The sequence below is a fragment of the Actinomadura sp. CNU-125 genome (genome assembly GCF_001942465.1).
Taxonomy (GTDB): domain Bacteria; phylum Actinomycetota; class Actinomycetes; order Streptosporangiales; family Streptosporangiaceae; genus Spirillospora.
Window position 1 is genome coordinate 1 of record NZ_MKJY01000022.1, and the last position, 85,617, is coordinate 85,617.

The following is an 85,617-nucleotide window of genomic DNA, read 5'->3' on the forward strand; positions in this document are numbered from 1 at the left end:
GCGCCACAGGTCGAGGGCGCGGCGCAGGTCGTCGCCCGCCGTGCCGGGTCGCCGCCGCGGCGGGCCGCGGCGACGGCGCGCTCGAACTGGACGGCGTCCACCTCGCCCGGGTCGACGCCGAGCCGGTATCCGCCGGGGCCGTGCTCGACGACGTCCCGCCCGGCCGCGCCGCGCAGCCGGGAGACGAGCGCCTGCAGGGCGTTGCCGCCGGGCGGGTCGCCGTCCCACAGGTCGTCGAGCAGCCGTGCCGCCGAGACCGGACGGCCCGCGTCGATCGCCAGCCGGACGAGCAGGGCGCGCAGCCTCCGCCCGCCGACCTCGACGGGCCGCCCGGCGGTGTCCCGTACTTGCAGCGGGCCCAGGATGCCGATGCGCACGAATCCCCTTTCCGTGGCCATTGTCCCCGATGTGTGGGCGGTCCGGGCCGGGTAGGGGTCCGAGGATGAGACTCGCTTTCGTCCTGGACTGCGCGGATCCCGTGTCCCTCGCCGGCTTCTGGGGGCCCGCCCTCGGTTACGAAGGCGGGGACCTGCACGGCCCGTACGTGACGCTGGCCGATCCGGACGGCCGGGGGCCGGAACTGCTGCTGCAGCGCGTCCCGGAGCCGAAGTCCGGCAAGAACCGGATGCATCCGGACCTGCGGGTCGCCGACATGGACGCCGAGGTCGCTCGCGTGACGGGCCTGGGGCGCGCGTCGTCCGGGGCCCGTTCATGGACGACGGCTGGCTCACCACGGTGCTGGCCGACCCGCAGGGCAACGAGTTCTGCCTGATCGTCCCGCCGAAGGCCGACGGGCGCTGAGCACCGTCACGGCGCCCCACGCGTCCCATTCTTTACGTTTGCCCCATATGGATCGGGTAGGGCGTATTCATGGAGCTGTCATTCCTCAAAACGCTGTACCAGCACCCGGGCCCCTACGCATCGGTGTACGCCGATCTCACCCGGACCACCGAGGACGCCTCCAAGGCCGCCGAGCTGCGGTGGCGGGCGCTGCGCACCGAACTGGAGGAGCAGGACGCCCCCGCCGACACCCTCCGCGCGATCGAGGCCACCGTCGAGGAGGAGATGGCGCAGCGACGTTCCGAGGGGCTGGTGATCTTCGCGGCGGACGGGGAGGTCGTGCACGCCGAGCGGCTCCCCGGCCCGCCGCAGACGACGCAGGCCCGGCTCGCCCCGCTCCCCCACGTCCTCCCGTACCTCGCCGAACGCGGCGAACGGTTCCCGCACATGATCGTCGTCGTGGACCGCCGGGGCGGGGCGATCGACTGCGTCACCACCGACGGACGGCACACGCACGTCGACGTCGACGGGGACGAGCAGTACCCGATCCGCAAGACGAAGGCCGGCGACTGGAACCAGTCCCGGTTCCAGCGCTCGTCCGAGAACGTCTGGAAGACGAACGCGAAGAAGGTCGCCCAGGAGATCGACCGGGTCGCCGAGCGCTGCGGCGCGGAGGCCGTGGTGATCGCGGGCGACACCCGCGCCCGCACGGCCGTCCTGGAGGAGGTCTCCGAGGCCGTCCTGGAGCACGTCGTCGAACTCGATCGCAACACCGACGTCCGTGATCCCGAGCTGGAGGCGGAACTGAACCGGATCCTGAAGCTCAAGACGGCCGAGCGCGTGATGACCGTCGCCGAACGTTTCGACCGGGAGCTCGCCAACGGCCAGCGGGCCGTGTCCGGCATCCCCGCGATCGTCGAGGCCGTCCGCCAGGGCCAGGTCGAGACCCTGCTGGTGGACGAGGACCCCGACTCCCACGACCGCCTGTGGTTCGGTCCCGACCCGATGCAGCTCGCGTCGTCCCCCGAGGAGCTCCGCACGGAGTTCGGCGTCACGGACGTCCGCGAGGACCGCGCGGACGCCGCGCTCGTCCGCGCCGTGGCCGCCACCGACGGCGAACTGGTGGTGCTCCCGTCCAACGGCGGCGACCACCACGAGATGGGCGCCGTCCTGCGCTACACGGCCTGACGAACGTCGAAGGGGTTGAAGGCCCTGGGCCTTCAACCCCTTGTCCCGGGTGGAGCTATGGGGATTCGAACCCCAGACCTCCTCCATGCCATGGAGGCGCGCTACCAACTGCGCCATAGCCCCTCGGTGCAGTGAAGAGCCTAGTGCACCGAGGGGACCACTTCGAACTGGGCCGCGCCACGGTCAGCTGACGGGCTCGCCCGCGTCGGTCTTACCCGCCTCGGCGGTGTCGTTGCTGTTGCTGTAGGAGTGCCACTCGCCGTTGTGGAGGGTCGGGATCCAGACGGTGAGCCCCGCGGGCCACTCCGCGGGCAGGCCGAGCAGCTGCTCCTGGTGCTCCGCCACGTCGTGGGTCTTGGTGTTGGCCTCGGTGGGCTTCCCTGCGGCCGGCGGCGTGTAGTCCTCGGGCATCTGGAGCAGGGCTTCCCCCTCGGACGCGGTCGGCGGCACCTCGCTCGCGGCCGGTTCGACCGGCGGCTGCTCGGTCGGCGCCTCGGCCGGCTCCTGCCCGGTGACGACCGTGCACAGCGTCTTGGCGAGCTCGGGCCGCCCGGGCAGCAGCTTGATCTGCTCCAGGATGCTGAGCGACCGTTCGCATTTCTCGTCCTTTTGCACCTGCACCGCGACCGGCGCCAGGTACTGCGCATGTGCCGCCGTGGGCAACGCCACCGCCACGGCCGACGCGGCCACGAGAGCGGACAGTGCCGCCGTTACGGTGATACGAGCTGTCATTGGGGCTACCCCTCATCTCGATCGACATCGCCAACGACGACTGTTCCCTCATGATCAACTCGGTGAAGCGCGAGCAGAGCAAAGGCGGCCATGTCGATGATCAATCTTTTGCCTCCGCATTCGACACCTCCACCATCGCCACCCCCGCCACACACGGCCGTCCGGACCAGCCAAAACACGACCGAAGGCGACAAGCCCCCATATACGGCGACCGCCGAAATCGATCACCGCGTACACAACTCAAGTTCCATTCTCGGCAAAACTTAATGATCTATGTAAACCCGAACACCTTCCCGATCGTCGGGTTTCTCTACGCGAATTTACGTGGCACTTCGAACCATTGGCCGGACTTTCGCGTCAGACTCGATTGTCAGGATCAAACCGATGAACGGGGGGTTCATATGAAGATCCTGCTCCGCACGGTGTGCGTGCTGGCCGCCGCCGCTCTGACGGCGTTCGCCGGCATGGGCGCGGCGTCCGCCGACGGCCCGGACACCGAGCCGCAGGTGGCGAAGGCCATCGAGCTCCAGGAGTACGTGGAGTACGACGTAGGCGCCGAGAACTACCGCATCGCCTTCGTCCGCTGCTTCCTCACGGGGCTGAGCAACGACGTCGCGTCGTACGACAACTGCAACCCGACGCGCCCGACGGCGACGTCTACCTGCAGGACATGGTCAACGCGGTCCACCAGTACAAGGCCCACCACTTCCTGGAGCAGACCGATCCCATCACGACCGAGATGTGGGAAGAGATGCGCCGGAACGTCGGCGAGGTCGGCCAGGGCAACGGCAACGTCGCCTTCGTCAAGGGCATCCAGCACACGATGAACGTGCTCCAGCACGCGAACATCGACGTGGACGGCATCTACGGCGCCCGCACCGAGGCCGCGGTGCGTGACTTCCAGCAGCGGAAGGGCATCGACGCCGACGGCATCTTCGGCTGGTACACGTTCCGCGCCGCGTTCGCCCAGGGCGCCGAGGCGAGGAGCACGCCGGGCCTCTAGAGAATCATCTAACCCCGCGCACCGAGGGCCGCCCCGCTTCCGCGCCACGGGGCGGCCCTTACCCGATACTCCCCAAGGCACCCACCCCAGCCATCACCCCAGCCGAAGCGGACCGAAACCACTGCGATTGCAAGCGAAGCCAGATTCGAGCGAAGCGAGAATCTGATCGCGCAGCGAGCCCCTGGGCGAGTCGAAGCGATGCAGCAATCGCACGCGGCGAAGGCCGCTCAAGGCCCCCTGGGGGCCTTGAGCGGCCTTCGCCGCAATAAACTCGTGGAGCTGATGGGGATTCCGAACCCCAGACCTCCTCGGCGCGGTCGCGGAAGACGCCGCGCGCCCAGCGGGCGGGCCGGTCGCCGTCCGGCGGCAGCGGGCCGAACTCGCGGATCTCGGCGAGCCGCTGCGGCGTCGGATCCAGCCCGCACAGTCGCAGCGCCGTCTCCGCCTCCCGCGTCTCGTTCAGCTTGAGCACCAGGACCCGGCTGAGGTAGGACTCCAGGTCCTTCGTGACGACGTCGGCGATCCGCTGCGTGAGGAACACCGGCAGGATGTTCAGCGACCGGCCCTCCCGGGAGATGCGCTGCAGCGAGGCCAGGCCCTCGGCCTGCGACAGAAAGGTCCACGCCTCGTCCACGATCAGCACCCCGGACCGGTTCGCGATGAGGATCTCCAGGGACGCCCGGATCACCAGCCGGACGGCCGCCAGCGCGATCCGCTCCGTCACCGAGTACTCGTTCGGCGCCTTCCCCTCGGGCAACCCGAGGTCGCGGTCGAAGTCGACGAGCGTCAGCCGCTGCCGGACGTCCAGGCGGGGCAGCGGCTCGCGCGCGATGCCGAGGGAGAACATGGAGGACGCCTCCATCTGCTGCTCCACCAGGCCGCGCAGCCGATCCGCCTCCTCGCCCGGGACGAACCGCAGCGCGTCCCACACGCAACGTGCGCCGTTGAGGGCACCGCGTTTCAGCCCCGAGCCGAGCGCGAGCCGCTCCGGAAGCGTCAGGCCATCCCGGGAGTCGTCCAACGCGGACAGGATGTGCACATTGGCGATCTCCGCGGCGATGGCGGGCGGCGCGTACCGGAACGGGTCGAACGCGCCCGGCGCGTCCTCCAGCGCCGACATGGACACCCGCCCGCTCGGCACGCCGAGGTCCGCGGCGTAGTCCACCATCCCGTACAGCGAGTCGCCGCCCTTCGGGTTGACGAAGATCACCGGAAGATCGTTGAGGGCGGACTGGACCGCCACGGACTGGGCGAAGAACGTCTTGCCGCTGCCCGGATCACCGAAGATCCCGAAGACGGGCGGCAGGTTCCGGCGCGGCGCCCCGAGCGGGTCGACGAAGAACGGAGTGCCGTCGGGGTCGATGAGCCCGCCGAAGACCCCGGTGTCGTCACCGAGCCGGGAGAACGACTGGAGCCCCGCGTGCGAGACCATCGGCACGTTCACGTCCTGGAGGAAAGGATTGACCCGCACGGAGGAACACGGCAGCGTCTCCTCCAGCGCCTGGATCTGCCGGTGCTCCAGGGGCTTCATCTGGATCCCGTACTGCTCGGAGAGGAAGTCCAGGTAGGTCTGGGCGGAGTCGGTGACCTCCCGCGCCATGACCAGGCTGCAGTGGGCGAGCATGGGCTGCCGGGAGCCCGCCAGGTAGTCCTCGACCTCCTTGGCCTGCCGGTAGGTCTCGGACAGCTCCACCTTCTCCAGGTCCTGCGTCTTCCGCTCCTCCTCCATGTTCGCCATGATCCGGCGCTGCGCCCGGCGGGCCCGCGACCGTGTCAGGTTCGGCGGCTCCAGCTCGGCGCGGACGGACACGACGTGCGGGGCGTCCCCGGGATGGCTGACCGCCTCCAGCGCCCACTGGGCGTGCGGCGCCGGCATGACCGGACGGTCGAAGCGCATGACCGCGGCCATCTCCAGCTCCCCGACGCCGCTCACCGACAACCGGGCGGGCAGTTCCTCGATCACCGCGTCCGGGCCGCGCCCGAGGTTGTACCAGGACTCCAGCCGGTCGAGTTCGTGCCGGGTCGGCGGCCGCGCGTCGCACCGGTCGAGGATGCCCGTGACGAGTTCCCGGTCGCGCTCGTACGGCGCCAGGTCCGGGACGTCCTCGCTGATCGACTCCCGGACCGCCTCGGTCAGCGACCGGACGAACGACAGCCCGCCGCCCCCGCCCCGCCGTCCCGCCCTGGACGCCTGGTCCCGCAGCGACGACCGCAGCTGCACGCCCACGAACAGCACCCGGTTGGGCGCCAGGAACCCGAAGGCGCCCGCCTGGTAGTCGCGCAGCGCCCCGCTGTTCTCGCGCGGCGGCGTGACCAGGTCGTCCCAGGTGATCGACACCAGGTGGATCCGCCGGTTGCCGGACAGCGGCGCCAACCCGCCCACCGGCCGCCGCGACGTCCCGCCGAGGTCGCCGAGCAGCCGTTCGAGCGGCGCCGCCAGCGAGAGCTGCCGCTCCGGGTCCTCCCACTTCATCGGCGCCAGCCGCACGGTGCGGTACGTCCACACCTCGCCGTTGTGCCCGACGTAGACGCCGTCGGCGGTGCGCCACGCGTAGGGGGTCGTCCACATCGTGGCGGTGTCGGCCTCGGACCGGCCCGCGCGGCTCGTCCCCGTGAGCCGTCCGAACGTCGCCCTCAGGTTCGCCATGCGCGTCATCTCCCAGGTTGCGTCGGCTCTCGGGGAGACAGTCCGGCATTCGGTGCTGGCGGCAGCCGCGGTTGTCCGCACAGTCGAACTCGGAGGGTCCGGTCGGCCGTGCCGGCCGGCCGGCGATCAGAGCGCTGAGGGACTGTGTGATGGCAAACGTGCCGAACCTCGTGGTGGCGGGGGATCCGGACGTCGCGCGGAAGCTGCGGGAGACCGGCCGGTTCCCCGTGGTGTTCGACGCCGCCTCCGCCACGGAGCTCCGCGACCTGTCCAAGAGCGGACGAGTGGGCGCACCGGCCGCGTTCATGTTCGCCCCCGGGTTCACCGAGGACGTTCCGGGCGCCGGGGTCTCCGTCCTCGCCAACGGGCTCGCGGGCGGCGGGTTCACGGTGCTGGTGCACGCGTTCTTCGCCGAGCGCGGCGATGCGTTCGACGCCCGGGTGCGGGTGACCGGGCGGCGACTGCGGCTGTCGGAGCTGCTCGCGGTGTTCGGCGTCCCGGAGCGCCCGTCCGGACCCTCGGCGGCGCGACGCCGCACCCGCGCGCCCGGGGTGCCGGCGAGCCGTCCGGCCGTTTCACCGAACGGATGGCCGGGCCCGCGGCCCGAGTCCGGTCCCGCGGCGCTCGCCGCGGCGGCGCCGGCACCCGCGCGCGGCCGGGTCGTCGCCGTCGCCTCCGCCAAGGGCGGCGTGGGCAAGACCAGCACGACCGTGAACCTGTCGGTCCTCGCGGCCAAGCACCTCCGGGCGTCCGGCCGGCCCGGGTCGGTGGCGCTCGTGGACACCAACTTCCAGCAGGCCGACGTCGCCCGCTACCTGAACCTGGAGTCCCCGACGATCCTGGACCTGCTCCGAGACACCGGGACGCTCTCCCCGTCCACCGTCCGCAACCACCTCGCGCAGCTCCCCGAGGTCGGCCTGTACGCGCTGCTCGGACCGCCGGACGCCGTCAATGCCGACCCGGCGCTGATCAACTCCGCCCTGTACAAGCGGGTGCTCGCGGTGCTGCGGCAGGAGTTCGGCCTCGTGTTCATCGATACGCCCGTCGCCGAGCTCTACCACACGACGTTCACCGACCTGGTCCTGCCCGAGGCCGACGCGATCCTCGTCCTGGTCGAGCCCGACCGGGTGACGCTGGAGGCCGCCCGCTCCTGGCTGAAGGCCATCACCATGCCGCGGCACTTCCACGGCGGCGGCGTCGACCCGGAAAAGGTGTCGCTGGTCCTCAACCGGGCGCGCGCCGACGTCGAGTGCGGTCCGGAGGACGTCATGGACCTGATGCCCGGCTGGCGGTTCGTCGGGATGATCCCGGAGGACCGGGCATGGACGCGGGCCGTCAACAACCGCCGGGTGAACGCGCTGCGCGCCGACCCGGAACTGGACGCCGCGCTCCGCGAGATCCTGCGGGCCGTCACCGCCGACCCGGTGTTCGACGACGCCGCGTCCGCGCCGCCCGCGAACGGCCGGGGCGGCCGCGTGCGCAGGCTGCTCGGCCGGTGAACGGCGCCCGGCCACACCTCCCACGGAAGGAAGGAACCACCATGGCAGCGCATCAAGAGCCCGTCGCGGGCATCGACTTCTGGGAGATCTTCGGCGGCGACGAGGAGACCGGACCCCCGGCGGGCGAGGCTCCGCCCGATCGGCTCGTCGCCGAACGGCGCCGCCCGCTCCGGCGGCACCCGAGCCCGGCGCCGTCGACCCGTGGGCGGCGTTGTTCCCGGCCGCTCCGAAGGACTCCTCCGGCCCTCCCGCGCCCGCCGCCGCGAAGCCGCAGGCGTCCAAGATGCATCAGGCGCACGAGCTGCCGAAGCCGCCGCGCGGACGCCGTCCGCGAGCGACGGGTGAGAAGAACGGCCGAACCTCGCAGGCCCCGCAGGTCGTGGAGATTCCCCAGGTCGTACAGCCCTCGCGGCCCGCGCCACCCTCGCACCCTCCACAGCCCCCGCGAAGGGCGCACCCGCAGCAGGGCCCGCAGACGCCCGCGGAGGCGTCCGGTCCGCGGATCCCGCCCACGGCCGAAACGGCATGGCGCACCGCGGAACAGATCGCCGAGTCGCTCCGGCCGCGGATCGCCGAACTCTGGGCGGAGGTGCTCACCCGCTGCACCGACGGGGACCAGGACCTCGCGGGCAAGGTCTACCACGTGCTGAGCGGCTCCCACCTGCTGGGCGAGCTTTGGCGCGACGAACGCATCGACGAGATCCACATCCACGGAACCCAGGTGACCGTCTGCGGCGGGCACGGCGTGCACCGGGTCCCCGGCTTCCCGGACCAGGCCACGGCCCGCCGCGCCATCGAGACGATCAAAGCCGCGCGGGACCGGACCGGCGCGGTCGTCTCCACGGTCAACGGCTCGGTCGTCGTGAGCCGCCGGGACGGCACGGGGCCGGACGCGACGGCGCTCGTCGTCGGCGGGGTCGTCACCGAGGAGCAGCTCGCCCAGATCGAACAGGCGCTCCGGCGAGTCCAGGCGGTGACCGTGACGGGCCCCGCCGCACGGATCGTCGTCCGCGCGCTCGCCTCCCTCATCCCCGCGGGAAGCCGCGTGTTCGTGGCGGCGTACGCGCGGTTGCCCGCCGGGTGCCTCACCGCCGCGGTACCGATGGAGGCCGACTACGTGGTCGGGGTGCGCCCGGGGGCCGCGGCCGAGCGGATGGCGGCCGCAGGCCAGGTCGGCGCCCTCATCGCCAACCCGGAGACGCAGATCCCGACGGCTCTGCGGTTCACGGTCTCCGGGCAGTCGGCCGCCCCCGAGGCGGGCTCGTCGCCGCACTGACCGGAACGCGGGCCGCGGCGGAGGCGTCCCGGACGCCCCGCACCGGCCCGCGTTCCGGTCCCGGGCGGCTCACCCCTCCCGCAACTCCATCACCCGCGCCCAGCGCCGCCGCGTCGGCCTGCGGCGCGACGAGGCCCGCCAGGGGAACCCGCCGAGCACCGGCGACCCGCCGCACCCCGGACGTCCCGCGCACTTCGAAACCGCGGACCGAACACGCCCAGAGCCGGCCCTCCGGCGTCTCCCGCACCGGGACCGGCAGCTCGCCGGGGGCGACCGCGACGTCCCCCAGGACCCAGCCGGTGCGCCGTGCGGCGTCCATGAACGCGATGACCTCGTGCAAATCCCGCCGCAGCCGCACCACGTCGTCCCCGCGGAACGAGACCGGCGGCGCACCCAGCGCGACGGCGCCGCCGCAGCCCAGCCGGCCGGCGATCTCGGCCACCCGGTCCAGCACGCTGCGATGGACGCGCCCCGCGTCCTCCCCGTCAACGGTCAAGAGCCCCCACGCTCCGGCCATCGGTGCACCTCCCGGCCGCCCCGTCCGCTCACGTGCCGAGCGCGCCGACCACGCGATCGTAGTCCAGGACGAACGTCGCGGCCTCGTCGGGGGTCAATCCGAGCATATCGACGACCAGCCTCGTCGGGCCGATCTTCTCCGCGTCGCACCGGAGGCACCTGACCCGGTTGTCCCCGTACACCCGCATCGAGGCGACCTCGTCGCCGTTCCGGTGCCGGTGACGCGCGGGCAGTGCCACCGGCTCTCCCCGCCGGGGGCCGAACCGAGCCGCGGCAGCACCGTCCGGACGTCCGTCCCGTCGGCCTCCGCGATCCGCGCGTCGTGCGCCGAGGCGGGCACCGCCGGGACGACATCGGCGCCCCGCCGCGCGATCCGCAGCTCCTGCCGGTATCGCACCGCTTCCCGGCGGAGCCGCTCCAGGTCGATCCCCTGCTCCGGATCGTTTCGGCCGGCCGGGACCGGCTCGGCACCGGTGGACAGGAACGGGAACCGGTCATCGGCGCGCCGCCGCAGCGCCGCGACCAGCGTGAACACGGCGAACGCCGCGCGGGCCGAATCGGGCGGCACCAACCGCAGCCGCGCCGCGTACCGGATCACCGCGGCGTCCTCGGGGGTGACGGGCTCCGCGCCGGAGCCCACGTGCACGGTCGGGATCCCGGCCGCCTCCCGGCCGCCCACCTGGGCCCACATCAGGAAACCGCCGGGCCGCCCCACGTCGGCGAACGACTCGCCGTGCCGATCCAGCCGGGAGACGTCCAAGACGGCGCCGTCGGCGTAGACGTCCAACCGCCGGCCCGCGAACCCGCACAACGCCGCGTACGGCACGAGGGCGCCCGGCCCCTCCGGCGCCAGGAAGACGACCCGCGCCCGGAAATCGGCCGCCGTCAGCCCGCTCGCCCGCAGGCCCCCGATGACGCCGGAGACGACGTCGTCCTCCCCGCCGGGGACGAGATCGACGGTCTTGACGCCGTCCGGCGCGGGCGGCGACCCGGTCGTGCGGACGGCGAGCAGGTAATCGGTCGGCTTGTGCATCGGCTCTCCTTCGGCGTCACTCCATGACCGTCCCCGCCGGGAGCCGACCCGCACGTCGCGCTTGCCGATCCCGCCCGCCTCCAGACGGTCACGAAGGCGAGCACCGGCCCGGCCGGTGCCAGGACACGGAAAGGGTGCACCGTGACCCCCATGACGCAGGCCAAGGAAGAGCTCTACCTCCGACGCGTCTTCAACGACGACGTCCCGGTGTTCGTGGACGTGACCAGGTACGCGAGGCGGGAACTTCCCTATCCGCTGAGTGCCAAGAAAGCGCTGAAAGCCACCTGCGGCGTGCGCACCGACAACGAGATCGTCGCGTTCAGCCTGCGCCACTACACCGTTCGGCAGGCCGAACGGGAGGTCGAGCACGTCGAGGACGAGGGACAGAATCTCCTGCGGCCGCGCATGCCCCGCAAGACCCTCCACGACCTGATCGAGACCGCACGCGCACTGTCGTCCGTCCTCGGCGACGAGCTGATCGCCGAACTCGACGGACGGCTGTACGTCCTGAGGCTGACCCGCGCCGCGGACGGGAGCACGCTCGAACTCGTCGGCGCGCTCACCGAGGGCGAGGACGGATACGTTCGTTCCGAGATCACCGGAGACCGGTTCGAACTCCCGGTCTCGGGCGTACGCCTCCGCATGTTCCTGCGTTCGCCCGTCCGGGACCGCGTCCTCGCGTACGCCTTCGGCGGCTACCTCGCCCGCAGGCCGGGCGAGACCGAGACGGTCGGCCGTGCCGTCGCATCGGCCCTCAACAGCCTCCTCGGCCTGGCGACGTTCCGCATGCTCTCGGGGATGAACCGGGTCGAGACCGCCGACCGGTCGCACGAGCCGGTCGCCTTCGCCGTCCCCGTGCTGCTGTTCACCGCCGACGGAACGCCCGCGGCCCGCGGCGACGTCGCGGGAAGATCGATCTCGACCACGTCGACCCGGTGACCGGCGGCCTGCGCATCCACCTCACCGACCGCCTGGAATGGAACCCCGCGGTGGCAGGGGGCTTCGGGACCTACGAACGGATACTCACCGAGACCATCGGCACCTTGATCCAGTCGGCCCTCGGTGCCGACGTCGTCCGTGACATCGCCTACGACATCATGCTCGGCACCGTCGGCCCCGAGCGTCCGCCCGCCTGAGCCCCGCCACCGCGGCCCTCCCCGCCCTCGCCGCAACCCCCGACGTGGCCGAAGCCCGGCCCGTCCGGCACTGACGCCCCACGACGGAGTGAAGATGCACGCCGACACGCTCACCGCGGCTCCCGCATGGCTGCAGGCCGTCACGCCCACAGCCATCCTGGGCGGTCTTCTGCTCGCCCTGTGCCTCAGCGAAGGACGCCGCCTGCTCCGCTTCGTCCGCGGCGGACGACGAGCCACCACGAAAGGGAACCATCGGCGACGTCCCGCCGACATCGCTTCCGCAGGCGCACATCGTGACGGCGACCCGGCGAAGCCCGCCTCCGAAAGCCGGCCGAAAAGGCGTCGCAGGGGATCGCGAACGTCCTCGAATCGACTTGCCTCGGCTCATCGAGTTCGGACGGTAGCGGATATGAGGCACACCGGCCGTCGCGAGGGATTTCATGAAGGCAATTCTCAGCCGCGAACCGCAGGTCGAATCGATGTCCGTCTCCCCGCCCGAGGTGATCGACGAGGTCCCTGACGATCTCGTCGGGTCGTCGACTCCATGCGCTTTCATCGAGACTCTCCGCACGGCACGCCAGGTCGCCGCGCGCCTCGTCCACGCGGTCGAATCCGGCGGATCGTTCAGCCTGCAGGCCGATGTCTTCAGTAAGGGCGACAAGTACATGGTGGACATAGTCGCCCACAGTTCGAACTCTGCGATATCGGCCGAGCAGTTCTCTGACCTCGCTCGCCTGTCCTACCTCAAAGGAATTCAAGGATGGAGCGCGGGCAGAACCCGGGAAGGCGGCACCTACATTCGAGTGACGGTGGACGGCGCTGATATCTCGCCGCAATATTCGCGGAAACCTATCGATGATATGGAAATGACCAGGGGATTCGTGTGAAACGCAGAGATGTACTCAAGGCCGGTATCGTGGCGCCGATCGGGCTGGCCGTGGTGGGCCGCCCGGTGTCGGCGGCCGCCGGAGAGGCGTGGGAAGTCGTCAAGGCGCGAGGGAACGTGCCTTCAGCGCTGCTGGGTTTCGACCACGCGATGAAGAAGTACATGCACGAGCGCGGTATCTCCGCCGGGCAGCTCGCCATCGCCCGCCAGGGAAAGCTGGTCTTCGCCCGCGCCTACACCTGGTCGACGTCGCAGAATCCGGTTCCGGCCGTGACGCCGACCAGCTTGTTCAGAATCGCGAGCCTCAGCAAGCACGTCACCGCCACAGCGGTGCTGCGACTGGCGCAGGAGGGAAAGCTCGACCTCGGCGCCCCGGTCACCGAGTACCTCGACCTGCGTCCCATGCCCGGGAGGCAGGTCGATCCGCGGCTCGCGAACGTCACGCTGTGGCGGCTGCTCCAGCACGCCGGAGGATGGGACCGGGAGATCTCGGTCGACCCCGCCACCATCGAGCACCGGATCGCCGAAACCCTCGGCAAGGACCTGCCGAACGACCACGCCGACGTGATGACGTACATGACGAGCCTGCCCCTCGACTTCACGCCCGGCTCAAGGTACGCGTACAGCAACTATGGCTACAACCTGCTCGGGCGTGCGATCGAGGAGGTGACCGGACGGAACTACGGGGCGCACGTCTCCGCGGAACTGCTCGCCCCGCTGCGGATCACCCGCATGCGGCCGGGCCGCAGCTTGAAGGCCGAGACGCCGGGGGAGGTGCCGTACGAGTCCTCTTTCACCACGAGGACCGTCCTCGACGACTCCAGTACGGTCGTCCCGTTTCCTTACGGCGGGTTCAACATGGCGAACAAGGACGCCAGCGGCGGCTGGGTGGCCTCGGCCGTGGACCTCCTCCGTTTCGAGCGGATCTTCGACGTCCCGGCCGCGACGAACCTGCTGGATTCTCGATCGATCTCCAGGGCCTACGCCAAGCCCGAGTGGGGCACCTTCGCCTCCGGATCCTGGTACGGAGCGGGCTGGTTCGTCCGTGAGAAGAACGGCGGGTACAACACCTGGCACTCCGGCAGCATGGCGGGAAGCTACACGTTCCTCGGCAGAAAATACGATGGCATCACCTACGCCGCGCTTTTCAATAGGCGCGACGAAGGCGGCGGCGACTTCGACGCCATCGAATCACTACTCTATGGCCTTGCCGCAGGAGTGAACACATGGCCCTCGATCGACTACAGTTCCCTCTATTTCTAGCCTCGACCATCCATCTTGGTGCCTCAGGCGGCTATGTGGCCTTGAGGTGGTTCGAGGGCGGGTCAGGTCGATTGGCGTTCGATGACGTGGACGCTGGGGCTGAGGGCGGAGAAGTCTTCGGGCTCGCCGTCCAGGGAGCGTTGCAGGGCGTGGGCGAGGTCGGCTCCGAGGGATCCGCTGTCGAGGGCGACGGTCGTCAGGGGCGGCACCGCGAAAGCCGCGGCGGGGATGTCGTCGGAGCCGATGACCGCGAGGTCGTCCGGTGCCGAGAGGTTCATGGTGCGCATTCCGGCGAGGAGGGCGAGTGCGACCTCGTCGTTGTAGGCGCAGACGGCGGTGGGAGGGGTGGGGGAGTCGCGCCATCGCGACACCGTTCGTGCGGCCTGGTCCGCGTCGAGGGGGACGGGGGCGGCGAGCGGGGGTGCCAGTCCGGCGGCTCCGCACGCTCGTGCGGCGCCGTCGAGTCGGCTGTTGCCCAGTTCGGCGAGTCGGGGGTCGTCGGGAAGGGCGCAGGCGATCTGTCGGTGGCCGCGGGTGATGAGGTGTTCGGCCTGCATGCGGCCGACGCCGCTGCTCCACGGGGTGTCGGCGAGGTCGTGGTCTTCGGGCGGCTGGGGGAGGATCAGGCCGACGCCCGCGCGCCGCATGACGTCCTGTTCCTGTCGGGTGAACGGCTGCATGCCGAAGACGGCCGCGGGGGCGAGGGAAGTGTTCAGCGCGGCCAGCCGTTCCGGTCCGCCCAGGTGGATGTGGGTGACCAGCGTCAGGCCGGCCTCGGTGAGCACCTCGGCGGCGGCGTCGATGAGCCGGTTCATGGCCGGGCCTTGGGGCCAGGGGGGAAGGACGAGGAGGATGATGTCGCTCCTGCCGCTGCGCAGCGTCCGGGCGGGGGCGTACGGGATGTAGCCGAGACGGGCGGCGGCTTGCAGCACGCGTTCCCGGGTCGCCGGGGGGATCGACTGGTTCGGCTTGTCGTTGAGGACGAAGCTCACCGTCGCGCGGGACAGGCCGCTTTCCCGCGCCACGTCGGTACTGGTGACCCTGCGTGATGGCTTCTTCGGTGACACCGTCGCTCCCGCCGTTGGACCCTTGCCACGCTGCAAGGAACCGATGTTAGCCCCGGAGAGGGAAGTGGTTACACGTGTAATCTAGCGGCCGCGGTGACGTGATCGGGCCTTGGGCGGGGCGTCAGGGGGTCACCATGAGCCGAGTGAGCCGGCGGAGATGACGGCGGAAGCGTTGCAGGGTTTCCGGGTCGTCGGGTGGTCGGCGGTGGCTGGAGGCGTCGGGGTAGCCGCTCAGCATGTAGGCGTGGACCGCCCAGGCCCGTGTCCGAGGTTCGTCGGGCACGGGCCGAGGCGGTCAGTGTGCGGCCTCGCCGGTCTCGGCCTCCGCCAGCCGCTTCAGCTTGGGGATCGGTGCGACGGCCAGGAGGCCTGCGACCGCGAACCCTGCGGCCAGCCAGAAGCCGTTGGTGAATCCAGAGTCCAGGTAGAACTGGGTGCCCTGCACGACTCTGCCGTCCCGGGTCAGTACGACGAAGATCAGTTGGGTTACGACGGTGAGGAGGGTGCCCTGCAGCATGTTCTGGAGGCCGTTGGCGCGCGCCTGCTCGGCCGGGGACACCACCTCGATGACCATGACGGGGACGAGCGCGACGATCGTGCCGAGGCCGATCGCCGTCACGATGCCGACCGTCATCAACTGCGGCACGGTGTGGTGGAAGTGCGCCGTCAGGCCGTAGCCGACGGCGGCGAACAGGGCGCCGGTCGCGAGGAGGATCCTGCTGTCCAGGCGCCGTGCGAGCCATCCGGTCGCGACCGCGGTCAGGACGATCACGATGCTGGCCGGCGCGCCGATCCAGGCGAGCTTGGTGGCGCTGAACCCCAGGCCGTCGGAGACGGCGGGGATCTTCGGCATCAGCCCCAGCAGCTGGCTGATCGTCCCGGCCGACAGCACGGTGCCGGCGAGCAGCGCCGTCGCCAGGAAGACCGACCAGACGCGGCGGCGGGACAGCATCGAGAGTTCGTAGAGCGGGTGCGCGACGCGGCCCTCGACGATGACGAAGGCGACGATCGCCGCAGCTCCGCCGATGACGAAGGCGAGGAACCCGCTACTGGACCAGCCCCAGTCGCTTCCCTTTCCGACGCCGTAGACGATGGCGGTGATGCCGCCGCCCAGGAGCAGCCCGCCGGCCCAGTCCATCGGCGTGCGCTCTTGCCGGACCGGGCTTTCCGGGACGACGGTCAGCAGGAGCACCAGGCTCACCGCGGACGCCGCGGCGAGGAACCACATGATGCTGCGCCAGCCGTAGCCGTCCAGGAGCCAGCCGGACAGGAAGGGCCCGAACAGGGCGACGAGGCCGACCCCGCCGCCGATCAGCCCGCTGGCGGGCCCGACGAGACGTGAGGGGAACACGTCTCGGGCGATGGCGAACACCAGGGCCGCGATCGGCGCGTAGAACCCGGCGACGCCACGGCCGATCAGAAGTGCGGCGAAGTTCGGTGCGATCGCCGAGATCAAGTCGCCGATCACGCCGAGCACGGTGAGGACGATCATGACCCGCCGCTTGCCGTACAGATCGGCGGCCCTCATCACGAACGGGGTGAAGAACGCTCCGATCAGCGCGCTGACCAGAACGAACCAGGCGATCTGCGTGGTGTGGAAGTGAACGGCGATCTGGGATTGGGCGTTGCCGGCCAGCAGCCCGGTGACCGACAACAGTTGGGCCGGCCATATCAAGGCCACCAGCAGGAGTACGTAGCGACCGGTGAAGCCGTCCTGCTCTGCACCGGGCGGTGGGGATGCGGTTGAGGTCATGGGGGTGGTCCCTCTTCGAAGTGGAATGCGCGGGTGGGGCGGCGGTCCGTGACGGTCGCCGCTCAGGCGTCCCTCTCTGGAGCTGGGGTACTGACACGTGTAAGTAATCGGTGGGCGATGGGGTGGGCGCCGCGTGGGGGCGAGGGCGAAAGGGGAGGCCGCCGACTGGTTCGGCCAAGGGACTTACACGTGTAACTTACGGTGGAGGGGACGATAACAGCGGTGCGGTGTCGTGGCAAGAGTGTGGTGCGGTCCGGGGGGAAGCGGGTTTCGCGGGAGTCGGTGGCCCGGAGCGGTCGGTGGCGAGGCGGCTCTTGCCGCGGGCTGAGCTCGGTGTTACCGTCCTCGCATTCCTAGTTACACGTGTAAGTGTCGTGATCGGCGGTCGTCCGTTCGGCGGGTGCGGCCGGTGGCCGGTCGCGATCGAAGCCACCCCGGAGACCGCGTTGTCCGAACCAGTTCCCCTGCCCTCCGTCGCGACGCGCGAGGCCGACTCCCGCGCGGGTCCGGGTCGCGTCGGCGGCGGGTTCGTCGCGGTCTACGTCGTGGCGTACCTCGCCCTGTACGTCGCGGTCATGACGCCGGTGCTGGCGTCTCTCGCCATTCGCCTCGAGCAGATCGATCCCGCGGGGAAGGAGGCGGCACTCGGGCTGGTGGTCGGGGCGGGGACGTTCGTCGGGCTCGTCTCGGGCCTGGTGGTCGGGGTGCTCAGCGACAACACGGCCTCCCGGATGGGGCGCCGCCGTCCCTGGATGCTGGCCGGCATGCCGGTGCTGGTCGCCGGTGCGGTGCTCGCCGCGGCGTTCGGGTCGGTCGGCGGAGTCCTGGCGGGCTACGTGGTCATGCAACTGGGCCTGAGCATGATCATGTCGCCGCTGACGGCGATCCTGCCGGACCAGGTGCCGGAGGAGCAGCGGGGGAAGGTCGGGGGCCTGCTCGGGTTCACCGCGCAGATCGCGGGGGTGGCCGGGTTCCAGTTCGCGGGCGCATTCGGCGGCTCGACGATGCTGCTCTTCCTGGTGCCGGTACTGGTGGGGTGCGGCGGAGTGCTGCTGCTCGTCATGAGGATGGCCGACCCGCCGCTTCCGAAGGACGCACGCCGGTCCGGCGACCTCGCCGGGCTGGCCCGGAGTCTCGTGTTCGACCCGCGGCGGCACCCCGACTTCGGGTGGGCCTTCGTGGGGCGCTTCCTGATCCAGTTCAGCCTGATGATCCTGTCGACGTATCAGCTGTACTTCCTGACCGACCACCTGGGATATGCGCTGGACGAGGTGACCGGCCTTCTCGCGATCACCGGCGGGGTCGGGCTGGTCATGACCACGGTGGGGGCGGTCGCGAGCGGTTTCCTCTCCGATCGGTTGAGGCGCCGGAAGGCGTTCATCTACGCGGCCGCCGGTCTCTTCATGGCCGGTTTCCTGGTCGTGGCCTCGGCCCCCTCGTTCGCCGGCGTGCTCGTCGGGTCGCTGTTCATCCTCTTCGGCGCCGGGGTGTTCGGGGCCGTGGACCTGGCGCTGGCGACGGACGTCCTGCCGAACCGGGAGCGGGAGGCGGGCAGGTTCATGAGCATCTTCAACATCGCCGGCGCCCTTCCCCAGTCGGCGGCGCCGGTCGTCGCGCCGTTCGTCCTGGCGCTGGGGGGCGGCGGGAACTATCCGCTGCTGTTCGTGTTCGCGGCGGGCGTCGCGATCGTCGGCGGACTGAGCGTCCGGCCGATCAAGGGAGTTCGCTAGCGTGCCACTTACACGTGCTAGTAATCGTGCACACTCCGGCCGGGTTCTGATGAGGGGGACTTCTCGATGACCGCACACGTCAGCACGATCCGTTTCGAGCATTCGCGCGAGCCGCTGGGCGTACGCCGCGCCCGCGCGTGTCGTGGATCGTCGAAGCGGGCGGGGACGGGTGGACGCAGAGCGCCTACGAGATCGAGGCGCGAGGCGACCGGACCCGGGTCGAATCCGGTGAGTCGGTGCTGGTGGCGTGGCCGTTCGCGCCGCTGGCGTCGCGCGAGCGGGCCGTGGTGCGGGTGCGCGTCCAGGGCCCGGACGGGTGGTCGCCGTGGAGCGACGAGGCGCACGTCGAGGCCGGGCTGCTGGAACCGGACGACTGGTCGGCGCGGTTCGTCGGCCCCGGTGAGGGCTCGCTGGTGCGCGGCGAGTTCGGGCTGCGCGGTCCGGTGCGGTCCGCGCGGCTGTACGCGACGGCGCTCGGGGTCTACGAGGCTGAGCTGAACGGGACGGTCGTCGGCGACCACGTGCTCGCCCCGGGCTGGACGGCCTACGAGCATCGGCTGCGCTACCAGACGTTCGACGTCACCGGGCTGCTGCGGGAGGGCGCCAACTGCCTCGGGGCCACGCTCGGCGACGGCTGGTACCGCGGACGGCTCGGCTTCGAGGGCAAGCGCGCGCTGTACGGCGACCGGCTCGCGTGGCTCGCACAGCTCGAAGTCGTCTACGCGGACGGGACGAGCGAGCGGTTCGGCACCGACGCGTCCTGGCGGGCGGCGTCCGGTCCGCTGGTGTCGTCGGACCTGTACGACGGCGAAGTCCACGACGCGCGGCTGGAGCGTCCGGGCTGGTCGTCGCCCGGTCACGACGCCGACGGCTGGTCGCCCGTCGAGGTCGTGGAGCGGGACGCGTCCACGCTCGTCGCACCGACGGGCCCGCCGGTGCGCAGGACCGAGGTCCTGGCGCCCGTGGAGACGAGGAGGACGCCCGACGGCGTCCGGATCGTCGACTTCGGCCAGAACCTGGTCGGCAGGCTGCGGGTCACCGTACGGGGCGACGCCGGGGAGAAGGTCGTGCTGCGGCACGCCGAGGTGCTCCAGGACGGCGAGTTGTGCACGGCCCCGCTGCGCACGGCCCGGGCGACCGACACCTACGTCCTGCGCGGCGGCGCGGACGAGACGTGGGAGCCGCGCTTCACCTTCCACGGGTTCCGGTACGCGGAGATCAGCGGTCCGGTGCGGGACGTCGCCGCCGTGGTGTGCCACTCGGACCTCGAACGCACCGGCTGGTTCACCTGCTCCGACCCGATGGTGGAGCGGCTGCACGAGAACGCCGTCTGGAGCATGCGCGGCAACTTCCTCGACGTGCCCACCGACTGCCCCCAGCGGGACGAGCGCCTCGGCTGGACGGGCGACCTGCAGGTCTTCGCGCCGACGGCGTCGTTCCTGTTCGACAGCGCCGGCCTGCTGACGTCCTGGCTCGCGGACCTGGCCGCCGAGCAGCGGCAGGACGGGCTGGTGCCGTTCGTCGTGCCGAACGTGCCGGGCGCGACCGGCAACGCGGCCGCGGCCTGGGGCGACGCCGCCGTGATCGTGCCCTGGGTGATGTACCGGCGGTACGGCGACGCGGGCGTCCTCGAAGCCCGGTTCGACAGCATGCGCGCGTGGGTCGACCACGTCGCGGGGCTGGCCGGGCCGGACGGGCTCTGGAACAGCGGCTTCCAGTTCGGCGACTGGCTGGACCCCACCGCCCCTCCGGAGCGGCCCGAGCAGGCCAGGACACCGCCCGAGATCGTGGCCACCGCCTACTTCGCCCGGTCGGCCGACCTGCTCTCGCGGGCCGCCGCCGTCCTCGGCCGCGACAAGGACGAAGGCCGCTACCGGGTCCTGGCGTCCCAGGTGCGCCGGGCGTTCCAGGAGGAGTACACCACCGCGTCCGGACGGCTGCTCAGCGACTCGCCCACCTCGTACGCGCTGGCGCTGGAGTTCGCCCTGCTGCCCGGCCCCGAGCAGCGCCGCCGCGCGCGGCGCGGCTCGTCGAGCTGGTGCGCGGAAGCGGCTACACCATCGCCACCGGGTTCGTCGGGACGCCGCTGATCTGCGACGCCCTCACCGAGGCGGGGCATCTCGACGCGGCCTACCGGCTGCTGGCGCAGCGCGACTGCCCGTCGTGGCTCTACCCCGTCACGATGGGCGCCACGACGATCTGGGAGCGGTGGGACAGCCTCCTGCCCGACGGCACCGTGAACCCCAGTGGCATGACGTCCTTCAACCACTACGCGCTGGGCGCCGTCGCCGACTGGCTGCACCGCACGGTGGCCGGGCTCGCCCCGGCCGCGCCCGGCTACCGGGAGATCGAGATCCGTCCCCGGCCCGGCGGAGGACTGACCCACGCGGGCGCCCGGCTGCGCACGCCCTACGGGGCCGCCGAGTGCTCCTGGCGGATCGGGAACGGACGCCTCGACGTGACGGCCGTCGTCCCCGCGAACGTCACCGCGCACGTGGCCCTGCCGGGCGCCGACCGGTTCACCGTCGGCTCGGGCGCGCACCGCTGGGACGTCCCGTACACCGCCGACGGGGACGACGCGGCGCCGCTCACCCTCGACAGCACCCTCGCGGAGGTCGCCGACCGGTCCGGCGCCCGGCAGGTCCTCGGCGACGCGATCGTCCGGCGGATGCCGGAACTCGCCGGGCACGTCGAGGCGGGACTGGGCGCCGTCCAGCAGAACATGACCGTCCGCGAGGCGATCGCCATGATCCCCGGCGGCGGCGACGACCTGCCCGCCGACATCGAGGCCGGCTTCGCCCGGCTCGGCTGACCGAGAGAGAAGAGGAACACCATGATGCGACTCGCCGACCGGCGCGTCCTGATCACGGGGGCTGGCTCCGGCATCGGCCGGGCCACCGCGCTGCGGCTGCTCGCCGAAGGCGCCCGCGTGGTGGCCGGCGACATCGCCGAGGACGGGCTGAAGGAGACCGCCGCGCTGGCCGCGGAGGCCGGCACGGCCGACCGGCTCACCGTCACGCCCGTCGACATCGCCGACGAGGCGGCGGTCGGCACGGCCGTCGCGGCGGCGGTCACGGGCCTCGGCGGCTTGGACGCGCTCGTCAACACGGCGGGCATGCTGCGCGGCGCGCACACCCACGAATGCTCGCTGGAGCTGTGGAACCGGGTCATCGGGGTGAACCTCACCGGAACCTTCCTGATGACGAGGGCCGCGCTGCCCGCGCTGCTGGAGTCCGGGCGGGGCGTGGTGGTGAACTTCAGCTCCACCTCGGCGTTCTTCGCCCACCCGTTCATGGCGGCCTACTCGGCGAGCAAAGGCGGCATCGCCTCCTTCACGCACAGCCTCGCGCTCGAGTACTCCAAGCAGGGCCTGCGGGCCGTGAACATCGTGCCGGGCGGCATCAGCAGCGGCATCACCGACAACATCGCCGACCTGGTGCCCGCGGACGTCGACTGGAACCTCTTCCTGAAGCTGTCCCCGGCGATCGGCGACGGCATGCCCGGCCCGGAGAACGTCGCCGGGGTCGTGGCGATGCTCGTCTCCGACGACGGCGCGTTCGTCACCGGCACCGAGATCCGCGTCGACGGCGGCGCCCACCAGTGACTCCGCCGCCCCGGGCGGACCGCCCCGCAACCGACATGAAAGGAACCGCGAACGTGCCGCGAACCGACCCCGCCGACCTCCCCCTGGAGCGGAAGGCGGCCCTGCTGTCAGGGCGCGACTTCTGGAGCACGGAGCCGGTGGACGAGGCGGACGTCCCCTCGATCGTCCTGTCCGACGGACCGCACGGCATCCGCCTCCAGAAGGGGGAGGCCGACCACATGGGCGTCCACGCGAGCCTCCCGGCCACGTGCTTCCCGCCCGCCGTCGCCATCGGTTCGAGCTGGGACGTCGAGGCGGCGGCGCGCCTGGGCGCCGCGATCGGCCGCGAGGCACGGGCGCTGGGCGTGGACGTGGTCCTCGGCCCGGGCGTGAACATCAAGCGCTCGCCGCTGTGCGGGCGCAACTTCGAGTACTACTCCGAGGACCCGCTGCTGTCCGGGGTGCTCGCCGCCGCGCACGTCGACGCACTGCAGGGCGAGGGGCCGGGGGCGTCGGTGAAGCACTTCGCGGCCAACGACCAGGAGACCGACCGGATGCGCGTCAGCGCGGACGTCGACGAGCGCACCCTGCGCGAGATCCACCTGTCCGCGTTCGAACGCGTCGTCACCGACGCCCGCCCCGCGACGGTGATGTCGTCCTACAACCGGATCAACGGCGTGCCCGCCTCGCAGAACCGGTGGCTGCTCACCGAGGTGCTGCGGGAGGAGTGGGGGTTCGGCGGGGCCGTGGTCTCCGACTGGGGCGGCGTCTACGACCGGGTCGCCGCGCTGGCCGCCGGGCTCGACCTGCAGATGCCCGGGGACGGCGGCGACGGCGACGCGGCGGTCGTCCGCGCCGTCCGCTCCGGTGAACTGGACGAGGCCGCCGTGGACGCGAGCGCCCGCCGCGTCGCGGACCTGACCGGTCGCCGGGCGCGGGAGAAGAGAGCCTTCGACACCGACGCCCACCACGTCCTCGCCAGGGAACTCGCGGCGTCCTGCGCCGTGCTGCTGAAGAACGACGGCGCCGTCCTGCCCATCGGCGCGGACGTGCGGCGCATCGCCGTCATCGGCGAGTTCGCCGCCGTGCCGCGCTACCAGGGCAGCGGCAGTTCCCACATCAACCCGACCCGCGTCGACGTTCCGCTGGAGGCCATCGAGGCGCTGGCCGCCGACCGCGGCCAGGACGTGACCTATGCGCGCGGGTTCGCGCTCGACGGCGACGGCGACGGGACGGGCCTGCGGCAGGAGGCCGTCCGGGCGGCGGGGGAGTCCGACATCGCGGTCGTCTTCCTCGGCCCCGTCAAGGACGCCTCCGAGGGCTTCGACCGCGCGGACATCGACCTGCCCGCCGAGCAGGTCGGACTCGTCCGCGCCGTGGCGGCCGCCGCCCCGCGGACCGCGGTGGTGCTGTCGAACGGCGGGGTGGTCTCCCTGGAGGGCTTCCACGACGACGTCGACGCGATCCTCGAAGGCTGGCTGCTCGGCCAGGCCGGGGGAGGGGCCGTCGCCGACCTGCTGTTCGGCGTCGCCGTCCCGTCCGGCCGGCTGGCCGAGACGATCCCGCTGCGCCTGCAGGACACCCCGAGCCACCTGAACTTCCCCGGCGAGCAGGGGCACGTCCGGTACGGCGAGGGCGTCATGGTCGGCTACCGGTACTACGAGACGGCCGACCGCGCGGTCCGCTACCCGTTCGGCCACGGCCTGAGCTACACCACGTTCGCGACCGGCGACATGGACGTCGCCATGACCGGCGAGGACACCGCCACCGCCACCGTGACCGTGACCAACACGGGCGAACGGGCTGGCGGGCACGTCGTGCAGGTCTACGTCGCCACGACCGCCGGGCCGGTGCGCCGGCCCGCCCGGGAACTGCGCGCCTTCACGAAGGTCTTCCTCGAGCCCGGCGAGTCGCGGACGGTCGAGCTCCCGCTCGACCGGCGCGCGTTCGCGTACTACGACGTCGAACTCGGCCGCTGGGCGGTCGCGCCCGGCGACTACACGGTGCAGATCGGTGAGAACGCGGCCCGCGTCGTCGCCGAACGGACGATCGCCCTCGCAGGCGACACGGTCGCGACGTCCCTGTCCCTGGACTCCCCGGTCGCCGAATGGTTCGGCCACCCGGTCGTGGGCCCCGTCCTCACCCGGAGCATCGGCGAGGGCATGACCGACGAGCAGCGGCGGGAGTCCGAGAAGCATGCCGACATGCTCGACATGGTCGCCTCGCTGCCGATGCGGCAGTTCCTGGCGTTCGTCAGCGTCTCCGCTGCGGACATCGAGGCGATGATCGAGCTCAGCGAGCAGGCCCCGACGCCCGCCCCGGCCTGACGCACCGCCGTGGCCCGTCGCGTGTTCCGCGCCAGGTCATGGCACCCCACCCCCCACCCGCACACCAGGAGTCCCCATGCCCCCCACCCCACGCAGACGCTGCGCGCCGCCGTCGATGGCGCTGCTGACGGCGATGGCCGTCGTCGTGGTGCCCGGCGCCGCCGCGGCCGCACCGCCGTCCCCCTTCGGTGCCGCCTTCGCCCGCCAGTTCGCCGACCCGCCCGCCGACGCGCGGCCGAAGATCCGCTACTGGTGGGCGTGCGGGCAGATCGAGCCGGAGGAGATCGAGACCGAGATCAAGGCGATCGCCGACCGCGGGTTCGCCGCGGTCGAGATCGCCTGCATGTTCAGCACGGACCCCGGTCGGTACGGCTGGGGCGGCCCGGTCCTCACCGACCGGCTCCGGCGGGCCGTCGAGGCCGGCCGGCGGCACGGTGTCCGCGTCGACCTCACCGTGGGACCGTCCTGGCCGCTGGCCGTTCCCGGCCTGACCCCGGACGATCCGCGGGCCGCGCAGGAAATCGCCTACGGGCGGGCGGTCGTGAAGGGCGGCGCCGCTTACGACGGCCCGGTGCCTGCGGCACCGGAACCGAAAACGGGGGTCACCAAGCAGACGCTGGTGGCGGCGCAGGCGGTCCCTGCGCGAAGGAATGACACCGGGACCAAGCCCGTCGAACTGGAGAAAGACTCCCTGATCGACCTGACCGGGTCGGTCCGCGACGGCCGGATCGCCTGGACAGCGCCGGACGGCGGCGAGTGGCTGCTGTTCGGCTACTGGCAGCGCGGCACCGGGCAGGCGCCCGTCTCCGGGCAGTCGGTGTCGGAGCGGGCTGCCCACGTCGTCGACCACTTCGGCGTGGGCGGGGCCGAGGCGGCGACGGGCTTCCTCGACGCGAACGTCCTGACGCCGGAACTGCGGCGCCTGCTGAAGCGCAACGGCGGCGACCTGTTCGAGGACTCCCTGGAACTCGACTCGGCGCAGCACTGGACCTGGGACCTGACGAGCCGTTTCCGTGAACTGCGGGGCTACTCCCTGCGCGACAACCTGCCGGTGCTGTTCATCGAGGACATCCATCGCCAGTACACGTCCGTCACGCCGGAGGACGAGCCCGACTTCACGTTCGGCGACGGCAGCGGCGAGCGTGTCCGCGACGACTACTACCGCACGCTGACCGACCTCTACATCGACGCGCACGTCCGTCCCCTGCGGAAGTGGGCGCACTCGCGGGGACTGAGCTACCGCGCCCAGCCCTACGGCACGACGGTCGACACCCCGACGATCGACGCGGCCGTCGACGTTCCGGAGACCGAGTCGCTCGGAGGCGGCGGGGGTTACACCGACGAGCCGTCCCGCTGGATCGCCGACGGCGCCGTCCACCTCGGCGGCAAGAAGGTGTACTCGCTGGAGTGCTGCGCCGCCTACGACCATGCCTACGCGCAGACCTGGCCGCAGATGCTGGGGCACTTCAACACGGCCTTCGCGCACGGCGTCAACCAGGTCGTCTTCCACGGGTTCGCCAACGAGGGCGCGCTGGGATCGCCGTGGCCGGGTTTCTCTCCGTTCACCATGCAGACCGGCGGGAACGGCTTTTCCGAGGCATGGGGCCCGCGGCAACCGACCTGGGACGACACCGGCACGATCACCGACTGGACGGCGCGCATGCAGTACGTGCTGCGCCGGGGCCGTCCCTCGGTCGACCTCGCCGTCTACCGGCATGAGTACGGCGCCGAAGTGCAGGTGCCGAACACGACAGGGTTCACGCACGACTATGTCGGCCCCGACCAGCTGGACGGGACACGGGTGCGGGGCCGCCGGCTCGCCCCGGACGGGCCCGCCTACCGCGCGCTGATCCTCCAACAGCAGGAGACGCTCCCGGTGGAGACCGCGCGGCTGCTGCTCCGGCACGCGCAACGCGGCCTGCCGATCGTGATCGTCGGCGACCCGCCGTCTCGGACGCCCGGCGCCCACGATGCGGCCCGGCAGGACGCCGAACTGGCACGGATCGTCCAGCGGCTCCTCGCGCAGCCCTCCGTCCGTCGCGTTCCCGACCGCGGTGCGCTGCCCGGGACGCTGCGCGGCCTCGGCGTGCGCCCGTCGGCGGAGACCGGCGCGGCGTCCGGCCTGCTCACCGTCCGGCGCGACCTGGACCAGGGGCGCCTGTACTACCTCCACAACCCGACCTCGAAGGCGATCACGGCTCCGGTGGCGCTGGAAGGCGATGGCCGTCCCTACGAACTCGACGCGTGGACCGGCGAGATCACCCCGGTCGGCCGGTACCGGGTCTCCGGCGGAAGGACGACCGTGCAGGCCGACCTGGCCCCGGGCGGCTCCACCGTGATCGCGCTGGCCGGGCGCCCCGGCGGTCACGTCACCGCGACGTCCGCCGGCGACGTGGTCATGCGGAACGGCCGTCCGCAACTGCGTGCGACCGAATCCGGCGTCCACACGGTGACCTTCGACGACGGTGAGCAGGTCCGCGTGGACGTGCCGGAAGTCGACCAGCCCGTGCGACTGGACGACTGGACGTTGGCGGTCGACGACTGGCATCGGGGCGCCGACGGCTCCCGGGAGATCACCCGGCACGAGATGCGACTCGACCCGCTGCGGCCCTGGTCGCGCATCCCCGAACTCCAGGACGTCTCCGGCGTGGGCACGTACACGACGACGGTGCGTCTCGACGACGCCGACGGCGCCCGCCTCGACCTCGGCGAGGTCACCGACACCTTCACCGTGCGCGTGAACGGACGTGTGATCCCGCCGTCCGACCAGGTCACCGGACGGGTCGACCTCTCCGGCCACCTGCGACCCGGCGAGAACACGATCACGGTCCGGGTCGCGACGCCGCTCCGCAACCGGCTCCGCGTCACCCCCGGGTTCCCCGGCCAGGCGCAGCAGGCCCGCCAGGACTACGGGCTCATCGGCCCCGTCCGCCTCGTCCCCTACCGCCAGATTCCGATCCAGGACTGACGACCGCATCTGGGAAACGGGCACTTTCAGCCCCCGGGTTAAACTCCCGGGGGCTGAAAGTGCTGCGTTCACAAGAATGGAATATCTGGGGAAAATCCTTTTTGAGTGACATCTTAAAAACGCTCGGAAAGGATGTTTCATTGACGCTACTACTGGCCGGTAGGGAAAATCTCTCCTTCTCCTCTGGAGCCCTTCCATGACCATTTCCCGCCCTCGGCGGCTCGCGGCTGCGGGGTAAGGAGGGCGTGCCTCCCCAGTTCGACGCCCTCGGGCCCGGCGCCGACCTGGTCACCCTCACGATCGGCGGCAACGACGCGGAGTTCATGACGTCCATCGGCACCTGCGCGTTGACCGAGGAACGCGCCGCGGCCGCCGACGCCATGGCGGTCGACCCGTACGAGGCGAGCACCGGGCATGACGCGTGCAAGGGCGCGAACGTCCGCTGGACCGAACCGACCCTCGGCGGAACCGCCCCGGCCCACCCCAACGCCGCGGGGATGGCCGCGATGGCCGAGCTCATCGAAGCCGAACTGAACCGCTGACCGGCCCCCGCCTCGGCCCGGCCGAGGAGAACCGGCATCAACTGCGCATGCATCGATGCGGTCCGGATATAGCCGCTGATCCGGCGGGCGTCATCGGGCGTGCGTCCATTCCGCGCCGACGAAATGCGGCGACTCCTCCGCCGGGCCTTCTTCGAGCAGCTTCAGGAAGTGCTTGACGACCGGGGCCCGGGGACGTCGCGGGTCGAACAGGACTCCGATCGGACGGGTCGGTTCCGGGCGGACGAGCCGCCGTCGTTCGAGGTGCGCGAACTCGATGAGCGGAAGGACGAGTCCGGGGACGGCCGACACCCCGAGCCCGGCGGCGGCGAGGCCGGCGACGGCGGCGATGTTGCGCGCCTCGGTCACCGGGCCGAGCCGCACCTCGGCCTCGCGCAGCGCCCGGTCGGTGAAGGCGCGGACGCTGCTGGCCGGGTCGAAGGCGATGAACGGCTCGTCGCCCAGCTCCGACCAGGGGAGCGGGTCGGGTTCCGCCGCGAAGCGGTGGCCGGGCGGGAAGACGCAGTAGAAGCGGTCGACGGCGATCTGGCGGAAGCCCAGCCCGTCCTGCGGGCCGGTCGGCACGGTCACGGCGAGATCGACGTGGCCGCCCCGGACCCGGTCGAGGACCTGGCCCAGCAGGCCGTCCTCGATCTGGACGCGCACGTCCGGGTGGTCGCGGCGGAACCGGGACACGATCGCGGGCAGCAGTGTGGCGGCCAGCGAGGGCAGCGCCGCGATCCGGACGAGGCCACGGGTGCCGGCCAGGAAGCCGGTGAAGTGGCCGATGCCGCGGTCGAACTCCGCAACCACGCGCTCGGCCACCTGGGCGAACTCCTGACCCGCCGGGGTCAGCAGCACCCGCCGGGTGGTGCGCTCGAACAGCACGACGCCGACGCGGCGCTCCACCTCGGCGACCGTCCGGCTCAGCGACGACTGCGCGAGCCGCATCCGCTCGCCCGCGGCCGTGAAACTGCCCTCCCGGGCGACGGCCAGGACGATGCGCAGTTGCTGGATGGTCAGGTCCATGCGCTCTCCGCATCAATGTATGCGTTATCGATGTTGGACGGACAAGAGTGTCGGACCTCACACTCGTCGGCAACCCCCGGAAAGGAGGTGGGCACATGGTGGCCGCACTCGGCTTCGTCACCATCGGGCTGTTCCTCGCCCTGACCCTCACCAGGAAGGTGTCGGTGCTGCTCGCGCTCGTGCTGGTGCCGATCGCGACCGCGCTGGCGGGCGGGTTCGGCGGCGAGCTCGGCGGCATGATCGCCGACGGGATGGTCAAGGTCGCCCCGGTGGCCATCATGATCACTTTCGCGGTGCTGTACTTCAGCCTGATGATCGACAGCGGGCTGTTCGACCCGGCGATCCGCCGGGTGCTGCGCTGGGCCGCGGGCGACCCGATGAAGATCACCGTGGGGACGGCGGTGCTGACGCTGCTGGTGGCCCTCGACGGGGACGGCGCGTCCACGTTCCTCATCACGGTTTCCGCGCTGCTGCCCATCTACAAGCGGCTCGGTATGCGGCCGGTGGTCCTGACCGGCGTGGTCTGCCTGGGCGCCGGGGTGATGAACCTGGTGCCCTGGGGCGGCCCTACCGCCCGGGCGATGGCCGCGCTGAAGCTGGACGGCGCCGACATCTTCCTGCCCGTCCTGCCCGCCATGGTCGCGGGAATCGCGTGGGTGCTGCTCGCCGCTTACCTCATCGGACGCCGGGAACGCGCCCGGCTGGCCGAGCAGGGAGAGGCGCTGCCCGCCCCGGAAACGCTCGCGGCCCCCACCGAACCGGACGAGGCCCCGCGGACGGCACGCGTCCTCTTCTGGTTCAACCTGCTGCTGACCGTCGCGCTGATCGCGGCGCTGGTCGCGCAGCTCATGCCGCTGGAGGTGCTGTTCGCCGTGGCGTTCGTCGTGGCGCTCGCCGTCAACCGCCCGACGTGGCCGCGCCAGCAGGAGCTGCTGGAGAAGCACGGGGCCAACGTCATCCTCGTCACCGCGATGATCTTCGCGGCGGGGGTCTTCACCGGCATCCTGGGCGGCACCGGAATGATCAACGAGATGTCCCGTGCCATCGTGTCGGTCGTCCCGGACGCCGCCGGCGGGCTCCTGCCGACCGCGACGGCCGTCACGAGCATGCCGCTCAGCCTGGTGTTCACCCCGGACGCCTACTACTACGGCGTCATGCCCGTCGTCGCCGAGACGAGCGCCGGGCTGGGCGGCGACCCCGCCGAGATCGGCCGGGCGGCGATCCTGGGGCAGATGACCACCGGCTTCCCCCTCAGCCCGCTGACCGCGTCCACGTTCATCCTCCTCGGGATGGCCAAGGTCGAGTTCGGCGCGCACCAGCGGTTCATCTTCGGCTGGGCCTTCGGCACCACGCTCGTCATGACCGCGGTCGCGCTGCTCACCGGCGCCATCTGACCAACGACCATCGGGGCTCCCATGACCACGAAGACCACCGGGAACACGACGTCCATGCGGATCGGGTGCGGCGCCGGGTTCGCGGGCGACCGCATCGGGCCCGCCGCCGACCTGCTCGACCGCGGCGACCTCGACGTCCTCGTCCTGGAATGCCTGGCCGAACGGACCATCGCGCTCGGCCACCGCCGCCGGCTGCAGGATCCCGCCCGCGGCTACGAACCGCGCCTGCGCGCCCGGCTGTCGGAGCTGCTGCCCCGTGCGGCGCGGCGGCGCGTGCCGATCGTCAGCAACATGGGCGCGGCCAATCCCCGCGCCGCGGGCGAGGCCGCGCGGGAGCTGGCCCGCGAACTCGGACTGGACGGCCTGCGGATCGCCGTGGTCACCGGCGACGACGTGCTCGACCGCATCGACCTGAGCGCACCGGCCCTGGAGGACGGCAGGCCGCTGGCCGAGCACGGCCCCGTCATCTCCGCCAACGCCTACCTGGGCGCCGACGCGCTGATGCCCGCCCTGGCGGCGGAAGCCGACGTCGTCCTCACCGGCCGGGTCGCCGACCCGTCGCTGTTCCTCGCGCCCCTCGCCCACGGCCTCGGCTGGGACCCCGACGACCTGCCGCGCGTCGCCGCCGGGACCGTGGTCGGGCACCTGCTGGAATGCGCGGGCCACCTCACCGGCGGCTACTTCGCCGACCCCGGCCGCAAGGACGTCCCCGGGCTCGCCGACCTCGGCTTCCCCTTCGCCGACGTCGACGCCGCCGGGACGGCCGAGATCGGCAAGCTCACCGGCACCGGCGGGCTGGTCTCCCGCGCCACCGTCCGCGAGCAGCTGCTGTACGAGATCACCGACCCCGCCGCCTATCTGACCCCCGACGTCGTCCTCGACCTGCGGGGCGTCACCGTCGAGGACGTCCGCCCGGACGTCGTGCGGGTGCGCGGGGCCGCGGGCCGTCCGCGTCCGGACACGCTCAAGGTGAGCGTCGGCTACCAGGCCGGCCACCGCGCCGAGGCGGAGATCTCCTACGCGGGCCCGAACGCCCGCCGCCGCGCCGAACTCGCCGGCGAGATCGTCGCGGACCGGCTCGGACGGGCCGGGGTGCGCCCGCGCACCGACGCATCGGCACGCCCGACGAGGAGTGCCGCCTGCGCGTCGCGGCGATCACGCCCACGCCCGACCGCGCCGACGACGTCTGCCACGAGGTCGAGGCCCTCTACACCAACGGACCCGCCGGGGGAGGCGGCGTCCGCACCCGGACGGACGAGGTCATCGGCATCGTGTCGACCCTGCTGCCCCGCGAAGCCGTCGTTCCCGCCACGCACTGCCTGGAGGTCTCCGGTGCGCACGAAACTGCATGACGTCGCGCACGCCCGCGCGGGCGACAAGGGCGACACCTCGACGATCTCGGTCTTCCCCTACCGCGACGAGCACTACGCCGATCTGGTCAGGGAACTGACGCCCGACGCGGTCCGCCGCCACCTCGGCGTCCGGGGCGACGTGGTCCGCTACGAGCTGCCGAACCTGTGCGCCCTGCACTTCGTGTGCCGCCAGTCCCTCGACGGCGGCGTCACGACGTCCCTCGCGCTCGACACCCACGGCAAGAGCCTCAGTTCCCACCTGCTGTCCCTGGAGATCGACGTCGACTCGGGCGGCCTGCCGCTCACCACGGGAGGGGATGGCTGAACTTGGCGTTCAGGAGGGCGCCGATCTCCGCCATCGCGAGGCGGGCGCGAGCGAGGTGGTCGACCTGCATGGCGAACCCGTGCGTCAGGCCCGGGTAGCGGGTCACGGTCGTCTGGACCCTGGCCTTGACGAGGCGGGACGCGTACCGCTCGCCCCAATCGCGCACCGGGTCGCACTCGGCCACCGCCACGATCGTCTGGGGGAGGCCGGACAGGTCCTCCGCCAGGACGGGCAGGACGTACGGCGAGGTGGATCCGAATCCTTCGCCGGACAGTTCGCGGAGGTAGCGGATGTCGTCCAATGTCAGGCCGGGGCCGTGGGCGAACTCCGCGACCGACTCCGCGCCGAGGTCGGCGTCGACGCCGGGATAGATCAGCGCCTGGCAGCCGAGCGCGGGGCCGCCGTCGTCGCGTGCCTTGAGCGCGACTCCGGCGGCCAGTGTGCCGCCCGCGCTGTCGCCGAGTACGCCGATGCGGCCGGGGTCGACTCCGAGCCGGGCGGCGTTCTCGGCGACCCACGCGGTGGCCGCGTAGCAGTCCTCCAGTTGGGCGGGCACCGGGTGCTCCGGGGCGAGCCGGTAGTCGACCGCGAACACCTTGGCGCCCGAGTAGTGCGCGAGGTTGATCGCCGTCGGGCGGAACGAGTGGTTCGAACCCATCACCATGCCGCCGCCGTGGAAATAGACCACGGCGGGAGACAGGGCTTGTTTCTCGGGGGTGTAAACGTCGAGGCGGAGCCTTCCCCCGGGGCCGGGGATCCAGACGGTGTCGGCGCCGGCCATGTCCGGCAGCCCCTCGGGATGCGGCAGCCCTTCCAGCCACGCGCGGACGCCCCGGAAACCGGCGTCCGCCATCCGGACGGGTTTCGTCTCGGCCCTGGCCTCCTGCAGTGCTCGCACGTCCGGGTCGAGTCTGGGGTCCATACGTGCTCCTGAGGGGGGCGGCGGTGGCGTGGCGGGACGTCCGGTTCAGGCGGCGCCGCGGACGGCCGGCGGTGCCGCCGCCGGGTACTCGCGGGGAGCCATCTCGTAGGTCTTGTTCAGCAGCGCGATGAACTCCGGATCGGTCATCGGGTCGGTGGGCTCGGTGAACTTGACGCCCCTGCGCCTCAGGTCGTGGACCAGCACCTCGAAGACCTTCTCGTGGGTCAGGTCGTCGGTGCGGTCGAGGTACGTGCGGACGTCCGACAGTTCGTCGAAGACCAGGGCGGTGTAGTGGAAGAGCGTCCGCATGTCGCGGTCCCGGTATCGCGCGATCTCCCGGTCGCCGTTGCGGACCACCCAGTGGTCGGGGTCCTCGGAGTGCAGCAGCGACTCCAGGCGGATGTCGGGGTGGTCGCGTTGGTGGGCGGGGCCGTTGCTCTCCCTGCGGTGGTACATCTTCGAGTTGTCGGACAGGATGCAGGTGTTGTCGAACGGCGCCTTGAACCGCCGCGGAGGCAGGTCGGGGCCGTCGGGCCAGTAGGTGAAGCCCCCATCGATGTCGGAGTTGTAGAAGTACGTGATCATCTGCCCGGTCTTGACGGCCCAGTGGTCGAAAAGGCCGGACTTCGCCATGACGCTGAGCAGCCAGATCGGCGTGTTCACGATCGAGCAGCCTCGCCAGTTGGCGCTGTCGAAATGCCCGGCGTCGAAGCTGTGCGAGGGGACTCCGGTGTTGAAGAGCATGTGGAGGGCCAGGCCGTACTTCGCGCCGTGCATCTCCTTGACCGGGTCCAGCAGCTTCTTGCTGAAGTAGAGGTCGTGGACCTCGGGGTAGAAGACGACCCCTTCCTCGGCGAGGTAGTCACGGAACACCGGCGCGATGAAGTCGGAGAGGCTGACCTCGGCCGGGTCCACGCCGGCGCCGCCGGAGACGGCGAGGTACTCCTCCGTGGACTTGAAATGGTGGGCGAGCACCAGCTTCCACGGCGCGTGCCGCCGGACGATGCCGAACAGGGCCTCGACCTCGTCCGGCTCGTAGAAGTCGTGGACGAGCGTGGGGTGCATGACCGGTGTGATGGGGTGGCGCTGTCTCGTGGTCACGACGCGTCCTTTCTCGGGCTCGATGGGGCTCGATGGGGCTCGGACGGCTCAGGCCAGCGGCTCGATGATCTCGATCAGGTTGCCGCCCGGGTCCTGCACGAACACGACCTTCACCCCGTGCTCCGCCTCGGTCTTGAGCGGTCTCACGACCGCCGCCCCGGCGTTCACCGCGCGCTCCAGAGCGGCGTCGACGTCGCCGACCCGCATTCCCAGCACGATCCCGCCGGGCTCCGGAACGGGACGGGCCAGGAACTTCAGCAGGACGAGCGTGCAGCCCTCGTCGTTCGCGGCGTGCGTGATGATCTCTTCGAGCTCCCACTCGGTGTCCGCGCTGGACTTCACGCGCTGGATCACCTTGAAGTCGAAGGCCCGGGCGTAGAAGTCGAGGAGCGTCTCGGGGTCGTCGGTGACGAGCTTGACGAAGGGCACGGTCGCGGGGATCGCCGCGGCATCGGCGGTGGGTGACATGGTGTTCGACTCCTTTGCGGATCTCAGCGGCCGCCGAACCGGGGAGTCCGCTTCTCCCGGAAGGCGGCGAGGGCGAGACTCATGCCCGCGTCGGCCGCGGCCGGCCACGGCTCCCGGCGGGCCCGGGGGTCACCAGGTGATGGGCAGGTCGGTCATGCCGCCGGTGAGGACGCCCTCCAGGTAGACCGGCTCGCCGGCGAGCTTCAGCTCGGGGAGGCGCCGGAACAGGGTGGCGATGCCGACCTGGAGCTCCATGCGGGCCAGCGGGGCCCCGAGGCAGTGGTGGAGCCCGTGGCTGAGCGTGAGGTGCGGGTTGCGCTCCCTGGTGACGTCGAACCTGCCGGAGTCGGCGAAGACGCCGTCGTCGTGGTTGGCGGTGCTAAGGTCGACGGCGACCGCGTCCCCGGCCTTGATGAGGACGCCGTCGAGCTCGACGTCCTCGGACGCGACGAAGGGGACGAGCCCGGCGAAGCCGCTCATCTCGCGGTCGAGGACGAAGCCGCCGTGCCGGAGGATCTCCTCGACCGCGGTCGGGATGACGCCGTCGATGTCGGCCAGCAGCGCGGCGTGCTGCCCGGGGTCGGCCAGCAGCGACTGGACGCCGAGCTCGATGAAGTTCGCCGTGTTGTCGAAGCCGCCCGCGATGAGGAGCATCGCGACCTGTGTGACCTCGTCATCGGTGAGCCGGTCGTCGGCGTCGCGGGCGGTCGCCAGGGCGCTGAGCAGATCGTCCTGCGGGTCGGACCGCTTCCCCCGCATGAGGTCCTGCAGGTAGAGGTACAGCGAGGTCATCGACTCGGTGATCTCATCGACGGTCATGCCGGAGGTGGCCATCATGGCGTGACTCCACTGCACGAAGTTCGTCCGGCCCTCCTCCGGCACCCCGAGCATGTCGCCGATGACCCGGATGGGCAGCGGGTTGGCGAAGGACTCGACCAGGTTCGCGGGCGGCCCCGCGTCGACCAACGCGTCGACCAGCTCGTCGGCGACCTCCTGGACCTTGCCGCGCAGCCGCTCGACGCGCCGCAGGGTGAACGCCTTGGAGATCAGCCGCCGGAACCGCGTGTGGTCCGGCGGGTCCATGAACTGCAGGGTCTGGGTCAGGAACGCCGGGAACTCGAAGGCGTAGGGGACCGGACGGCCGTCGGTGAACGGCTTGCGGACGAAGCGGCGGTCTTCCAGCACGGCCCGGCAGGTCTCGTGCCGGTGGAGCATCCAGCACTCCCCGCCGACAGGGAAGGTGACCTTGGTCATCGGACGGTCGTCGCGGATCGCCCGCATGATCTGCAGGGCCTCGGCCGGGGGGACCGGGCCGAAGGGGAACTCGGCTTTGGCGACGGTCATGGTCGTGTGTCTCCTGGATCGGGTGAGCGGGTCGGGTGGGTTCCACGAAGGACGAAGCGGCCGCCGGCGGTGTGCACGCACATCCGGTCGCCGATGCGGCGCCGCCGGTCGGCCTCGACCGTCCGGCGGGAGCCGCTCACGGCGCCGCCTCGGGCTCGTCGACCCCCATCAGCTCGGTGACGCGCGCCTCGGCGGGGTCGCAGATCTCCTTGATCCGGTCGGCGACCGTCTCGGGGGTGAGCGCGGGGTCGTGGATACCGGGGGTGGTCATCATGACCTGCCGGGAGACCGTGCCTCCGGCGGCGTTCAGCACCTCGCCGGTGAGGGAGCAGGCCGGGTGGGCGAGGTAGGCGGCGACGGGCGCCACCATCTCCGGCGGCATGTGCTCCTTCATGTACTCGGCGGTGCCGGGCGGCAGCGCGTCGGCGGCCACGTCCATCATGCGGGTGCCCGCGCCGGGCGCCACCGCGTTGACCTTGATCCCGTGGGCGGCCCCGGCGACGGCGAGGTTGCGGGTGAATCCGTAGACGGCGCCCTTGGCCGATCCGTAGTGCACCATGTCGGGAACGCCCATCAACGCCGCGGAGACGGTGTTGACGATGCGTCCCTCCCCCGCCTCGACGAGGTGCGGCCACGCGGCCTCGGCCATGAGCAGGGCGCCCTTGTAGTGGACGTCGAGGAAGGCTTGGACGGTGTCGAGGGTGAGGTCCTCGAACGTCGAGAGCCGGTAGTTGCCCGCGTTGTTGATCAGTGCGTCGATCCGGCCGAACGCCTCCAGCGCGGTGTCGACGATCGACCGGGCGCCCTCGGTGGTGGCGACCGACCGGGAGTTCGCCACGGCGGAGCCGCCCGCGGCGGTGATCTCCTCGACGGCCCGCGCCGCGGGACCGGGCGAGGGCGCGCCGCCGTCGGTGTCGCCGCCGAGGTCGTTGACGACGACGTTCGCGCCGCGGCCCGCCAGGAGCAGGGCGTGGGCGCGGCCGATGCCGCGGCCCGCGCCGGTCACGATCACCGTCTTGCCGGTGAAGTCGAGCATGGTCGTTCCTCTCGATGCGCCGTGTCAGGGACGGGTGGTTCCGCCGGAGACGTCCACCCGCGCCGTCCAGATCGACCCCTGGGCGCCCTTGCGGGACGCCTCCCAGTCGAAGACCTCGAAACCGCAGCACAGGTAGAGGGTGGTGCGGTCCGGGCCGCCCAGCCCGCAGGCCGTGCTGGACCCGGCCTGCTCCGGCGGGACGGTGACGCGGCCGGTGACCTCGCCGCCCTCGACGATCCGCAGCGCGCGGAACGCGGGCGGCTGGGCGACCCAGACGGCGCCTTCGGCGTCCATGCACATCCCGTCGGGCAGCTCGTCGAGCTCGGCGAAGAGGCGGCGTCCGGTCAGCGACCCGTCCGGTTGCACGTCGAAGGCGGTGAGCTTGTTGGCGAACGCCTCGGCGGTGACGACCGTGGAGCCGTCCGCGCTGATCGCGATGCCGTTCGCGCCCATCAGCTCGCCGGCCTCGGTGGCGACGCGCGCCGTACCGTCCGGCTCCACGATCATGATGGGGGAGGGGGCGGGGGTCTCCTGCGCCCACAGGTTGAAGCCGAGCTGGGTGACGTACGCGCGCCCGGCGGCGTCCACCACCATGTCGTTGATCGGGCCGGCGGCGAGGTCGCGCAGGTCGGCGTGGACGGTGACGGCGTCGCCGTCCACGGCCAGGACGAGCTTCTCGAACATCGAGTTCACCAGCATCCGGCCGTCGGGCAGGAAGCCGGTGCCGACCAGGATCACTGGCTCGCCGTCGCGGCCTTCCCGGTCGGACAGGTCGACCAGGGTCTCGGGGGCTCCGCCCTCCGAGGGCAGGGCCAGGACGCGCGCGTTGTACATGTCGCTGAAGACGAAGCGGCCCTCGTGCCAGCGCGGGCATTCGGTCCAGCTGAAACCGCTGGCGATGCGGTCGGCGGTCGCCTCGAACATGGCGTGCCTCATTTCGGGGTGGTGGTTGCGGTGGCGTCGAAGAAGAGGTGGTCGGCGGGGTCGGGGGTGCGGAGCATCGCCCAGTAGTCCACGAGCCGCCACGGGCAGCTGATCCAGGCGCGGCCGGCCTCGTTGCGGTAGTAGCCGTTCGCGGTGCCGCCGTGCCGCCAGACCGTCCGGTCGAGGGACGCGTCGACGCGCCGGTTGTACTCGTCGGTCACGTCACGCCGGGGCTCCATGGCGGAGCGGGAGTTCTCGACGAGGTACCGCAGGCACTCGATCAGGTAGTGGACGTGCCCCTCGCTGACCGAGTTGTGGCCGCCGCCGTGGTTCGGGGCCGAGTTCGGGCCCGCCGTGACGAAGAGGTTCGGGAACCCGGGGACGGTGATGCCGAGGTGGGCGCGCGGGTCCTGACCGGCCCACTCGTCGGCGAGCTTGCGGCCGTCCCGCCCGATGACGTCCATGAACGAGAGGAATTCGAGCTTGAAGCCGGTCGCGAAGACGATGACGTCGGCCTCGATGAACTCGCCCTCGGTCGTCACGACGCCGTTCGGCTCGATGCGCCGGAACGACGCCCGGTGCAGGGAGACGTTGTCGCGGGCGAGCGCGGCGAGGAACCCCGGGTCCTTGACGATGCGTTTCGCGTACGGGGGGAAGTCGGGGGTCAGGGCGGCGCGGATGTCCGGGCGGTCGGGGAACGTGCGCTCCAGATGGTCGAGGCACGCCCGCAGGACGACGTCGTTGGCGGCGGAGACGGACGGACGGTCGGCGTCCCACCCGGGGTCGATGCGCGGTTTGTCCCATCCCTTGTCGCCCGCGTACCAGTACGTCTTCACGCGGAACCACTGCTGGTAGTACGGGATGTGGGACATCGCCCAGCGGGCGGCCTCGGGGACGGCCTTCTCGACCATGGGCTCGGCCACCATCCAGTGGGGCTGGCGGCACACGACGTGCAGGTCCGCGACCTCGTCGGCCAGGCTCGCCGCGACCTGGACGGCCGTGCAGCCGGTGCCCAGCATGACGACCCGCTTGCCGGTCAGGTCCGTCGCCGGGTCCCACTCGGCGGTGTGCATGACGGTGCCGGTGAAGGAGTCGATGCCGTCGATGTCCGGCGTCGAGGGCGCGTTGAGCATGCCCGTCGCGGTCACGACCGCGTTCGCCTCGTGCACCCGGACGGATCCGTCGGCGGCCCGGACCGTCACCCTCCACCGGCACGACTTCTCGTCCCATTCGCAGCGCAGCACTTTCGTCCCGAAGGCGATGTCGGGGCGGAGGCCGTACTTGTCGACCACGTGCCGCATGTACTCCAGGTACTCGGGGCCGGTCGGGTAGTACATCGACCAGTCCGGGTTGAGTTCGAAGGAGTACGAGTAGAAATGGCTGGGCGTGTCGACGGCCGCGCCCGGATACACGTTGCGCGACCAGGTACCGCCGATGTCGTCGCGCTCCTCGAAGATCAGGTATTCGAAACCCGCCTCCGCCAGTTTGACGCCCGCGTTCAGCCCGACCATTCCCGCGCCGATGACGATGACGCGGAAATCGTCCGGCGGGGCCTTGGTGACGGGCACGTGCCGCCGGTCCGGTTCGAATCCGCACATCTCCCGCAGGTGCGCCGCGAACTCCTCCCCGACGGCGTCGTCCACGCACACTTCGGCCATGCGCAGGAAGAGTTCGTCGTCGGGAACGGTCAACCGCGGCGTCATCCCGCCTTCGAACAGCGCGAACGCCCGTGCGCGGACGTCCGCCGCCACCGCGTCCGGATACCGGCCGGGAACGCCCGGCCCGTCGCCCCGCTCGGCGTCGAGCCGCGTGCGGAACTCGCGCAGCAGCGTGGCGTCACCGGTCATGTGGACCATCGCCATGAGCAGCGGGCCGGGCTCCGCGGCGTCCACCGCGGCGCGCAGCCTCGCCCGGTCCACATCGGGCACCGGCCGCACGACATAGGTGGGTTCGGTCGGCGATATGACGGTCATGGGCACCGGATTCCTTCGTTCACTTCGACGAGCCGCGCGCGCGGGCGCCGGCGTCGCCGGTGGGGTGCGGGCGCTGCCCATCAGGAAATCGCCCGCCGATGCGCCGCGCCGCACGGCCGCCCAGTGAGTGGAACACTTCATACGGCCGTTCCCCGGAAAGGCGAGAAGGCAGGAAATAACGCGGAAACGCCTCCAGCCTCGGAATTCGTGCCGAGGGCTGAAGGCGTCGGAATCGGGGTGGTAGGGGCGGTGCGGCGCCGTCCCGGACGGTCAGTCGACCACGCGGCGGCGCGTCAGGCGCCAGCCGTGCTCGAGACGCCGCAGGGCGTCCTGATACCGGCCGAAGGCGAGGATCCTGCCGGTGCCGTCCTCCCCGCGGCCGACGAGCGTCCAGTAGCAGCGGGCCCGCGCGGAGTCGGCGCCGTCGAAGTCGACCTCGACGTTCGTGATGACGTGCCGGGTCCCCGACTCGGGTCCCGCGACGCCCTTCTCGCGGTAGCCGGTCAGCACACGGGTGATCTCGTCGGGTCCTTGGACGGTGCCGTCGCGGGTCTCCCACACGCCGTCCGGGGCGAACAGCGCGCCCGCGTCGGCCGGGTCGCCCTCGTCGGCGAGGAAGGCGAAGCGCGACAGCAGGTCGGAGATCTCCGCGCGGTCGTCGCCGCGGCCGGTTCCGTTCGGCATCTCGCTCAGTTCCCTTCCCGGCGGTCGGCGGCGACGGCGCGGACCGCCTCCGCGATCGGGACGAACGGGTGCGCGGACGCCTCCATCGGGCCCTCGTGCATCCGGTTGTGGCAGATCGACACGGCGAGGCCGGTGTCGAGTTCCGCCCAGGAGATCGACCCGCCCGCGCCGGGGTGGTGCAGGATCCGGGGATCGGCGCCGACGGCCGGGTTCGCCGTCGGGCTGGAGCCGCCCAGCCAGTAGCCGAACGCGCTCACCGCCGCGACGCCCCCGAGGTAGCGGTCGGGGACGCCGGCCTCGTCGCGGGGCTCGGCGAAGCCGTCCACGCGCTCGGCCGGCAGCAGGCGCACGCCGTCCAGTTCGCCGTGGCCCGCGAGCATCGCGAAGAACCGGGCGAACGAGCGCGCGTTGCCGATCGCCCCGGCCCCCGGGTTGACCGTCCGCCGCGCCAGCTCGGTGTTGTAGATCGTCGAGCCGGGGAACACCCGGCGCGGCATGCCGCGCAGGTAGTCGGCGGGCGCGTCGGGCGCCGGGTCGCCGCCGAGCAGGCGGGCGACCCGCGCGTCCTCGGACTCCGGCAGCGGCAGGAACAGGTCGGTGATGCCGAGCGGCTCCACGATCTCCTCGCGGATCAGCGCGTCGACCGTCCGGTTCGCTGGATCGGCGCGCCGCGCGATCTCCCCGACGATCCAGCCCCAGATCAGCGCGTGGTACGCGTTGGTGCCGCCGGGCTCGAACGCGGGCTCCATCTCGGCGATGGCGCCGACCATCCAGTCCCAGTCGGCCTGCAGTTCGGGCGTGACGTCGTCGGGCATCCACGGGATGCCCGCGCGGTGGCTGAGCACGTCCCGGACGGTCGTGGCCTCCTTGCCGTTGCGGGCGAACTCGGGCCAGTACGTCCCGACCGGCGCGCGGTAGTCGACGAGCCCGCGCGCCGCGAGGACGTGCAGTGCCGTCGCGGTGATCGCCTTGGTGACCGAGAAGACGTTGAACAGGGTGGATCCGTCCACCTCCCGCCCGGCCTCCGGGTCGGCCGACCCGGCCCACGCGTCGACGATGAGCTCGCCGTCCAGGTAGGCGGCGACCTGGAGGCCCTCCTCGCCGAGTTCGCGCGCCCGGTCCAGCGCCTTCGCGATCCTCGGATCCCGTACGGGTGCGGCACCCATGCTGTGCCCCTTTCTCCATGGGAACGGCGGCGGACGCGCCCGGGGCGCGCCCGCCCGGTCAAGCGGAGCGGTCGGTCGCCAGGACCTCGAACATGTCGCGGGGGTCCGGCGGGTCGGTCTGCCGGCCGAGGTGGTCGGCGCGGGCCCGCAACGCGTCGGCGCCGCGTTCGTCGTCGGAGAAGACCCAGAAGCGTCCGTCCGCGATCTGGTCGGTCATGTGCCGGGCCGCCTCCACCGGGTCGAGCCCGCTCGCGACGTTGGCGTCCTGCATCCAGCCGAACAGGCGGTCGGAGTCGGGGTCTCCGGCGGGCGCGGCCTCCTGCGCGTCGAGGAAGATCCGGCTGCGCACCGAGTGCGGCAGCACCGCGCAGACGTCGACGGGCGCGTCCACCAGCCGCAGCTCCTGGTGCAGGCACTCGGTCATGGCGAGCACCGCGTGCTTGCTGACGATGTAGGGGGTCTGGAACGGCACGGTCCGCACTCCGCCGACCGACGACAGGTTCGCCACGACCGCCGGGCGCCCGGCGTCGATCATCCGGGGAACGAACGAGCGCACGCAGTGGTACACCCCGTCGACGTTGACCGACATCACCCGCCGCCACCGGTCGGCCGGCACGTCCCACAGCCGTCCGGCGGTCTCGATCCCGGCGTTGTTGATCAGCAGGTCCAGGGCGCCGAACTCCGCGAAGACGTGCTCGGCCATGCGGTCGACGGCCGCGTCGTCGGTGACGTCCACCTCGTACGGGACGGCCCGGCCGCCGCCCGCGCGGACGTCGTCCGCGACGGCTTCGGCCCGCGAGCGGTCGACGTCGGCCACCACGACCCGGGCGCCGAGCGCGGCCAGATGGCGGACGAACCCCTCGCCGATCCCCGCGCCGCCGCCCGTCACCAGCGCCGTTCCGCTCCCGAATCGTTCGGCTGCACTCGCCACACGTCCTCCTGCGGGCTCTCCGGGTGTCGCGGCGCCGCCGGAGCCGGCGGGCCGCGCGTCGGCCCACGGTGGCCGATCCGCCGTCGAGATGTGGAGCGTGTCTCCCACTGGGCGGACGGTCCGTTCGGTGTTCCGGTCGGTGGACGCTTCCGGGCGGGCGATTACGCTTGTTCTCTAGGCTCGGACCGGCGTCCCAGAGTTCGGCGATCGGAAAGGTGGTTCGGCGTGAAGACCCCGGCGCGACGGACGTTGAGCGAACGTCGATTCGAGGAGCTGCGGCTGTCGGTGGCGATGGCCGCCCGGGACCTGTTCGTCCTCGACGGCGGGACCGCGCCGACGGTCGACAGCATCTGCGAGCGGGCCGGGATCTCCCAGCGGACGTTCTACCGGCACTTCGCCGTCAAGGAGGACGTCGTCGTCCCGATGTTCGAGCGGGCGGCGGAGCTGATCACCGAGGCGCTGGAGTCCGCCCCCGAGGACGGCGACGTCGTCACCGTCCTCGCCCGGGTTTTCTCTTGGGAGGTGTTCGAGGACTCCAGGCCGGGCGAGCCGTGGCGGCGGTTCCTCTTCGTGATCGCGGAGTCGTCGGAGTACCGGCTGCGCTGGCACGCGATCGACGAACCGCTGACCGGGCCGGTCGCGGGCTTCCTGCGGCGTCGCGGGCTGCTGGACGAGGGACCGTTCGAGAGCGTCCTGCAGGCGGGCCTCGTGCTGCAGGCCGTCCGGCTGGCCTACCAGCACTGGATCCGCACGGACGCCTCCAGCGACCTGGACAAGCTGCTCGAACGGGCCCTGACGATCGTCGTGTCGTCCTGGAGCCGGGACGATCAGGCGCGCTGAGGCGCACCGGCCCGCCCGCGCACGGCGGGACGGGCGGCCGCGTCCCGCTCCGCGCGGCCTTCGCGGCGGCCCAGATCTTCGCGGCGGTGCTCTGCAGGTCGCCGCCCAGCCGCTCCTGCTTGAGGACGCCCGCCGGACCGGTGACCGACAGCGCCGCCGAGGCACGGTCGGTGGGGCCGACCGCGGTCGCGATCGAGGCGAAGCCGACCACCGCGCCGTGCGCGTCGAAGGCGACGCCGAAGTCGCGGATCTTCTCGAGCTCCCGGTCGAGCTGCGCGCGCGACCGCATGCCGTAGGCGGTGGGCGGGGCCGGCGGTTCGGCCCGCGGACGTTCCGCGGGGTCCAGCCCGGCGAGCAGGACGCGGCCCGCGGCCGTGTGCGGCGCGGGCTGGCGCGCCCCGACCTGCCAGCAGTCCCCGTCGTCCGGCCGTCCGCCCGCCCGCTCGACGTGCAGGATGTCCGCGTCGAGCAGGACGCTGAGATGGACCGTCAGGCCCGTCCGCGCGTGCAGGTCCTGCATGAACGGGCCCGCGACGCGGCGGATCCCGTCGCCCCGCACGACCAGCGAGCCGAGCTCGAAGATGCGCAGCCCCAGCCCGTACTCGAACCCGTGCCGCTCCACCCAGCCGAGCTCGACGAGGCGCTGCAGGATCCGATGGGCCGACGATCTGGGCAGGCTCGACCGCCGGGATATCTGGGCGAGCGTGAGCCGCCGCGAACCGTCGAACACTCCGAGCAGCGACGAGCGCGGTCGATCATCGCCGCCGGCGCCTGTTCCGCTTGCGATGAGGTCATGGCCCCTCCTCCAGCGCCGCGATCACTTGATGGCAGATTCTGCGCGTGTGGCAGAATCTGCACGATGGTGTGATGCTACGCACAGTTCACATGACTGTAAAGAGCGGACGAACGTTTGTTTGGTTTGTCGACGCGGGCTCGACCGGCGAGCGCTCGACTTCCCGGCCGACTGTACGTAGTCGGAGGCGAGGCGCTCTGGACATGAAAACCGACTATGGGTAGGTTTTCGCGCCGAACGCCCTCGGCCCCGGAGAAGCGCCCCGCCGGGTCCGGCGAGGAGCCGCTCCGGCAGCGGGCCGAAATGATCCGAAAGGCAGCTCATGGCCCACTTTCCCGACGGCTTCCTGTGGGGGGCCGCGACCGCCGGTCACCAGGTCGAGGGCGGTAACGCGCTCAGCGACCACTGGCCGATGGAGCACGTTCCCGACTCGCCGTTCGTCGAGCCGTCCGGGGACGCCTGCGACAGCTACCACCGCTTCGCCCACGCTGGGCGGCAGCGTCCCCATGGCGGCTCTCGAACAGACGGGAGCGGTGGAGCGACCTGAACCCGAGGCGGTGCGCGCGTTCGCGGCCCGGATCGGCGGGGATCCGCAGATGGTCCGTTTCGGCCACCTCATCAGCACGGCGGAGGGCATCGCCGGAATCACGCGGGCACATCGGCTGGGCCGCGACGCGGTCAAGCGCGCCAACCCCGAGGCCAAGGCAGGCTGGACCCTCGCCATACCGGACGTGCAGTCGGTCGAGGGCGGCGCGGAACTGGCCGCCACCCTGCGCGACAAGGGAGTCGAGGACTTCCTGCGCGCGTCGAGGGACGACGACTTCGTAGGCGTGCAGACCTACACCAGGGAAGTGGTCGGGCCCGAGGTCCGCGTACCCCTGCCCCAGGGCACGCCCACATTTCAGACCGGGTGGGAGGTCTATCCGGCCGCGCTGGGCAACGCGGTCCGCCTCGCCGCGCGGGTGGCCGAGGTGCCCGTGCTCGTCACCGAGAACGGCATCGCCACCGCAGACGACGTTCAACGCATCGAGTACACGGCCGGAGCCCTGCGGGGGTTGCGCGACTGCCTGAAGGACGGCGTCGACGTCCTCGGTTACCTGCACTGGAGCCTCCTGGACAACTTCGAGTGGCACTCCGGGTACGCCATGACGTTCGGTCTGATCGCGGTCGACCGCACCACCTTCGCGCGGACCCCCAAGCCCAGCCTCGCCTGGCTCGGCGCGGTGGCCCGCGGCAATGGGGCGGCCCTGTGAGCGCTCTCGCCGGGCGGTGCCGGGCTCCGCGGTGGGGGAACGAGGCGACGGAACCTCCCGCCCATTGGGAGGTTCCGTGGCCGGGGGTTCCGATGGTGCCTAGCGTCTGTGCCAGGAGATGCAGGTCACAGCCGGCCGATGGCCGCACCGCATCCCGCTCTGTCCGGATTCCTACCCCGTCCGGCCCCGGCTCCGCCGGGCCCCGACTCCCTGGAGGTCTTCGTGACCACGACCCAGAACCCCTCGGACGACGAGGTCCGCGTGATCGAGGCCGTCGCGCCGCCGACCCGGTACGCGCGCGGATGGCACTGCCTCGGCTTGCGGGAGCGGTTCGACGACGGCGAGCCGCACGCGGTCGAGGCGTTCGGGACCAAGCTGGTCGTGTTCGCCGACGGCACGGGCAAGCTGAACGTGCTGAACGCCTACTGCCCCCACATGGGCGGCGACCTCACTCGGGGCGAGGTCAAGGGCGACGCGATCGCCTGCCCGTTCCACGACTGGCGCTGGTCCGGCAACGGACGGTGCGCCGGCATCCCGTACTCGAAGCGGGTACCGCCCCGGGCGCGGACGAAGTCCTGGCTCACGCTCGAACGCAACGGGCAGCTCTTCGTGTGGCACGACCCGCAGGGCAACCCGCCGCCGCCCGAGGTGACCATCCCGGAGATCGCCGAGTTCGGCTCGGACGAGTGGACGTCGTGGACCTGGAACAGCGTCCTGATCGAGGGCTCCCACTGCCGGGAGATCGTCGACAACGTCGTGGACATGGCGCACTTCTTCTACGTCCACTACTCGTTCCCGACGTACTTCAAGAACGTCTTCGAGGGGCACATCGCCAGCCAGTACATGAACGGCAAGTCCCGCCCGGACGTGGACCTGGGGACGCACTACTCGGGCGACGAGCGGACGAACGTCTCGGAGGCGTCGTACTACGGGCCGTCCTACATGATCAATCCGATGAAGGGCAGCGGCGGCGGGGTGACCACCGAGTCCATCCTGATCAACTGCCACTACCCCGTGTCGCCGACCGGCTTCGTGCTCCAGTGGGGCGTGATGGTCAAGCGGCAGGACGGCGTCTCCATGGAGGAGGCGGAGGAGATGGCGCAGGGGTTCGCCGCCGGCGTGGAGAAGGGCTTCATGCAGGACGTCGAGATCTGGCGCAACAAGACCAAGATCGACAACCCGCTGCTGTGCGACGAGGACGGCCCCGTCTACCAGCTGCGCCGCTGGTACGAGCAGTTCTACGTCGACGTCGAGGACGTCACCCCGGAGATGACCCAGCGGTTCGAGTACGAGATCGACACCCAGCGGGCCAACGAGTTCTGGGAGAAGCAGGTGCAAGAGAACATCGCCGAGGGCCGCCTCGTCAAGGTCGAACCGCAGCCCGCGAAGGCCGAGAGCTGACCACGACCGCGCGGGGTGCGGCGCGCACCCCGCGGGTCCCCTTCCCGAGAACGGACGTCAGGAGACAACACGTGCAGCCCGTGTCCTGCCATTTGTGTGGTTCGTGCGTACTGGTCAAGAAGAACAGCCTCGCGCACACCGAAGTCCAGTGGACGACCGACACGAACCGGTGCCTGGAGTTGAACGAGCGGGCCGAGCGAGGCGTGCTCCGCGGCACCGTCCCCACCTGCCTGCAGTTGCGCGACAGCATCGAGGCGTCCGTGCGCGCCGGGGCGGTTCGGGTGCCCGTCCCGGACCTCGAGTACGAGGACGGCGGCCCGTGACCGGAACGGGGGCCTGCGCGGTGACGGTCGTCGAGGTCGTCGAGGAGACCGCGGACGCCCGGTCGCTGGTGCTCGCCGCGCCGGACGAGGCGCGCGACCGGTTCGGCTACCGGCCGGGCCAGTTCCTCACTCTGCGCATACCGGGCGACGGCGGCTCTGGGACGGCCCGCTGCTACTCGCTGTCGAGCGCGCCGGGCGTCGACGAGCACCTGAAGGTCACGGTGAAGCGGGTGGCGGGCGGGGCCGGGTCGAACTGGATCTGCGACAACGTCCGGCCGGGTGACACGCTCGAGGTGCTCCCGCCCGCCGGCCTGTTCACACCGGATCGGCTGGACGGCCGCCTGCTCCTCTTCGCCGGCGGCAGCGGCATCACCCCGGTGATGTCGATCATCAAGGCCCTGCTGGCGCGTCCCGAGGGGAGCGCGGTGCTCTGCTACGCCAACCGCGACGAGTCGTCGGTGATCTTCGCCGCCGAACTGCGCGGGCTGGTGGAGCGCCACCCCGGCCGCCTCCAGGTGATCCACTGGCTGGAGAGCGTCCAGGGCCTGCCGACGGTCGGCGCTCTGGCCTCGCTCGCGGCCCCGCACGCGGACGCCGACGCCGCGTTCGTCTGCGGGCCCGAGCCGTTCATGAACGCGGTGGCCGAGGCCCTTCGAACCGCCGGGACGGCCCGGGACAAAGTGGTCGTGGAGCGGTTCCACTCGCTCACCGGCGACCCGTTCGCGGAACCGGAGCCGGTCCCCGCGGTGTCCGGGGACGCCGCGGCGCGGGTCACGGTCACGCTCGACGGGGAGCGGCACTCGCTCGCCTGGCCCTCGGAGACCCCCTTGCTCGACCTGCTGCTCGCCAACGGGATCAGGGCGCCGTTCTCCTGTCGGGAGGGGGCGTGCAGCGCCTGCGCCTGCCAGGTCGTCGCGGGCGAGGTGAAGATGCTGCGCAACGACGTCCTCGAAGAGGAGGACCTCGCGGAGGGCTGGGTGCTCGGCTGCCAGTCCGTGCCGGTGACCGACGACGTCGAAGTCACCTACGACTGAATGCCCCCGACGACGGAAGCCGGGAGAGCCGGGCGCGGCGGATCCGGCGGTGTTCCCTCCGCCGGATCCGCCGCGCCGACCGTCCCGCTACCCCCGGAGCGCGGGGCGGGCGGCGGCGTGCCGTGCGGCGAGGTGGCCGAAGGTGATGGCGGGACCGATCGTGGCGCCCGCGCCCGCGTACTCGTTGCCCATCACCGAGGCGGACGCGTTGCCCGTGGCGTAGAGCCCCTCGATCGGGGCGCCGTCGGCGCCCAGGACCCGGGCGTGCTCGTCGGTGACGAGGCCGCCCTTGGTGCCGAGGTCGCCCGCCTCGATGCGGACCGCGTAGTACGGCCCCGCGCCGATCCGGTCGAGGTTGGGGTTGGGCAGCGTCGGGTCCCCGTAGTAGTGGTCGTAGGCGCTGTCGCCGCGGCCGAAGTCCTCGTCGCGGCCGTTGCGCGCGAAGCCGTTGAAGCGCTCGACGGTGGCCTTGAGCGCGTCCGCGGGCACGCCGATGCGCCGGGCCAGTTCGTCGAGGTCGGCGGCCTTGGTGACGAGCCCCGTGGTGTACCAGTCGCGGGGGAACGGCCGTCCCGGCATGATCCCGGCGAACTGGTAGCGCTTGCGCGCCGTCGCGTCGAAGATCTCGTACGCCGGGACGTGCCCTCCTTCGAGCTGTGCGTGGACGAAGTTGACGTAGGGCGCCGCCTCGTTCGTGAACCGTTCGCCATTCTGGTCCACGATCACCATGCGGGGGATGCAGCGCTCGGTGACGAGGGGGAAGATCGAGCCGCCGGGCAGCTTGATCGAGGGCATCCACCAGGCGTCGTCCATCAGGTCCAGGTCGGCGCCGATCCGCCGCCCGATCCGGATGCCGTCGCCGGCATTGGAGCGCGCCCCGGCGCTGAAGTCCTCCCGGCCGAGTTCGGGCAGGTGCTCCTTGCGCAGCTCGGCGTCGTGGTCGAAGCCGCCGGTGGCGATGACGACGCCGCGCCGCGCCCGGACGCGCAGGGGACGGCCGTCGCGCTCCACCACGGCGCCGGTCACCCGGCCGTCCTCGACGACCAGGTCGATGAGCGGGGAGTTCAGCCACAGCGGGATGCGGAGGTCCTGCATCGTCAGCCGGAGCCGGACCACGAGCGAGGCACCGAGAGTCTTCATGCGGCGGCGCCGCACGAGATTGCTCAGCACCCGCCAGGCGGCGACCCGCAGCATCCACTTTCCGGACCAGGTGCGCCGGAACATCATGAGCCGCCGCCCCTCGTACCCGGTGAACCACAGGCCCATCGGGGACGGCAGATCCGCTTCGAGCAGCAGCTCTTCGTCCGCGCCGAGGCGCCGCGCGTCGATCGGCTTCGGCTCGATCGTCCGTCCGAGCGGGCGGCCGCCCGGCTCCTCCGGGTGGTAGTCGGAGTAGCCGGGGCACCAGGCGAAGTCCATGTGCCGGCTCACCCGGTGCAGCATCGCCATCGCCGCGGGGCCCTGCTCGACGTAGGCGTCCAGCCGGACCGCCGGGACGCGGTCCCCGATGATCGCCCGCAGGTAGCGCCGCACGTCCTCCGGGTCGTCCGCGCGGCCGAGCCGTTCGAGCGTGGGGTTGTTGGGGATCCAGATCCCGCCGCCGGACAGGGCGGTCGATCCGCCGTAGCGCGGCGCCTTCTCGACGACGAGCGCGGACAGTCCCGCGTCGTGGGCGGAGATGGCGCCGGCCATCCCGCCGGCGCCGCTGCCGGCCAGCAGGATGTCGACTTCGTGGTCCCAGGTCGGGGGACTGGACGTCATGAGGAGGGCCTCCGGTCGAGGGAAGAGGGCCGCGCACGGACACGATCGGGAGCGCGACGAGCCGCACGTCGGCGGGGGTCGAGCCCGCGGGTGCGCGGGCGACACGAAAGGTGGGCTCCCGATCGATTCTTCGTGCGGCGGTGCCCGCGGGCGATGCGGTCTCCCGGCCATTGGAACGTCCCGTCAACTGCGTCGATGCCGACGAGAGGCTGCTGGTGGCGGGCACGGGAATCCTGGACGGGCGCCGCGCGACGGCGGTCAGAACCAGTCGGTCAACCGCGGCGATGTGGCCCACGCGTCCAGCGTCCCGGTCGGCCGGCCGCCGCTACGGCGGCGCTCCGCGTTGTGCGGACGGTCCCGCGGCGAGCGGACGCCGGACGCGCGCCAGATCCGCTGCGCGGCGTGCTGCACCGCCGGGGTGAGCCGGCCGAAGTCCATCCGGCGGATCGGCCCGCACACCGACAGCGCCGCCGTCGCCGCGCCGGGACCCCGTACGGCCGCGGCGACGCAGCCCACGCCCCGGACCGCCTCCTCCCGGTCGAAGGCCGCGCCCAGCTCCCGCACCCGCTGGAGCTCCCGCAGGAAGCGGCCGGGGTCGGTGATGGTGAACGGCGTCCGCGCCCGCAGCCCCCGGTCGATCGCCCGCTGGACGGTCGCGTCGTCGGCGTACGCCAGCAGCGCCTTTCCGACGCCGGTGCAGTAGGCCGGGGCCCGGCCGCCCATCCGCGACGGCAGGCCCGCTCCCCGCGGGCCGCCGATCTTCTCCAGATAGACGATCTCGGTGCCGTCCAGGACGGCCAGGTGCACCACGTTGTGGCCGGACGCCGCCAGCTGGTGCATGAACGGGATCGCGGCGTCGCGCAGCCTGTCCCGGTGGAGCACCAGCGACCCGAGTTCGAGCATGCGGAGGCCGAGCCGGTACTGGTTGCCCTCACGGATCAGCCAGCGGACCGCCACCAGCCGTTCGAGGATGCGGTGCACGGACGAGCGGGGCAGATCCGTCCGGCGGACCACCTCCGCGAGCGACATCTGCGCCGGGCCGTCGAACGCGTCGAGGATGAGCACGACACGATCGATCATGGACGGTGGAGTCGCGTGGCCGTTTCTCATCCGGGCACTCCTGTTCGGCGGGCCGGCCCCTCGGCTCGGGACGCGGTGATCTGACATAGGCACGGGGCCGTCCGAGCGGGAGGAGACCACGCTGGACGAGGCGGACCGGGCCGCGGCGGTTCCCCGTGCGTCGCTCGAAGAACTCACCGCGGCCGCCGTGTTCCGCCTGCTCGTGCCCGCCCGGCACGGCGGCGCGGAGTCCGACCTCGTCACCTCGCCGAGTTCGTCGAGGTCGTCCGGGGCGTCTGTCTCCGCGTCCTGCGGATCGACGGGTCGGCTGGACACGGGCAGAACCGTCACCTCATCATTCGCCGAACCGCGCAAAGCCGGAACCGAGCACCGGTGCGGTTCCCTTGCCGACCTCGAAGGCCGCAGCGGCGCCCGTCACGTCCGCTTTCAGTTCCAGGACGTCGCCCGGGACGACCGGCGCGGTGAACCGGCAGTTCGCGGTGCGCAGATCGGCGGGGTGCGCGCCGACGCCGCGCGCCAGGACGAGGAGGCTCGCGGCCATCGTGCACAGTCCGTGCAGGATCGGACGCTCCTGGCCGATCGCCCGCGCCGCCTCCGGATCGATGTGGATCGCGTGCCGGTCGCCGCACAACCGGTAGAGGGCCGCCTGCTCCGGGAACGTTTCGACCGGCAGTTTTTCGAGCGGCCGCGTGTGCGTCGCGGACTCCACCGCGGTGCGCGGGCCGCCCGGCCCCCGCTCCCCGCCGAAACCCCCGGCTCCGGGCGCGAAGATGGACCAGCGGGCGACGAAGCACGCGCTGTCCACCCGGACCTCGAAGACGGCCGCCGAGCCCTTGTCCCACACGGCCTCCACCGACGCCGACATCGTCAGCTCGCCGCTCGGCGGCAGCGGGGACAGCACCTCCAGACGCTGGGCGCCGTGCAGCCCGCGGGACGTGTCGAACGCGCCCGCCGCGCCCAGCGCGTCCGGCCCCCACTGGGCGAGCGTCAACCCGAACGTGGGCAGCGTGCGGAGCCTGTTCTCGTGGACGAGGTCGAGTTCGGTGGCCTTCGCCCCGACGGCGAGCGCGTACAGGATCGCGTCGCGCTCGGTCCACGCGACCGTCCGCTCGCCGAGCGAGCGGCCCGCCCAGTCGCCCGCGTTCGTCACCGTGTCGTCCGCCCGGCCCATCAGGACGTGCGCTCCAGGATCAGCGCCATGCCCTGGCCGCCCGCGGCGCACATGGTGACGGCGCCGAACTCGCCGTCGCGGTGGCACAGCCCGTTGACCGCGGTGGTGATCATGCGGGCGCCGGTCATGCCGAACGGATGGCCGAGCGCGATCGCCCCGCCGTGCGGGTTGACCACGTCCGGGTCCAGGCCGAGGTCGTCGCACACCGGGAGGACCTGCGCGGCGAACGCCTCGTTGATCTCGACGAGGTCGAGGTCGGACGCGTCCAGCCCGGCGTGGTCGAGGGCCCGGGCCATCGCCTCGGTGGGGCCGAGGCCCATGATCTCCGGGGAGAGGGCCGACACCCCGGTGGAGACGATCCGGGCCAGCGGCGCCAGCCCGAGGTCGCGGGCCCGCTCGTCCGACATGACGACGAGGGCGGCGGCGCCGTCGTTCAGCGGGCAGCAGTTCGCCGCGGTGACCGTCCCGTCCGGGCGGAACACCGGGGCGAGCCCCGACACCTTCTCGACGGTCACGCCCGGTCGCGGGCAGTCGTCGCGGGCGACGACCGTGCCGTCGGGGAGGGCGACCGGGGTGATGTCGATGTCGAAGAACCCGTCCGCGATCGCCTTCTCCGCCAGGTTCTGGCTCCGCACCCCGAACTCGTCCTGACGCTCGCGGCTCACGCCGCGCAGCACCGCGACGTTCTCGGCCGTCTGGCCCATGGCGATGTAGGGATCGGGGAGTTCGCCGGCGTCGCGCGGATCGGTCCACGGGGGAGCGCCCGCGGTGGAGCGGGCCTCGGTCCGGGCGGCCGCGGCGGCGTACCGGGGGTTGCGGGTGTCGTCCATCCCGTCCGATTTGCCCTTGCCGAACCGGGAGACGGACTCGACGCCCGCGGCGACGAAGGCGTGCCCTTCGCCCGCCCTGATCGCGTGCAGCGCCATCCGGGTCGCCTGCACGCTCGAGGCGCAGTACCGCTGCACGACCGTGCCGGGGACCCCGTCGAGGCCCGCCCCGACGGCGGCCTGCCGTGCGATGTTGTACCCCTGCTCGCCCGCGGGCTGCGCGCAGCCGACGACGATGTCGTCGAGGGACGCCGGGTCGAGCGCGGGCACCTGCGCGAACGCGGCCGTGAGCATCTGCCCCAGCAGATCGTCGGCGCGAACGTCCTTCAACGACCCCTTGAACGCCCGCCCGATCGGTGACCGGGCCATGGCGACGATGACGGCGTCTGGCATGACTACCTCCGGTGAAGAAACCTGTGGTGGCTGATCCGGGCCGGTCACCCGGCGCCGGTGACGGTGACGATGGCGATCCGGCCGGTGCGGATTCCGTTCACTGCCTCTCCTCGTTCGTGATGCGCGTCGCCGATCCGCTCGGCTGCCCGGGGGCGGGGCGCATCGCGCTGCCAAGTTACCTAACAAACATTTGGCCAACAAGCGTGCCCGCAGGTCGGCGCGCCGGAAAGGGGCAGGGCATGGGCATCACTTCGGAGTCGAAGGGCGGCGTCCGCGTCATCACGATGGACTTCCCGCCGGTCAACGCGCTCCCGGTGGCGGGCTGGAGCGACCTCGCCGCCGCCGTGGACGAGGCGGGCCGGGACGAGGGCACCCGGGTCGTCGTGCTCCGGGCCGAGGGGCGCGGCTTCAACTCCTACCGGTTCGAGCAGGGGTTCACGTTCGAGCTCAGCCTGTCCGGGGTGGTCGACCGGCACCGGGACGCGTTCGTCGCCACCGGAGAACCGCTGAAGGGGGGCCAAGCGCGCTCCTGACGCGGGAGGCCGGTGCCGCCGGCACGCGGAAACGGGTCCCGGCGCTCCCTTGACGTGTGATCCGGGTCATCTTACGCTCCCCAGGCTAACAAATGTTTGTTTTAGTCGCACATGCGGCGGACGGGCGGAGGAGCGGAAGATATGAGGCGACGTTTCATGGCGGCGGCCGCGGCCGCCGCGAGCGCTGCGGCGTTGCTCGCCGGGTGCGGGAGCGGGACGGGCGGCGTCGCCGGCGGCCCCTACCGGGTGCTGATGACCGCGGGCCTCAGCGCCCAGGGGACTCTGGCGGGCAACGCCGCGACGTCCGTGCTCGCGGTGAAGACCGGTGTCGCGGCCGTCAACGAGGCCGGCGGCGTCGCCGGCCGCGAGGTGAAGCTGACCGTCGTCGACGACGAGGGCAACCCGACCACCGCCCTCACCGACATCCGGAAGGCGATCGCCTCGGACCGGCCCGACGTCGTCATCAACGCGGGTCCGTCCCCGGTGACGGCCGCGACCCTGCCCGTGCTCGGGCAGAACGAGATCCTCTCCTTCAACATCGCCCCGACGGAGGATTCGGCGGATCCGAAGAAGAACCCGCTCAACTTCGACCTGACCGGCAACCCCGAGGACTACATCCGCGGCTTCATCCCCCACCTCAAGGAGAAGGGGTACAAGTCGGCCGGGATCGTGCACGGCAGCACGGCCAGCGGCGTCACGTTCGCCGAGCAGATGGAACCCGCGCTGAAGAAGGCGGGCATCACCGTGGCCGGCAACGAGGAGTACGATACGGCGGCGCTCGACATGACGCCGCAGCTCCAGGCGCTGAAGTCGCGGAACCCGGACGTGCTGATCATGGACGGCTACGGGGCGCCGGTCGGGCACCTCCTCAAGGGCGTCGAGAAGCTCGGCTGGGACGTGCCCATCGTCGGCGACAACTCCGTGAGCGCGACCAGCCTCGTCTCGACGCCCCCGCCCGGCGGCGTCCTCGGCACGGCTCAGACCGAGAACCTCGTCATGCAGGTCTACAAGAGCACCGTGCACGAACCGGACGACAAGGCCGTGAACGACGTCGTCGCGGCCATGGCCGGGCTGGGGAAGATCGAGTCCACGCTCATCATGGCGACCAACTACGACGCACTGCCCCTGATCGCCGCGGCGGCGGCCGACGTCGGCGGGTCCGACGACCCGAAGGCGAAGCGCTCGCGGAGGCGCTGGAGAAGCCCGAGGTGCAGAAGGCGGCCGAGGTCGTGATCATCGGCGGCTACAACTTCAGGCCCGACTCCCACGGCCCCAACCTCACCGCCGAGGACTTCGACTTCGTCGCGCCGTCGCCGCTCGAGAACGGCCAGTTCACGTGACGCGGCCCGGACGCATCGGCGGAGGCGGCCGACCATGACGATCATCTGGGGCGGGCTGGCGCTCGGCGCGGTGTACGCACTGGTCGCCATCGGCTACAACATCGTCTTCATCTCGTCGAAGACGTTCAACTTCGCGCAGGCGCAGCTGATGATGGTGGGCACCTTCGTCGCCTACACCGGCCTGGTGACGCTGCGGCTCCCGGTGGCGGTCGTGGTCCTGCTCGCCACGGCCGCGGTCATGCTTGTCGCGGCCGTCGAGGAGCGGCTCGCCGTCCGGCCGGTCGAGGATCCCGAGACGGTGCTGGTCACCACCCTCGGCGTGGGCGTGCTCATCAACGGGCTGACGCAGGTGATCTGGGGCGGGCAGCCGCTGGCCGTGCCGTTCTTCGGCGGCGACCAGGTGCTGGAACTGCTCGGCGGCCGGGTCTACCCGGTGGAGATCGCCCTCGTCGTCGTCGCCGTGGCGCTGGTCGTCCTGTTCGGCTGGTTCGCCCGCCGCTCCGTCACCGGCCTGAAACTGCTGGCCATGGCGGAGGACCGCGAGGCGGCGATGCTGCGCGGGGTGGACGTCCGCCGCCTGGCCTTCGGCGCGTTCGCCGCGTCCGGGGCGCTCGCCGGCCTGCTGGGCGTGTTCGTCGGCCCGAAGACCTTCGCCGTCGCGACCCTCGGTGCCTCGCTGGCGCTCAAGGGCTTCGTCGTCATGGCCATCGGCGGGTTCGGGTCGATGCCGGGCACCCTCGTCGGCGGTCTGATCGTCGGCCTGGCCGAGGCGCTCGCCGCCCGCCATCTGGGCAGCGAGTTCGCCGCGATCTCCGTCTTCGCCGTGCTGATCGTCATCCTGCTGGTCCGGCCGTCCGGGCTGTTCGTCCGCACGCGGGAAAGGCTGGTGTGACGATGGTCCTCTGGCGTGGACTGCGCGCACTTCCCACCTGGACCGTGCCGGTGCTCTGCGCGGCCGTGCTCCTGCTGCTCCCGGCCTTCGGGCTCGGTTTCTCGGCCACCCGGCAGATCCAGCTCGCCTGCATCCTGGCCCTCCTGGTCAGCGGGCTGAACCTCAGCCTCGGCTACGCCGGTGAGCTCGCGCTCGGCCAGGCGGCGATGTACGCCTTCGGCGCCTACACGGCCGGCATGCTCTCGGTCGCCGGGCACACCGACATCCTGCTGCAACTGGCCGCCGCCGGGCTGGTGGTCCTGGCGGTGGGCGTGCTCACCGGGATGGTCGGGCTGCGGCTGGGGAACTGGTCGCTGGCGATGACGTCGTTCTTCCTGGTGCTGATCGTGCCGGACGTCCTCGCCGTCTTCGACGACCGCACCGGGGGACGGAACGGGCTCAGCGGCATCCTCGGCCCGACGCTGTTCGGCCGTCCGCTGGGGCCGACCGAGTTCTACCTCGTGATCGCGGTGGTGCTCATCGCCTGGTTCGCGGTCATGCGCAACATCGTGACGTCCCGGCACGGCGTGGCCTTGCGGGTGCTGAAGCAGAGCCCGGTCCTGGCGTCGTCCATGGGGATCTCGGTCTTCCGGATGAAGCTGCTCGCCTACGCGCTGGGCGCCATCCCGGCGGGCCTCGCGGGAGCCCTCTTCGCGAACCTCGACCTGTACGTCTCGCCCGAGGCGTTCGGCTTCGTGCTTGCCACGACGATCCTCGCCGCCGCGATCCTCGGCGGCGTGACCAGTGTGTACGGCGCCCTCGCGGGGGCGGCCATCATGCAGTTCGGGCCGAACCAGTCCTCGCAGTTCCAGGAGTTCGCGCTGGTCTTCACCGGCGCTTTCCTGATCATCGGCGGTGTCCTGCTCCGCGGCGGGCTGGCGGCCCCGGCCCGCCGCGCGGTGGCGCGCCTCGACCGGGCCGCGGGAGCGGTTCCCGGCCCGGGGCCGCCGCCGAGGCGGACGTCCCGCGGATCCGCGGGGCGGAACTGGTCGTGGACGGCGTCTCCAAGTCGTTCGGCGGCAACCGGGCCCTCGACGGGGTGAGCTTCCGCGCGGAGCCGGGGCGGGTGACCGCGCTGATCGGGCCGAACGGCTCGGGCAAGACCACGCTGCTCAACATGGTCTGCGGCTTCTACCGCATCGACTCCGGCCGCGTCCTCCTGGACGACGCGCGGCTGCACGGATCCGCCTCGCACCGGGTGGCGCGGGCGGGCGTGGCACGGACCTTCCAGACGCCCGGCGTCCCCGACGGGGTGACGGTGCTAGAGGCCGTCGCCGCGGGCCGCTACTCGGCGGACCGTGCGTCCGTCCCGTCCGCCGTCCTGCGGCTGCCGAGGTTCCGCCGCGTCCGCCGCGCGGACACCGCGGAGGCCGAGCGCATGCTCGCGCTGGTCGGCATGGCGGAGCTGCGCGACGAACCGGCGTCCTCGCTGCCGCTGGGCATGCGGCGGCTGCTGGAGGTGGCGCGGTCCCTCGTCGCCTCGCCCGGGGTGCTGCTGCTGGACGAGGCCGCGTCCGGACTGGACGAGGACGAGGTCGAGCGGCTCGCGGAGCTGATCCGGCGGATCCGCCGGGCGGGCGGGACGGTGGTGCTGGTCGAGCACAACTTCCGGCTCGTCCTGGACCTCGCCGACGACATCGTCGTGCTGGCGCACGGCCAGGTCATCGCGCACGGGCCGCCGGCGGAGATCGAGACGAACCCGCGGGTGCTCGGCGAGTACCTGGGGGCCACGGAGGAGGTGTCATGACGGACGAGACCCCGGACGCGTCCGCGCGGGAGCCCGTGCTGCGGGCGCGCGGGCTCGCCACCGGGTACGGCGACCTGCGGGTGGTCTGGGACGTGAGCCTGGACGTGTGGCCCGGCGAGCTGACCGTGCTCCTCGGCCGCAACGGGGCCGGCAAGACGAGCACGCTGCGGGCCCTCGCCGGTCTGAACAAGGCGTCCGGCGGGACGGTCGAGCTGGACGGCGCCGACGTGACCGGGACGCCCGCGCACCGGCGGGTGCGGCGCGGCCTGGCGTACGTGCAGGAGGGCAAGCGCGTCTTCCACCGGCAGACGGTCGAGCAGAACCTCATCGTGGGCGGCTGCACGCGGCGCATGTCGCGGTCGGCGCTGCGCGGCGAGGCCGACCGGATCTACGAGATCTTCCCGGTGCTGGGCGAGAAGCGGAACGTGCTCGCGGGCGACATGTCCGGCGGGCAGCAGCAGATGCTCGCGATCGGCCAGGCGCTGATGGCGGCGCCGAAGGCGCTGATGCTGGACGAGCCGTCCGGCGGCCTCGCCCCGGTGATCGTGGCGCAGGTGATGGAGCAGGTGGCGCGGCTCAAGGAGCACGGCATCGGCGTGCTGCTGGTGGAACAGGCGCTCGATGCGTCGGTCCGGGTCGCGACCACATCGTCGTCCTCGACATGGGACGGGTGCTGGTCGGCGTCCGCAAGGACGAACTGGACGACATCGCCACGCTGCGCGAGGCGTACTTCGGCGGACGGCCCGGGCGAGCCGGGCGGTCGCCGGAGCACTCGCCGACGGAACAGTGAGGGAGGAACGAGAGTCGGCGTTGCGGTTCGATTTCGCGGACCGCGTGGTCCTGGTGACCGGCGGGAGTCGTCCGCCCCGAGGTTCGGCCGGGTGGACGTGCGGGACCAGCCCGCGCCGGGCACCGGCAAGCCGCCGGGGTCGGCGCCCTGAGCGGACACCGGGGCCGGGCGCGGGCCTCAGCCGCCGTCCGTCCGGGCGGCGGCGGCCCGGGCCCGCAGCTCCGTCTTGAGGATCTTGCCGGACGCGTTGCGCGGCAGGCTCTCGGTGAGGAGGACCTCGCGGGGCGTCTTGAACCCCGCCAGCCGGGCGCGGCAGTGCTCGATGAGCACGCCGGGATCGGGTGCGGCCCCCGGACGCGCCACCACGTGGGCGACCGCGACGGAGCCCATGCGCGCGTCGGGACGGGCCACGACGGCGGCCTCGGCGACGTCGGGGTGCGCGGCCAGGACGTTCTCCACCTCGGCCGGGTAGACGTTGAAACCGCCGACGGTGAACATGTCCTTCAACCGGTCGGTGATCTTGAGGCAGCCGTGCTCGTCGAGGCGGCCGACGTCGCCGGTGTGCAGCCAGCCGTCCGGGTCGACGGCGGCGCGGGTGGCCTCCTCGTCCTCGAAGTAGCCGAGCATGGTGTTGCGTCCGCGGACCAGGATCTCGCCGTCCTCGCCCGGCGCCACCTCGGCGCCGTCGCGCCCCACCAGGCGCAGCTCCACGCCGTCGACCGGCGGCCCGGTCGTCTCCGCGACGTGGCGGGGGTCCTCGTCCGGGCGGGACCGGGTGACCATCATGCACTCGGTCAGCCCGTACGCCTGCGCCACCTGGTCGAACCCGAGCTCGTCCCGCATCCGGGTGAAGAGGGTCTCCGGGACGGTCGCCGCACCCGCGGTCGCGAAACGCAGCGACGACAGGTCGTGCTCCTTGAGCCGCGGATTGGCCAGCAGCGACAGGAACAGCGTCGGCGTCCCGGGCATCACGGTGATGCGCTCGCGCTCGATCAGCTCCAGCAGCCCGTCGCCGTCGAAGACCGGAACGGGATGGACGGCGGCTCCGGCGGTGAGCGCGGTGATCACTCCGGCCTTGTACCCGAAACCGTGGAAGAACGGGTTGACCACGGCGTAGCGGTCGTCCGGGGACAGGCGTGCCCCCGCGGCCCAGATGCGGGCGACGTCGACCGTCTGCCGGTGGGCGCTCATGACGCCCTTCGCCCGTCCGGTCGTGCCCGACGTGTACAGGATGTCGCACAGGTCGTCGGGGCTCACCCGGTCGGCGGCCTCCCGGGCGGCCGCCGCCGGGACGCCGTCCCCGGCGGCGAGGAAGTCCTCCCAGGGCAGCGCTCCGGCGGGCGCCCGCCCGGCCGGCACGTCGATGACGGTCCGCAGGTGCGGCAGGCCCGCGACGGGTCCCGCGGCTCCGGACCGCCCGGCCGAGGCGTCCTCGGCGGCCGCCGTCCGCAGCATGCCGACGAGGTCGAGGTCCAGGAAGCCGTTCGCGGTGACGAGCGCGCGGGCGCGGGATCTCGCGAGGATCGCGGCGGCCTCGTGCCCCCGGTAGCGTGTGTTCATCGGCACGACGACCGCGCCGACGGATTGGGCGCCGAGCATCGCGACGACGAACTCGTACCGGTTCGGCATCCAGATCGCGACCCGGTCGCCGGACCCGACACCGATCCCGAGGTAGGCGCGTGCGGCGCGCTCGACGAGGGCCGCCAGGTCCCGGTACCGGAGGCGCACGTCCCCGTCCACGACGGCCGGGCGCGCGCCATGGTCGCGGACGGCGTCGCGGAGCATTCCGGGGATGGTCGCCGACCGGCTTACGGCGTGCATGTCACTCCAAGGGTGCGGGGCGGGTTCGTTGTCCGTACGCGCCGTGCGCGACACTGGACCGCCGAACGAACAAATACTTGGTCAACTTGAGGGAGACGCACATGGCAGTGGCGAAGGCGGGCGGCCGGGCGCCGAAGAAGGAGGCGGTCCGGGCGGACGGCATCGACAGGCGCCTGCGCCTGCTGGCCGTCGCGGCCGAGCTTTTCGCCACCAAGGGGTACGCGGCGACGACGGTGCGCGACATCGCCGACAAATCCGGGATCCTGCCCGGAAGCATCTACCACCACTTCAGCTCCAAAGAGGCCATGCTCGACGAGATCCTCCGGGACTTCCTCTCCCGGCTCTACGAGCGGTTCTCCGAGATCGAACGGCAGGGCGACGACCCGCGCGAGGCGCTCAGCAAGCTGATCCGCGTCGCCTTCGGATGGATCCATGAAGCGCCGCACGCGGTCGCCGTGTACCAGAACGAGAGCGACAACCTGATCGGCCAGGAGGCGTTCGCCTACGTGGGGGACTACGGCCTGAAGATCGAGCACATCTGGCTCCGGGTGCTCACCGCGGGCCAGACGTCCGGCGTGTTCCGCCCGGATCTGGACATCAAGGTGTCCTACCTGTTCGTCCGCGATTCCATCTGGTCGTCGGTGCGCTGGTACCGCCCCGGGGGGCAGTTGACGTCCGACAGGCTCGCCGACGAGTTCCTCGCCCTCGCCCTGAACGGCCTGCTCTAGGGACGCCCGCCGCCCTCCGCTCAACCGGCGACCTCGCGCGCCCGCGCCGAGGACGGGTCGATCACCTCGCGGATCAGCCGCAGTTCCTCCGGCGTGGGCGCGCGGGTCTCGGCCGCGTCCGTCCCGTCGATGGCGAAGCCCGTGTTCCGCCGGACCTCTTCCACCGTGACGCCGGGATGCACCGAGCGGATGCGCAGGGTTCCGTCGGGGGCGTAGTCGAGGACGGCGAGGTCGGTGATGACGACGCCGAGGTCGTGGAACCGCAGTGCCGCGCCCCCGGCCGCCCGCGCCCGGTCGTTGCCCACCCCGGACACGATGTCGACGTGCTCGACGAAGACCTTGGGGGAGTGGCGGGACACCCAGTAGTTCGTCCGGTGGTTCACGGTGTTGCCGGGCGCGCCCCGCACGCCGATCAGCTGCCGCCTGGGGCGGCGCCAGTCGCCGATCGCGGAGATGTTCTGGTTGCCGTACCGGTCGAGCTGGCTCGCGCCCATCATGCTCCGGCGCCGGCCCGACTGCAGGATGTCGAAGACGCCGCGGAACGGCGTCCACGCCTCGATGACGCCGCCGTGCGCGGCCGTCCGTCCGAGGGGCGGGGGCTCGCTCATGAAGAACGCCTCGCCGTCGGACAGCACGAGGTCGGGGGAGTGGGTCCTGCGAGCGAGGCGGGCGCGATCATCGGAACCGTGCCCACCGCGTGCGCCAGGACCTCCCCGGCGTCGCGCCAGGAGTCGGACGCGGCGGTGATGCACACCTCGGCTCGGGTGAATTCCACGGTCAGACACTCCTCTCGTTCGCGCCGGACGCGGCGGTGGCCGCGCGGCCCTCGACGGCGGTGCGGTAGCCGTCCTCGCCGGTGCGCAGGTATCTCTCCTCGAAGGCCCGCCAGGCGTCGGGGTCCTTGGCTGCGGTGGCGTACTCCTTCTGGAACGCCTCGTCGCGCTCGTAGTCGGGGGCGCACGACGTGAAGTGGGCGCCGCCTGGCGCCTCGATCACGCCCGTCACGTACATGCGGCCGACCAGGAGCGACTGCACCGGCGCGCTGTGCCCGTCCGCGTCGGGCGCGAGCAGCCGCTCGGTCGGCACGACCTCCTCGCAGCTGAGATAGCAGCGGTCGGCGCCCATGGCGTAGAGGTCGTCGAAGTAGGGGTCGGGGCCGAGGTACTGCCCGTTGCCCGCGGGGTCCGCGCGGTTGAGGTGGATCAGCGCGACGTCCGTCCGCAGCGCGGGCATCGCGACGTACTCCTCGTCGGAGTACGGGGAGGCGACGGTGCGCAGGTCCGGGTTCATGGTGAGGACGTCGGAGGCCAGGCCCGCGCGCGTCGGCAGGAAGTCGAGGCGCTGCGCGGCGGCCCGCAGGCCCGCCACGTACATGCCCTCGTCGTACTCGGCGATCTTGATGGCGCCGCTCTCGCGGGCGGCGCGGAAGTGCGGGTCGAGGGGGATGCTGTCCAGCGACACGAAGCCGTAGACCAGCTTGCGCACCTTTCCGGCCGCGCAGAGCAGCCCGACGTCGGGTCCGCCGAGGCTCACGATCGTGAGGTCGCGCACGTCCGTCCGCAGCAGCGCGCGGACGAGCGCCATGGGCTTGCGGCGGGAGCCCCAGCCGCCGATGCCGACGGTCATCCCCGATTCGATCGTCCCGGCGAAGTCCGCCGGGGACATCGTCTTGTCCTTCAACGTGGTCGGTCCTCCTCGGTCTCCGGGGACGCCGGGTGCTCGCCGATGCTTGCCGGTGCACGCCGCGTCCCGCATACTCGTCGGGCAGTATCTAAACAAACATTTGTTTGAGAGGAAAGCCCGCATGGCACAGCAGCCCGCCGCAGCCGCTCCGACCTCCGACGGGAACGGCGCCGTCACGCGGCGGCACCCCGCGCTGAGAACCCGGGCGACGGAGCTGTTCGGCGTCGAGTACCCGATCGTCCAGACCGGCATGGGATACGTCTCCGACGCCCGCCTCACCGCGGCGACCGCCGAAGCCGGGGGCTCGGCGTCCTCAGCGCCGGGCTGCTGTCCTACGAGGAGCTCGCGCGGGCCATCGACACCGTGCGGTCGCGCACCGACCGGCCGTTCGGCGTCAACCTCCGCGCCGACCAGCCGGACGTGGTCAAGCGCGTCGACCTGCTGATCCGCGAGAAGGTGAAGGTCGCCTCCTTCGCCCTGGCCCCCCGCGAGGACCTGATCAAGCGGTGCAAGGACGGCGGGCTGGTGGTGATGCCGTCCACCGGCGCCCGCCGGCACGTCGAGAAGGTCGCCGCCTGGGGCGCCGACGCCGTCGTCGTGCAGGGCGGCGAGGGCGGCGGGCACACCGGCCGGGTCCCGACCAGCCTGCTGCTGCCCCAGGCCCGCGACGCGGCCGGCGACATCGTCGTCCTCGGCGCGGGCGGCTACTTCGACGGCCGCGGCCTGGTCTCGGCCCTCGCCTATGGGGCCGACGGGATCGCGATGGGCACCCGCTTCCTCCTCACCGCGGACTCGCCGGTGGCGCAGGCCGTCAAAGAGGAGTACCTCCGCCACGGCGTCGACGACACCGTCCTCACGCTGCAGATCGACGGGGTGCCGCAGCGGGTCGTCCGCGGCCGCACCATCGACCGGCTCGAGCGCGGCACCGCTCCCGGACGCCTGCTGCGGGCGGCCGGGAACGCCGTCGCCTTCCAGCGGATGTCGAGGACGCCCTGGAAGGAGATCGTCCGCGAGGGCCTGGACATGAAGCGCAACCACGGCCTGAGCTGGAGCCAGGTCGTGATGGCGGCCAACGCCCCCATGCTCTACCGGACGGCCCTACTGGACGGACGCCCCGACATCGGCGTCATGGCCACGGGGCAGGTCGTCGGCCTCATCGACGACCTGCCGAGCTGCCGTGAGCTGATCGCGCGCATCGTCGACGAGGCCGTCGACGTCCTCGAACGCTTCGAGCGCGGCGGACGCTAGGACGACACCGGGGCGGCCCCGGCCGCCCCGGCGGAGGCGCCGAGCAGCCGCCGCCGGTGCTCGTGCGGCCGGCCGAACAGCTGCGACGTGGCGTGGGCGCGCTTGAACAGCAGTTGCGCGTCGTGCTCCCAGGTGACGGCGATGCCGCCGTGCAACTGGACGGTCTCGGCGGCCACCGCGTTCAGCGCGTCCGAGCACCACGACTTCGCCATCGCCGCCCGTTCCCCGAAGTCCGCCGTGTCCCGGGCGGCGGACCAGGCCGCCGCCCAGGACAGCGTCCGGGACGTCTCCACGTGCACGAGCATGTCGGCCATCCGGTGCTTGAGCGCCTGGAACGAGCCGATCGGACGGCCGAACTGCTCGCGTTCCTTGGCGTAGGCGACCGTCATGTCGAGACCGCGCTGGGCCGCTCCGACCTGCAGCGCGGTGACGGCGACGGCCGCGACGTCGCGCAGCCCGGCGAGCGGGCCGCGCGCGTCCTCGCACAGCGGGCGCGCGGGAGCCCGGTCGAAGTCGATCCGCGCGAACCGCAGGGTCAGGTCCAGCCCGGTCACGGGGGTGCGTCGGACGCCGCCCGCGCCGGGATCGACCTCGTATACACGAGACCCTCCTCAGGCGGACAAGACGGGCGCCGCGGGCGCGGCGGTGATGGCGGCGAGGACCCGGGACCGGTGGAACCCGGCGGTGCCCCAGGCGGAGACCAACGCGCGGATCTTCGTGATCCACAGGCCGAGGTCGAACTCCTCGGTGTGACCGATGGCGCCGTGTGTCTGCAGCGCGGTGCGGGACGCGCGGTACGCCGCCGCCGACACCGCCGTCTTGGCCGCCGACACGTCGCGTGAGGCGTCGGCCGAGCCCGCGCCGAGCGAGACGGCCGCGCCGTACACCAGCGGACGGGCGAAGTCGAGCGCGACGCGGACGTCCGCGAGCGCGTGCTTCACCGCCTGGTACTCGCCGATGGCGCGGCCGAACTGCCGCCGCGACCCGGCGTACGCGACCGAGTCGGCAAGCACGCGCTCACCCGCCCCGAGCAGCTGGGCCGAGCAGGCAAGGACCGCCAGGTCGAGCGTCCGCGAGACCCGTTCGGGCTCCAAGACGCCCAGTTCCTCGTCGGGTACGACCTCGAAGAGCAGGCGGGAGCGGTCGACGGAGGTCCGGGCGGCGCCGGTCCGCGCCGCCCGGAGCGCCGTCCCGTCCAGAAGCAGCGCACGGTCGGCCACGTGGGCGTCGAGGGCGAGCGGCGCCAGCAGCGGCGGCGCGGCGGCGGTCACGATGGTGCTCCCGTCGGCGATCTCCGCCAGGGCCGGCCCGTCGTCGAGGGCGGCGAGCAGCGCCGGCGCCAGGACCGCCGACTCGATGTACGGGCCCGGCACCGCGTGGCGTCCGAGGGCCTCGAAGGCGACGACGAGATCGGTGGGCTCGGCGTCCAGCCCGCCGTGGGAACCGGGCACGCGGAGGGCGGTGACCCCCAGGTCGGCCAGCCGCTTCCACAGCTCCATGCCCGGCCCGGCGTCGCCGTTCGCCCAGCTCCGCGCCACGGCCGGGACGTGCGCGCCGGCGAGCAGGTCCAGCGCGGTCTCGTGCAGCCGCACGTCCAGCTCCGACCAGAAGATCTTGTTGACGCTGCCGTCCGCGCCGAGCGCCGCCGCCTCCGGGACCGCCGGGTCCGCGCCGTGCTCGCGCCACAGGTCCAGGAGCCGGTCGGCGGCGGCGCAGAACCGCCCGGGGGAGCGCAGCGACAGGCCGCGCTCGTTGCCCGCGGTGCTCATCGCCACCCGCCATCCGTCGCCGGGCACCCCGAGAACGTCGGAGTCGGGCACGAAGACGTCCTCGAAGAAGATCTCCGCGAAGCCCGGATGGCCGTCCAGCTTGTGGATCGGGCGCACGGTGACGCCGTCGGCGTCCAGGGGGAACATGAAGTAGGTCAGTCCCCGGTGGCGCTCCGCCTCCGGATCGGACCGGAACAGGCCGAAGCCCCGGTGCGCGAACGCGGCCCGGGAACTCCAGGTCTTCTGCCCGTTGAGCACCCACCCGCCCCGGGACCCGTCGCGGGCGGCGGTGCTGCGCAGCGCCGCCAGGTCACTGCCCGCCTCGGGCTCCGACCACGCCTGCGCCCAGATCTCCGAGCCGTCCGCCATCGGCCGCAGGTAGCGTTCCCGCTGCTCGGGCGTGCCGTACTCGAACAGGATGGGCGCCAGCAGCGAGATGCCGTTCTGCGCCACCCGGGCCGGTCCACCGGCGCGGTAGTACTCCTCCTCGAACAGCACCCACTCCAGGAGCGAGGCGTCGCGGCCGAGATACTCCTCGGGCCAGGACACGACCGACCAGCGGCCCGCGGCGAGGGTCGCCTCCCACTCGCGATGCGCCGCGAAGCCCTCGGCGGTGTCCATGCCGGGCAGAGGGACGGACGGGACGTGCTCGTGCAGCCAGGCGCGGGCCTCGTCCCGGAACGCGCGCTCGCGGTCGTCCGGGTCGAGGTTCATCGGCCGTTCTCCGCGTTCGAGTCGCGCATCTTGCGGGCGTCCATCCCCGCCAGCGAGTCGACGCCGACCTCGGCGTTGTGCGCGTGCGCGGCATGGTGCAGGCCGAACACCGAGTCCATCCCCGCCCGCATGCCCTGGAGGTCCTCGGCCTGGTTGATGGCCTTCTTGGTGAGCGCCAGCCCGAAGGACGGCATCTGGCTGATCCGCTCGGCGATCGCCAGCGTCTCGTCCTCCAGGTCCGCGAGCGGCACCACGTGGTTGACCATGCCGAGGTCCAGGGCGCGCTCGGCGGAGACACGGTCGCCGGTGTACAGGAACTCCTTCGCCGCGCGCGGGTTCATCACCCACGGGTGGGCGAAGAACTCGACGCCCGGGATGCCCATGCGCACCACGGGGTCGGCGAAGAAGGCGTCGTCGGCGGCCACGATGAAGTCGCAGGACCAGGCCAGCATGAGCCCGCCGGCGATGCAGGCGCCCTGCACCATCGCGATCACGGGCTTGGGGATCTCCCGCCACCGGCGGCACATGCCGAGGTACACCTCGGACTCCCGGGCGATCCGCCGGTCCACCCCCTGCTTGCCGGTGTGGTCCCACCAGATCACGGCCTTGCGCTCGAAGGACTCGTCGACGTCCCGGCCGGGGGTGCCGATGTCGTGCCCGGCGCAGAAGTGCTTCCCGTTCCCGGCGAGCACGATGACCTTGACGTCGTCGTCGTCGACCGCCCGGGTGAACGCGGCGTCGAGGGCGTAGGTGACCTTCGAGTTCTGGGCGTTGCGGTACTCGGGGCGATCGAGGGTCACGATCGCGACCGGGCCGCGCCGCTCGTAGGCGACGACCTGCTCGTCGGTCCGCTCCCCGGCGGCGTTATCCGCGTTGCTCATTCCGTCTCCAGATTCATGTCCGGTCAGTGGCACGCGCTCTTGCGATCGCTGGCCTAACAAATGTTTGATTTCTCTTGCTATGGTGCAGTCCGCGGCGGACGGCCGCAACCCCGGCAAATCGATGAGCACGGCGGAGGGGCGGATGTGGATCTGACGTACTCGGCGGCGGACGAGGCGTTCCGGCGCGACGTCCGGGACTGGCTCGAGACGCACCTGCGCGGCGATTTCGCCGGACTGCGGGGGCTCGGCGGGCCCGGCCGCGAGGACGAGGCGTTCGGCGAACGGCTCGACTGGGACCGCCACCTCGGCGCGCACGGCTGGACCTGCCTCGGCTGGCCCGCCGAGCACGGCGGGCGCGGGCTGTGTACTTCGACGGCGCCCGAACCGAGGCGTCGCTCGTGGTCGGAGCGCCCGGCGACGGCTGGAAGGTCGCCATGGCGACCCTCGGCTTCGAGCGCGGCGTCTCCACGGTGGGGCAGCAGATCGGGTTCGCGCGCGAACTCGACGCCGTGATCGACCTCGCCCGCCGCAACGGCACCTTCGACGATCCGGTGATCCGGGACCGCCTCGCGCACGCCCGGACGGGCCTGGAGGCCATGCGCCTGCACGCCCTGCGCACCCTCTCCGGGGACGGCTCGACCGGTGCGATGCAGGCGTCGGTGACCAAGCTGCTCTGGGCGAACTGGCACCGCGACCTCGGCGAACTCGCGATGCGGGTCGCCGGGGCGACGTCCCTGGTCGTCGAGCGGGCGCCGTACGAGCTGGACGACCTGCAGCGCCTGTTCCTGCACAGCCGCGCCGACACCGTCTACGGCGGCTCGGACGAGATCCAGCGCAACATCCTCGCCGAGCGGGTGCTCGGCCTGCCCAGGGAGGCCCGACCGTGACCACCGCCAGGACCGAACGGCCCGCGCCGGACCACGTTCCCGGCCGCGCCCTCCTGGAGGGCCGGACGAACGTCATGGTCTTCCCGGCGAGCGACCACTCGTCCTACCTCACCGGCGAGGTCGTGCCGGTCAGCGGTCGGCATCCCTGATCGCGCCGCATCCCGACACCCGAGGAGGGTTCACATGGCCGAGGCCTACATCATCGAGGCGGTCCGGACGCCGGTCGGCCGCCGGGGCGGCGGGCTGTCCGGCGTCCACTCCGCGGACCTGGGCGCCCACGTCGTCTCCGCGCTCATGGACCGCAGCGGCGTCGACCCGGGACGCGTGGACGACGTCATCTTCGGCTGCACCGAGACCATCGGCTCGCAGGCCGGCGACATCGCCCGGACCGCCTGGCTGGTCGCCGGGATGCCGGACCACGTGCCGGGCGTGACGATCGACCGGCAGTGCGGATCCAGCCAGCAGGCGGTGCACTTCGCCGCGCAGGGCGTCATGTCCGGCACCGCCGACCTCATCGTCGCGGGCGGCGTCCAGAACATGTCGGCGATCCCGATGTCGGCGGCGATGACGGTCGGGGAGCAGTACGGCTTCACCACCCCGTTCGCCGAGTCGCCGGGCTGGATCGCCCGCTACGGGGACCAGGAGGTCTCCCAGTTCCGGGCCGCCGAGATGATCGCCGACAAATGGGACATCTCGCGTCCGGAGATGGAGGAGTTCGCGCTCCGCAGCCACCACCGGGCCGTCGCCGCGACCGACGAGGGGCGTTTCGCCAAGGAGATCGCGCCGCTGGGCGGCGTCTCCGCCGACGAGGGGCCGCGCCGCGACACCGACCTGGACAAGATGGCCGCTCTCCGGACGCTCCGTGAGGACGGCCGCATCACCGCGGCCGTCGCCAGCCAGATCAGCGACGCCGCGTCCGCGGTGCTCATCGCCTCCGAGCAGGCCGTCCGGGAGTTCGGCCTGAAGCCCCGGGCGCGCGTCCACCACATCTCCGTCCGCGGCGACGACCCCGTCTGGATGCTGACGGGCCCCATCCCCGCCACCCGGCACGCCCTCCAGAAGACCGGCATGTCGATCGGCGACTTCGACCTGATCGAGATCAACGAGGCGTTCGCGTCGGTCGTCCTCGCCTGGGCCAAGGAGACCGGCGCCGACATGGACCGCGTCAACGTCAACGGCGGCGCGATCGCGCTGGGCCACCCCATCGGGGCCACCGGAACCCGGCTGCTGACGACGATGCTGCACGAACTCGAACGCCGCGGCGGACGCTACGCCCTCCAAACGATGTGCGAGGGCGGCGGCCAAGCCAACGTCACCATCATCGAACGGCTCTGACCCGCTCAGCAAACCCACAGATGCCGACACAGGGAGCAACCATGAACGAAAGCGGCCGTCAGATGCATCTCGCGGTGTTCGCCCGGGGGCTGGGCGCCGCCCAGTCGGTGTGGCGGTCCCCGCGGACGGACCCCGCGAAGGTCCACACCCTGGAACACTGGGCACGCGTCGCGCAGGTCGCCGAGGAGGGCAAACTCGACGCGGTGTTCGTCGCCGAGGCGCTCAATCTCAGCACGTCGATCGGGACCGACGCCACCGAATGGCCGGACGCCGTGAGCCTGGTGGCCGCACTGTCGGCGGTGACGTCCCGCATCGGCCTCGTGGGGACCAGTTCGACCACGTACAGCCACCCCTTCACCGTGGCCCGACAGTTCGCCACCATCGACCACCTGAGCGGCGGCCGCGTCGGCTGGAACATCGTCACCACCGCGATCGCCACGGCCGCGGCCAACTACGGTTCCGCCGAACTGCCCGAGCACGAGGCCCGCTACGCGCGCGCCGACGAGTTCGTGGACATCGTCACCCGCCTCTGGGACGGCTGGCGGGACGACGCCATCGTGCTCGACCGGGAGGCGAGCGTGTACGCCAACCTCGACCGGATCCGGCGCCTCGACCACCAGGGCGAGCACTTCAGCGTCGGCGGCCCGCTGACGATGCCCCGCTCGCCGCAGGGCAGGCCGGCGCTGGTGCAGGCCGGGTCGTCCCCGACCGGGATGAAGCTCGCGGCGCGGTGGGCCGACATGGTGTTCACCACGCAGTTCGACATCCGGGACGCCAAGGCGTTCGCCGACCGGATGCGGGAACTGGTGGCGGCCGAGGGACGCGACCCGCGCACGGTCGCCGTCATGCCGGGCATCACGCCGATCATCGGCAGGACGGTCCGGGAGGCCCGCGACCTGGCCCGGGAACTCGGGGACCTGGTGCACCCGGACGCCACGCTGGCCTTCATGCAGCAGATGTTCGGCGGCATCGACTTCACCGTCTACGACCTCGACGAGCCGTTCCCCGATGTCGGCGGCCTGCTGCCCGCGCACGCCGGGGTGTCGCGGCCCCGCCTGTTCATGGAGATGGCGAAGGAGGAGGGGCTGACGCTGCGCCAGGTGGCGCAGCGGATCGGGCTCAGCACCGGGCACCGCTCCATCGTCGGAACCCCGGACCAGGTCGCCGACGAGCTGGCCGCCTGGTTCACCGGGGGAGCCGCGGACGGTTTCAACCTCCTGCCCGCCGACCTGCCCCGCGGACTCGAGGACTTCGTGGAAGAGGTCGTCCCGCGCCTCCAGGACCGGGGGCTGTTCCGCAAGGACTACACGGGGACCACGCTTCGCGAGCACCTCGGCGCGCCCGCGCCCGAGCCCGCCCCCGGAGACGGGCCCACCCTGAAGGAGGCCCGGTGAACGCCCCCGCCGCACCGTTCGACCGGCGGCGGTTCCGTGAAGTCCTCGGCCACTACCCGACGGGCGTGGTCGTCGTCACCGGGATCGCGGACACCGGCGAACCGGTCGGCATGGTCGTCGGTTCGTTCTCCTCGGTTTCGCTCGACCCGCCGCTGGTGTCCTTCCTCCCGAGCAAGACGTCGGGCACGTGGGCGCGCTTGCGCACGGCGTCCTCGTTCTGCGTCAACGTGCTCGCCGCCGACCAGGAACACGTCTGCAGGCAGTTCGCCGCCAAGACCGGTGACAAGTTCACCGACGTCCCCTGGCGGCTCTCCCCGTCCGGCGCACCCCTGCTCGACGAGGCCGTCGCCTGGATCGACTGCGATTTCGACGCCGTTCAGGAGGTCGGTGACCACCTGATGGCCCTCGGCCGGGTCCGGGACCTCGGGGTCCTCGACCCGAGGCCCCCGCTGCTGTTCTTCCAGGGCGGCTACGGCGGGTTCTCGCCGGGCGCGCTCGTCGCGCCTTACGAGAGCGACCTGCTGAACCACATCCGGGTGGCCGACATCGCGCGCGAGCACATGGAGGCCGTGTCGGCCGACCTCGGGCTCGAATGCTACGCGCAGTGCATCGTGGCGGACGAGATCGTCGTCGTCGCCGGTTCCGCGGGCGCCCGGAAGAACACCGTGCACGGGCACATCGGCCGCCGGATGCCGTTCGCCCCGCCCTACGGCGCGCTGTTCGTCGCCGGACGCGACGACAAGGCGATCGACGCCTGGCTCTCGCGGCGCAACCTGCCGCTGGCGGACGAGGACCGGGACCACTACCGGCGCGCGCTCCGGCGGGCGGCGTCCCGCCGATGGTCCATCGCCCTGCGCGCCCCCGAGCATGACGAGGTCTGGGACGAGATCGACGCGTTCTCCACCGCGCAGCGCACGCCCGAGCTGGAGCGCCGGGTCGGCGCGCTGCTGGAACGGCTGAAGGAGCACTACGAGCCCGACGCCCTCGACCCCGACCGCCGCCACGATGTCCGCCTCCTGGGCGCACCCGTCTACGGCCGGAGCGGAGACGTCGTGCAGGTGCTCACCCTGTTCCAGATGCCGCCGCGGGCGAGCGTCGAGCGGATCGCCTGCTGGCGGGACCGGCTGGTCCGCGCCGCGGACGCGGTCACCGCGGCGATCGGCGGTCGGCCGCCGCAGGCCCCCTGAGAACGACCCGCCGCCCCGCGCGCGCGACGGAATCCCACATCGATGAGGGAGATGAGCCCCATGTCCGCAGAACACGCGCCCCGAGAACACGCGGTCGTCACCGGCGGCAGCAGCGGCATCGGCCTGGCGGTCGTACGGCGGCTGATGAAGCGGGGCCTCGCCGTGACCGTCCTGGACATGCGGCCGCCACCGGACGACCTGACACCGGCGTTCGAGGTCGACGCGACCGACGAGGCGGCCGTCCGGGACGCGCTCGCCGCGGCGGCCCGGGACGCCGGGACGCCCACCCGCCTCGTGACCTGCCACGGCATCCGCGGCGAGTTCAAACCGGCCCTGGAACTGGACCTCGACGCCTACCGCCGGGTGCTCGACGTCCACCTGGTCGGGACGCTCGTCACCGCACGGTCGCTCGTCGCGGGGATGCTGGAGGCCGGCCTCGACGGCGGGTCGATCGTGACCATCTCCTCGACGACCGCCTACGGCGGGTGGCGCGACCAGGCCGACTACGGCGTCGCCAAGGCCGCCGTCGAGCAGCTCACGCAGAACCTCGCGATCGAATGGGCACCGCACGGGATCCGCGTCAACGCGGTCGCGCCCGGGCACACCCTCACCCCCATGGTCCAGGAGATGGTCGACCAGGGGTACGACCTGTCGGCCACCGAGGCGCGGATGCCGCTCGGCCGGCTGTGCTTCCCGGACGAGATGGCGGCGGCGATCGAGTTCATGCTGCTCGACGCCACCTTCTCGACGGGCGTCCGGATGCCGGTGGACGGCGGGTGGACCGTGGTCGGCAAATGACGGACGTCCCCCTCCGGCCGCTCGGGGACCTGCATGTCTCCGCGATCGGCATGGGAGCGATGACCCTCACCCAGGTACCGGACTACGACGAGGAGCGCGGCGTCCGGACCGTGCACGCCGCCCTCGACGCGGGCGTCACCCTCCTCGACACGGCCGACGTCTACGGTCCGGCGGGCGGCGACTACGGCGTCAACGAACTCGCCGTCGCCAAGGCGCTCCGGCTGTATCCCGGTTCCACCGACCACGTCGTCGTCGCGACCAAGGGCGGCCACGTCCGCTACTTCGACACCGACACATGGTGGATCGACGGCCGACCCGAATGGCTGCGCCGCGCCTGCGAGGCGTCGCTGCGACGGCTCGGCCTGGACGCCCTGCCCCTCTACATGCACCACCGCCCGGATCCGCGGATCCCGTACGAGGAGAGCATGGGCGGGCTCAAGGAGCTCCACGAGAAGGGGCTGGTCCGGCGCGTGGGGGTCTCGAACGCGAGCGCCGAGCAGGTCCGGACCGCCCACGACGTGCTCGGCGACGTCCTCGTCGCGGTCGAGAACGAGTACTCGCCGCGGGCGAGGGCCGCCGAACCCGTGATCGACCTGTGCGAGGAACTCGGCCTGGCGTTCCTCTCCTGGGGGCCGCTGGGCGGGATGCGCGGCGCCAAAGAGCTCGGAACCCGGTTCGCCGCCTTCGACTCGATCGCGGCCGCCCGCGGCGTCGGCCCGCAGCGGATCGCCCTCGCGTGGCAGCTCCACCGGTCCCCCTCGATCATCCCGATCCCCGGGGCGAGCAGGCCCGAGTCCGTCCTCGACTCGCTGGCCGCGGCCGACCTCGTCCTCACGCCCGACGAACTCGGACGACTCAACCGGAAGTGAGAAGAGAACAGTGACCACAGAGCATCCGGCCGAGAACGCGGACGTGATCGTCGTCGGTTCCGGCGGAGCGGCCCTCGCCGCCGCCTACACGGCCGCGGCGAACGGGCTGCGCACCATCGTCCTGGAGAAGACGGAGCACTTCGGCGGCACCAGCGCCTACTCGGGCTCGGGCATCTGGCTCCCGGGCAACCAGGCGCAGCACCGCGCGGGAGTGCCCGACAGCGTCGAACTCGGCACCGAGTACTTCACGGCGCTCGTCGGAGACCGCACCCCGGCCGAGTTGCAGCGGGCTTACCTGTCCACCGGCCCCGAACTGGTCGAGTTCCTCGAACGCGACCCGGCCCTCCGGTTCCGGTACCAACCCTTCCCCGACTACTTCGAGGCTCCCGGACGCGTCGAGAACGGCCGGGACATCTTCCCCGTGCCGCTCCCCGCCACCGAACTCGGCGACCGACTCGCCCACCTCCGCCCGACCATCGCGCTCGACCAGCACGGCATCGAGCAGGACCGCGAGAACCTCATCGGCGGCCAGGCGCTCATCGGCCGGTTCCTGCTCGCGCTGGACAAGACCGGCAACGCCGACCTCCGCACCCGCACGCGGATGCGCTCCCTGATCGTCGAAGAGGGCTGGGTGACCGGCGTCGTCGCCGACGGACCGGACGGGACGACCCGGCTGCGGGCGGCCCGCGGCGTCGTGCTCGCGCGGGCCGCTTCGAGCGCGTCGACGACCTGCGCGCCCGGCACCACGGGCTGCCCGGCGGCGGCTGGACGTCGACCGCCGCGGGCACCAACACCGGCGACGCGCTCGCCGCCCTCGAAGCCGTCGGCGCGTCCGTCGACCTGATGGACGAGGCGTGGTGGTGCCCGGCGACGCCCTTCCCGAACGGACGCGCCGAGTTCACCCTCGGGCTGCGCGGCGGGATCTTCGTGAACTCGGCGGGGGAGCGGTTCGCCAACGAATCCCTGCCCTACGACCGGATGGGCCACGAGATCCGCGGCGGCCACGCCACCGGCGTCTCCCACATCCCGGTCTGGTTCGTGTTCGACGACAGGTTCGACAACGTGCCCGCGCTGTGCGAGCCGCGCCCGGACCCGGCCGCGTTCCGCGCGGCCGGCCTGTGGCGTACGTCCGACACCCTCGACGGCCTGGCCGACCTGATCGATGTTCCCGCCTCGGCTCTGGGAAGCACGGTCGACCGGTTCAACGGTTTCGCCGCCACCGGCGAGGACACCGATTTCCGACGGGGCGAGGATCCGTTCGACCGCTTCTTCGCCGCGGGCGACGGCCCGAACCCGTGCCTGGTCCCCATCGACCGGGGGCCGTTCCACGCCGTCCAGATCGTCCTCGGCGACCTGGGAACGAAGGGCGGGGCGCGCATCGACGCCGACGCCCGGGTGCTGGACGGGTCCGGCGACCCGATCCCGGGCCTGTACGCGGCGGGCAACTCGGCGGCGTCCGTCGCCGGGCACGTCTACCCGGGGCCGGGCGTCCCGCTGGGCTCGGGGATGGTCTTCGGCTACCGGGCCGCCCGCCACCTCCGGTCCGACTGACGGAACAAGGACGAAAGGGAGACACCGCCATGCGGTGTCTCCCTTTCACGTTGAACCACTGCGCCGTGACCGTCGCCGCACCCGCTCCCGGGCGCGGACCGCCGAAAGGTCAGGGGGACGGTTCGAGGACGAAGACCGGGATGTCGCGGTCGGTCTTCTCCCGGTAACCCTCGTAGTCGGGCCAGACGACGGGCTTGCCCTGCAACGTGTTGCCCTCCGTGCCGCCGGTGCCGGGCAGGCGGCGCCCGCAAGCCGTGATCGGCCCGGTCGAGGTCACTCTCCGGGCGGGGCGAACGCGGCGAGGGGTTCGGAACCGGACCAGTCGTGGCCCCAGTAGCTGTCGGCGGTGATCTCCTCGGCGGTGTAGTGGGTCTCGTCGACGAGCATGCCTTCGCAGCCGTACTCGATGTCCCAGCCGCCGGGGGCGCGCACGTAGAACGACACCATCTTGTCGTTGGTGTGGCGGCCGAGGGTGGAAGAGATCGAGAAGCCGAGGCGGTTGACGTTGTCGAGCGCCCGGCCCACCGCGTCCAGGGTGTCGACCTCCACCATCAGGTGCACGAGGCCGGGGTCGCCGCCGTGCGGCGCCGGGATGACGGCGAGACTGTGGTGGCGCCGGTTGACGCCCATGAACCGGACGCGGACCGGACCGGCCGGAGTGTCGGCGGCCTTCATCGCGCCGCGCGGCAGGAACCCCAGGACCTCGGCGTACCACCGCACCAGCTCCTCGCCGGCGGGGGCGGGCAGGACCACGTGTCCCAGGCCCTCGGCGCCGGTCACGAACTTCTGGTCCAGGCCGAGCCGCAGCGGGCTGTGGTCGAGGACGGGCCCGAAGAACACCTCGACCGGCGTACCGCCGGGGTCGGTGAAGGAGATGGCGGCCTCGACGTCGCGCTCGGCGGACTCGGCGTGCGACAGCACGGATACCTCGACGCCGGCCTTCTCGACGGCCTCCCGGACGGCGGCGAGCGCGAACTGGTCGCGCACCTCCCAGCCGACGGCCAGGACCCGGTCGGCGTCGCCCGGCAGGACGGCGAGGCGGTACCGGCGCTCGTCCATGCGCAGGTACAGCCCGTCGGGGACCGGGCCGGACCCCTCGGCGAAGCCGAGCCCGTCGATCGCGAGCTCGCGCCAGCGCGGCAGGTCCCGGGTCTGCACCCGCAGGTACCCGAGCCCTCGTATATGTGTCACTGTGCCTCCTATTGGCAATGGATCCGCCGGTCGGGCGGCGGACTCTCCCGGTCGGTGGGAAACGGGTCAGATCATCGAGCGCATGGGCCCCTGCGGGGGCTCGATGTCCAGGTCGGTGAGGGCGGAGACGTGGTAGACGGCGCCGGGGACGTGGATGGCGTGGGCGAGGCCGACGTGGGCGTCCCGCCAGAACCGCTGGATCGGGTTGTCGACGCGCATCGCGTTGCCGCCCGAGCGGATCACCAGCTCGTTCACCGCGTGCACGGCCCGCCAGGCCGCCCGGACCTGGAGGCGCCGACCGGCCGCCCGCTCGCCGAACGAGACCTCCTCGCCCGCGGCCGCCTTGTCGTACATGCGGGAGGCGAAGTCCAGGAGGCGGGTGCGGGACGCGGCGATCTCCTCGGCGGCCTCGCTCATCGCGTACAGCACGTACGGGTCGTCCTTGACCTTGGTGCCGACGATCTGCACCCGGTCGCGCTGGTACGCCATGTGGTGCGCGAGGACGCCCTCGGCCATGCCGATCACGGCGGAGGTGATGCCGAGGGGGAACGCGCAGGAGAACGGCACCAGGTAGGTCGGGTTGGTGAGCCCGGCGTCACGGGGCGCGGATCCGTCGATGACCTTGGAGAACTTCATGACGCGGTAGTCGGGGACGAACGCGTCGCGGACGATGACGTCCTTGCTGCCGGTGCCCTTGAGCCCGGCGACCTCCCAGGAGCCGTCCACGATCTCGTAGTCGGAGCGCGGCAGGATCAGGTGCAGGCCCTCGAACGGCTCGGCGGGCTTGCCGTCCTTGTCGCCGAGGATCCCGCCGAGGAAGATCCAGTCGCAGTGGTCGGTGCCGGAGGAGAACTGCCAGCGGCCGTTGAAGACGTAGCCGCCGTCCACGGGACGCGCGACGCCCATGGGCGCATACGGGGACGCGATCCACGTGTCGGGGTCGTCGCCCCAGATCTCTTCCTGGACCTTCGGGTCGGCCATCGCCATTTCCCACGGGTGCAGGCCGACGATCCCGGCGACCCAGCCGGTGGACCCGTCCAGCGCGGCGATCCCCATGACGGCCTCGGCGAACTCCCGCGGGTGCGTCTCCAGGCCGCCGTGCGTCTCGGGCTGGAGCATCCGGATCACGCCGGAGTCGCGCAGCACCTTGGCGGCCTTGTCGTCGAGCTTGCCGAGCCGCTCGTTGACGGGGCCGAGCGCGCGGATCTCCTCCGCCCGTTCCATGATCGTGTCGAGCACGCGGTTGGTCATCGCCTGTTTCTCCATTGCTGTCTCAGGTCGGCCGGGGAACGGCCGGGGGCCGGTCCGGGCCGGTGGTGCCGGGGTGGGAAGGGGCCGCCGAAGGCGGCCTTGCGCGGACGTTCGTCGGCGCCGCTCTTCGGACGTGCGGCGGAGTTAGGCGTCGTCCTCGCGGGTGAGGAACGCCAGGACGGCGCTCTCCCAGGCCTGCTTCTGCTCGATCATCACCCAGTGCCCGCAGTCGGGGAAGACGTGGACCTCGACGTCGGGGATCGTCCGCATGGGCAGCAGCATCATGTCGACGGGACTGACCCGGTCGTCGCGGCCCCAGGTGACGAGCGTCCTGGCTTTCAGCTTGTGCAGCATCGCCCAGTACGGGGGCGCGTCGCTCGCGGCGGCGCGGACGCGGCGGCGGCGAACGCCTCCCGGCCGTACATCCGCCGGGCGCTCGCCAGGGTGTCGGGGTCCGTGGCCTGCTTCCAGCGCTCCTCGATCAGCTCCTCGGTGACCAGGGCCGGGTCGTACACCATCGAGTGCAGCCACTGGACGAGCCGCTCGCGGGTGGGGTCCTCGGTGAACTCCATCAACAGCCGGATGCCCTCGCCGGGCGCCGGGCTGAAGATGTTGCGGCCGATGCCGCCGATGGTGACGAGCCGCCGGATCCGGTCCGGACGGGCCAGCGCCGCCTGGGCGCCCACGATGCCGCCCATCGAGTTGCCGATGACGTCGACCCGGTCCAGGCCCAGGCCGTCCAGGAAACGGGTCACCGCGCCCGAAGCCGCCATCATCGGGTGCCGGTCGGTGGCGTCGCTGACGCCGAACCCGGGGAATTCGAGGATCAGGCAGCGGAAGCGCGCGGCGAGGACCGGCAGGTTCCCGTGGAAGTTCCGCCAGCCCGTCACCCCCGGCCCGGAGCCGTGCAACAGCAGCAGCGGCGGGCCGTCTCCGGCCTCGTGATATCGCAGCACGCCCTCGTCGGTGGCGAGCTCACGCGCCGTGGACGCCCAGGTCAGCTCCGTGGTCATGTCCCTCGATCCGCTCGTGGTGGCCTCTCGGGGAACGTAATCGCGGCCGTGCCACGGGCGCTGCAGGGTCTCCCGGCCAGTGGGAGGCCGCCCCCGGTGAACCTGTTTTCGAGGAAGGATGGGGCGCGTACGCGGGCCCGGCCGAAGTGATCGGCCGGGGCCCGCGCAGTCGGGGCGCGACGTCAGGACGTGGTCGTGCCGCCGTTGAGGCCGATGGTCTGGCCCGTCATCCAGGACGCCTCCTCGGAGGCCAGGTAGGCGACGAGGTGACCGGCGTCCTCGGGGGTGCCGAGGCGCCCCACCGGGATCGGGTCGGCGAGCTTCTTCACCAGCTCGGGGTCCTTGACGTTGCGGAGGACCAGGCCCAAGGCCACGGTGTTGGCGGTGATGCCGGACCGGGCGTTCTCCTTGGCGATGTGCCGCATGAACCCGATCGCGCCCGCCTTGGCCGCCGCGTAGGTGGACACGCCGATGTCCAGCCCGACCGTCCCGGCACCGGACGAGATGGTGATGACGCGGCCCCAGCCGTTCTCGACCATCGGGTCGAGGGCGGCCTTGCAGCAGTTGAGGACGCCGTACAGGTTGACGTCGATGATCTGCGACCAGTAGCCGACCGGCATCTCGCGGAACTGGTGCATCTCCATCGTCCGGTCCGGGCCGCCCGTCCCGGCGTTGTTGACCAGGATGTCGACCGGCCGGCCGCGGTCGGCGACCGCGGCGAACCCGGCGGTGACGGCGTCGAGGTCGGTGACGTCGAACGGCACCGGGAACGCGGCGCCGCCGGTGGCGGTGATCTCCTCGGCGACCTCTCGCGCGCGGTCGGGGTGGTAGTCGTTGACCGCCACCGTCGCGCCCTGCCCGGCCAGGGCGCGGGCGATCCCGGCGCCGACGTTCTGCCCGGCGCCGGTGACCAGCGCGACCTTGCCGTCCAGTTCGAACATGGATGCGTCTCCTGCCTGTTGGAATGCCAGAGTCATACGGAAGCGGGGGCGGCGCGGCCCGTGCCCGCGCCGGTTCGGGTCAGTGCCACCGCTCCGCGCCGGGGACGGCCGACGCCTCGATCTCGGCGAGCAGCGCGTGCGGGCTCCGCGGCGGAGATCTGTGCGCGAGCTGGTCGGCGCGGGCCCGCATCGAGGCGATGCCCGCGTCGTCGTCGGAGAAGACCCAGAAGGCGCCCGCCGCGAGGGCGTCGGTCATGTGCGCTGCCGCCTCCACCGGGTCGAGCCCGGCGGCGACGTTCGCGGCCTGCATCGCGTCGAAGAGCCGGGCGGCGACGGGATCGGAGGTCGGCGCGGACGCCTGGGCGCTCGTGAAGATGCGGCTTTTGACCGAGTACGGGAGGATCGCGGAGATCTGGATCGGTGCGCCGGTCAGCGCCACCTCCTGGTGCAGGCACTCGGTGAGCGCCAGCACCGCGTGCTTGCTGACGATGTACGGTGCCTGCAACGGCGCCGACGACACCCCGCCGACCGAGGACATGTTCGCGATGACCGCGGGCCGTCCCGCCTCGATCATCCGCGGCAGGAACGCCTGGACGGTGTGGAAGATCCCGTCGACGTTGACCGCCATCACCTGCCGCCACCGGGCGACCGGGACCTCCCACAGCGGCCCGGCGGTCTCGAGCCCGGCGTTGCCGACGAGCAGCTCCACCGAGCCGAACCGCGCGAACGTCTGCTCGGCGAGCATCGACACGGCTTCGGGGTCGGTCACGTCGACCTGGGCGGCGATCGTCCGTGCCGGGCCGGAGCCGAGTTCGCCGGCGAGCCGCCGGGCCCCGTCCGCGTCGAGGTCGGCGATGACGACGTTCATGCCGATCGCGGCGAGGTGGCGGACGAAGCCCTCGCCGATTCCGGAGGCGCCGCCGGTGACCACGGCGGTCCCTCCGGCGAAACGGTCCCGGGCGGTGCGGCGCGCTCCGTCCGGCCCTGTGGTCGGCCCTGTGGTCGGCCCTGTCATGGCAGCTCCTGGAACTTGGCGCGGGCGAGCGCGCCGATCTCGGTGAAGGCGATCCGGGCCCGGCGCAGGTGCGCGGCCTGGGACAGGAACCCGTGGCACACGCCGGGAAAGCGCAGCAGCGCGGTCGGGACGCGGGCCTCCCGCAGTCGGCGGCCGTAGTCCTCGGCCGCGTCGCGGAGCGGGTCGGCCTCGGCCGTGACGACGATCGCGTCGGGCAGGCCCGCCAGGTCGCGGGCCAGCGCGGGCACGCCGTACGCGGTGTCGGCGGATTCGTCCGGCCCCAGGTACTGCTCCTTCATCCAGACGACGTCGGCGCGGGTCAGGATGGGGCCGTCGGCGAACTCCACCATGGACGGGCGGTCGGAGGCGCGTTCCAGCCCGGGATAGAAGAGCAACTGCGCGCGGATCGGGGGACCGTTCCCGTCCCGGGCGCGCAGGGCGGCGCCCGCCGCCAGCGACCCGCCCGCGCTGTCCCCGGCGACGGCGATGCGCGCCGGATCGATGCCCAGCTCGTCCGCGGCGGCATGGGCCCAGCCGACCGCGGCGAACGCCTCGTCGCTCGCGACCGGGTAGCGGTGCTCGGGGGCCAGCCGGTACTCGACGCTCAGCACCGCCGCGCCGCAGGAAGCGGCCAGGCGGCGGGCGAGGGCGTCGAAGGAGTCGAGCGTCCCCATGATCATGCCGCCGCCGTGGAAGTAGACGATCGCCGGGCCGCCCCGCTCCGGCCCCGGCCGGTACAGCCGGACCGGGACCGTGCCGTGCGGCCCCTCGAACGCCAGGTCGGCGACCTCCGCCATCTCGGGTGCGGGCGGCCGGGGGACCGACTCCATCCGCGCCCGCACCCCCTCGATGCCGATCTCTCCGTACGGCTTCGCTCCGGCCGCCTTCGCGGCGTCGACGAGCGCCTGCGCGTCCGGGTCGAGAACCACCATGCCGGGTCTCCTTTCCATGTCGGCGCGGTCGGACGTCAGCGCAGCTCGAAGCAGGACGGGTCGGGCGTGCGCGACATGTGCCAGTAATCGACCATCCGCCAGGGCTGAGGCAGGAGCACCCGGCCGGAGGCGTTGCGGTAATAGGTGTGGGCCCGGTCGGAGTTCCGCCAGATCGACCCCTCCATCTGGGCGTCGACCCGCGCCACGAACTCGTCCAGCGCCTCCTGCGTCACCTCGATGGAGCGGGCGCCGCGTTCGACGAGCAGTTGCAGGCACTCGGTGATGTAGTGGACGACGACCTCGGTCATGAAGTTGTGGCCGCCGCCGTGCCCGTTGCTGGAGTTGGGGCCCGACGTGACGAACAGGTTCGGGAAGCCCGCGACGGTCCCGCCGAGGTACGCGCGCGGATCGTTGCCCGCCCACGCGTCGGCGAGCCGGACGCCGTCCCGTCCGACGACCTCGACCGTGGACAGGAAGTCGAGGGTGAAGCCGGTCGCGTAGATGATGACGTCGAGCTCGACGAACGTGCCGTCCTCGGTGCGGACGCCCTCCGGGGTCACCTCGGCGAGCCCGCCGGTGACGACGTCGGCGCGGTCGCCGGCGAGCGCGGTGAAGTAGCCGCCCGGGTCGCGGATGATGCGCTTGCCGTGCGGCGGGAAGTCCGGGGTCATCTTCTTCAGCAGGTCCGGGTCGTGGCCGAAGGACGCCTCCAGGTGCCGCAGGCACATCTGCAGGTACCGGTCGTTGGCCTCGGAGATCGACAGCGGGTTCGAGGCCATCCACTCCTTGTCGGCCCGCACGGTCGGATAGTTGTTGTCCGTGACGAACCAGTAGGTCTTGGCGCGCTGCCAGCGCTCGTAGAACGGGACGTGCCGTTTGAGGCGGCGCTCGCGTTCGGGGACGATGCCCTCGCCGAGGTTGTTGGGCATGACCCAGTGGGGCTGCCGCTGGAACAGCGTCAGATGCTCGACCTCGTCGATGATCGCGTCGACGACCTGCACCGATGTGGCCCCGGCTCCGATCACGCCCACGCGCTTGCCGGTCAGGTCGATCGACGCGTCCCAGGCGGCCGAGTGCACGCTCGTCCCGGCGAACGTCTCGCGGCCGGGGACGTCCGGATACTTCGGGCGGTTGAGGAAACCGGCGGCCGTGATGACGGCGTCGGCGCGCGAGGTGACCTTCCGCCCGTCGTTGTCCGCCGTGATGACCCACACCCGGTCGTCGTCGTCCCACACCAGGGACTCGATCGTGGTGTTGAAGCGGATGTTGGGCCGGACGCCGTACTTGTCCACGACGCGCTGCAGGTACTCCTGGTACTCGGTGCCTACGGGGTAGTACCGGGACCAGCCCGCCTCCGGTTCGAACGAGAACGAGTAGTAGATGCTCGGGGTGTCCACGGCGACCCCCGGATAGGTGTTGACGCGCCACGTACCGCCGATGTCGTCGGCGCTCTCGAAGATCTCGTAGGCGAACCCCGCGTCGGCGACCGCGACGGCGGCGCCGATCCCGCTCATGCCCGCGCCCAGGATCGCCACGGTGAAGTCGGCGGGCGGCGGCGTGCGCCGTTCGATCACGGGCGTGCTCGGTACGAACCCGGCCTGCTCCTTGATGACTCCGACGAACTCCTCGGCGACGTCCTCGCCGGTGGCCAGGCCGATCATCCGGCGGAACAGCGCGTCGTCCGGCACCTGGAGGTACTCCTGCTGCGTGGTGGCGGAAAGCGCCTCGACGAGCAGCTTCTTCAGTTCCGCGAACTCCTGCTCGGGGAGGCGTCCGGCGGGCAGCAGGCGGAGGTCGCCCTTGTGGGCGGGCTGCTCGAAGTCGATGAGCGGACCGAAGCGGTCGAGTGGTGAGGTGTCACCGGTGATCTGCACCAGGCTCATCAGCAGCAGGGCGGGGTCCCCGGCGTCCAGGTTCTCTTCGAGGTCGGCGGCGTCGAGGCGGCGGGGCGGGACGTGCAGGTCGATGAGGCGGTGGGGCTTCGGTGTCATTCACGGCTCCTGCCGGAGAATCCGGGCCGGGGAGGGGGCGGGGAGAAAAAAGGGAGGTGATCGGGATCACCCATTGAACGACCCCGTCCGAGAGCTTGTCAACAATCCTGTTCTTCAAGATAGGATCCAATTTCATCGTTGAGCGTGAGGAAGAGCGGTCACGTGACACTGAGGATCACGGCGGTCGACGAGCCGCCCGGGGCGCTGCACGCGCTGAGACGCGAGGTCGCGGAGTTCCTTGAACGGGAGATCGCCGAGGGCGGTTTCGATCCGGAGGCCGATGCCTGGATGTCGGGCGTCGACCCGGCCTTCAGCAGGCGGCTGGCCGGTCGCGGCTGGGTGGGGATGACCGTCCCCGCCCGGTACGGAGGGCACGGCCGATCCGCCCTGGAACGGTACGTGGTCACCGAGGAACTGCTGGTGGCGGGCGCCCCCGTGGCCGCGCACTGGATCGCCGACCGCCAGATGGCGCCGGGCATCCTGCGCAACGGCACCGAGGAGCAGAAGCGGCGCTACCTGCCCGGGATCGCGCGCGCCGAGCAGTTCATGGCGATCGGCATGTCCGAGCCGGACTCCGGTTCCGACCTCGCCTCCGTCCGCACCCGGGCGGCCGAGGCCGACGGGGGCTGGCGGCTCACCGGCACCAAGGTCTGGACGAGCGGCGCGCACATCGCCACCGCCATCGTCGTGCTCGCCCGCACCGACGACGGCGGCGGCGACCGGCACGCCGGCCTGTCGCAGTTCATCGTGGACCTGCCGCGTCCCGGCGTCACCGTCTCGCCGATCATCACCATCGACGGGGCGCACCACTTCAACGAGGTGGTCTTCGACGACGCCGTCGTGCCGCCGACCGCGCTGCTCGGCCGTCGCGGCGACGGCTGGCGGCAGGTCACCGCCGAACTGGGCAATGAGCGGTCCGGCCCGGAACGCGTCCTCAGCACGATGCCGCTGCTGCAGGCGTGGGCGCGCTCCGGTGCGTGGCGGGACGACCCCGTCGCGCGGGCCGACCTCGGGCGGCTGGTGTCCCGGCTGACCGCGCTGCGGCGGCTCTCCCTCGCGGTGGCCGGGCGGCTGGCGGCGGGGGAGGACCCCGCGCTCGAAGCCGCCCTGGTCAAGGACCTGGGCACGGCGTTCGAGGGCGAGGTGGTGGACGTCGTCCGGCGGCACGCCGATCCGAACGTCGGCGCGATGCCCGACGGGCTCGCGGCGATGCTCGCCAAGGCCGTCCTGCACGTGCCGGCCTTCACGCTCCGCGGCGGCACCAACGAGATCCTGCGGACCATCGTGGCGAAGGGAATGGCCGGGCGATGAGCGATCACCTGACGGATCTCGCCGAGGCCGTCCGCGGAGTCCTGTCGGGGCGGCGGGCCGTCGACGCCGCCGCGCCGCCGGGCGTCGACACCGCCCTGTGGAACGAGCTCGAGAGCCTCGGGTTCGTCTCCCTCGCCGTCCCCGAGGATCTGGGCGGGGGCGGCGGCACGCTCGGCGACGCGGCCGTGCTCGTCGGGAGGCCGCCGCCGCGGGCGCGGCCGTTCCCGTCGCGGAGGACGTTCATCGCGGCGCGCTGCTGAGGCGGCCGGGGCGCCCCTCCCGGACGGCCCGTTCACCGCGGCGTTCGGCGACCTG

At 72.0% G+C, this 85,617-nt stretch carries 78 protein-coding genes, 1 tRNA gene and 6 pseudogenes; 44 read left to right on the forward strand and 41 right to left on the reverse strand.

Translation table 11 applies throughout. The annotated features are described in order from the left end of the window. A partial coding sequence (locus BJF79_RS03260) for a winged helix-turn-helix domain-containing protein (RefSeq protein ID WP_262401458.1) occupies positions 1-377 on the reverse strand: 377 nt, incomplete at its 3' end. Positions 378-442: 65 nt separating this feature from the next. On the opposite strand from BJF79_RS03260, the pseudogene BJF79_RS03265 reads away from it, so the two are divergent. Both BJF79_RS03265 and BJF79_RS03270 read left to right on the forward strand, forming a co-directional pair. Then, positions 443-801 (forward strand): annotated as a pseudogene (locus BJF79_RS03265) (VOC family protein). A gap of 69 nt (positions 802-870) precedes the next feature. Beyond that, on the forward strand, positions 871-1,968 hold the full coding sequence (locus BJF79_RS03270) for a Vms1/Ankzf1 family peptidyl-tRNA hydrolase (protein WP_075894916.1): 1,098 nt from the start codon (positions 871-873) through the stop codon (positions 1,966-1,968). Positions 1,969-2,018: 50 nt separating this feature from the next. On the opposite strand, the gene BJF79_RS03275 is transcribed toward BJF79_RS03270, so the two are convergent. Both BJF79_RS03275 and BJF79_RS03280 read right to left on the reverse strand, forming a co-directional pair. Then, positions 2,019-2,091: transfer RNA gene (locus tag BJF79_RS03275), tRNA-Ala, on the reverse strand. Positions 2,092-2,151: 60 nt separating this feature from the next. Next, complete coding sequence (locus BJF79_RS03280; RefSeq protein WP_262401459.1) at positions 2,152-2,700, reverse strand: hypothetical protein; 549 nt, start codon at positions 2,698-2,700, stop codon at positions 2,152-2,154. Positions 2,701-3,370: 670 nt separating this feature from the next. Here BJF79_RS03280 and BJF79_RS03285 point away from each other — a divergent pair. Beyond that, positions 3,371-3,703, forward strand: a complete 333-nt coding sequence (locus tag BJF79_RS03285) for a peptidoglycan-binding domain-containing protein (protein WP_075894918.1) — start codon at positions 3,371-3,373, stop codon at positions 3,701-3,703. A gap of 58 nt (positions 3,704-3,761) precedes the next feature. Here the strand turns inward: BJF79_RS03285 and BJF79_RS03290 are convergent, their stop codons facing one another. Next, entirely contained in the window at positions 3,762-6,350 is a 2,589-nt protein-coding gene (locus tag BJF79_RS03290; RefSeq protein WP_075894919.1) for an ATP-binding protein, read from the reverse strand. Between the two features lie 149 nt (positions 6,351-6,499). Between BJF79_RS03290 and BJF79_RS03295 the strand changes: the two genes are divergently transcribed. Together BJF79_RS03295 and BJF79_RS03300 are read left to right on the forward strand one after the other, a co-directional pair. After that, the gene (locus BJF79_RS03295) at positions 6,500-7,849 is read left to right on the forward strand and encodes a CpaE family protein (protein ID WP_075894920.1); all 1,350 of its coding nucleotides are present in this window, start codon (positions 6,500-6,502) and stop codon (positions 7,847-7,849) included. 283 nt (positions 7,850-8,132) lie between these two features. Next, positions 8,133-9,125: a hypothetical protein gene (locus tag BJF79_RS03300; protein ID WP_143219665.1), complete on the forward strand. Its 993-nt coding sequence runs from the start codon at positions 8,133-8,135 to the stop codon at positions 9,123-9,125. Here BJF79_RS03300 and BJF79_RS03305 read toward each other — a convergent pair. Beyond that, positions 9,073-9,642 (reverse strand): hypothetical protein, encoded by a 570-nt coding sequence (locus BJF79_RS03305; RefSeq protein WP_143219666.1) that lies wholly within the window; start codon positions 9,640-9,642, stop codon positions 9,073-9,075. The two genes, BJF79_RS03300 and BJF79_RS03305, sit on opposite strands and share 53 nt — an antisense overlap. A 93-nt stretch (positions 9,643-9,735) precedes the next feature. Then, positions 9,736-10,674: a hypothetical protein gene (locus tag BJF79_RS03310; protein WP_075894923.1), complete on the reverse strand. Its 939-nt coding sequence runs from the start codon at positions 10,672-10,674 to the stop codon at positions 9,736-9,738. A 141-nt stretch (positions 10,675-10,815) separates the two neighbouring features. On the opposite strand from BJF79_RS03310, the gene BJF79_RS03315 reads away from it, so the two are divergent. The 4 genes from BJF79_RS03315 (at position 10,816) to BJF79_RS03330 (ending at position 13,959) form a co-directional block, all read left to right on the forward strand. Beyond that, positions 10,816-11,613: a hypothetical protein gene (locus BJF79_RS03315; RefSeq protein WP_143219667.1), complete on the forward strand. Its 798-nt coding sequence runs from the start codon at positions 10,816-10,818 to the stop codon at positions 11,611-11,613. Further along, entirely contained in the window at positions 11,610-11,810 is a 201-nt protein-coding gene (locus BJF79_RS55070; RefSeq protein ID WP_075894925.1) for a hypothetical protein, read from the forward strand. The genes BJF79_RS03315 and BJF79_RS55070 overlap by 4 nt, the downstream gene beginning before the upstream one ends. A 440-nt stretch (positions 11,811-12,250) precedes the next feature. Further along, positions 12,251-12,697 carry a hypothetical protein gene (locus tag BJF79_RS03325; protein WP_143219668.1) on the forward strand — a complete coding sequence of 149 codons (447 nt, stop codon included), beginning with the start codon at positions 12,251-12,253 and terminating at the stop codon, positions 12,695-12,697. Between the two features lie 29 nt (positions 12,698-12,726). After that, the gene (locus tag BJF79_RS03330) at positions 12,727-13,959 is read left to right on the forward strand and encodes a serine hydrolase domain-containing protein (protein WP_262401460.1); all 1,233 of its coding nucleotides are present in this window, start codon (positions 12,727-12,729) and stop codon (positions 13,957-13,959) included. A 62-nt stretch (positions 13,960-14,021) separates the two neighbouring features. On the opposite strand, the gene BJF79_RS03335 is transcribed toward BJF79_RS03330, so the two are convergent. Continuing rightward, complete coding sequence (locus BJF79_RS03335) at positions 14,022-14,984, reverse strand: LacI family DNA-binding transcriptional regulator (RefSeq protein WP_262401461.1); 963 nt, start codon at positions 14,982-14,984, stop codon at positions 14,022-14,024. 337 nt (positions 14,985-15,321) lie between these two features. Continuing rightward, entirely contained in the window at positions 15,322-16,779 is a 1,458-nt protein-coding gene (locus BJF79_RS03340) for an MFS transporter (RefSeq protein WP_075894929.1), read from the reverse strand. Between the two features lie 446 nt (positions 16,780-17,225). Between BJF79_RS03340 and BJF79_RS03345 the strand changes: the two genes are divergently transcribed. From BJF79_RS03345 to BJF79_RS03370, 7 genes and pseudogenes are all read left to right on the forward strand, one after another. Further along, positions 17,226-18,509, forward strand: a complete 1,284-nt coding sequence (locus BJF79_RS03345) for an MFS transporter (protein ID WP_143219669.1) — start codon at positions 17,226-17,228, stop codon at positions 18,507-18,509. 443 nt (positions 18,510-18,952) lie between these two features. Next, positions 18,953-20,760: pseudogene (locus BJF79_RS03350) on the forward strand (family 78 glycoside hydrolase catalytic domain); the annotation flags it as partial. After that, positions 20,761-21,321 (forward strand): alpha-L-rhamnosidase C-terminal domain-containing protein, encoded by a 561-nt coding sequence (locus BJF79_RS58250; protein WP_262401475.1) that lies wholly within the window; start codon positions 20,761-20,763, stop codon positions 21,319-21,321. 21 nt (positions 21,322-21,342) lie between these two features. After that, positions 21,343-22,113: an SDR family NAD(P)-dependent oxidoreductase gene (locus tag BJF79_RS03355; RefSeq protein WP_075894930.1), complete on the forward strand. Its 771-nt coding sequence runs from the start codon at positions 21,343-21,345 to the stop codon at positions 22,111-22,113. A gap of 53 nt (positions 22,114-22,166) precedes the next feature. Then, complete coding sequence (locus BJF79_RS03360; protein WP_262401462.1) at positions 22,167-24,419, forward strand: glycoside hydrolase family 3 C-terminal domain-containing protein; 2,253 nt, start codon at positions 22,167-22,169, stop codon at positions 24,417-24,419. Positions 24,420-24,495: 76 nt separating this feature from the next. After that, positions 24,496-27,387, forward strand: a complete 2,892-nt coding sequence (locus BJF79_RS03365; RefSeq protein WP_075894932.1) for a glycosyl hydrolase — start codon at positions 24,496-24,498, stop codon at positions 27,385-27,387. A gap of 245 nt (positions 27,388-27,632) precedes the next feature. Continuing rightward, positions 27,633-27,929 carry a hypothetical protein gene (locus BJF79_RS03370; protein ID WP_075894933.1) on the forward strand — a complete coding sequence of 99 codons (297 nt, stop codon included), beginning with the start codon at positions 27,633-27,635 and terminating at the stop codon, positions 27,927-27,929. Positions 27,930-28,019: 90 nt separating this feature from the next. On the opposite strand, the gene BJF79_RS03375 is transcribed toward BJF79_RS03370, so the two are convergent. Further along, complete coding sequence (locus BJF79_RS03375; protein WP_083733134.1) at positions 28,020-28,955, reverse strand: LysR family transcriptional regulator; 936 nt, start codon at positions 28,953-28,955, stop codon at positions 28,020-28,022. 95 nt (positions 28,956-29,050) lie between these two features. Between BJF79_RS03375 and BJF79_RS03380 the strand changes: the two genes are divergently transcribed. Both BJF79_RS03380 and BJF79_RS03385 read left to right on the forward strand, forming a co-directional pair. Then, a complete protein-coding gene (locus tag BJF79_RS03380) occupies positions 29,051-30,349 on the forward strand; it encodes a CitMHS family transporter (RefSeq protein WP_075894934.1) in 1,299 nt (432 codons plus the stop codon). Positions 30,350-30,370: 21 nt separating this feature from the next. Further along, positions 30,371-32,026, forward strand: a complete 1,656-nt coding sequence (locus BJF79_RS03385; RefSeq protein WP_262401463.1) for an acyclic terpene utilization AtuA family protein — start codon at positions 30,371-30,373, stop codon at positions 32,024-32,026. Here BJF79_RS03385 and BJF79_RS03395 read toward each other — a convergent pair. The 10 genes from BJF79_RS03395 to BJF79_RS03440 form a co-directional block, all read right to left on the reverse strand. Continuing rightward, entirely contained in the window at positions 32,004-32,948 is a 945-nt protein-coding gene (locus tag BJF79_RS03395; protein ID WP_075894936.1) for an alpha/beta hydrolase, read from the reverse strand. The genes BJF79_RS03385 and BJF79_RS03395 overlap by 23 nt on opposite strands. 45 nt (positions 32,949-32,993) lie before the next feature. Continuing rightward, positions 32,994-34,049, reverse strand: a complete 1,056-nt coding sequence (locus BJF79_RS03400) for a hypothetical protein (protein ID WP_262401464.1) — start codon at positions 34,047-34,049, stop codon at positions 32,994-32,996. Positions 34,050-34,097: 48 nt separating this feature from the next. Next, a complete protein-coding gene (locus BJF79_RS03405) occupies positions 34,098-34,517 on the reverse strand; it encodes a VOC family protein (RefSeq protein WP_075894938.1) in 420 nt (139 codons plus the stop codon). 129 nt (positions 34,518-34,646) lie between these two features. After that, complete coding sequence (locus BJF79_RS03410) at positions 34,647-35,861, reverse strand: cytochrome P450 (protein ID WP_075894939.1); 1,215 nt, start codon at positions 35,859-35,861, stop codon at positions 34,647-34,649. 136 nt (positions 35,862-35,997) lie between these two features. Beyond that, complete coding sequence (locus BJF79_RS03415; protein WP_075894940.1) at positions 35,998-36,897, reverse strand: SDR family NAD(P)-dependent oxidoreductase; 900 nt, start codon at positions 36,895-36,897, stop codon at positions 35,998-36,000. A 24-nt stretch (positions 36,898-36,921) separates the two neighbouring features. Then, complete coding sequence (locus tag BJF79_RS03420) at positions 36,922-37,821, reverse strand: SMP-30/gluconolactonase/LRE family protein (RefSeq protein WP_262401465.1); 900 nt, start codon at positions 37,819-37,821, stop codon at positions 36,922-36,924. Positions 37,822-37,829: 8 nt separating this feature from the next. Further along, a complete protein-coding gene (locus tag BJF79_RS03425; RefSeq protein ID WP_075894942.1) occupies positions 37,830-39,794 on the reverse strand; it encodes a flavin-containing monooxygenase in 1,965 nt (654 codons plus the stop codon). Between the two features lie 270 nt (positions 39,795-40,064). Further along, positions 40,065-40,478, reverse strand: a complete 414-nt coding sequence (locus tag BJF79_RS03430; protein WP_075894943.1) for a nuclear transport factor 2 family protein — start codon at positions 40,476-40,478, stop codon at positions 40,065-40,067. Positions 40,479-40,483: 5 nt separating this feature from the next. After that, positions 40,484-41,644, reverse strand: coding sequence for a serine hydrolase domain-containing protein (locus BJF79_RS03435; RefSeq protein ID WP_075894944.1), 1,161 nt, complete (start codon positions 41,642-41,644; stop codon positions 40,484-40,486). A 58-nt stretch (positions 41,645-41,702) separates the two neighbouring features. Then, complete coding sequence (locus tag BJF79_RS03440) at positions 41,703-42,575, reverse strand: SDR family NAD(P)-dependent oxidoreductase (RefSeq protein WP_075894945.1); 873 nt, start codon at positions 42,573-42,575, stop codon at positions 41,703-41,705. A gap of 225 nt (positions 42,576-42,800) precedes the next feature. Here BJF79_RS03440 and BJF79_RS50450 point away from each other — a divergent pair, with 225 nt between their 5' ends. After that, a complete protein-coding gene (locus BJF79_RS50450) occupies positions 42,801-43,415 on the forward strand; it encodes a TetR/AcrR family transcriptional regulator (RefSeq protein WP_158079072.1) in 615 nt (204 codons plus the stop codon). A gap of 139 nt (positions 43,416-43,554) precedes the next feature. Here BJF79_RS50450 and BJF79_RS66430 read toward each other — a convergent pair. Beyond that, a pseudogene (locus BJF79_RS66430) lies at positions 43,555-44,145 on the reverse strand (IclR family transcriptional regulator); the annotation flags it as partial. A gap of 385 nt (positions 44,146-44,530) precedes the next feature. Here BJF79_RS66430 and BJF79_RS52735 point away from each other — a divergent pair. From BJF79_RS52735 to BJF79_RS03480, 5 genes are all read left to right on the forward strand, one after another. Then, positions 44,531-44,755 (forward strand): family 1 glycosylhydrolase, encoded by a 225-nt coding sequence (locus BJF79_RS52735; protein WP_075894946.1) that lies wholly within the window; start codon positions 44,531-44,533, stop codon positions 44,753-44,755. Then, on the forward strand, positions 44,742-45,461 hold the full coding sequence (locus tag BJF79_RS03465) for a family 1 glycosylhydrolase (RefSeq protein ID WP_262401466.1): 720 nt from the start codon (positions 44,742-44,744) through the stop codon (positions 45,459-45,461). The genes BJF79_RS52735 and BJF79_RS03465 overlap by 14 nt, the downstream gene beginning before the upstream one ends. A gap of 222 nt (positions 45,462-45,683) precedes the next feature. Further along, the gene (locus BJF79_RS03470) at positions 45,684-46,862 is read left to right on the forward strand and encodes a Rieske 2Fe-2S domain-containing protein (protein ID WP_075894948.1); all 1,179 of its coding nucleotides are present in this window, start codon (positions 45,684-45,686) and stop codon (positions 46,860-46,862) included. Positions 46,863-46,933: 71 nt separating this feature from the next. Continuing rightward, positions 46,934-47,185, forward strand: coding sequence for a hypothetical protein (locus tag BJF79_RS03475; RefSeq protein ID WP_083733137.1), 252 nt, complete (start codon positions 46,934-46,936; stop codon positions 47,183-47,185). Continuing rightward, positions 47,182-48,219, forward strand: coding sequence for a ferredoxin--NADP reductase (locus BJF79_RS03480; protein WP_187356951.1), 1,038 nt, complete (start codon positions 47,182-47,184; stop codon positions 48,217-48,219). Before BJF79_RS03475 ends, BJF79_RS03480 begins: the two co-directional genes overlap by 4 nt. 87 nt (positions 48,220-48,306) lie before the next feature. Here BJF79_RS03480 and BJF79_RS03485 read toward each other — a convergent pair whose 3' ends face one another. The 4 genes from BJF79_RS03485 to BJF79_RS03500 form a co-directional block, all read right to left on the reverse strand. Next, complete coding sequence (locus BJF79_RS03485; protein WP_075894950.1) at positions 48,307-49,980, reverse strand: FAD-binding protein; 1,674 nt, start codon at positions 49,978-49,980, stop codon at positions 48,307-48,309. 258 nt (positions 49,981-50,238) lie between these two features. Continuing rightward, complete coding sequence (locus BJF79_RS03490) at positions 50,239-51,090, reverse strand: IclR family transcriptional regulator (protein ID WP_262401467.1); 852 nt, start codon at positions 51,088-51,090, stop codon at positions 50,239-50,241. Between the two features lie 304 nt (positions 51,091-51,394). Beyond that, a complete protein-coding gene (locus BJF79_RS03495; protein ID WP_075894952.1) occupies positions 51,395-52,231 on the reverse strand; it encodes a MaoC/PaaZ C-terminal domain-containing protein in 837 nt (278 codons plus the stop codon). After that, positions 52,231-53,451 (reverse strand): acetyl-CoA C-acetyltransferase, encoded by a 1,221-nt coding sequence (locus tag BJF79_RS03500; RefSeq protein WP_075894953.1) that lies wholly within the window; start codon positions 53,449-53,451, stop codon positions 52,231-52,233. Before BJF79_RS03500 ends, BJF79_RS03495 begins: the two co-directional genes overlap by 1 nt. 239 nt (positions 53,452-53,690) lie before the next feature. Here BJF79_RS03500 and BJF79_RS03505 point away from each other — a divergent pair, with 239 nt between their 5' ends. The 7 genes from BJF79_RS03505 (at position 53,691) to BJF79_RS03525 (ending at position 58,943) form a co-directional block, all read left to right on the forward strand. After that, positions 53,691-53,984 (forward strand): hypothetical protein, encoded by a 294-nt coding sequence (locus BJF79_RS03505; protein ID WP_075894954.1) that lies wholly within the window; start codon positions 53,691-53,693, stop codon positions 53,982-53,984. 141 nt (positions 53,985-54,125) lie between these two features. Next, positions 54,126-55,217 (forward strand): ABC transporter substrate-binding protein, encoded by a 1,092-nt coding sequence (locus BJF79_RS03510; RefSeq protein ID WP_262401468.1) that lies wholly within the window; start codon positions 54,126-54,128, stop codon positions 55,215-55,217. Then, entirely contained in the window at positions 55,193-55,324 is a 132-nt protein-coding gene (locus tag BJF79_RS58255) for a hypothetical protein (RefSeq protein ID WP_262401469.1), read from the forward strand. The genes BJF79_RS03510 and BJF79_RS58255 overlap by 25 nt, the downstream gene beginning before the upstream one ends. 34 nt (positions 55,325-55,358) lie before the next feature. Then, complete coding sequence (locus BJF79_RS03515; protein WP_075894955.1) at positions 55,359-56,216, forward strand: branched-chain amino acid ABC transporter permease; 858 nt, start codon at positions 55,359-55,361, stop codon at positions 56,214-56,216. Positions 56,217-56,218: 2 nt separating this feature from the next. Next, the gene (locus tag BJF79_RS58260; protein WP_262401476.1) at positions 56,219-57,298 is read left to right on the forward strand and encodes a branched-chain amino acid ABC transporter permease; all 1,080 of its coding nucleotides are present in this window, start codon (positions 56,219-56,221) and stop codon (positions 57,296-57,298) included. Next, entirely contained in the window at positions 57,247-58,002 is a 756-nt protein-coding gene (locus tag BJF79_RS58265; RefSeq protein ID WP_262401470.1) for an ABC transporter ATP-binding protein, read from the forward strand. Before BJF79_RS58260 ends, BJF79_RS58265 begins: the two co-directional genes overlap by 52 nt. After that, a complete protein-coding gene (locus tag BJF79_RS03525; RefSeq protein WP_262401471.1) occupies positions 57,999-58,943 on the forward strand; it encodes an ABC transporter ATP-binding protein in 945 nt (314 codons plus the stop codon). The genes BJF79_RS58265 and BJF79_RS03525 overlap by 4 nt, the downstream gene beginning before the upstream one ends. A gap of 26 nt (positions 58,944-58,969) precedes the next feature. Here BJF79_RS03525 and BJF79_RS03530 read toward each other — a convergent pair whose 3' ends face one another. Then, a complete protein-coding gene (locus BJF79_RS03530) occupies positions 58,970-60,613 on the reverse strand; it encodes an AMP-binding protein (protein WP_075894956.1) in 1,644 nt (547 codons plus the stop codon). A gap of 101 nt (positions 60,614-60,714) precedes the next feature. Here BJF79_RS03530 and BJF79_RS03535 point away from each other — a divergent pair, with 101 nt between their 5' ends. Beyond that, entirely contained in the window at positions 60,715-61,341 is a 627-nt protein-coding gene (locus tag BJF79_RS03535; protein WP_083733138.1) for a TetR/AcrR family transcriptional regulator, read from the forward strand. A gap of 20 nt (positions 61,342-61,361) precedes the next feature. Here BJF79_RS03535 and BJF79_RS03540 read toward each other — a convergent pair whose 3' ends face one another. Genes BJF79_RS03540 through BJF79_RS03545 form a run of 3 tightly spaced genes read right to left on the reverse strand, consistent with a single transcriptional unit; the run spans position 61,362 to position 63,006 of the window. Beyond that, positions 61,362-61,949, reverse strand: a complete 588-nt coding sequence (locus BJF79_RS03540) for a CoA-transferase (protein ID WP_316043256.1) — start codon at positions 61,947-61,949, stop codon at positions 61,362-61,364. Beyond that, positions 61,946-62,116 (reverse strand): hypothetical protein, encoded by a 171-nt coding sequence (locus BJF79_RS65210; RefSeq protein WP_316043257.1) that lies wholly within the window; start codon positions 62,114-62,116, stop codon positions 61,946-61,948. Before BJF79_RS65210 ends, BJF79_RS03540 begins: the two co-directional genes overlap by 4 nt. Positions 62,117-62,118: 2 nt before the next feature. Continuing rightward, on the reverse strand, positions 62,119-63,006 hold the full coding sequence (locus BJF79_RS03545) for a CoA transferase subunit A (protein ID WP_143219673.1): 888 nt from the start codon (positions 63,004-63,006) through the stop codon (positions 62,119-62,121). A gap of 268 nt (positions 63,007-63,274) precedes the next feature. Here BJF79_RS03545 and BJF79_RS03550 point away from each other — a divergent pair. Beyond that, a pseudogene (locus tag BJF79_RS03550) lies at positions 63,275-64,272 on the forward strand (NAD(P)H-dependent flavin oxidoreductase). On the opposite strand, the gene BJF79_RS03555 reads toward BJF79_RS03550, so the two are convergent. The 4 genes and pseudogenes from BJF79_RS03555 to BJF79_RS03565 form a co-directional block, all read right to left on the reverse strand. Next, a complete protein-coding gene (locus BJF79_RS03555; protein ID WP_075894958.1) occupies positions 64,269-64,826 on the reverse strand; it encodes an acyl-CoA dehydrogenase family protein in 558 nt (185 codons plus the stop codon). The pseudogene BJF79_RS03550 and the gene BJF79_RS03555 sit on opposite strands and share 4 nt — an antisense overlap. Positions 64,827-64,883: 57 nt before the next feature. Further along, positions 64,884-65,543: an acyl-CoA dehydrogenase family protein gene (locus BJF79_RS58270; RefSeq protein ID WP_410050038.1), complete on the reverse strand. Its 660-nt coding sequence runs from the start codon at positions 65,541-65,543 to the stop codon at positions 64,884-64,886. A 72-nt stretch (positions 65,544-65,615) separates the two neighbouring features. After that, a pseudogene (locus BJF79_RS58275) lies at positions 65,616-66,755 on the reverse strand (acyl-CoA dehydrogenase family protein); the annotation flags it as partial. Next, the gene (locus tag BJF79_RS03565) at positions 66,752-67,636 is read right to left on the reverse strand and encodes an enoyl-CoA hydratase (RefSeq protein WP_075894960.1); all 885 of its coding nucleotides are present in this window, start codon (positions 67,634-67,636) and stop codon (positions 66,752-66,754) included. The pseudogene BJF79_RS58275 and the gene BJF79_RS03565, both read right to left, overlap by 4 nt. A 144-nt stretch (positions 67,637-67,780) precedes the next feature. Between BJF79_RS03565 and BJF79_RS66435 the strand changes: the two genes are divergently transcribed. The 9 genes and pseudogenes from BJF79_RS66435 to BJF79_RS03600 all read left to right on the forward strand — a co-directional run bounded on the left by BJF79_RS66435 (position 67,781) and on the right by BJF79_RS03600 (position 75,657). Then, complete coding sequence (locus BJF79_RS66435) at positions 67,781-68,149, forward strand: hypothetical protein (RefSeq protein WP_410050036.1); 369 nt, start codon at positions 67,781-67,783, stop codon at positions 68,147-68,149. Then, complete coding sequence (locus tag BJF79_RS66440) at positions 68,071-68,523, forward strand: acyl-CoA dehydrogenase family protein (RefSeq protein ID WP_410050037.1); 453 nt, start codon at positions 68,071-68,073, stop codon at positions 68,521-68,523. The genes BJF79_RS66435 and BJF79_RS66440 overlap by 79 nt, the downstream gene beginning before the upstream one ends. After that, positions 68,520-68,672 carry a hypothetical protein gene (locus tag BJF79_RS55075; RefSeq protein WP_158079074.1) on the forward strand — a complete coding sequence of 51 codons (153 nt, stop codon included), beginning with the start codon at positions 68,520-68,522 and terminating at the stop codon, positions 68,670-68,672. Before BJF79_RS66440 ends, BJF79_RS55075 begins: the two co-directional genes overlap by 4 nt. Positions 68,673-68,706: 34 nt before the next feature. Next, on the forward strand, positions 68,707-69,858 hold the full coding sequence (locus BJF79_RS03575; protein WP_075894961.1) for an acetyl-CoA C-acetyltransferase: 1,152 nt from the start codon (positions 68,707-68,709) through the stop codon (positions 69,856-69,858). A 41-nt stretch (positions 69,859-69,899) separates the two neighbouring features. Further along, complete coding sequence (locus BJF79_RS03580) at positions 69,900-71,252, forward strand: LLM class flavin-dependent oxidoreductase (protein ID WP_075894962.1); 1,353 nt, start codon at positions 69,900-69,902, stop codon at positions 71,250-71,252. After that, positions 71,249-72,439: a flavin reductase gene (locus BJF79_RS03585; RefSeq protein WP_075894963.1), complete on the forward strand. Its 1,191-nt coding sequence runs from the start codon at positions 71,249-71,251 to the stop codon at positions 72,437-72,439. Before BJF79_RS03580 ends, BJF79_RS03585 begins: the two co-directional genes overlap by 4 nt. Positions 72,440-72,499: 60 nt before the next feature. After that, a complete protein-coding gene (locus tag BJF79_RS03590; protein ID WP_075894964.1) occupies positions 72,500-73,237 on the forward strand; it encodes an SDR family NAD(P)-dependent oxidoreductase in 738 nt (245 codons plus the stop codon). Continuing rightward, positions 73,234-74,106, forward strand: a complete 873-nt coding sequence (locus BJF79_RS03595; RefSeq protein ID WP_075894965.1) for an aldo/keto reductase — start codon at positions 73,234-73,236, stop codon at positions 74,104-74,106. Before BJF79_RS03590 ends, BJF79_RS03595 begins: the two co-directional genes overlap by 4 nt. 43 nt (positions 74,107-74,149) lie before the next feature. Continuing rightward, positions 74,150-75,657 (forward strand): annotated as a pseudogene (locus tag BJF79_RS03600) (FAD-dependent oxidoreductase). 109 nt (positions 75,658-75,766) lie between these two features. Here the strand turns inward: BJF79_RS03600 and BJF79_RS52740 are convergent. The 9 genes from BJF79_RS52740 to BJF79_RS03635 all read right to left on the reverse strand — a co-directional run bounded on the left by BJF79_RS52740 (position 75,767) and on the right by BJF79_RS03635 (position 83,991). Further along, the gene (locus tag BJF79_RS52740) at positions 75,767-75,934 is read right to left on the reverse strand and encodes a nitroreductase family deazaflavin-dependent oxidoreductase (protein ID WP_143219672.1); all 168 of its coding nucleotides are present in this window, start codon (positions 75,932-75,934) and stop codon (positions 75,767-75,769) included. Further along, positions 75,931-76,848, reverse strand: a complete 918-nt coding sequence (locus BJF79_RS03605; RefSeq protein ID WP_075894966.1) for a VOC family protein — start codon at positions 76,846-76,848, stop codon at positions 75,931-75,933. Before BJF79_RS03605 ends, BJF79_RS52740 begins: the two co-directional genes overlap by 4 nt. Positions 76,849-76,914: 66 nt before the next feature. Next, the gene (locus BJF79_RS03610) at positions 76,915-78,099 is read right to left on the reverse strand and encodes an acyl-CoA dehydrogenase family protein (protein ID WP_075894977.1); all 1,185 of its coding nucleotides are present in this window, start codon (positions 78,097-78,099) and stop codon (positions 76,915-76,917) included. Between the two features lie 144 nt (positions 78,100-78,243). Then, positions 78,244-78,453, reverse strand: coding sequence for an alpha/beta fold hydrolase (locus tag BJF79_RS58280; protein ID WP_262401472.1), 210 nt, complete (start codon positions 78,451-78,453; stop codon positions 78,244-78,246). Then, entirely contained in the window at positions 78,438-79,112 is a 675-nt protein-coding gene (locus tag BJF79_RS03615) for an alpha/beta fold hydrolase (protein ID WP_262401473.1), read from the reverse strand. The genes BJF79_RS58280 and BJF79_RS03615 overlap by 16 nt, the downstream gene beginning before the upstream one ends. A gap of 182 nt (positions 79,113-79,294) precedes the next feature. Beyond that, positions 79,295-80,053: an SDR family NAD(P)-dependent oxidoreductase gene (locus tag BJF79_RS03620; RefSeq protein ID WP_075894967.1), complete on the reverse strand. Its 759-nt coding sequence runs from the start codon at positions 80,051-80,053 to the stop codon at positions 79,295-79,297. 79 nt (positions 80,054-80,132) lie between these two features. Beyond that, positions 80,133-80,984: an SDR family NAD(P)-dependent oxidoreductase gene (locus BJF79_RS03625; RefSeq protein ID WP_262401474.1), complete on the reverse strand. Its 852-nt coding sequence runs from the start codon at positions 80,982-80,984 to the stop codon at positions 80,133-80,135. 80 nt (positions 80,985-81,064) lie between these two features. Then, complete coding sequence (locus tag BJF79_RS03630; RefSeq protein WP_075894969.1) at positions 81,065-82,000, reverse strand: alpha/beta hydrolase; 936 nt, start codon at positions 81,998-82,000, stop codon at positions 81,065-81,067. 35 nt (positions 82,001-82,035) lie between these two features. After that, positions 82,036-83,991, reverse strand: a complete 1,956-nt coding sequence (locus BJF79_RS03635; protein WP_075894970.1) for a flavin-containing monooxygenase — start codon at positions 83,989-83,991, stop codon at positions 82,036-82,038. Between the two features lie 162 nt (positions 83,992-84,153). Here BJF79_RS03635 and BJF79_RS03640 point away from each other — a divergent pair, with 162 nt between their 5' ends. Both BJF79_RS03640 and BJF79_RS03645 read left to right on the forward strand, forming a co-directional pair. After that, positions 84,154-85,302 (forward strand): acyl-CoA dehydrogenase family protein, encoded by a 1,149-nt coding sequence (locus BJF79_RS03640; protein WP_075894971.1) that lies wholly within the window; start codon positions 84,154-84,156, stop codon positions 85,300-85,302. After that, positions 85,299-85,562 carry a hypothetical protein gene (locus BJF79_RS03645; protein ID WP_075894972.1) on the forward strand — a complete coding sequence of 88 codons (264 nt, stop codon included), beginning with the start codon at positions 85,299-85,301 and terminating at the stop codon, positions 85,560-85,562. The genes BJF79_RS03640 and BJF79_RS03645 overlap by 4 nt, the downstream gene beginning before the upstream one ends. The last annotated feature ends 55 nt before the right edge of the window (positions 85,563-85,617 follow it).

What these genes read in the sequence shown, in the direction of transcription:
- BJF79_RS03595 (WP_075894965.1), top strand. Translation starts at nt 73,234, where the DNA reads ATGACGGACGTCCCCCTCCGGCCGCTCGGGGACCTGCATGTCTCCGCG.
- BJF79_RS03540 (WP_316043256.1), bottom strand. Translation starts at nt 61,949, where the DNA reads ATGAGCGAGCCCCCGCCCCTCGGACGGACGGCCGCGCACGGCGGCGTC.
- BJF79_RS03405 (WP_075894938.1), bottom strand. Translation starts at nt 34,517, where the DNA reads ATGTCACCCACCGCCGATGCCGCGGCGATCCCCGCGACCGTGCCCTTC.
- BJF79_RS03385 (WP_262401463.1), top strand. Translation starts at nt 30,371, where the DNA reads ATGACCACGAAGACCACCGGGAACACGACGTCCATGCGGATCGGGTGC.
- BJF79_RS03575 (WP_075894961.1), top strand. Translation starts at nt 68,707, where the DNA reads ATGGCCGAGGCCTACATCATCGAGGCGGTCCGGACGCCGGTCGGCCGC.
- BJF79_RS03590 (WP_075894964.1), top strand. Translation starts at nt 72,500, where the DNA reads ATGTCCGCAGAACACGCGCCCCGAGAACACGCGGTCGTCACCGGCGGC.
- BJF79_RS03505 (WP_075894954.1), top strand. Translation starts at nt 53,691, where the DNA reads ATGGGCATCACTTCGGAGTCGAAGGGCGGCGTCCGCGTCATCACGATG.
- BJF79_RS58260 (WP_262401476.1), top strand. Translation starts at nt 56,219, where the DNA reads ATGGTCCTCTGGCGTGGACTGCGCGCACTTCCCACCTGGACCGTGCCG.
- BJF79_RS03580 (WP_075894962.1), top strand. Translation starts at nt 69,900, where the DNA reads ATGAACGAAAGCGGCCGTCAGATGCATCTCGCGGTGTTCGCCCGGGGG.
- BJF79_RS52735 (WP_075894946.1), top strand. Translation starts at nt 44,531, where the DNA reads ATGGCCCACTTTCCCGACGGCTTCCTGTGGGGGGCCGCGACCGCCGGT.
- BJF79_RS03630 (WP_075894969.1), bottom strand. Translation starts at nt 82,000, where the DNA reads ATGGTGGTTCTCGACCCGGACGCGCAGGCGCTCGTCGACGCCGCGAAG.
- BJF79_RS03380 (WP_075894934.1), top strand. Translation starts at nt 29,051, where the DNA reads ATGGTGGCCGCACTCGGCTTCGTCACCATCGGGCTGTTCCTCGCCCTG.
- BJF79_RS03340 (WP_075894929.1), bottom strand. Translation starts at nt 16,779, where the DNA reads ATGACCTCAACCGCATCCCCACCGCCCGGTGCAGAGCAGGACGGCTTC.
- BJF79_RS03530 (WP_075894956.1), bottom strand. Translation starts at nt 60,613, where the DNA reads ATGCACGCCGTAAGCCGGTCGGCGACCATCCCCGGAATGCTCCGCGAC.
- BJF79_RS58280 (WP_262401472.1), bottom strand. Translation starts at nt 78,453, where the DNA reads ATGCTGCACAAGCTGAAAGCCAGGACGCTCGTCACCTGGGGCCGCGAC.
- BJF79_RS58250 (WP_262401475.1), top strand. Translation starts at nt 20,761, where the DNA reads ATGACGTCCTTCAACCACTACGCGCTGGGCGCCGTCGCCGACTGGCTG.
- BJF79_RS03620 (WP_075894967.1), bottom strand. Translation starts at nt 80,053, where the DNA reads ATGTTCGAACTGGACGGCAAGGTCGCGCTGGTCACCGGCGCCGGGCAG.
- BJF79_RS03270 (WP_075894916.1), top strand. Translation starts at nt 871, where the DNA reads ATGGAGCTGTCATTCCTCAAAACGCTGTACCAGCACCCGGGCCCCTAC.
- BJF79_RS66440 (WP_410050037.1), top strand. Translation starts at nt 68,071, where the DNA reads ATGGCGACCCTCGGCTTCGAGCGCGGCGTCTCCACGGTGGGGCAGCAG.
- BJF79_RS03635 (WP_075894970.1), bottom strand. Translation starts at nt 83,991, where the DNA reads ATGACACCGAAGCCCCACCGCCTCATCGACCTGCACGTCCCGCCCCGC.
- BJF79_RS03290 (WP_075894919.1), bottom strand. Translation starts at nt 6,350, where the DNA reads ATGGCGAACCTGAGGGCGACGTTCGGACGGCTCACGGGGACGAGCCGC.
- BJF79_RS03325 (WP_143219668.1), top strand. Translation starts at nt 12,251, where the DNA reads ATGAAGGCAATTCTCAGCCGCGAACCGCAGGTCGAATCGATGTCCGTC.
- BJF79_RS03415 (WP_075894940.1), bottom strand. Translation starts at nt 36,897, where the DNA reads ATGCTCGACTTCACCGGCAAGACGGTGATCGTGACCGGCGCGGGCCGC.
- BJF79_RS03565 (WP_075894960.1), bottom strand. Translation starts at nt 67,636, where the DNA reads ATGAGCAACGCGGATAACGCCGCCGGGGAGCGGACCGACGAGCAGGTC.
- BJF79_RS03610 (WP_075894977.1), bottom strand. Translation starts at nt 78,099, where the DNA reads ATGACCAACCGCGTGCTCGACACGATCATGGAACGGGCGGAGGAGATC.
- BJF79_RS03435 (WP_075894944.1), bottom strand. Translation starts at nt 41,644, where the DNA reads ATGGGTGCCGCACCCGTACGGGATCCGAGGATCGCGAAGGCGCTGGAC.
- BJF79_RS03545 (WP_143219673.1), bottom strand. Translation starts at nt 63,006, where the DNA reads ATGTCCCCGGCGGACTTCGCCGGGACGATCGAATCGGGGATGACCGTC.
- BJF79_RS03310 (WP_075894923.1), bottom strand. Translation starts at nt 10,674, where the DNA reads ATGCACAAGCCGACCGATTACCTGCTCGCCGTCCGCACGACCGGGTCG.
- BJF79_RS03355 (WP_075894930.1), top strand. Translation starts at nt 21,343, where the DNA reads ATGATGCGACTCGCCGACCGGCGCGTCCTGATCACGGGGGCTGGCTCC.
- BJF79_RS03395 (WP_075894936.1), bottom strand. Translation starts at nt 32,948, where the DNA reads ATGGACCCCAGACTCGACCCGGACGTGCGAGCACTGCAGGAGGCCAGG.
- BJF79_RS03615 (WP_262401473.1), bottom strand. Translation starts at nt 79,112, where the DNA reads ATGACCACGGAGCTGACCTGGGCGTCCACGGCGCGTGAGCTCGCCACC.
- BJF79_RS03500 (WP_075894953.1), bottom strand. Translation starts at nt 53,451, where the DNA reads ATGCCAGACGCCGTCATCGTCGCCATGGCCCGGTCACCGATCGGGCGG.
- BJF79_RS03365 (WP_075894932.1), top strand. Translation starts at nt 24,496, where the DNA reads ATGCCCCCCACCCCACGCAGACGCTGCGCGCCGCCGTCGATGGCGCTG.
- BJF79_RS03420 (WP_262401465.1), bottom strand. Translation starts at nt 37,821, where the DNA reads ATGTTCGAGGCGACCGCCGACCGCATCGCCAGCGGTTTCAGCTGGACC.
- BJF79_RS03300 (WP_143219665.1), top strand. Translation starts at nt 8,133, where the DNA reads ATGCATCAGGCGCACGAGCTGCCGAAGCCGCCGCGCGGACGCCGTCCG.
- BJF79_RS03515 (WP_075894955.1), top strand. Translation starts at nt 55,359, where the DNA reads ATGACGATCATCTGGGGCGGGCTGGCGCTCGGCGCGGTGTACGCACTG.
- BJF79_RS03305 (WP_143219666.1), bottom strand. Translation starts at nt 9,642, where the DNA reads ATGGCCGGAGCGTGGGGGCTCTTGACCGTTGACGGGGAGGACGCGGGG.
- BJF79_RS03495 (WP_075894952.1), bottom strand. Translation starts at nt 52,231, where the DNA reads ATGGGCCGGGCGGACGACACGGTGACGAACGCGGGCGACTGGGCGGGC.
- BJF79_RS03645 (WP_075894972.1), top strand. Translation starts at nt 85,299, where the DNA reads ATGAGCGATCACCTGACGGATCTCGCCGAGGCCGTCCGCGGAGTCCTG.
- BJF79_RS03430 (WP_075894943.1), bottom strand. Translation starts at nt 40,478, where the DNA reads ATGCCGAACGGAACCGGCCGCGGCGACGACCGCGCGGAGATCTCCGAC.
- BJF79_RS03490 (WP_262401467.1), bottom strand. Translation starts at nt 51,090, where the DNA reads ATGAGAAACGGCCACGCGACTCCACCGTCCATGATCGATCGTGTCGTG.
- BJF79_RS03280 (WP_262401459.1), bottom strand. Translation starts at nt 2,700, where the DNA reads ATGACAGCTCGTATCACCGTAACGGCGGCACTGTCCGCTCTCGTGGCC.
- BJF79_RS03485 (WP_075894950.1), bottom strand. Translation starts at nt 49,980, where the DNA reads ATGACGTCCAGTCCCCCGACCTGGGACCACGAAGTCGACATCCTGCTG.
- BJF79_RS03375 (WP_083733134.1), bottom strand. Translation starts at nt 28,955, where the DNA reads ATGGACCTGACCATCCAGCAACTGCGCATCGTCCTGGCCGTCGCCCGG.
- BJF79_RS03295 (WP_075894920.1), top strand. Translation starts at nt 6,500, where the DNA reads ATGGCAAACGTGCCGAACCTCGTGGTGGCGGGGGATCCGGACGTCGCG.
- BJF79_RS03525 (WP_262401471.1), top strand. Translation starts at nt 57,999, where the DNA reads ATGACGGACGAGACCCCGGACGCGTCCGCGCGGGAGCCCGTGCTGCGG.
- BJF79_RS03285 (WP_075894918.1), top strand. Translation starts at nt 3,371, where the DNA reads ATGGTCAACGCGGTCCACCAGTACAAGGCCCACCACTTCCTGGAGCAG.
- BJF79_RS03425 (WP_075894942.1), bottom strand. Translation starts at nt 39,794, where the DNA reads ATGACCGTCATATCGCCGACCGAACCCACCTATGTCGTGCGGCCGGTG.
- BJF79_RS03510 (WP_262401468.1), top strand. Translation starts at nt 54,126, where the DNA reads ATGAGGCGACGTTTCATGGCGGCGGCCGCGGCCGCCGCGAGCGCTGCG.
- BJF79_RS03535 (WP_083733138.1), top strand. Translation starts at nt 60,715, where the DNA reads ATGGCAGTGGCGAAGGCGGGCGGCCGGGCGCCGAAGAAGGAGGCGGTC.
- BJF79_RS03410 (WP_075894939.1), bottom strand. Translation starts at nt 35,861, where the DNA reads ATGACCGTCGCCAAAGCCGAGTTCCCCTTCGGCCCGGTCCCCCCGGCC.